Consider the following 115,343-nt stretch of genomic DNA (forward strand, 5'->3'; position numbering starts at 1 on the left):
AGGTCGACAAAAATACCCATATGCAAACTGAAATCCAATCCGTTTTGCCAGCAGGTAGTGGTAATTTCCTTTCTGATGCTTTTGTATTTTTCATTCTGAAGAACATCGATGAAAACGGGGATGGTTTCCTTGTCTTTAACGGTTCCCAGTAACTTTAATATGGCAACTTGCACTTCGGCTTCCGGCGCAGAAATCAGTATATCAAAAAGCATGGGAAGATACTCTTTGTTTCCTTTTTCGCGAAGTGACTCAACGGTAGCCAAAACAATTTCGGTATTGGCCGAAAACAGTTTATCCCGCGTTGCTGTATCTATCTTTTGCGTTTTCATTCTTGTGCTTTTTATCTGTTGTACGGCTGTAAAAATACGTTATTAAATAAGCCAAAACAAAGCCCATTCTTAAATGTTTTCCATTATTCATACCTTTGGTCGATTCATGAATAATATTGAAGAATTAAGAGAGGCTAGTGTTGGCCGGTTAATGCTGAAATATTTCATTCCGGCTTTTGTGGGTGTATTTGTGAATGCACTGCACAATATTGTCGACCGTATTTTTATCGGACAGGGAGTGGGAGCTGAGGCGCTTTCAGGTGTTTCGGTCATTTTTCCGATTATGCTTGTGATGATGGGATTCGGAATGTTGATCGGAATCGGAACAGGCGTTTATGTTTCCATTAATATGGGACGAAAGCAAATGGATCGTGCCGAACAGACACTAGGGACCGGTTTTGTACTGATGATAATTGTATCGGTTTTATTCACTGTCGTAACGTATATTTTTAAAGTTCCTATTCTCCTGTCATTTGGTTCTACGCAGGAAACTTTTCAGTATGCCAACGATTACCTCGACATTGTGGTGGCCGGAACTATTTTTATGATCGTTGGTTTTTCACTCAACAACGTGATCAGGTCAGAAGGAAATGCGCGGATTGCAATGATCTCGATGTTGCTGAGCTCTGTTACCAATCTGATTCTGGATCCGATCTTTATTTTCGGCCTCGGTATGGGAGTGAAAGGAGCTGCTTATGCAACAGTTATTTCCATGTTTGTTTTAATGGCGTGGGTTCTTTTTCATTTTCTGTGGAGTAAGCGGGCGATCATCAAACTTCGCCTGAAAAACCTGGGGATTGACTGGCGGATCGTCTGGGAGATCATTGCCATCGGAATGGCGCCATTTTCGATGCAAATTGCCAGTAGTTTTGTGCAGGGATTGCTGAATAAACAGCTGATTGGTTTTGGTGGCGACTTGGCAGTGGGAGCCATGGGAATTATCAACTCGGTTGTTTCGTTGGTGGTAATGGCCATTGTGGCTTTAAATATGGCATCGCAGCCGATCATCGGATTTAATTACGGCGCCAAATCTGTGGAGCGAATCAAAGATGCTTTGCGCATTTCGCTCATCGCTGCAACACTTATTTCTACCGGAGCATTTGTTTTTATTGAGCTTTTCCCGGGATTGATCATCCGGGTGTTTAACAACGACAGCCAAACCTTGTATGAAATAGCCTCCCGCGGATTGCGTATTTTTGTAATGGCCTTTCCTTTTGTCGGTTACCAGGTAGTGGCTTCCAACTTTTTTCAGGCCATCGGCAAAGCCGGTCTGTCGATGTTTGCAACATTGTTCCGGCAATTATTTGCCTTGCTTCCGCTGCTGTTTATAATGCCCGGATTCTTTAAAATCGACGGCATTTGGATGAGTTTTCCGATCTCCGACATCCTGGCAGCTATTGTTGTCGCATTTCTGCTCTACCGCGAATGGAAGCGTTTGCCCGAGATTGAAAAGAATACAGCAGAATAGTCACGGAACAGAATAACTGTTACAGTTTTTCCTTTAGCGCCATTCCGGTGTACGAATCTTCAACTTTTACCAAATCTTCAGGTACGCCTTCAAACACCAGTTTTCCACCCTGATCGCCACCTTCCGGTCCCAGGTCGATGATCCAGTCGGCACATTTAATAACTTCCATGTTGTGTTCAATCACGATGATGGAATGTCCGCGCGAAATCAAGGCATTAAACGAATCGAGTAACTTCCTGATGTCGTGGAAGTGCAAACCGGTGGTGGGTTCGTCAAAAACAAAAAGAGTAGGAACGTCTTTCTCGCGTGCCAAAAACGAAGCCAGTTTTACACGCTGGCTTTCACCTCCTGAAAGTGTGCTCGACGATTGTCCCAGTTTGATGTAGCCCAGGCCGACATCTTTTAACGGTTGAAGTCGTTTTACAATTTTCTTTTCAGTGGAACTTTTCCCCTTCGCAAACAGTTCGATGGCCTGGTTAACGGTGAGGTTCAGAATATCGTCGATGTTGTGCTCGTGGTAGCGGACTTCCAGCACGTCTTCTTTGAAACGTTTACCGCCACAGCTTTCACAAAGCAGGAAAACATCGGCCAAAAACTGCATTTCCACTTTTATTGTTCCTTCTCCCTGGCATTCGTCGCAACGGCCACCGTCTACGTTAAACGAAAAGTGAGAAGCTTTCAGTCCCTGTATTTTTGCCGCCTGTTGCTCAGAAAACAGTTTTCTGATTTCGTCGTAGGCTTTCAAATAGGTAACGGGGTTGGAACGGGATGATTTTCCGATGGGATTCTGATCGATAAACTCAACCGCATCCAGCATTTTGTAATCTCCCAAAACCGCATCGTGATAACCGGTTCGCTCTCCGTAACCGCCCAGAATTTTTGTGAGGGCAGGAGCGAGGATTTTGGTCACCAGCGACGATTTCCCGGATCCACTTACCCCGGTAACCACCGTCATGGTATTCAGCGGAAATTTAACACGGATATTTTTCAGGTTGTTTTCGCGTGCTCCCACCAGTTCGATAAAGTTGGTCCATTTACGTCTTTTTTCCGGTACCGGAATTTTCTCTACTCCTGTGAGGTATTTGGTGGTCAGACTTTCCGGTTTTTTTGCCAGTTCTTCGTGGTTTCCCTGGAAAACCACTTCGCCGCCGTGTTGCCCGGCCAGGGGGCCAATGTCGATAACTTCGTCGGCTGCGCGGATAATCTCTTCGTCGTGTTCTACCACAAACACGGTATTTCCAATCATCTGCAAACGGCGCAACACTTTGATCAGTTTTTCGGTGTCGCGCGAATGAAGACCGATACTGGGTTCATCCAGAATATAAAGCGAACCCACCAGGCTGCTTCCCAGCGATGTCGCCAGGTTGATACGTTGAGATTCACCTCCCGAAAGCGTTGATGATAAACGGTTAAGCGTAAGATAGCCCAGGCCAACATCGCAGAGAAATTCCAGACGATTGTTGATTTCGATGAGAATTCTTTTTGCGATTTCAACATCGTGCGGAGTCAGTTCCAGGTGTCGGAACAATTCCCGTAAATCACTGACCGGCATAAGCACCAGTTCCTGTATCGATTTCCCCGAAATTTTCACATAACCGGCTTCCCTTTTTAAGCGACTTCCCTTACACTCGGGACACACGGTTTTTCCGCGGTAACGCGACAACATCACACGGTACTGTATTTTGTAGCTGCTTTCTTCCAGAAATTTAAAAAAGGCATTTAATCCGTTAAAATATTGGTTACCTGTCCAGATCAGGAATTTTTGTTCTTCAGTGAGTTCGTAAAAAGGTTTATGAATCGGAAATCCAAATTTATCGGCAGCATAGATCAGCTCATTTTTCCATTCACCCATTTTTTCGCCTTTCCAGCAGGCAATGGCATCCTGATATATCGAAAGCGATTTATTCGGAATAACCAGGTCTTCATCAATCCCGATTACTTTTCCGTAGCCTTCACAAGTGGGGCAGGCGCCAACCGGGTTGTTAAAGCTGAACATATGAACACTGGGTTCTTCAAACTCAATGCCATCGGCTTCGAAACGATTGGAGAATTGAGCGCTTTGAACGCCATCGGGTAAATAAGCTTTTATGGTGCATTCTCCGTTCCCTTCAAAAAAAGCTGTTTGCACCGAGTCGGCCATCCGGCTTTGGGTATCTTCATCCCGTTGAACTGACAAACGGTCGATCACCAGGTTGCAGGCTCCATTACAGAAATCATCGCTTTTGGCCAGAATCAATTCGTCGATTTTTTTTATTTCATCGTTGGTTTCGAGGCGCGAGAATCCCTGCTGCATCAGTAGTTCTGCTTCTTCCAGAATACTTCTTCCGTTTTTGGGGATCAGAGGCGAAGCGATAATTATGCGGGTACCCTCGTCAAACGAGTTGATAAAATCCACAACATCGGTAACGCTGTGCCGGCTAACGATCTCTCCAGATACGGGAGAATAGGTTTTCCCAATTCGCGCAAACAACAGTTTCAGGTAATCGTATATCTCGGTGGATGTACCCACCGTAGAACGTGGATTGCGGGTATTTACTTTTTGCTCAATAGCAATCGCTGGCGGTATGCCGTTAATAAAGTCAACTTCCGGTTTGTTAATTCGTCCCAGAAACTGCCGGGCATACGACGAAAGGCTTTCCACATAACGACGTTGTCCTTCAGCAAAAAGGGTGTCAAAAGCCAGTGACGATTTACCGGATCCCGATACTCCGGTAACGACGATAAACTTATTCCGGGGTATTTTTAAACTGATGTTTTTCAGGTTGTGGACCCTGGCATTTTGTATTTCAATGTATTTTTGGTTCTTATTATTCGACATAATTTTGATCGTAAATGCAATAATCCGTTAAAAATACTTGTATTTTTCGATGAAATGTTCCATTTTTGGAACACGCAAAATTACAATAATAGTTTTACTACACTTAAAAATTGACGCCTATAGAAAAATTTTACTTTTTGTTTAAACATAAATAGAAGGTAATGCTCAAACTTAACTCACTGGACGACAATGAGCTCGTTCAAAGATTTATAAATGGCGATCAAGAATCACTGGAGACATTAATTTTAAAACATAAGAACAGGGTGTTCTCGTACATTCTGTTAATTGTTAAGAACCAGGAACTGGCTGAAGATATTTTTCAGGAAACGTTCATAAAGGTGATCCGTTCGCTTAAAAAAGGGAAGTACATCGAGAATGGGAAATTTATTTCCTGGGTGCTTCGTATCTCGCATAATCTGATCATCGATCATTTCAGAAAAGTAAAATTGAAAGGAACCGTTTCAAACGACAGTTCTGACGTGGATATTTTTAATTCACAAAAGTTTGCTGAGCAAACCATTGAAGATGAAATGATCAACATGCAGATTCTAAGCGAGGTAAAAGATTTGATCCAGGAATTGCCCGAAGATCAGCAACAGGTGATACATATGCGTCATTATCTGGGGCTAAGTTTCAAGGAGATAGCCGACCAAACCGGCGTTAGTATCAACACCGCGTTGGGGCGCATGCGATATGCATTGATTAATCTTCGGAAACTGATCGAGAAAAAGAATCTCTCGTTAACGATGGTTTAACTTTCGTTAACACAATAATAAGCTGTAGGGGGCGTTTTTTAGGTAAATGAAAAAAAGATGCCTATGCAAAAGTTCTCTACCTTAATTTATTGTGTCAGCCTTGTTCGTTGTAATGTCGATGCTTTCGATGATTCAGAGCTTGAGAATAAGGTTGATTTTTTTAAAACAAAAGAAATGGGACCATCAGAAGAGTCCGTAAGAAACATCCTGAATTTTGCACGCAGCTACGACGTTTTGAATACAAAATCAGCAGGTTTCGTAGAAATGATATTAAACTAAAAAAGGCACCTCTCCGGTGCCTTTTTTAGTTCGTTATATCTTTAAATTATACCTTTTCTTTGACGGTTAATCGTATGGTAATGTAACCCAGTATTCCGGCTATGGTTGAACCGATAAGAATTCCCATTTTGGCAGAATCGATCAAAACAGCATCGGTATAGGCAAGGTTGTTGATGAACAGCGACATGGTAAATCCCAGGCCTCCCAGGAACGATACTCCCGCCAATTGTTTGAAACCAACGTTTTGAGGTAGTTCGGCGATATTTGTTTTAATGGCCAGCCATGAGAATACAAAGATGCCGATAAAGTTTCCGACGATCATACTAATGGCCAGGTTGATGGATAAGCTTACATTCGAATCGCCCGAAAAGCTGAAGATAACTCCCGCATTGGCGAGTGCAAAAATCGGCATGATTAAGTAGGAAACCCATCCGTGCAACTGATGTTCAAGATTTTGAAGTGGCGATGATGTGGTCTCTGTCAGTTCCTGTAAATCGTCTAATAGGTGAATTTGCTTCTTGCTCAAAACAGCTGTTTCTTCCTTTGTATTGCATTCCTGCAAAAACTCATCGAGATATCCTTTACTTTTTTGATAAAACGAACGGGTATTGGTTTTACGTTGCAAGGGGATGGTCAGCGCCAGCAGAACTCCAGCAATGGTCGCATGGATTCCCGATTTAAGGAATAATATCCAAACGATGACTCCGGCGATAAAAAACAAGTATTTCGAATAATAATTGAATTTTGAAAAAAGGCCGAGTACAACAACAATTCCCAGTCCGATAAAGATGTTGGACCAGATTAAGTTGGTGCTGTAAAAGAAGGCAATGACGAGGACTGCGCCCAGGTCGTCGATAATGGCAAAAGCCATTAAAAATACCTTTATGCCAATTGGGACACGTTTACCCAGCAAGGTCAGAATACCCAAAGAAAAGGCAATGTCCGCAGCCATTGGGATGCCCCATCCTTCGCCACCAGCATTTCCTTTATTCAGGATCGTGAAAAGTATAGCCGGAACAATCATTCCGCCTATGGCAGCAAATAGCGGAAGTGATGCCTTCTTTATATGACTTAACTCTCCGGTAAGAATTTCGCGTTTTATCTCCAGGCCAATCACGAAGAAGAAAATGGCCATTAATCCGTCGTTGATCCATTTGTAAATGGGTTTCGATAATTCGAAGCCCGGTAAGCTAAAAGTGATGTACTCTTTCCAAAATCCGAGGAATTCTTTGCTTAAAGGGCTGTTGGCCAGTATTAAAGCAAGAATTGTGGTGCCGAACAGAATGATACTGCTGGAAGTTTCGAGCCTGATAAACTGATTGATAGGCTCTTTAATAAACTTGATCGGTGATTTACTCATGTGCAGTTCTTAACTATTTAATTGTTGTGATAATGACTCAAAGTTTCAAAAATAAAAATAATAAATAATTGACCAAATATTGCCATTGTAAGTAAAAGGTACTAATTTTATGATATTAAAATAATATCAAAATACTAAAAATTTAAAGTTATGGAAAAGCAATATTCTGGAATGTCGGGTTATGTGTTTTTGCTGCTGGAACTGTTTCTTTTGGTCGTTATTGTTTTGGGCTTTTGGGCTGGAATGGTCGTGCCCTCAGTAATTCTGTTACCTTTCTTTGTGTTGGGAGCGATCGGATTTACGGTGGTCGATCCCAATCAAAGTTGCGTGTTGGTATTGTTCGGGGCTTACAAAGGCACCATCAAAACCAATGGATTTTACTGGGTCAATCCGTTTTTTGTGCGGAAAAAGATTTCACTTCGCGCGCGGAATTTTGACAGCGAAACCATCAAGGTAAACGATAAACTGGGAAATCCAATTATGATTGGTTTGGTGCTTGTTTGGAGAGTGGAAGACACGTACAAAGCTGCATTTGGTGTCGATGAATTCGAGCATTTTGTAGTCGTGCAAAGTGAGGCAGCCCTTCGGAAACTGGCGGGATTATATCCGTACGATAACATTGAAGATGAAAATGCAAAAGTTACGCTTCGCGACGGAACCGAAGAGGTAAATAACGAGTTGGAGCGTGAAATTATCGAGCGTCTCGACATCGCCGGTATTTATGTGATTGAAGCTCGTATTAATCATATCGCCTACGCCCAGGAAATAGCTCAGGCCATGCTTAAACGCCAGCAGGCAACAGCAATTGTAGCTGCCCGCTATAAAATTGTTGAAGGTGCGGTAAGTATGGTTGAAATGGCACTCGACCAGTTAAGCAAAAAGCAAATAGTCGATTTGGATGAAGAGAAAAAAGCAACGATGGTAAGCAACCTGATGGTTGTTTTATGCGGAGATAAAGATGCCACGCCGATTGTAAATACCGGAACTTTATATTAACGCGATGGAGAAAGTTCTTTTTGCTGAAGAACAAAGGGTTAGCCAGGGAAGGATGCTGAAATCGATTGTGATAGCAATCATGCTCGGAATGGTTGTATTGGGATACTGGTTTATCCGTCTCGGTTACAGCAGGCGAAATGGAGTAGATGAGATTTTTTCCGATTCGTCATTTATAGTAACTGCGATGGTATTTTTTATTGTTTTGATAGTAGTTGTGATCATTAATTCTGTTTCGCGTCTACGTACTAAAATCCAAATCGACGGCATCTACGTCAGTTATTTTCCTTTTAAAAGGAAGTGGTTAAAAATCAGTGCTTCCGATATTTTTTCATACCGCTTAAGACGTTTTCGAGCTTATCGGGAATACGGTGGATATGGGATCAGGGACCGCAGGCGTAAAGGAAAGGCCTATATTATTTCGGGGCAAACGGGACTTCAGTTACAGCTCAAAGATGGAAAAAGGATACTTATAGGTACACATAGAACGCAGGCCATAAAATATGCTATGGATAAAGTGATGAAAGCATAAAAACAGCTTGAAATGGCAAAGAAAAAGACATTTGTGTTGAGGGTGGCCCCGGAGATGATGGAAGCCGTGGAAAAGTGGGCTGCCGATGATTTTCGGAGCATTAACGGGCAGCTGGAGTGGATTATTCATAATGCGCTAAAGGATGCCAAACGCTTAAAAAAGAACACAGAGAATGAAGAATCATAATAACAGATCAAATAAAAACGGTAGAAAATGTCGTTTTTGAAAAGGTGCTAAAAATATGATACTGGTGGATTCCGGTAAGCGCTTTGGTGGTCTTGTTGGTTGTCGAATTCGTAATTTCTTATAAAAAATGATACAGATAAAACATATCAATAAAAATCAAAAGTCATGAAAAAAGCTTTTAGTTGCCCGAAATGCAGTGGCTGGGAGTACGAGGTTGACGAGATTCGTACCACGGGCGCAGGATTTACCAAATATTTTAATATTCAAAACCGCCGTTTTACAGCAGTTTCATGCCGGCGGTGCGGATATACCGAGTTTTACAAAGGAAACCGTTCGAGCGGAGCCAGCAACATACTCGATTTCCTGACCAACTAGTGGGGGCCGTGTCTGTCTCAGAGAGAACGGGCTTGAAGACAACACAAAAAATGAATCCGATCTCATTGAAGGGATCGGATTCATTTTCAGACATTCATCAGAGAAATTCAGTTACTCGTTCATATTTGAAAGTACTGCGTTCAGCAGTTTATGTTCGTGATCGGCACTGTATTCCCAAAACATAACACCTGCCAATCCGCGTTTTTTCAGGTATTCAATTTTTAATGCAATCGACTGTTCGTCTTCGTACGAAATAAAAGTCTTTTCTTCCGCATTCCAGAGATAGGGAGCTTTGGCTGTATCGTCCCAGTAGCGGGTGTAGCCGTTTGCATTGATATTTTGGTAAAAATCGATGTAGTCGATTCCCATTCCCACGGTTTCTGCCTTGTTAAAAAGAATTTGGTCGCCGCTGGCTTCAACACCTTTCCATATGCGGCCATAAAAAGGAATGCCCAGGTTGATCTTTTCAACCGGAAATCCTGCTTTGGTGTGCATATCGACCGCATTAACCGCGCTGTTCATGTCCAACTTGGGTTGTGCCGAGGGATACAGATTGCTGTGATGCCCGTTTACCGTATGTAATCCATTGTAAAAATCGTAGGTCATAATGTTCAGAAAATCGAGGTATTCAGCCAGTTTCCCTAATTCGGTGTTATCGACATAGGCCTGGTCAGCACCCGTGGCAATACTGAGCAGATAATGATTATTCTTGCCTTCCTCCCGGGCCATAAGGTCCAGTTCTTCCCGCACCGCCTTGAGCATTAAGGTGAAATTTTGAACATCTTCGGGGCGGTAGATATTTCCTGCTCCGGTTTGGTTGGGGTATTCCCAGTCGAGATCGATGCCGTCGAGTTGATAGTCTTTTACAAATTTCGCACAGCTTTGGGCAAACTTTGCACGCGATGTTTCGCTCAGCGCGGCATCAGAAAAACCACCTGACCATGACCAGCCTCCGATGGAAACTAAAACTTTCAATTTTGGATTTTTTGATTTCAGTGAATTTAGCTTTACAATGTCATCAGGACTCAGGCGTTTACCGTCGATCTTAGTGGTATCAAAAATGGCTTCACCGTCGCGAATATTTCCAAAAGCATAGTTAATGTGCGTAATTCCGGTTACATCAATGGTCGAGAAATCAAAATCGCGATAGCCCGCCACATAGGCGACTACCATATAATCTTTGGAGGAGTTGATTGTTGCGACTTCTGTTTTGGATTTTGGCGCCGGATTGCAACCTGAAAAGATCAGCCCAACAGCAAAGGTTAAAATCGATAGAGAAAGTTGTTTCATGATGTACAGCTTAAATTAGTGTGGGTAAATTTATTGCTTTTCCCCATTCAAACTAGAAACTTTTTAAAAAAAATTAAAAACATTGTCGATATAGCAAAAAAGAAACAAATTATAATGTAATTTCGAATTCTTATTTTTTAGTGGAATCAATCAACCGGATGAATTAAAATCTATTACATGCTGAAAGAAAGAAAGAAACTGGCAAGACCGGCATATTTTTGGGTACCAACTGCTTATTTTGCAATGGGCCTTCCGTTTATTGCCATTAATCTGGTCTCCGTATTTATGTTTAAGGATCTTGGAGTATCGGATACACAAATTGCATTTTGGACCTCTCTTATTATGATGCCCTGGACACTAAAGTTTTTGTGGAGTCCTTTCCTAGAAATGTACCGGACCAAAAAGTTCTTTGTAGTAATAACGCAATTAACAAGTGGCGTTTTATTTGGAATCGTGGCTTTTTCCCTGTTTTTCGACTACTTTTTTGCGATTAGCATTTCTACGATGGCGGTGATTGCTATCAGCGGAGCTACCCACGATATTGCCTGCGACGGCGTTTACATGGACGAACTCGATAAAGAAACACAAGCGAAATACATCGGAGTGCAGGGGGCTTTTTACAATGTCGCAAAACTTGTTGCTAACGGAGGCCTTGTATACATAGCTGGTGCAACGGCTAAGCATTTTGGAGCCATCGAGGGAGCTTCATTAAGTGTGAATAAGGAGGCTTATTCGTCAGCCTGGACGATTATTTTCGGCATTATTGCTGCCATAATGATTCTGATAGGGATGTATCACATACGAATTTTGCCTTCCACGCAGGTTCCGTCAACCGCCAAAAAGACATCGCGCGAAGTGTGGCGGGAGCTTGTTGCCGTAATTGCCGATTTCTTTACCAAAAAACACATTCTCTACTATATCAGTTTTATTATTCTGTACCGTTTGGGAGAAGGCTTTATTATGAAGATTGCGCCTTTGTTTTTGCGGGCGTCAAGAGACGTGGGCGGACTTGGACTGTCGCTGGAAGAGATTGGGACACTGAATGGTATTTTTGGTTCGGCTGCCTTCGTAGTTGGTTCTTTGCTGGCAGGTATTTATGTTTCCCGGTTCGGATTGAAAAGAACCCTTTTTACCCTGTGTTGTGTGTTTAACCTTCCTTTTATGGCTTACACATTTCTGGCGGTTACACAGCCCACTAACCTGTATTTAATAGGAAGTTGCATCACCCTGGAATATTTTGGCTATGGATTTGGTTTTGTGGGTTTAATATTGTTTATGATGCAACAGATTGCTCCCGGAAAACACCAGATGTCGCATTACGCATTTGCATCAGGAATTATGAACCTGGGTGTGATGCTCCCGGGAATGGCGAGTGGTTATTTTAGCGATTTACTGGGGTATCGCGACTTTTTTATTTATGTGCTGATTGCCACCATCCCGGCTTTTCTGATCACTTATTTTATCCCGTTTACGTATGACGATTCAAAAAAGAAACAACATAAAAATCAATGATTATGAGTAAGATTCAAATTCCTTTTGAAGAGCGCCCACAGGGGTGTCCCGATGTAATGTGGCGCTACTCTCAAAATCCGGTAATCGGTCGTTACCTCATTCCTACTTCGAACAGTATTTTTAACAGTGCTGTGGTACCGTTTAAAGATGGTTTTGCCGGTGTTTTCCGTTGCGATAACAAAGCGGTTCAGATGAATATTTTTGCCGGGTTCAGCAAAGACGGCATCAATTGGGAGATCAATCATGAACCCATTGAAATGGTCGCCGGAAATACCGATATGATTGAATCGGCTTATAAATACGATCCGCGTGTTACCTGGATCGAAGACCGCTACTGGGTTACCTGGTGCAACGGCTATCATGGCCCAACCATCGGGATTGCCTATACTTTCGATTTTAAGACCTTTCATCAGTGCGAAAATGCCTTTCTTCCTTTTAACCGGAACGGAGTGCTTTTCCCTGAAAAGATCAATGGAAAATATGCCATGCTAAGCCGGCCGAGCGACAACGGGCACACGCCATTTGGTGACATCTGGATCAGTTACAGCCCGGATATGAGATACTGGGGCGAACATCGTTGTGTTATGAAAGTTACTCCTTTTGAACTCAGCGCCTGGCAGTGTACCAAAATCGGAGCCGGTTCGGTGCCGATCAAAACAAAAGACGGCTGGCTGGAATTTTATCACGGCGTAATCAATACGTGTAATGGCTTCCGCTACTCGATGGGTGCTGCTCTGCTCGATTTGGAAGATCCTTCGAAAGTGCTGTACCGCACACAGCCTTATTTGCTGGCTCCGGCCGAGTCTTACGAGCTGGCAGGAGATGTGCCAAACGTAGTATTCCCATGTGCTGCACTTAGCGACGGAGAAAAAGTGGCCGTTTATTACGGAGCCGCAGATACCGTGGTGGGAATGGCCTTTGGTTACCAGCAGGAAATCATCGAGTTTATTAAATCCAATTCAATCTGATTTTAGTGTTTGTACATGATACAATATTCACCGGTTGATTGCAGTTCAGCCGGTGAATTTTTGTTTATACTGAACACTACGCTTCGTGAACTGTGCGGAGTTTGAAATGTGGCCAACAGAGCGTAACCGAAGAGGCAAAGATCATGGCTTTCAGCTCCTAACATTTTTCATTTTCCCTGAATTTTACTCCCCTTTTAACTTTACTTTAAATCATTTACTTTAAACTTGTTAACAGGAGACATCCTGCCAAATTCCCCTTATTTTTGGTACGCTTTTCGAAAAATCAATTAATACATATTAAAATGAATATTAGCGCATTACAAAAAGAAAGGGCCAAATACCAGCCAAAACTCCCAAAATCTTTAAAAGGAGCAGTTAAATTGGTGGAAGGTGCCAAAACCGAATCGGTTGCCGATCAGAAAGAGATTGCAGCCTTATTCCCGAACACCTACGGCATGCCATTGATTTCTTTTGAAGAAGGAGGAAAAGCCACTGAAAAAGAGCCGGTTAACGTGGGTGTGATTTTATCAGGTGGTCAGGCTCCGGGTGGACACAATGTGATTTCCGGAATTTTTGACGGTATCAAAAACATTCATCCCGACAGCAAACTTTTTGGATTTTTAGGTGGTCCCGGCGGATTGGTCGATCATAAATATGTTGAACTGACAGCTGATATCATTGATGAATACCGCAACACCGGTGGTTTCGATATCATTGGCTCGGGTCGTACCAAACTGGAAGAAGAAGCTCAGTTTGACAAAGGTTTGGAAATTGCAAAAGACCTTAATCTGAATGCGCTGGTAATTATTGGTGGCGACGATTCAAATACAAACGCTTGTGTTTTAGCTGAATATTATGCAAAAATCGACGCAGGTGTTCAGGTAATTGGCTGTCCGAAAACCATCGACGGTGACCTGAAAAACGAAATGATCGAAACATCGTTTGGTTTTGATACGGCTACAAAAGTTTATTCGGAACTGATTGGTAACATTCAGCGTGATGCCAATTCAGCAAAAAAATACTGGCACTTTATTAAACTGATGGGGCGTTCAGCTTCTCACATCGGTTTGGAATGTGCATTAAAAACTCAGCCCAATATCACACTTATCTCAGAGGAAATTGCCGATAAAAAACTGACTCTGGGTGAAGTGGTTGATTATATGGCAAAAGTGGTTGCCAAACGTGCCGACAACGGCGATAATTTTGGTGTTGCGCTGATTCCTGAAGGTTTGATTGAATTCATTCCTGAAATGAAAGTGTTGATTTCAGAATTGAACGATTTGCTGGCTGAAGGAACTGAAACTGAAAAGGAATTCAAAATGTTGCGCAAAAGCCACAGAAACGAGTGGGTTGCTTCACATTTGACTGAAATTTCTTCCAGCGTTTTCCGCTCATTGCCCGATGGAATTGCCACTCAGTTAACACTTGATCGTGATCCACACGGAAACGTTCAGGTTTCGTTGATCGAAACTGAAAAACTACTGGGTGAAATGGTAAGCACCCGTTTGGAAGAAATGAAAGCTGAAGGTAATTACGTTGGCAAATTCGGAACGCAGTACCACTTCTTCGGGTACGAAGGACGTTGTGCCGCTCCTTCGAACTTCGATGCCGACTATTGCTATTCTTTGGGTTACACGGCTTCTGTTTTGGTTGCTGAAGGAAAAACCGGTTATATGGCATCGGTTAGAAATACTACTGCTCCGGCTGATCAGTGGATCGCGGGAGGTGTTCCGGTAACTATGATGATGAACATGGAAAAACGTCACGGACACATGAAACCTGTAATCCAGAAAGCTTTGGTGGAACTGGAAGGCGCTCCATTCAAATACTTTGTATCCAAAAGAGGAGAGTGGGCATACAATACCAACTTTGTGTATCCTGGTCCAATCCAGTATTTCGGTCCTGCAGAAGTTTGTGACCTTACCACAGAAACATTGAAATTTGAGCAAAACAAGTAAGACTCAATTCGATAATATAACAGAAAGGCTGTTTGTCCGTCATATGACGGACGGATGGCCTTTCTTGTTTTTGCACTGTTTCAGAAAAATTCAAAAACAATAACGGAGATGTATTATTTCGGGAGTTTTCTGCGTTATAGAGATGTATTAAAAAGCAAAGAATATGAATAGATCGTTGATTGCAGTTGCATTGTTATTGATAGCAGTCTCTTGTCAGAACTATAAAAAAGATGCCGTAAAGCTGACGCAGGAGAGAGACAGTATTGCGAAGGAGGCCGAACTAAAAGACTCGGCGATGGTGGGTTATCTCGAAGATTTCAATGAAATCATGAATACGCTCGATTCCATCAAAACAATGGAAAAACTGGTGACCGTTAAAGCTGCGGAGCAACGCGAGATGAGTTACAGCCGGAAACAGGCGATACTGGAGGATGTGGCTTTGCTGAATGAGATGCTGCAGCAGAATAAAGAAAAGGTTGAAGCGCTACAGAAGAAGCTGAATAATGCCAATTATAAAGTGGGGAAGCTAAACTCGACTGTACGCGAGCTCGAACGCCTGGTGAGTAGTTTAAAAAAGCAGATTGATGAGAAGGATGAAGAAATTGCCCGTTTGAATATGGATGTTCAGAACCTGAGCCGCGATGTGATCCAGTTGAATGAAAAGATTGCAGAGATGGAAACCGAGAGCCAGGAAAAATCGAATACCATCGACATGCAGGTGAACGAACTGAATAAAGCTTTTTTTGTAATTGGCAGCTTCAAAGAACTGGAAGAAAGCGGTGTAATTGATCGCAGTGGCGGCTTCCTGGGAATCGGCAGGACATCGGAAGTAAAAGAGGATTTCAACAAAGAAGTTTTTACGCCCGTCGATATTCGCGATTTCAGCTACATCCCGTTAAATACCAAAAAGGCGGAGGTAGTAACGGTGCACCCGGCGGGTTCGTTTCATATTTCGGGGGCAAAAACAGCCGACACTTTGTTTATCGACGACCCAGGTACTTTCTGGAATGCATCGAAATTCCTGATTGTGGAAACCAAATAAAGCCTGCTGTTTTAGTTCGATTCAGAAGCCCGGGTTCTCTGAATGTGGGTAGCGAAGCACAGCATTTGGCTGTTGATTATTACCTTCATTTCGCAAGTATTTTTATTTCACGCCGATTGCGCTGATTCCCGCAAAAGTGATTTCACTCAATGGTTGAAATCACTTTCAGCGTAAATCTGCGTTATCTGTGTGCCGTTCAATTCCGCTTACGGAATTAAGGTATAAGTCAAATCAATGTGAGAAAGAATAGTAGTTGTGTTTCTACTCGTAAATCACGTCGTAGGGGTGTGGTTGTTTAGTTGATTGAGGAGCCAGACCATGTTGTCGGCCAGTGTACGGATGGTTTGCATGCCTTCAGCATCGTTTAGTACATCGCCGGGTTCGCGGCCTATGGCAAAGTTCCAGTAACTCGATCCGGGGACTATCATCTGATTGATCAAAAAGAAATTGTTGATGGTTTCAAAAGCATGAAGCGCGCCGCCACGGCGAACAGCGATAACACCAGCCCCAACTTTTCTTTTCAGCAGATGTCCGCCGGCTCGGGTGGCATAACCGGCTACATCGATCAGCGCTTTTATTTCGGTGGTAACATCGGCAAAATACACGGGCGAACCAATAATGATTCCGTCGGCTTCTATCATTTTTTCGATACACAGGTTCAGGTGATCGTTTTTTATGTGACACTTTCCGTCTTGCTTTTCCTTGCATTTTGCGCAAGCTGTGCAGCCGTGAACGGGTTTATTGCCCAATTGTATCATTTCGGTTTCAAAACCTTCAGCTTCAAAGATCCGGAACATCTCGTTGATTAAAAGTGCTGTGTTGCCGCTTTTGCGCGGACTCCCGTTTATGGCTAGTATCTTCATGATTAATGCTTAAATGCTTGAATGCGTTAATGCTTTAATAGTTCTGTCTCTCAATATGTAAGCTAATTGGTCATAAAATATCTGCAGGCTTTAGCTTATTCAATTTGTGCTGAATCACGGTAGTTTTGGTATTATTTCCGTTTTATCGTCTTACTGTAAGTGTATTGTTTTCAGTTGTTTTCAGTATTTTGGTATTTATGCATTTCAGCATTCATGCATTTTTTCTATTACTGATTAAAAGCAAACGAAATAATATTTGCTCCCATTTGCAGTGCTTTCTCCCGGAGTTCGGGAGGATCGTTGTGCACGGCTTCGTCTTCCCAGCCATCGCCCAAATCGCATTCGTAGGTATACAGACAAACCAGGCGGTCTTCAATGAAAATTCCAAAGGCCTGTGGCGGTTTGTTATCGTGTTCATGAATTTTGGGTATCCCGTTTGGAAAGTCGTATTTCTGATGAAAGATGGGGTGAGAAGGCGGCAATTCCACCAACTCTTTTTCGGGAAAGACCTTTTTCATTTCGCGACGGAAATATTCATCCATACCATAATTATCATCGGCATGTAAAAAACCGCCTCCTTCGAGGTAATGGCGAAGGTTCATCGCATCGCTTTCCGAGAAAATAATGTTGCCGTGTCCGGTCATTTCAACATACGGGAAGTTGAAAATTTCGGGACTACCCACTTCAATGGTCGATGGTTCTGCCTGGATGTTGGTGTTTAAGTTACGGTTACAATATTCAATGAGGTTGGGAAGCGCAGTGGGATCGGAATACCAGTCGCCACCCCCGTTGTATTTTAACAAGGCGATTTTTACCCCGCTGTTTTGAGCGTTGGCAGCCACCGCCAGAAAAATCAAACCGATTAATAATCTAAACCGCATGTTCTAATTTTTTCGAAAAATACAACACGAATCTGAAACCCGAAACTATTCCTTCAATTTTTAAGAGACATAGCAGAGGTGTTTCTGTTCCTCTGCCAATCAGTTGCAAAGTTCCTGAACGATGAATAAATCGTAGTGTTTTTGGGAAAAAGGATAATCCCAACAACCCATTCGGTGAAACAAATCGCCCCCGAACCCTTTTTTGTAAATATGAATCCCGTGCAACGGATGACTTTGGTTGATGTTGGGAGCCGATCCAAACATATCGTATTCGGAGCAGCCCCAGTTCTTCGCCATTTTTATGGATTCCCACTGCAGGGCATAGCTGGCCAAAATGTTTTGTTTATTGGTGGCTGAGGCTCCGTAAAGATAAGTGCCGCGCTTGTGCGACAGCGCCAAAAACATTGAGGCCATGTATTCTCCTTCCCAGTCGGCCATTAGCATTTTTACCTTCACCCCTTTTTTGTTGTTATCCTGTTTTTTAAGGATGTTCAGAAAATACTGTTCGTTTTGCAAGGGCAGCTTGTGCCGAAGCGCTGTATCGTAATACAAACGGTACCATTCGCTGATGTGTTCGACACCGTATTCCTGAATTCTGATGCCCTGATTCAGCGCCCGTTTTACATTGTAGCGGGTGTTGTAACGCATGTTCGACAAAAGCGTATCTTCCTGCTGGGTGAGATACAGAAAAAACGTATTCTTGGGGAGAATGTCGCTCGGGCTTTTTTTCAGTCTCCAGTTGATGGTTTTATAATTTACCCTGAATTCCTGAACCTGCTCATCGGGTGGCCCGGTCCAGTTTCCCTGGGCATCAAAATAATCGTCATCGGCCGACCACTGGTTTTGCCACGCCAGGTCGTAGCGGATGAAAATACAGTTGTGCGGAAGATAGGGTTTGATGGTTTCCGACAGTTGTTCCAGGAAAACACCCTGGTTTTCGAACTCCGGTTCCAGTTCCGGACCGTATGGAACATAGGCAAAACAATGGGTGGCATCGATGTATTTGATGAGTACCAAAAGATCATCGCTCTCACTTCCCAACACATCGCCATGGCTGAAAAGTGTATCCTTTGACACTGAAATTTCAAATCCTTTGGGTTGAAAGCCTTGCTTATCCTTTAATCTTCCCCAGAAAGGTGTTTGAGAGAGAATGTTGCTTGGCTTAATCTCCTCAATATTTTTTTGAACAATCGTACAATCCATCTCCAAGATTTTGGGCAAAGCTATCCAATATAAAGAGGAATAAAAATTTAACCGCCAAAACCCCGGGGATTTCCGCATTGGTTACATACTGCTAACATTGTCCCCAAGAAGAGGGCAGAATTTGGAAGGAAAGAGGATTTATTGATCTATTGTTTCATGAATTTCATTAACGGAGTGATGAATTGATCAAAGCTTTCGATGTGGGGTAAATGGCCAATATTTGGAATTTCCACCAGCGTTGCGTTGGGAATGGCTGCCTGTGTTTGCTTTCCCAGATTTTCGTACAATCCCATTGTCTTTCGCACATCTTCCGAAACCAGTCCTTTTCCCAGGGCCGTCCGGTCGCGGGTGCCGATGATCAGCAGGGTAGGAGCCTGTACATTTGGAAATTCGTACAACACCGGTTGTGTGAAAATCATATCGTAGGTAAGCGCAGCATTCCAGGCGATACGCGAATAATCAGAATTTAATGTCCACCCCGCCAGCAGGTTTACCCATTCGTCGTATTCGGGCTTCCATTTTCCGTCGTAATAACTGGCCAGCTGGTAATCTTTTATTTGCTGATAGCCTTTTTTAAGTTCGTTTTCGTACCACCATTCCACCGGTTTGTAAGGTGCAACCAGTTTCCAGTCTTCCAGTCCGATCGGATTTTCAAGAACCAGTTTTTCAGCCGTTTCCGGGAACATCAACGCAAACCGGGTGGCGAGCATTCCACCCATCGAGTGCCCCAAAACTGCTGTTTTTGTCACATGCAGATAATCGAGCAGCATTTTCGTGTTGTTTGCCAGTTGCTGAAAGGTATAATGAAAATTTTCGGGTTTCGACGATTTCCCAAAACCAATCTGATCGGGAACAATCACCCGGAAACCCTCTTTGGTTAAGGCATCGATGGTGGTTTTCCAATAGGCGCCGTTAAAATTCTTGCCGTGAAAAAGTACGATGTTTTTCCCGTTGTAATTTTCGGGTTTAACATCCATATATGCCATTTTCAGGTTTTGCAGTTGTATGTTTAACTGCAGGTATTCAACCGGATAAGGATATTCGTAATTGGTAAGTTCCAAGTCGAGCCATTTCAACTGGTTCGACTGGGCCGTGGCAGATACCTGAATAAAAAGAAGAAAAATAATTGTGTTTAACGTCTTCATGGTGTTTTCGTATTAATTAGATTGAAACGAAAATCTACCATCAATGTTCAGGCTTTTTGTTTTAGTCGTTGGCCAGGTTTACAATGTGGCAGGCCACCACGCCGGCAGTTTCGGTCCGCAGGCGGGCATTCCCCAGCGAAATTTCGGTGAAACCGGCAGCTTTGGCACGTTCCACTTCTTCGGGGCTGAAATCGCCTTCCGGGCCAATCAGTATCAACACGTCTTTTCTCCGAGACACCAATTTTTGCAGATGTTGCTTTTCTCCGTCGTTACAGTGGGCAATGAATTTATCGCCCTGAAAATCTGTTTTGAGCAGGTCGTCAAACCGTGTCAGTTCACTGAGTTGCGGCAGATAGGCTTTTACCGATTGCTTCATCGCCGAAACCAGGATCTTTTCCATACGCTCGGGTTTTATCACCTTTCTTTCTGAATGCTCCGAAAGTAAGGGGGTGATCGTATCAATTCCTATCTCGGTACATTTTTCAAGGCACCATTCAAAACGATCGATGTTTTTGGTTGGAGCAATGGCCAGGTGTAAACTGAAATCCCGTTTTTCAAATTCTTTATGGGTTTCCAGGATAGAGATGGTGCAGCTTTTTGGGTGGTCGTCCACAATTTCAGCCAGGTAAAAGCCCCCTTTCCCATCTACAATCTGAACTTTATCGCCGTTGGTCAGACGCATGACTTTTACCGCATGTTTTGATTCATCGGTGTCGAGCGTGACTGTAGTTCCTGTTATTTCCGGAATATAAAAAAGCTGCATTTTTTCTCTCGATTTGTGATGGACACAAAAATAATCAAATCATGGTTTTATCTCTATCGTTTGGCAATGATCATCTTTTTGAATTAAAAGTTGTCCCGGGTATCGTCGCCAAATTTGAAAACCTTGTATAAATAGCCCACCGAAGGGAGAATGATAAGTACACCCACTACAAGAGCAATCAGCAAATACAGCTGGACTTTGTAGGGCGCACCTGCATTTTGCAGTGTAATATCGGGTCCATCTTTGATATTTACCAATACGGGAAACTGAATGGCAAACCAGCCGGTAACGATCATGGTGGTCTGGAAACCGCCAATTAGCCGAAGCATAACAACGTTGGGATGATTGAGGTATTTCCACAAAAAGGGCAGTGCGATGGTGGCCAGAACGATGGCAGCAATACTTACCGGCGACTGGATGAATTCAACCAGTAATCCGTGGCCTTCGAGTTTGGCCGTGAGAAAAACGAGCGCACCGGTAATCACCAATCCCAAAAGCAGGCGTTTGGTCACTTTGGCAAAGTAGCGGACGTATTTTTCATCTTTTATCTCGCTAACCGTAAAAATACCGGCGAGGAAGGCAAACAATAACACCAGGAACAAACCCATACTCATCGAAAACAGATTCATCCACGGGTGAATGTAAACCTGGTAAAAACCTTCGCGGTAGTCCATCGTAATTTCTCCCAGAATGATCCCTCCCAGTGTTACGCCTAAAAAGAAGGTGGTAAAAAGGCTGGAGTATTGAAAAATAACGGAATAAATCTTCATCGGGCGTTTCTCTTCTATGTCGTAATGCCGGAATGTAAAAGCCGATCCGCGCATGATAATGCCGATAAGTACCAGTAAAACCGGAATATGCAAAGCCGTTAAAACGGTGGAATAAACCGACGGGAAACCGACAAAAAGAATCACCACCACCAGGATCAGCCAAACATGGTTGGCTTCCCACACCGGGGCAATGGCTTTGGTAACAATGCTGGCTGCTTTTCCGCGGGTTAATAATTCAAGGATTCCGCCTCCGAAATCAGCTCCACCGAGCAAAACATACAAAAAGAGGCAGATGACCAGTATCAGAAAATTAAATTCAACCATTGGACAGATATTTAGCATGTAAAACTTTGATTTGGCGGCTCAACAGCCAGATAACCACAAAACTGAGGATGAGGTAAACCACCGATATGGTGTAAAATGTGTATTGAATGCCCGGCATCGGAGTCAGCGAATCTTTTGTTTTTATGATGCCGTAAATGATCCACGGTTGCCGTCCGACCTCGGTGACAATCCAACCGGCTTGCACCGCTATAAAGCCGAGCGGGGTAGCAGCAAACAACATTTTAAGCCACCATTTCTTTTCGAGCCAGTGTTTGTATTTGAATGTTCCGGCCAGGAAAATAGCCGCGATGAGCATCAAAAAGGTACCAATACCCACCATAATCTGGAATGAATAGTGCGTGATTGGCACGGGGGGCCATTCTTCTTTTGGAAACTGGTCTAAGCCGATGACTTCGGCGTTAAAATCGCCGTGTGCCAGGAAGCTTAAAAATCCCGGAAGTTTGATGGCGTATTTTACTGTTTCATTTTCCACATCGGGTATTCCGCCAATAATAAGCGGCGCTTTCGTCTGCGTTTCGAAATGAGATTCAAAAGCAGCCAGTTTGGCGGGTTGCAGCTTGGCTACATTTTTTGCAGCCAGGTCGCCACTGACAGGCTGAAGGATAGCTGCCACCGATGCAAATGCCAGGGCAATGGTGATGGCCTTTGCATGAATCTCAAGTTTATTCTTTAAATACAGAATGGCATGTACGCCGGCTACGGCAAACCCGGTGGCAGAGAAAGCTGCAATGGTCATGTGGTGTGCCTGAGAAAACCAGGCTTTGTTGAACATTGCCTTAACCGGATCGATGTTAAATGCCTGGCCGTCGATCCAGTCAAACCCGGCGGGTGCGTTCATCCAGGCGTTTGCTGATACAACAAATATTCCGGAAAGTACACCGGAAATTCCAACCACCAGCCCGGTGTACAGGTGTACCTTTTTATTCAATCGTTTCCATCCGTACAGGAATAAACCCAAGGCAATGGCTTCCACAAAAAAAGCCGTTCCTTCCCACGAAAAAGGCATCCCGAAAATGGGGCCGGCGTGTTCCATAAAACCGGGCCAGAGCATGCCAAGTTCAAACGACAGTACCGTGCCTGAAACGGCACCAACGGCAAAGAAAATTGCCACTCCCTTCGACCAGGCTTTGGCCAGATCGAGATAAACCGGGTTGTTGGTTCGCAACCATTTCCATTCGGCCACAAACATAAACCACGGCATAACCATGCCTATACAGGCAAAAATGATATGAAATCCGAGCGAAACCCCCATCTGCATGCGGGCAGCCATAAATGTATCCATGTTTTTATATTAATTGTTTGTAATTGTTTTCACTTTCATCAACAGTCCTAATTCATTTCGGTTTGCTGTAAAATCAAAAGTTAACATCCGGGCCCAATGTTGCCTGTGGCAATGTTTTGATAACTTGGATATTAAGGAACGAGAGGCGCAGTTCGAACAGAGTCAGATTTAACATTGGCCGGAAACATTAGCCGGCGCTTGCAGATTACTTCAACATTCGCGGCGCTAGATGAAAAGCGAGGGACCCGGTTCGGGCTTTTACCTCTTTCCAGTCGTCGATATCGAATTCGATTCCCACGGTTGAGGTGGTGGGCATATCGCCGTGAAACGAACGCAACAGATTGGCGGCGAAGTAGTAAAACCCCGGATTATGGCCAAAAAAGAAAACCGTTTGGGCTTCTCCTGGCAATTCCTGGATAAAATCGATAAAATCGCCCGTTGTCATCCCATCGTAAATGGCTTCCACTTCCCGGATATTATTCAGATCGAACCCCAGGTTTTCGGCAAAAATACGAGCCGTTTTTAAGGCCCTTTTGGCGGGGCTCGAAATGATTTGGTCGGGTGTTACTTTTCTGCGGTTTAATTCGGAACTCACCAGCGCAGCATCACTTTTCCCGCGATCCTGAAGATCACGGTTAAAGTCATCGTCGTAGCCGTAAGGAACGGCTTTCCCGTGGCGAACTATTACTACTCGTTTCATTTGTAGTTTGTTTAAGATGAAAGTTTTACGAGAAAAGCAGGCCCGCAGTTTACTTACGATTCGTTAAATCGTTTGGTAAACATCAATTTCGGCCGCGGCCAGTTCTACAATTTGGGGTACAATACCGGTAAAGTGCGGAGTATTGTTATGAAAATCAACAGCTTCCTGGTCTTTCCATTTCTCAATTAAACAATACACTGTTTCGTTATTCAATGCTTTATGGAGGACGTATTCAATGCATCCTGCCTCGGCCCTCGATGCCTTTCCCAATTCGTCGATCAATTTCAGGAACTCTGTTTCTTTTCCGGACTTTACCGTAAATTTGGCTACTATTGAAATCATATTTACAATTTTTGGTTATTTGATTTTTGGTTCAAACAAATTTAACTTAATTTATCGCAATAGAAAATACAGAGATGAGGCGCATCGGATTGTTATCAGACACACATGGTTTTATTCACGAACGGATTTTTACATTTTTTGAAAAGGTAGACGAGATTTGGCATGCCGGCGATATTGGCAACATTGAAACTGCTGACCGGCTGGCCGCTTTTAAAACGCTGAAAGCTGTTTACGGAAATATCGACGGACAGGATGTACGCATTGTTCATCCCATGCATCAACGTTTTAAATGCGAAGAGGTGGATGTGTGGATGACACATATTGGTGGTTACCCCGGGCGATACGAACGCTATGTAAAACCTGATATTTATACCAATTCACCCGATCTTTTTATCAGCGGGCATTCGCATATTTTAAAAGTGATTTACGATCAAAAACTCAATTTTCTGCACATCAACCCCGGAGCAGCAGGCTACAAAGGTTTCCACAAAGTGTGTACGGCCGTGCGTTTTGTCATCGACAGGAAAGAAATTCGCGACCTGGAAATCTGGCAAATTCCGAGAAGCGAGGCTGTACCTACTTTGTAAATGAGTAGGCTACCCAGTTGTTTTTTACTTTGAAGCCGGCGTCTTTCAGCCCCAGACTTTCAGCCTTTGTTTTAATGGCCGACATGTCTTCCTTGTAAAATCCACTCATGATCAGGGTACCTCCGGCATTCAACACGCTGTTGTAGGCTGGCAGGTCGTTGAGCAATACGTTTCGCTGGATATTCGCAAAAATTACATCGTAAGTATCGGTCGACAATAATTTGGCATCGCCCAGTTTTACGTCGAGGTTATGAATGTTGTTGATCCGCGCATTTTCGAGACTGCCTTCGTACGACCACTTATCTATGTCGATGGCGGTAATCTTTTCTGCTCCTTTCATCGAAGCCAGAATGCCAAGTATTCCGGTTCCGCAGCCCATGTCGAGCACCGATTTTCCTGACATATCGTTCTGAAGGATCGATTCGAGCACGAGCGAGGTGGTTTCGTGGTTTCCTGTACCAAAAGCCATGTTGGGCTCAATCACAATCTCGTATTTCAGTTTTGGATATTCGGTGTGAAAAGGTGCGCGAACCACGCACTGGTCGGCAACCACCAAGGGTTTAAAATAGTTTTTTTCCCATTCTTCGTTCCAGTTCTGATCTTCAATTGTTTCCGATTTCACATCAAAACAAAAGTCTTCAGAAAACTCGTTCAGCACTTCGTTGAGCTGTCCTTTGTGGTAATTCGACTCCGGAATATAGGCTTCGAAACCTGCCGGGCTATCTACAAAACTATCAAAACCAATTTCGGCAAGCTGCGCTGTTAATACTTCGCGTAGCCATTCTTGAAAGGGGGTGATTTCGATGCTTACCTTTTTGTAGTCCATGGGAAAAATTTTTTGTGAAGGTATAAAAAAAACAGCCATCCGATTATCGAACGACTGCTACTATTTTTGCTTTTTCTTTCTATTTGAAAAATTTGTTTGGAAAGAAATTTACCGCTAAAAAACCATAAATTCCTGTGATGCAAACAATCACCAAATCAAGTATCTGATTGGAAGGTTTTTCGTTCCGTTTACGGATAATCATAAACTGAACCAGCGCAAGAAACAGGCTCACCGCAATCCAGTAATACGAACCACTTGCTTTGCAATAAAAGTTGATGTATTCTGAATTTTCATCTGTCATGCTTAGTTGAGCCGGGAACAACGCTGCGGCGATTTGTCCTTCTTTACGTTCGCTTTGAACCGGCCAGCTTTCAGCATATTCATTCACCGGATTGAGATCGCGGTCGAAAATATGTGAACGCGTAAAACCTTCACCTAAAACCTGCACATCATAATTGAGCAAATTGCCCCAGATTCGTATTTCGTACAAATCAGGATTGACGTCATCAACCGGGAAGCGTTCCAGCAAATAATCCCACTGCGTTAATCCGTACAGGTGATTGTCTTCAGAAAAAAGATAGGCATAATAGAGCTTGTCGGCATCGTCGACACATTGAATCGTTTTGAATTTCAATCCTTCAGGCAGATCTACCTTCCGTACAAAAGGTTTTCCTTTTATCATTTTTACATGAAAAAGCTGATCGGCAGAATCGACAATCAGGTAACCTTCGTCGCACGATTTCAGGTTGGTGGGTATCCCGTTAATTGAAGTTGCCGGAAATTTAAAACCACGGTTGTATAAAACGGCTGAAAACATGCGGCTTTTTTCTTCGTTGATTTGATTGGTTGCGGCATCGATAAATTCCATTCGCCAGTTAATCCGGAAAAAGTCTTCGGGCATTTCGAGGGTTGCACGTCCTGATTGCGACTCAAACAGCGGGTAAAGCGAGGGGCGGGGAGTGTTAACATCCTCTGGTTTCAAATTAAAATTCGACTTGTATTTGCTGATCTGGTGCGGATCCATTTCAACACCGTTCAGCGAGTCGGGCAGGTTTTGATTCATCAGCAACTGGCGGGTGTACATAAACGGAAGTTTGGCTTCGTATTCTTCGCGTGTAAATGTTTCACCTTTGGTGTTGGTAAAGCCTTTGTCTTCACCGGTTCGCATGATCATAAAATCGTGATCGACCGCACTGTACTGGATAAAGGGTTTTTTGATGGGTTGGGCAAAAGCTATCCAATAAAGTTTTGGAAGGACAATTGCAAACCCGATAATTGCAACGAAGACCAATACGTATCTACTAATTTTTACCATTTTACATTTCTCCTTTTCTAAAGCGGTAACCCGAGAACAACAATGCGATACTTAATAAGATTGTAAGAACAGCCAGACTCAGGTTGACCGGCTGGTAGGCTGCGGCCGGGCCGTTTTCGAAATACAAAGGAATTATTGTAGCTGCTGTGAGCACATACAAAAAACGGTATTTCCAAACCGGTTCCAAAACAATAAGCGCAAGCAGGTAGTAACCCGCAAAACCCGCCAAAAACCATGGTGCAAGTGAAACAAGAGCCGGAGCAATAATGTCTGTCGGAAAATAAAAAGCTGCAATTCCGGTAAACAGTAGTGTGAAAACAAGGTAAGCAGCCAGTAAAATAGCGGTGCCGAAACTCATCATGGTAAGAAGTATCTTGTTTTCGTTCACCGGAAGATGAAAGGTGAGTTTGATGCGTTTGTTCACCGTTTCGGGGAAATACTGGGCAATCGCCACGAGCAGACCACCGGCAAGGGGAATGAACTGAAGCGATCGGTAAAAATTCAGTTTTTTAAACAGAATCAGGTACCAGTAATTATTGGTCTGGTTAAAGGTGGTGTCGTGTTGCACTTTCAAAAAAAGATAGCCAACCACCAGTATTCCCAGCAGGGCATAAACGATGGCAAACCATCTGACTTTTAGCCATTCTTTATATATAACTGATTTCCACATCGTGCTAATATTTTCCGGTTAAACCAATAAAGGCATCTTCCAATCCCATTTCCACATTTTGAAATGCCTGGTACTTAATCCCGTTTTTTTCCAGGAAACTCTTTACAAATTCTTCCGATTCGTAAGTGTAAATCTCAAGCTTGTTGTGTACTTTTTCGATGTTCACCACAAAATCCTCGTCTTTCAGGCTGATGGACGGATCTTCCAGTTCGAGGTAAAATTGTTTGAAGGAGCGCATAAAGTCGTTCACGTTTTGCTGGGCCAGCACCCGGTTGTAATCCATAATCAATACATCGTCGATCAGTCGCTCCATATCCTGGATAATGTGCGAGGTGGTGAAAATGGTTTTCTTTTTGGCCTTAGCATATTCACGCAAATAATCGATAAATAATCGGCGGTAACCCGGATCGAGCCCCATCGAAAAATCATCCAGAATCAACAGGTCAGGGTCTTGTGCCAGAATCAAACCCAGCGCCACCTGCGATCGTTGTCCGCACGACATGGTCGAAATTTTTTGTTTGGGTGTAACTTTCAGTTTCGACATCAGTTCCCAGTACGGTTCGGGATTCCAGCTTTCGTAAAAGCCCGAATAGAACTTTTCGATCTGGTGAATATTCATAAACGCATACTGAATATGGCCCTCGATAAGAAAGCCAATGCGCGCCTTGTTTTGAGGAGTGAGGTGCTGAGTGTTTTCCCCGTAAATGAGGCACTCGCCGCTGCGTGGCTGCAGAAAACCATTTAAAATATTGATGGTCGTGGTTTTCCCGGCACCATTTTTTCCCAATAATCCCAGTATGCTTCCTTCTTCTACATGGAAATTCAGGTCTTCATACACCATTTTTTTCCCGTAGTAATGGGTGAGGTTTTTGCATTCTATCGCGTATGAACTCATGTTTTGTTAATCGTTGATTGCTAGTTGTATGTTTGTTCTGTTTTGTTCCCGGTCAGCTGTCATTTTAGATAAGCGTTTCGTATAGTCGATACCCAAATACAGTTGCATGGGTTGTTGGTACATTTGGATTATCGTTTAATCATTTCAGGTTGATTTGTCTGCTTTGGTTTTTATTTACAATATATGATATAAGGTCTAAAATATAAATCCAATTTTAGTGGTTAATATATCTTGTTGGGTTCCGAGGTTGGTCGTCTCCCAATGATCAAATCCTATTTTGATAAAGAGCTCGTCGGCAATATCGGTTTTGGGTAAATTCAATTCACAATTGACCATTAATGAAACCATTACCCAATCAGAAGTATAAAAACTGAAGTCGTTTAAATACACATTTTTATTTTGTTTTATGGTTGCATCGCTGGCAAGGTTTATTTCGCGCGAAAGATTGTACTTGTATTTTATCTCCATTTCCGGAGCAATACTAAAAGATGGCGCATTGAAATTCCTGATGAAACTAAAGCCACTTTCAATATTCGAATATTCGGCATTAAACACTTCAGGGATGTAATAGTATTTTTCCCTGTTAATTTTAATGGCAGAGTAGACCGACCCTAACCAATTCATTTTTTTTGTTGCCTGAAACCTCAAAAAATCGAAATTAAGCTTTGCTTGATATATCTGCCGGTTAAATTTCAGGTTTTTAGAAAGCGTAATATATTCGACGAAGTTATCGTCATTTACTGCCTGCTGCTGATTATACTCAATGCCATCTCCATTAAAATAGGAGCCATTAAATGAAAGTTTCTGAATCGACCGTTGATTTTCTTTTGTAAGTTGCTGATTAAACTCAATTTTGTAGCTTTTCCAATCTCCTCCGGCTGATTTTTTATTATTGTTTTTTCCATCACTAAGCTTCTCGAGGCTGTAATTCGCGTTAATCTCGGTGAGCGACTTTAAATTCCTGATGGAAGTTTCAACCTGCATACCACCAGAATAGCTGTTTTGCGACTGAAACCGATAATAAGCTTGGGCAGTCTCGGAGGAGTAAAATCCTAATCCTTTAAACATAAAGTAGGTCGGATCTGTGTCGTTGGTAACAATTTGTTTGTATTCAATATCTTCCTTTCTGTTCCGAAATCCCAGGTTTATGCCAAGCTTTGTATTTTGAAGAAAAAAAATTACCGACGGACTTACCGAAAATTCAGTGACAATATTTTCCGGACGTGGATCTTTCTGTTTGGCAGCTACTCCAACTTTATATTCGGCCAACAATCCCGATGAAATATTTTCAGTTATTTTTTTTGCGATGCCTCCTGATAGATGAAAGCTTTCTTTGTGGTAATTGGCGCCCGACACTGAGTCTCCGATAATATAGGGAGTTTCTCGGTTAGGATCGAAAACGCCCACCCATAAATTCCCATTTTCGTCGCTGTTGCGGTATTCAAATTTTCCGTAGAAATAATTGTCTTTTAAATGCAGGTAGCTCTCCGAAAAGAGAGAATAGTTTTTTTGGTGTGACGGATTTCTGGTTAGATGGAAATCTCCATCGCTTACCTGATAACCGCCATAAACACGGCCAAGTTTTGATTTTGGATTAAATATTATGCCTGAAATGTTATTGCTGTTCAGCCAGGGGTTCTGCAATTCATACAATCTGAATGAATAGATAGAGTGAGTACTATCCTGCGACGTATTTGCCCATACATTTCCAGCGAAACATAGGGCCGAGAAAAGCAGGAATATGGTTTTGAACTTTGTCATTCAGGAAAAACAATTGAAAATCTGCCTCTGCAATACAGAGGCAGATTTATCTATCATATAAATTATTGTTCAGCAACGGTTGGATTAACGCCGGGCGTGGGAACTAAATCGTGAAGAAAATCTACGGACGAGTTATTGGTGTCTTGATATATAACCCTTCCATTAACAATCATTTTTGCTTTTCTTCTAACGGATTTCGAAGAGAACGGTCCCGCTTCAACATAAGTGTATCCGGCATCCAATTCAGCAGGAAGGCGTTTATAAATCTCTGGCGCATCAAATTTAGCTAATTCAACCGCATCAATTACATAATCCCGGTCAATTAGCATATATTCAGTTGATTGACTGCTGCCGGGTTTTATCATAAAATTATTCGCATCCGCCACATAGCTTTCCCAGCTGTTTGGAAATCTGAAAAGCACAATTGCTGGTCCCAAAGTAGAGATAACCCAGTCTGCCATTATCGTTGAAGTAGTATAGACCACAGTAAGATTTGGAACCGAAGAAGCATCGAGATCTTTGCCCGAAGACTCAACATAGGTTTCCCAGTCAGCCGAACTTAGATCAACAGGAGAATTTGGATTTCCATTTTCATCGGTAATGTGGTTAATCCCGTCTTGGGCGATTACAATATTCTGCCCGGGATAAACTGGGTGATCGGTTCCGTTTCCCGGCACTATCCAGGTATGGAAAGCTAAGGGCAGACGCTCCATAAGAGAACCATCTTCATTAACCCAAACGGTGAGTTTGGATGTAGTGGTATGATCCAGTACGGCGAGGCAAAGCCCGTCAGCATAAAGGGTGTCTCCAGAGTTGTTGTAAATTTCAAAAAACTGGTCAGAACTGTAAGACTTTCCTTCCGGAGTCTTCGAAGATACATAATAAATTTCCTTGAAAATAAACCCACCTGTATTATCGGCAAGAATCAGGTTCATATCCACCATCGATTCCATCAGTAAGCTGTAATTGGAAATGGCTCCGTTGAAGGTATATTCCTGATTGTCATCTCCGGTAACTGAAAACACAGTGTTAAAGTTGTATGTTCCCTCAACTAATTCAAAAGTAACTGTGCCATTGGGAGTTGCCACAACTGATGTGACTCTCGATGTATTGGTGTTTGTGGCGGTAACTGTCACGTCTCCCGGGAAATCGGCAGCAGTGAAACCGTCCGGATATACTATTTTTAGGGTCACAAGGTGGCTTGGGGCGATATCATCCTTTCCACAGTTTACTAGGAGTAAACTCAGCAGAAAGGTAAAAATTAGGCTTCCTTGTTTTTTCATATCGGTGAAAATTTATTGTTAAAGATATTTATAATTTTAAAATTAATTCAGCTCCAAAATAGGCTGGCTGGTTCATTCTTTGGTAAATTCCTGTTTTCGACAACTTTACCAACGGTCTTTGATTTAGTAAGTTATTGGCAAAGAACGAAAGGTTGGCATAATGGCCAAGTTCTTTGGTTAACTTTAGATTAATCTGCCAGCTAACAGGATAGGATTCCTGATCGAAATAATCACTATCGTATTTGGTTACCATGGTTGAATAAGGGGCAACAAACGAATAATCATTTTGCCAGTCATGGTACTGCATGTTCATGTCAAAAAAACCTATTGGATCTATATTCAGCTTTTTCCCATCATTCTTTTGGCCGTATAAGCGTTCTCCATTTTCTCCTATCGAATATGCCAGCGGATTTCCCTTGTTATCTTCCCAAAATGACTGAGACTTATCCATCCAAATGGTTTGGAGTGTGAAGGTGAAAATCATTTTCAAATCAGGAATGTGGGTAGTGGTTTTAAAATTGGAGTTAAAGCGTTGCGAAATCAGACCTTTGTTACCGGGAAGTATACTTGAAAAGGGATAATCACCTCCTTGGTAAGTTGAATATATGTAATCTGAAAATGGAATAACAGAAGAAGTTCTTTTTATAAAAAAATAGGCGCCGTCGATACTGAAATTTGTTTTAATTTGCTCTAATTGGCCAAAATTAGCCACGTACTCAATCCCTTTTTTATCGACGCTGTAATTATTTTCAGGGATATCAAAATATTCAAACCTTGTTTTTGATTCGAATCCAAGTATCTGAGGCGCTCCGTTATCGTTATAGATAATTTCTCCGTTTTCAAACACCGGAAAATAGCCTGGGCCCAAAGTGTGCCATTGTTTGTAATCCATGGTGTAATACTTACGACTCCAATTGAATCCGTTTCTGATTTTTTCTTTGAATCCGGTAACCATTAATTTTACTCCAAGAATGGAAATGTCGGCGCCCAGCTCCAGCTTATCATTGGTCATTGGTTTTAAATCAGGATTGGAAATTCCATCAAAAACTTTTGAAGTAATAACAATTAATTCGGGATAGTAGTTAAAGCTTATTCTATCAAAATACGCTTTGTCGGGATACAGAAATAACATGGCTGGAGTTTTGGAGGTTTTCCCGTAGCCAAAGTGAAAAGTAAGGTGCTGAACTGTTTTTTCCCGATTAAGTTTGATGATGTTGTAAGCCGTATTTATTCTGGGTTCAATGAAGGTATAACCATTTGTCGAAAATATTCCTTTGGGAAGCATATTGTTGTAGCGGAGGCCAAACTGTGTTGTTAACCGGGTTTCTCCGATTGGAATTACAAGTTCTTCTTCAACAAAAAGCGCTAATTTTTTATTGGCTGGAATATCATTAAATGCCCGGGGGCGGGTACTGATGCTACCCAACGGAGGACGTGTCAGATCGTATTGTCGGCCTTTTCCCTTATTCCCCGAAATACGCCAGTCGAAACCGTAAATCATTTTACTGCTCAGCCTGCCGATTTTCCAGCGTGAGTCCATATTAACGGTGGCAAAATAGTTATACGGTTTTCCGTCGATGGTTAATTCGGAGTAATAGCTCGAGGGTAATATGTCAGCTACAAATTCCCCGGAGGAATAAGAGGAGGGGACAGGAGTTGAGCTGCCTGAATTTAGCCGGTAATTGTAATAGTTTTGTTTCTTAAAACTACCTGAAAAGTTGTAGCTTATGTTTCCCAGCCACCATTTTTGAATCGCCCATTTCCCATATATTTTAAGGTCTAGGCCTGATTCTCTTTCCCTTTCTTTTTCCAATTGAAGTTGATCGGGATCATTTTTTTCATCATCAATCGTATGGAAGTATCCAAATTTAGTATTGATGCTCAATGGTTTATTTTGTTTGAAGAGGGTATTTGAATAACTAAGTTGTCCGGTAATTCTTTTGTAACTTTCTGCTGGTTTCCTTAGATCGTCATAAGAATGCGTGAAGTCGAAGTCGATGTTTGCAGCTCCCAGATTGTTGCCCGCTAAAAGGAAGCCTTTTGAAATGGCAGCTTGCTTAATATTGGGATCGGCTTTTACCTTTGCTTTCAAAGGTGTTTCTCCTGCCTTTGTTTTTACCAAAACTGCACCGGTGGTTAAATCTCCATACTTAACTGAAGGAATACCTCTGATGACTTCGATGGATTCAATATTGTCGGTTGAAATCTGTCTTAAGTCAACTCCTTGCCCGGCAGTGGAATAGGTTTGTGATGTCCCACCACGTGTGGTATTTAAGGTTTGCATATTTGCATCATTATCAACAGGTGTTCCATCAATAATAATAGCTGTACCTAATGCATCGTTGTCTGCCGGATCCTTTTGAGTATTTATGTCTCTTATTGAGATTTGATTCGTCTGCGACATATCAGGATTAAGCGTTATTTGCCCCGGAATAAGCTGCATTACATCGGCAAGGTTGGTTGCCTGAACGTGTTCTAATGCAACACCTTCTATTTTCGAAGATGTAGTTAAACCGGTGTTTTCCTTTGCAACAATAATAACTTCGTCCAGGCCCAAAGAAGTTACCTCTAAATTAATTCTGAAATCATAAATATTAGTTTGCAGGGTAAGCTGAATTTCATATTTCTCATATCCCAGACATGATGCCTGGAGGGTATATTTTCCTTCGGGGACATTCTCAAAAGTAAATTTACCGTTCATGTCTGAAGTCGTCCACCGGTTCAGTTCCAGAATTTGAAGGGCAACCAGTACTATTTTTTCCTTTGATTCCTTATTTTCAACTACTCCGGAAAGCTCATAATTCTTCTGGGCCATTGAAATGACAGGTAAATAAAGGAGGATTAGCAGTACAGTTTTACCAAGAGAAATTCTCATCATCTGAAATCAGAATTTTAATCTTTTGTAATTTCGTCACTAAAGTCAAACATATTAGGCACTTTCCCTGTGTTGCCTGACGAATAGGTAAGGCTCAAAGAGTCACTCAATAAAGCATTTTCCACGTTTATCGTATTGGTCATCGAATCTACAAATGTAATTACGACTTGTTCCCGGTAACTACTGTCGAGTTCAGTTTTGAATTCTACAATTCCGTCATCGTTCGACAAATGGCTGACAAGATAAGATATTCTGTTGTACACTGTTGTGTTTTTCCCCAGCGGAATTTTGTACGTGTTCAAAACATCGTCGGAGTAGGTGGAGCGATAATTAAAACTCCGTTTATAAGGTATGAAGAGGGAGTTGAGGTATTCACCCTTCGAAAACTCAAATAATTCGGGCTTACCAGCTACTTCGTATCCCAGCTTGTATGTGACTTTGTCACCGGTTTGGCTTTCCACGGTTAATGATTTTGATTCGATGATCGTTACTAAGGAATCGATATTTTCAATTTTGTTCGGAAACAGTATTTTGACCATCACCGGACAATCGAATTCCGAAATCATGCCAACAGCGTTGGTTTTGTAGTACAACAACAGGTTGAGGTATGAAAAATCCATGTCGTCGAAAAAATTATCGAGTCTGAAGGTGATGCCGTAAACCGTATCGATATCGGAAGAAACAGGACGAATGGTTTTCTTTTGCGGGGTAAACATTGCTTCCTGGATTTTTTCTTCGGTCAGGCGGCTGTCGTCGTATAAAAGTTTCACCTTATTGTGTTCCACAAAAGTTGCCACTCCGTAAATGCCGTCCAATTCTCTCATTTTGTTGGCAAAAGCCATGGAGCTGCCGTAGCATTTAATGTTTTTAAGGCCGGTTTGGGTAAATTCTGCCGCGCTACCCAGTTGTTCCGCATTTGCCCAGCGAAGATCGATGGTGGGAACTTCCCATACATTTCCAAGTGTGATGCCCAGCGCCACCAGCGCCACCAAAGCGATAACCGGCAAGCGTTTTAATTTCGGTCGTTGATTAATGGTGAGCGTTTTCTCTACCGGGCAAACCTCCAGACAATCGCCGCAAAGGTTGCAGTCAACATTGTTGACCACTTTTAAGCTGGCCACATCGATTGCCTGGTGACATTGATTGCTGCATAGCTTGCAGTTAATACAACTTCCGGTGCTGCGGGTAATTTTGGCTGCAGGTGTGAACCTGCTTTTTAAACCGCCTATTTCGATAATATAGCCTCCAATACAGGCTATTGCCAGGGGCCAGACATAGCTGATATTTATTCCTGCCTGCAGCAGTATTATGTATACGAAAAGGAGCGCAATAAAGAAAAGTGAGAATTTAAATAAATTGGAAATTGCTCCGAGCGGACAAAGGTATTTGCACCAAAACAGGCGTATAAAGATCGATCCGAATATCACCAAAGCAATGGCGCCAAGGGCATACATCAGCTCAACATCGCTGTTAAAACCTGAAGCCAGCGCAAAATATGGATCGAATTTTTTACAGAACAGTTCGTTGGATTGAAGGGTATAGTACAAGGTAACAAACAGAAGAATGTATTTTAACGAACGAAGTATTTTATCGGCGATTCCTTTAATGGTAAACCGAATTTTGAGTTTGTCGCCAAGCTTCCCCAGTGTCTCGCTAACGGTCCCGATGGGACACACATACGAACAGAAAAGCTTGCTGAATAGTAAAATCCCTGCAAAGAGGATAACTCCCATAACAATCTGGGCGCTGGTCATGGTACACGACAGAGCCTGGCTCAACAAATAACTGCCCAAGGCTTGTAAGCCTCCAAACGGACAGTAAGCTTCAAAATCGGGTGCTGTTATTTTGGTGAATCCGGGCAAAAAAGCGAGGATAAGAATGAAGGCTAAAATACCCCATTGAACGATCAGGCGAGGCCAGTTTGTATTTTTGGTTGTTGGTTTCATTTTAAGATATGGTGTTGAAGGATTTATCGGTGTTCCAAGTTCGTTTTTCGTTCGTTTCTTGTGGTTTAGCGAGTAGGAGCAGTGGCGACTTTCTTTAAAATATTAGGATTATGTCAATGATATTTCCGAATTTTTTAAATCAGTCTACTACTGCGATTCTATTACATCAATATTTAATGCTGGTAAAGTTTATCTCCGATTCTGGCAGGGGCTCATCTTTTGATGAGTTAACGGTTAATCTACCGTTGCCCTGTCTGATATCTTGTATATTTTCATTTTTTTCAGTGCGTCAACTGCTTCTTCGAAACTGAGATACAGATCGCCTTCGTTTTCGTCCCAGGTTTCACCTTTACTGATGCCCATTTTGGTACAGCCTTCCACTTCCACCAAACTAACGGTTTCAAGAGCCTTCATTTTGATGGCATCTCTACCCATTTGAACAACCTTTGCTTTCACCGGCTTTCCCTTTACCGGATTATCGTTCCCGTCAACCTGTACGACCAATCCGTAACAAATGGTTCCTTCTTTTACCCATTGCGGAATGTTAGCTCTGAGCTTACTGTTCATTTCCACTTTTTCTTCTTTATAGGTATAAGAAGCTATTTCTTCCGATTTTTTAGAAGCATTATGACAACTTGTGATTGAGAGGGTTATTATTAGACTAAGGAGTACGACCGGATACTTCATTCTGTAATTTTATTAACGAATAACAAGCTATGCCGCCTTATGCTTAAAAGACCAGAATCTGTTAAACATTTTGATCCTGTTGGCATTGTGTTGCTAAATTACAAATTAAGTCGTATAAACCTGCGTTATTGACAAATTTGTGTTACAGCTTTTTGTTAAGCAGGATGAATATTATGGGAATAAAAAAACCATGATCCAGTGAGTTACCGAATCATGGTTTTTGAGAATATTATTAAAGAATAATACCTTATTCTTAGAATCCTTTGATGATGCCGATAAAGTCTTCAGCTTTTAAAGCAGCGCCACCAATCAATCCACCGTCAACGTCTTTGTTGGCAAATAATTCCTGAGCGTTGCTGGGTTTGCAGCTTCCACCGTAAAGAATAGAAGTACCTTCAGCAATCTCTTCGCCGAATTTAGCAACAATGGCCGCACGAATGTTGGCGTGCATATCCTGTGCCTGTTCAGAGCTGGCAGTTTTTCCTGTTCCGATGGCCCAGATGGGTTCGTAAGCAATTACGATTTTCTTGAAATCTTCGGGTGACAGTTGGAAAACTGTTTCTTCCAGCTGGTTAACCACATATTCGTTGTGTGTTCCGGCTTCGCGAATTTCAAGTGCTTCACCACAGCAATAGATCGGAGTTAAACCGTTAGCCAGTGCTAGAGCTACTTTTTTATTCAGGATTTCACTGGTTTCGCCATAGTATTCGCGACGTTCAGAGTGACCAAGGATCACATATTCTGCGCCGGTTGATTTGATCATTTCTGCTGAAACCTCGCCGGTGAAAGCGCCTTTGGCTTCGGCAGCACAGTTTTGTGCCGAAACACCAATTCTCTTAGTGTTTACCGATTCAACCACTTTTGTAATGTGAGTGAAAGGAGTTCCGATAACTACCACTACATCGTCGGCAGCTTCTTTTGCTACTATCGCATCTACTGCTTTTGCCAGTTCGATACCTTCCTGCAAAGTAGTGTTGCATTTCCAGTTACCGGCTACTATTTTTTGTCTCATATTCTGATAAATTATTTAATAGATTAGAATTTTCTAAAACGCACACAAAATTAGCAGGTTAAACGATACAATCCTGCATCCCTGCATTGCAGCGCCTACAATTAACCATTTATTTACTCATATATTCCTGGCTGAATTCCTCCGGCGAGGGGATATCGTTGTAATGATATTTGGCTACCACTGTACCGTCTTTGATCACCATTAACCCCGGATTGGAGCGGATGATGGTTTTCAGCGTTACTTCATCAGCATTGAAATATTCATAGGGTGTACCGTAAGTTTCGGCAAAAGCCATCGCATCGTCTTGTGCCGACGCCGTGAGACAGATAAACGAATACCCCTGTGCCTGTGCCCAATCCGCCAGCGTATTGATCTGATCCTGAGAACTGACCTTGGCATTGTTTAAGTCGTAGGCGATGAGTATAAACACGTAATTCTTGTCGTAAATAAAGAAATCGGTGATGTCTTCTCCTTCAGGCGATTCAATCATAAAGTTATGAATCGGAGGTTCGTATCCTTTCTGAATCAGGTTCGATTCCATGTCGTGGTATTCCCAGTTCACGGTGTCTTTCCAGGGGTAGTTTTCTTCGGTGAATTCCTCGATTTCTCCCGTATTTTTATTCTTGTAATAAAAAATGTTTTCGTATACATCCTGGGGAGCACCTTCGGGAACACGCATGGCCTCGGGAATGTTGGTGCCAACTTTGTAAGGCCGGAAATCGATAAGCGGTAAGTGATTATAGGAATAGTAAACAATTCCAAAATAAACCACAAAAGTGACGGAACTCAGCACCAGTGGCATTGGGGTTTTTACCTGCTCTGCATACCATTTTCGGTTGATAACGGCAATAATGGCCAATGCTGAAAACACCAGGTTTTTATAGAAAGTTTCCCAGTTCGATATAACGAGGGCATCGCCAAAACAGCCGCAATCGGTCACCGGATTTTTAACGGCAATCCAAAGTGTTAGCGGAGTGAAAAAAGTCATGAAAAGCAACCCCAGCCACGAAAACACCTTCATCCTCGAGTTAAAAACAAAAGCCACACCGATGGCGAATTCAGCAAATGCGAGCAATATGCCCAGCGGGAAAGCAGCCCACACCAGGCTGTCGAGATCCATTGCGTGAAAGTAATCGGTAAACTTATAGGTCGAGCCCAGCGGGTCGATCCCTTTTACAAAGCCGGAAAATATAAAAACAAGTCCGAACAGGATTCGGGCGAGGTGTTTCAGAATTTTTATCATATTGACTTATGTTTCGTTTTCGAACTCAATTTTGATCATGGCAAAAACGGCATAGTTGATCATGTCCATGTAGTTGGCATCAATTCCTTCCGATACGAGGGTTTTTCCCTGGTTGTCTTCAATTTGCTTGGTGCGCTTAATTTTCATCAGGATCAAATCGGTGTACGAGCTGATTCTCATGTTACGCCAGGCCTCGCCGTAATCGTGGTTCTTGTCCATCATCAGGTTTTTGGCCCCGATGAAATATTTATCGTAAAGTTCCAGCGTTTTTTCTCCCTGCAGTTCCTCGTCCGACGGGCCTAGTTCAAGTTGTATCAAACCCATAATGCAGTAATTGATAATTCCGATAAACTCGGGCCTTATGCCTTCGCCAACCTTCGAAATGCCTTTTTCTTCGATGCTGCGGATACGTTGGGCTTTTATGTAAATCTGATCGGTCAGGGATTGGGGCCGTAAAATACGCCAGGCAGTGCCGTAATCGCTCATTTTTTGCGTAAATAGATTTCGGCATATTTCAATCACCCGATCGTATTGCTGGTTTGTCTTCTCCATGTGCGATGTATAACTCTTTTTTTGATTTCAATTCAGGGCGGAAAGATAGGCCAATTAATCGTTTCCTCATTGCTAAATTGAGAGATAAAAGTATGAAAAAATGGCTATATTGACTTGTTTTATTCTACTTTTGTAGTTAACGGCTTGTTACGAGTCCTTAATGATTTGTTAAATAGAAATGACACTAATGTTATGTTGATTACACAGTCTGCAGGCAAGTTTCTAAAACGTAATAGTACGATTCAACTGGGAAATAATCAGGTTGATCTTTCCATTCCGGTTGTGATGGGAATTGTGAACATCACTCCCGATTCGTTTTACGATGGCGGAAAAATGGAAGACGAAGTTACGATGCTGAAAGCAGTTGAAGAAATGGTTGAGAACGGAGTTTCGATTATCGACGTGGGGGCGGTGTCAACGCGCCCCGGTGCCGAGGCTGTTTCAACCAAAGTGGAGTTGGGGCGTTTGCTGCCTGCCGTTCAGGCTATTCATAAAAATTTCCCGGAAATTCCGATTTCGATCGATACTTTTCGTTCGTGGGTGGCAGTGCGTGTAGTCGATGAAATCGGCCCGGTTATCGTAAACGATGTTTCGGGAGGAATACTCGACTCGAAAATGTTTGAAACCATGGCGCAACTGCAGGTGCCATATGTTTTGTCGCACATACAGGGAACATTGAAGAACATGCAGGACAGTCCGGAATATACCGATATCATCAAGGAAATTTCTACCTACTTTGCCGAAAAAGTGAAGAAGCTCAATAAACTTGGAGTGAAAGACGTGATCATCGATCCGGGGTTTGGGTTTGGGAAAAACCTCGATCACAATTACGAGTTGTTAAACCGGCTCGATGCGTTCAAGGTATTTCAGTTGCCAGTAATGGTCGGATTAAGCCGCAAGTCGATGATCTGGAAGGCGCTCGACGTCACTCCGGAAACAGCGCTCAACGGAACCAGTGTGGCCAACACCCTGGCTTTACTCGGAGGGGCCGATATTCTTCGTGTGCACGACGTAAAAGAAGCCGTTGAAGCCGTGAAGATTTTTTGTGAAATCAAAGCATCTATACATTGATCACCGCATTTGTTACCATACGATTTCTCGACATCCTCGATATCATCCTGGTTGCGATTTTGATTTATCAGTTGTATCGCCTGATAAAAGGAACGGTTGCTTTTAATATTGCAGTCGGGTTGTTTTCGATTTACCTTTTGTGGTTAGTCGTGAAGGCGCTTAACATGGAATTGTTGGGGTCCATTATGGGGCAATTGTTTGGAGTAGGGGTAATTGCTCTGATCATTGTATTTCACCCCGAGATTAGAAAATTTCTTGTGCTGGTTGGGAGCAGATACAATGTGAACCGGCTTTTGTCGTTCGATAAACTTTTTGGTGCGGGAAAGATAAAGGTGATCAATCACCAGCAGATTGCCAGTTTGGTGGATGCCTGCGAGTCGATGTCGAAAACCAAAACCGGAGCTTTGATCATTATTGCCGGAAATTCGGAACTCAACGAACAGATCAATACCGGCGAACAAATTAATGCTGCCGTTTCTTCGGCGCTGGTTCGTACCATTTTTTTTAAAAACTCACCGCTTCACGATGGGGCGATCATCATCAAGGGAAACCAGATTGTGGCAGCCGGATGTATTCTGCCGCTAACTTCTAAATCGATGGATAAAGCCCTGGGGTTACGGCACCGTGCAGCGGTGGGAATGTCGGAGAATTCCGATGCCTTGTCAATCGTTGTTTCCGAAGAACGCGGTTCCATTTCGGTGGCCGAGAAAGGCGAAATCAAACGCCGGATTTCCAAAGAAGCGCTGATCCAGATTCTGGAAGAGCGTTTTCAGGAAGAAGTTCCCGTTTAATTTCTGAACATGTTTCGACGCTGGTTTTGTAAAATCCAACCACCCGGCGAAGCGTTGGCGCTTGTGTTAAAACCGATAATATAGGATGCCGCCAGGCAAAAAGCCTATTGTAAGCACAATTTATTTTATGAAAATGCATAATTTCCTAAAGATAAAGTGACGATATTTTAGCAGATTACGCAGTTTCCTAAAGAAATGACCGCTATTTTTTATCAAACTACGCAGTTTCCTAAAGGTACGGCTGCGATACTTTATCAAATTATGTAGTTTCCTAAAAATATGATTGAGATATTTTATCGAATTACGCATTTTCCTAAAGATATGATTGAGATACTTTATCAAATTAGGTTGTTTGCTAAAGATTACACTTGTTTTCTGTTGAAGTAAATAAACCGCCTATGGAGCTGGAGCAGGGATATACGGTTTTTAACCGCGTTAAGAACATCCGGCGCGTGGCCGTTTGAAACCAAAATAGTCAGTAGCCAGTAACCAATAGCCAATTTCTTCAAATGTTTCTGAAAATTGAAGAATCCGCTTTTCGGATGCAGCGAAGTCCCGAATGTGCCGGATAATTCTTTCCTTCGCATAAATTTTACGTCATGAACAGAATCTGTGAATTATTCAAAATAAAATATCCTGTTATTTCCGGAGGCATGGTTTGGTGCTCGGGCTGGAAACTGGCTTCTGCCGTTAGTAACAGCGGCGGACTAGGCCTTTTGGGAGCCGGTTCGATGCACCCGGAAACGCTGGAAGAGCACATTCTAAAAACCAAAGCGGCTACCGACAAACCTTTTGGGGTGAACATTCCTTTGTTTTATCCCGAGCAGGAACGGATTCTGGATATTATCGTAAAACATAAGGTTCCGGTGGTCTTTACTTCAGCCGGTAGTCCTAAAAAATGGACATCGTGGTTGAAAGAGCGTGGAATAACGGTGGCGCATGTTGTTTCGAGTTCTGTATTTGCCAAGAAATGCGAGGAGGCCGGAGTGGATGCCATTGTGGCGGAAGGTTTTGAAGCCGGAGGTCATAACGGTCGTGAAGAAACCACCACAATGACTTTGATTCCTGCCGTACGTAAAGCAACCACTTTACCCTTGCTGGCTGCCGGAGGTATTGGTTCGGGAGAATCGATGCTGGCAGCCATGGCTTTGGGGGCCGAAGGAGTGCAGATCGGTTCGGCCTTTGCCGTGGCAGAAGAATCTTCGGCACATCCCGATTTCAAGAAGCTGGTAACATCGCTTGGCGAAGGCGGGACCCAACTGATGTTGAAACAACTGGCGCCGGTTCGTTTGATTCGGAATGGGTTTTTCGATCAGGTGGAAGCGGCCGAAAAAGCAGGGAAAACAGTGGAGGAATTACGTGAATTGCTGGGCCGTGGCCGCGCCAAAAAAGGAATGTTTGAAGGCGACTTGGTGGAAGGAGAACTTGAGATCGGACAGGTTTCGGCGCAATTAAACGAGATATTGCCGGTAAGTGTGATCATGGAAAAACTGATCCATGAATACCGTGCGGCCAAAGAGGCTGTTCAGAGTGGAAAGTTTGATTGGTAGCCATTAGTGTCTGGCAAATTTTCAAGGTTGCTTCGCGATGCTCGCAATGACGTACAATAAAAGGTTTTATTACACGGGAGAGGTTGGTTGGCGGAATGCCGCCAACCAACCTCTCCCGCAAAGCTAACAGTCTGAATGCATCGTCATTGCGAACGAAGTGAAGCAATCTCTTCATTGATGATTATTTTAACCGGACAATAGTAATTGGTAGCCACAACTTTTAGGATAGCTTTTTAATTTCAACAAACAGCGAGTAATAATACGGGTCGGCGTGGGTCATGCTCCGTATGTACAATTCCGATTCTTGAAGGTCTTTCAGGAAAAGGTCCCACTGAACGGCTGACGAAAAAGTATCCACGCAGTCGTTCCAAAGCGTGTTGGCATAAAGTATCTTATCGCTGTAATGCATCACGATCTTTTTGAAAAACGTCCATTCCTTTTGCTTTTCAGCCAGCTGTTCTTTTAGAGACTCAATACCTGAAAAATACTGACAGAGGATAATGGAACCACCTTCGTTAAGCAGTGAAGCTGCCTTTTCAGGCACTCTCTTTTGGTCTTCGCGGCTGAAATAAAACAGCACATAATTCATTAGTACAAAATCGTATTTGGCGCCAGATTGAAGTTCAAAAAAGTCAGTATTGACGATTTCAACATTTGGGTCGTCTGCAAATTTATCCCGGGTAATTTTGTAAACTTCCGGATTAATCTCAACCCCGGTAACTTTTGAATGAGGCAAAGTTTCACGAACCAGTTCCACGTAATTGCCATAACCACAGCCGAGATCGAATACTTTGACCGGTTGAATTGAATCGGCAAGTTTTTGGATATATTTCTGAAAAAGTGGTTGGGTGAAGTTCCGAAAAGCGCTGCGTCCCGATTCGGTGTAGTAAGCTTCATCAAACGGACTGCGGATTTTACTTTCTGATTGAAACTTCCAAAGATGAAACAAGGTTTCGCTTAGTCGTATTTCGTAATCGAGTTTATTTGTTTTAAGGAGTTTTTCCCAGGTTTTGCCGTGTTTTTTGATGTGCTTAAAATCGGTGTCGGGTTGCCGGTATTTTTTGATCAGATCACGTACAAACAGGAAATCGTCGACTAAACGCTGCTCGCCGGGAGTGAGGTTGACATTGACCGGATTTTTGTTCTCTTCCATTAACGCAATAAGCTGGTTCTCGCCAAAGTGGATATATTTTGGATTTTTAATCCATCTCCCGTTCTGTTGCTTAATTATTCCAAAATGAAGAAGAAATTCTTGAAACGAATGACTGAAAGTTGGAGCTTTTGCATTTAGTTTATCCAAACTGTCCTGATTATTGACAAGGGCAGTCAACCCAATTACCCGGAGATAGTTCAGAAAACGTTCGTAAAATTCGAGTTTATATGCCGTTTCTCCCGGCTTCAAAAAACGAATGGTTCGAATCAGAAAACGGATGGACGGAGCTAATTCGCGCGGCGAAGCGGATGTATTGAATTGTTGGAAGTTTATTTCGTTATGTTCGATCATCTTTTACAGTTTATGAGATAAGGATGTCTATGGGTCGATTTGCATTATAAATGGGTAAAGTGTCCGGCTTGTTTTATTGTGCTCATCTTTTGTCGGTGAAATTTCAAAGCTTATAACAGGTGAATTCGATTTAGGTTGATCAAAGGGCATCAACACCGGATCAATAAATGACATTGGTGCAGATTAGTTAACAAACGGTGCTGAAATGGAAATATTGATGGGCTTTGAAATAACGACACTGGATTGTGCCTACCTTTGCGGCCTGAATTTAGAACTGGTCGTTCATGGCACATTTATTTCAACCCAAATTATTCAGTGTATTAAAAAAGGGATACACAAAACAACAGTTTACAAAGGATCTTTTTGCGGGGATCATAGTCGGAATTGTGGCGCTGCCACTGGCCATTGCTTTTGCCGTGGCTTCAGGAGTTTCGCCCGAGAAAGGACTGATAACGGCAGTCGTGGCCGGTTTAATTATATCGGCGCTTGGAGGGAGCCGGGTGCAAATTGGAGGCCCTACCGGCGCTTTTATCGTGATTGTGCTTGGTATTTTGCAAACTTATGGTTTTGATGGTTTGCTTATTTCAACCATGATGGCGGGTGTTATTCTGATTTTGTTTGGTGTTTTTAAGCTGGGCTCGTTGTTGAAATTTATCCCGCATCCGTTGGTGGTTGGATTTACCAGCGGTATTGCCCTGGTGATTTTTTCTACGCAAATAAAAGATGCACTGGGCTTGCAGATCGAACAGCTTCCTTCTGCCTTTATTCCCAAGTGGGGCGCTTATTTTTCAGGATTGGGAAGCATGAACTACTGGGCAGTTGGTATTACCATTGTCACCATTCTGATCACCGTATTTTTTAAGAAAGTAACGACAAAGATCCCCGGTTCGTTTGTGGCTATTTTAGTGATAACCGCGCTGGTACAGTTGCTGGATGTGCCGGTAACCACCATCGAAACGGTATTCGGATCGATACCCAATAAAATACAACTGGCGTTCCCGTCCATTGAGTTGAGTGAGCTGGGAGCTTATTTGGCCCCCGCATTAACAATTGCTTTGCTGGGAGGTATCGAATCGTTGCTTTCGGCAGTTGTTGCCGATGGGATGATCGGTGGAAATCATCGTTCCAATACCGAATTAATTGCACAGGGTGTTGCCAATATCGTAACTCCGATATTTGGGGGGATTCCGGCAACCGGCGCTATTGCCCGTACCGCAACCAATGTTAAAAACGGAGGACGTACACCCGTTGCCGGGATAGTGCATGCCGTTACTTTGCTGCTGATCATGTTGTTTGTGGGCAAATGGGCAAAACTGATTCCGATGTCGTGTCTGGCGGGGATTCTGATTGTGGTAGCTTATAATATGAGCGAATGGCGGTCGTTTGTTTCCATTCTGAAAGGATCGGGTTTTGACATTCTCGTATTGCTGGTTACTTTCCTTCTAACGGTTTTGGTCGATCTTACCTACGCCATTCAGATTGGGGTGGTACTGTCGTCGTTACTGTTTATGAAACGCATGGCCGATTCGGGCAAAAATGCTACGATGGAGGTCGACAGCGATGTGCTGGAAAATTATGCCAGCTTGCCGGAAGGGGTAGGGATCTACGAAATTAGCGGACCCTTCTTTTTTGCTTCGGCCAAACAATATTGTTCCATTCTGAAATCCATTGGTTCACGGTCGCGGGTACTTATTATCCGGATGAGGCATGTACCTTTTATCGATGCAACGGGAATTCATAACCTAAAAGCGGTGATCAGGGAATTAAAATACGGACATACAACGGTTATCCTTTCGGGAGTACGTCCGGAAGTTTTAAAGGAACTGGAAAAACATCAACTAACCGATTTGCTGGATGAAGGAATGATTCTTCCAAGTTTTGACCTTGCCATTTCAAAGGCACGGGAATTTTAGAGGATTAACCATCGAAGAGTAATTTTTGACGAGTAGTTTAGTTTTTTCGAAGGTTGTAAGCTCTTGTTAGTGCTGCTTCCCGAGTAAGCCAATCAACACTGTTACATAGTAATTTCGCGGATCTCCGGGATAATAATACCGGGGCGGCACACCGTTGAACGAAGGCGCGTTTACAGCGAGCATCGCAGCGTAGTGTTCATCAAAAATATTCTGAATTCCACCTTTGATTCCCAGTTTTAACCGGCCGGCATTTCCCTGGTATTTCAGTTCGAGACCGGCAACTCCAAAGGCTTTTGAAAAATCGGAATTGGCATCGTTTACCGCCATTTTGCCGGTGTATTGATGCCAGATATGAAGTGAAATGTTTTTCACCGGATTCAATTGCGCCGAAACCGACAGTAATTGTTTGGCTGTACCGGGCAGGAGTTTCCCGGAGTAGTTATTATTAAGGTCAACAAAATCGGTAAAATGATAATCGGCCAACGTGGCGCTTCCCCTTAAAATCAGCAAATTCTCTCCGTGCAGCGTAATGGCATTCCATGTAAATTCGGCTTCCACTCCCGGATGTACCGATTGCCCGGCATTTACACCAACATAGGCATCTTCTCCGGTACGCCGGGCCACCAGCAGGTTGTCGATGTAGATCCGGTAGTAACTGGCCGAAAGCAACAACCTGTTTTTAAACTGCGAACGAAATCCGATCTCAAAATTCCAACCCGTTTCAGGCTTGATTTCCGGGTTAACTTCGCCCTCGGGTAACAGCGTTTCCTGGAACGAAGGTGTCGAAAAACCATGACTGAAGTTTCCAAAAACTGAAAGCTCTTCGCGCAGCAGTACGTTAATGCCTAAGCGTGGCGATATAACCGGTTTGTAATTGCGTTTTCCCGATTGGTCGCCATTGTCTAAGAATTGATCCGTATAGTTAAAACGGGTGAGGTTACCGTTGATACCTGTGGAAATAAATACGCGGTTGTTGATACTCGATTCCAGCTGAACAAACAGGTTTTCGTACTGGCGTTTCTCATTGTTATCTGAAAGCAAGCCGTGGTTGTCGTTATTGTAGGTACTCCAGTTGAAATTCTCGCGAAACATTTCAAATCCGGTAGTAAGTACAAACTTTGCATTTTCAACGGCCACAACTTTTTGCATTTCGGCCCGCCAACCCAGGTAATCCGACGATTCTTCCAACTTATTGAATGGCCTTAACTCGTCGAGGCTGCGAAAGCTGCCAAAAACACCTACCGAAATTTTTCCCTCGCGCTGGGTAAAACGGTTAAGCGAAACGCCAAACTGTGTTTTGGTGTATTCCTCGAAACCGGCTATGGCCGCCCAGTTGGCTGCGGCACTTTGAGGACTGTTGTTAAAGGTTTCCAAATCGAGCGAACTCGGAATATGGCCTTTCATTTTGGTGACCCGAATCAGTGATTGTAAATGGGTTTTATCCGAGAATTTATACAACGAATTCAGAAAAATATTTCCTCGGTCGGTTTCGTTGTTGTCGCGGTAGCCGTTGCTGTTGAGCACAGATCCGAGCGCAAAAATATTTAGTTTGCCATCGTTTAGTCCTGCCGCCAAGGTATTTTTTGACGTACCAAAAGAAGCGGTGGTGTTGTTGTACTGGACAAAGTCTTTACTTACGCTTTTGGGATGAAACAAAATGACTCCGGCCAAACCTGCACCATACAAACTCGACGAGGGGCCTTTAATGATTTCGATGCGTTGAATCGACAGGTTTTCAAGGTCTTCAAGGGTTGTTTCTCCATCGCCGGCAGTGAGCGGAATATCTCCAAAGTAGGCTTTTATTTTGTTGGTGCCGTAAGGTGTGCGCGACCCGATTCCTCGAATGGTCAGACGGTTGGTGTTTAACGTGCCATGATGCATCAGTATTCCGGGAATACGATTTAAGGCATCAACCGGGGTGAGCGCGTTGCCCGCTTCGAGTTGTGTGCCAAGGATCAGGTTTACCGGCGCCGGTGTATTAAAAACATTGTAGGGTGAACGAAAAGCAGTGATGGTTATCTCTTCAATTTCATCGTTCAGAATGGTAGAGTCCTGTTCTGAAGTTAAATTCTGAGCTTGTGTAATACCCGGAGAAAAACTTAAATGAACAAAGCATAAAATACAGATGATATACAGAATAGATTTCATGGGTTGTAGGTTATTCGTTCCCTAATCAAATTTACAAAAAATGCTTTAAACGACCTTTTCTTTGGCGTTGATGAGTTTCTTTTTCACCTCATTGTTTTGCCTTGTTTTCCTCTGCTCTAAAGGCAACTATTCTTTTTATTAAATCGACAGGAAGCGGCTGATCGACCGGGAACTGAACAGAACCTTTTCCCTGTTTATAGACCGAGAGTTCCTTCGCAAATTCGGCGTGTCCGCTCGGTGTCGCATAAAAACCAATGTGTTTTGGATACCCTGCAAAATAAACCAATGGCTTTTTGTTGAGTTGGTAGGCTGGCATTCCGTATGCAATGTTTTCAACGGCGTCAGGTGCTGTTTCTGTGATTACGGTTCGCATTTGTTTTAGTAACAACCGAATGTTTTCAGGAAATCCGTTAATGTAATGGTCTACTTCGTTCATAGATGTAAATTAAGAAAAACATCCGGAATAAAATCGGAAATCGTCAGTATGCACTTATGGGGTGAAAAAAAGCCTGTCGCGAACAACAGGCTTTGTCTTTCTTTAATCCAAACTATCTAAAAAGGCATCTCTTTCTTTCAGAAACTCAGAGAGGCGTTCGATGGGGTCGCGGGTAATGGCCACCCTTCCGGAACGAATAAACTGCATGACATGAAATTTATTGAGTTCCTCGAACAGCGCCTGTGTTTCCTCTTTGTGTCCTGTTCTTTCAATTACCACATAATCTTTGGTGATTTCCAGGATACGGGCACCGGCTTTACGAACAATCTTTTCGATGGCATCGCTCTCGTAGATCGGTTCGATCGGAACTTTATACAGGGCAATTTCCTGGTAGATCATTTCTTCGTTGGTATGGTAGAAGGCTTTTAGTACATCGATCAGTTTCTCAAGCTGATTGACAACTTTTTGTGTTTGCGCTTCTGTTTCCTTGATAACGATAGTGAATTTGTAAATCCCTTTTATCGCCGATTCCGAAACAGTAAGGCTCTCGATGTTGATTTTTCTCCGGGTAAACACGATGGTAATACGGGTCAGCAAACCAATGTGGTTTTCGGAGTATACGGTTATGATGAATTCTTTTTTCATACTATTAAATTATTTATTTTCAAAGGTATAGTATGGAACTCGCATTGTTTTTATTATCCTGTTGGTTATGAATATTCTTGATGCTCGTTTCATTTGTCTGTGTTTCTTGATTTTATACCACTTTGCACTTCATTAGGGTTCTAGGATTACATCCGAAACCGAAGCTCCGGTGGGTACCATTGGAAATACGTTGTCTTCTTTTTCAATCACTACTTCCAAAAGATACGGTCCGTCGTGATCCATCATTTTCTGGACACTGGATTCAAGATCCTCACGTTTGTCAACTTTATGACCGTCGATTCCGAAACCTTTACCAATCATTATGAAATCGGGATTCTGAAGTTCGGTAAATGAATATCTTTTTTCGAAGAACAGTTGTTGCCACTGGCGCACCATTCCCAGGAAATTGTTGTTCAGCAAAATGATCTTAACGGGCAGTTTGTTTTGAGCAATGGTACCCAGTTCCTGGATGGTCATCTGGAAACCGCCATCGCCGATAACTGCAATCACTTTACGGTCGGGAGCACCAATTTGTGCACCCATACTGGCAGGCAAACAGAAACCCATCGTTCCCAAACCGCCAGAAGTTACGTTACTTCTTGAGTGTTTGAATTTAAAGTAACGCTGTGCAATCATTTGGTGCTGGCCTACATCGGTTACCAAAATCGCGTCGTGGTTCGATTTTTCTGAAGCAAGACGGATTACTTCTCCCATAGTAAGACCGGGTTTTACCGGATGAAGGTCGCGGTTGATTACTTTTTCCTGTTCAATTTCAGCGCATTTTTTGAATTCGTTCAGCCAATCTTCGTGCTTGTTTTCCTTCGCGTTGTAAGTAAGCATCTTCAAGGCTTTTTTCGAGTCTCCCAGGACCTTTACATTTACTTTGATGATTTTGTTGATTTCTGCAGGATCGATCTCGATGTGGATGATCTTGGCTTTCTTGGCATATTCACTCACTTTGCCGGTAACACGGTCGTCGAAACGCATTCCAACGGCAATAATCAGGTCGGCTTCGTTGGTGAGTACATTGGGGCCGTAATTTCCGTGCATTCCCAACATTCCCACATTCAGCGGATGATCGGTGGGAAGTGCAGACAGCCCCATAATGGTCCAGGCAGCAGGAATTCCCGTTTTCTCGATGAATTCTTTTAATTCCTGTTCTGCACGACCGATTATGATACCGTGTCCGAAAAGAATCAACGGTTTTTTTGCCGCATCGATCAAATCAACGGCTTCTTTTACTGCATGCGGATCAACCGGTGTTTCGGGTACATACGACCGTATTTTTGTACATTTTTTGTATTCAAAATCAAGCTCGCCAAACTGGGCATCTTTGGTTAGATCGATAAGTACCGGTCCGGGACGGCCAGTGTTAGCGATATAAAATGCCTGGGCGATGGCTTGCGGAATCTCATCCGGTGAAGTTACCTGGTAATTCCATTTGGTCACCGGAATTGACATGCCCAATATATCTGATTCCTGGAAAGCGTCGGTGCCTAGCAAAGGAGAAGCCACCTGTCCTGTAATACACACCAAAGGGGTTGAATCGATCATTGCATCAGCAATACCTGTCATGAGGTTGGTAGCGCCCGGACCTGAAGTAGCGAAACAGACGCCGGCTTTCCCGGTGACTCGTGCATATCCCTGTGCTCCATGGATTGCTCCCTGTTCGTGACGTGTTAAAATGTGATTCACCCGTTTGTCGTAATCATACAAGGCATCGTAAACGGGCATGATTGCACCACCGGGATACCCAAATATGGTATCTACCCCTTCTTCCAGTAACGAAAGAATCAGTGCTTCAGAACCGGTAACTCTTTTTGTTGTCATACTTTTTACTTTTAGCGATGGCTGCTCTTTAGGCAACCTATTTCGATATATATAGTTTAATTATTTGGTAGATAAAGTTTAGTTACTTTCTCTTTTGTTTGTTTTTTAGTCGATTAGGCGAATGGCGCCCAGGTCGGCAGAAGAAACAAAACTTGCATAAGCTTTCAGCGCTTTTGAAACGTTGCGTTCTCTTTCTCCCGGTTTCCAGGCATCTTTCCCTTTTGCATCTTCTTCTTTTCGGCGTTCTGCCAGTTCTTCCTCTGAAATCAGAAGATTGATGGAACGTTTGGTAATGTCAATTTCAATGTCATCGTTGTCGCGAATAAGTCCGATAGCTCCACCACCTGCTGCTTCAGGTGACACGTGACCGATCGACAATCCCGAAGTCCCTCCTGAGAAACGTCCGTCGGTGATTAGTGCACAATATTTATCGAGCTGCATCGATTTCAGGTACGAAGTGGGGTAGAGCATTTCCTGCATTCCCGGGCCACCTTTGGGGCCTTCATAACGAATTACAATAACATCTCCTTTCTGAACGGCAGCTCCCAGAATTCCGTTAACCGCATCTTCCTGCGAGTTGAAAACCCGCGCCTTTCCTTTAAACTGAAAGATCGAAGAATCTACGCCTGCTGTTTTTACGATACATCCTTTTTCAGCAATGTTGCCAAATAGAACAGCCAATCCGCCATCTTTGTTGTAGGCGTGCTCAATATCGCGGATACAACCTTTTTCGCGATCGTCATCCAGCGCTTTAAATGTACTTTCCTGCGATCCCATTACCAGGTTTCTTCCTCCACCCGGTGCCGATTTAAATCTTCTGGAAGCGTCTTCGGTTACGGTTTCACGTTTAATATCGTATTCCGAAATGGCTTCGGCCAAAGTTTTTCCGTCAACGCGGTTAACATTGGTTTCCAACAAACCGCCACGCTCGAGTTCACCCATGATGGAAAGAATACCTCCGGCACGGTTTACATCCTGAATATGATAGTGCGAGTTGGGCGCTACCTTGCACAAGTTGGGTGTTTGCCGCGAAAGCCGGTCGATGTCCGACATAGTGAAATCAACACCGGCTTCGTGCGCAATAGCCAAAAGGTGAAGAACGGTATTCGTAGAACCTCCCATGGCTATGTCCAGTTTCATGGCATTCAAAAATGCTGCACGGGTTGCAATGTTTTTGGGAAGAACTTTGTCGTTTCCTTCGTAATAATAAGTTTTGGTGGCTGCAATTATTTTTTCAACGGCTTCTTCAAACAGACGTTTACGATTGGCATGCGTGGCAACAATGGTTCCGTTACCGGGTAGCGCCAACCCAATTGCTTCGGCCAAACAGTTCATCGAGTTTGCCGTGAACATTCCGGAGCAGGATCCGCAGGTAGGGCAAGCATTCTCTTCCACTTTCGCCAGGTACTCATCGGTGATTTTGGAGTCAGCGGCCATAACCATGGCATCAACCAGGTCGAGGTGGCGGTCATCCACTTCGCCGGCTTCCATTGGCCCGCCGGAAACAAAAACTGCGGGAATGTTCAACCGCATGGCCGCCATCAGCATTCCGGGAGTGATTTTGTCACAGTTCGAAATGCAAACCATGGCATCCACCTTGTGCGCATTGCACATGTATTCCACGCTGTCGGCAATTACATCGCGCGAGGGGAGGGAATACAACATGCCGTCGTGGCCCATGGCAATTCCGTCGTCGATGGCAATGGTATTAAATTCGGCAGCAAAATAGCCTTGCTCTTCAATTAAACCTTTAATGTGTTGGCCTATATTGTGCAGGTGTGCGTGACCGGGCACAAACTGAGTAAATGAGTTAACCACGGCAATCAGCGGTTTTCCGAAATGCTCTTCTTTCATTCCATTGGCTCGCCAAAGGCTTCTTGCTCCTGCCATTCTTCGTCCCTGAGTAGTGGTATTACTTCTTAACGGAATTTGCATACTTATTTGTCTTTATTCTGTCTGTTAAACAATAAAAAAGCCTTTCCCGGTTCTGAGAAAGGCTTGTAAATATCTTTTAAACTATCACACAATCTAGCCCCTCTCAGAAATTCCAAGAATGAGTACGAGGACGACTAGAATGTTAATAGTTAAACGCATATCGCTATTTTTATGATGTAGCAAATGTAAAAATTAAAATTAATATCCAAAATGATTTGAAATTAAAATCTCCAAAATTAAACGAATTTTAAAGATATGAGGAGATTTACTTTTGGATTGTAATTAATTTGACTCTAAATCTGATGAATATTCTCTTTGGTTTAAATCCGGTATTTGATTGATTTTATTAATTTCAACCTTTGCATTAAACGCCACAAGAACTAATCATGAACCAGAGATACTATTGGATATATTTTTTCCCGCTATTGTTATTTATCTCCTGTACGTCAAAACCCGATGGTGAAGTATTGAAAAGTGAGCAGCCGCTTAAAATCTATCCCGACTATTCCGAAATTGAACTGCCAAGCAACATCGCACCAATGAATTTTGTAGTGGAAGATAACGCAGAGGCGTATTACTTGATCTTATCAGGAGAGAAGGGAGGCCTCCTGGAGGTTTCATCGCGAAATGGTGAATTTTGCTTTTCGAAAAAGAAATGGGCGAAATTACTGGCACAAAATTCTGGAGCAAAAATCAACTATCAAATCTATATTCAAAAGCAAGGTGAGTGGTATCAGTATCCGGTGTTTAGCAATAATGTTTCAACCCAAAAAGTTGATCCGTTTTTGTATTATCGTTTGTTATATCCGGGTTATGAGAGTTGGACCGAGTTAAGCATCGTACAGCGAAGCTTGGAAAGTTTTCAGGAAAAGACGGTTATTGAAAATAACGTGGTGGGGCAAAACTGTGTGAACTGTCATGCTTTTAATGCTCAGAATCCCGATAACTTTATGTTCCACATGCGCGGAAATTTAGGCGGAACCTATTTTGTTGAAAATGGTAACCTGAAGAAGGTAAACCTGAAAACCAAAGAAATGGAAAACGGAACTGTTTATCCGCGTTGGCATCCGTCAGGGAAGTATGTGGCGTATGCGTCGAATAAAGTAGTTCAGCAGTTTCATGCGATGGATAAAAAAAAAATAGAGGTTTCTGATTTGAATTCTTCGTTGCTGCTTTACGATATCGAAAAAAATGAGTTGCTGCAGGTTCCGGTTGATCCCAAAAAACAATTTATGGATACGTATCCGGAATGGTCACCCGATGGACAATTTCTTTATTTCTGCCGTGCTGCGCAAATTGGCAAAGCTTACTTTTACGAGGACATTAAATACGATTTGTGGCGTGTAAGTTTTGATCCGGAGAGCAGACAGTTTGGATCGGCGGAAAGGATTTTCGATGCCAATGCCATCGACAAGAGTGTGTCGTTTCCCCGTATTTCTCCCGACGGAAAATTGCTGGTGTTTACACTTCATAATTACGGTTGTTTCCCTATTTGGCACAAAGAGGCCGATTTGTTTGCACTGAATTTGGATGATCATTCCTGTAACCAATTAGAATTGAACAGCGAGTTTACCGAAAGTTACCACAGCTGGTCGTCGAATGGGAAATGGCTGGTTTTTAGCAGCAAACGTGGCGATGGATTAACAGCAAGACCTTATATCTCTTATGTCAATGACAATGGGAAGGCAAGCAAGCCCTTTGTTTTGCCTCAGGAAAATCCCCTGTTTTACAAGGATTTTATAAAGACGTATAACATTCCAGAGTTTGCGCAAAGCGATGTAAGTTTTTCTCCGGGAACGATAAGAAGGGCAGCAGATAAAAAAGCGATACAGGCTGCATGGAGCTCAAAATAATTTAACGATATGGCACCAACTAAGCTGAATAAAAATCAGATCATTCTTTTTATGCCCTATATCCTGTTTTTGGGTTTGGGAACATTTTACTACAACAGATTTGCAGAATATATATTCTTTTATCACGAAAAGTCGTCTTTATTTTTGGTAACCTTTCAGTATTTGCTGGAGCACTTACGACAACCCGGTGACTTTCTCGAATATTTAGCAGAATTACAAGTCAGCCTGTATTTTTACCCAATTTTAGGAGCGTTGATGGTTACTGTCGGGATATGTCTCATGGTATTTTTGTTGCAACGGATTGGAACGTATTTAAGCGGCAGATTACCCGCTGTTCTTCCTTTTTTTATCGGGGCGGTTTTATTCGTTATGCAAATTGATTATTTGTATAGCCCTGTAAATAACCTGGGAATCATAATTCAGGTATTTTTATTCTGGTTAACGCTGCGTTTTTTGGGGCGAAAAGGTCGTTGGATTCCGGTAGCTGCCTTCTTTTTATTGTATTTTTTATTTGGAGCCTATGCGCTGATTTTTGGACTGATGTACTCCGTTCTTCTTTGGCAGAAAAAACAATGGTTGAAATTGACAGTCATGTGGGGCCTAACCTTCACCTTTTTTTTGATTGGGGCCGAGTTTCTTTTTTATCAGAAAGTAGAAACTTTATTGATACACCCTTTTTCTTACGAAAAAATGGGAAGACAGCTTATCCCGTTTGTCTTCACTCTGGCTCTGATCGTTTCTTACCCTGTTGTAGTGCAGCTTACTATTGCCCGTAAAATGTCATGCTTTGCCATTCGACGAGTCAAATTGAGCCAGTTTGCACCATGGGTAATCCTGCTTGCAATGGTTATTCCCTGCTGGCAGGGAATCGATAAAAAGAACAGTCATTATTTTTATACTGAAAAGCTTTTCTATGAGCAAAAGTATGAAGATTTGATCAGCTATAACATGCAGTTCCCTTCAAACAACAGGCTTACAGTGTTTCTTACGAATATTGCATTGGCTGAAACGGGGCGGCTATCCGATATGCTGTTTCATTTTAACCAAAGTTCTGATGGGAAAACCCTGTTTCCGGAATGGCAAACCATAACTGAAGTTTTAAAACGCGGGGCGCACTATTATTACTGTATTGGTATGATAAATGAAGCACAGCGATGGGCTTATGAGTATATGGTTATGAAGGGAAATACTCCCGAATTGTTAAAACTACTGATCAGAACCGAACTTATAAATGGAAATTATGAGACAGCAGCAAAGTATATTTCCGTTTTGGAAAATACCCTTTTTTACCGCGATGAAGCCAGTTATTTTCGAGGATTATTATACAATGATTCTGCTGTTAACTCCGACGCAGAGCTGGGGAATAAGAGAAAACGGGATGTTAAAAAAGACTTTTTTGTGATAACGGAGAACCCTCTTATTGCTGTTGACAAAATAACTGAAGGTGATGTAATGAATAAGCAGGCCCTTGAATATAAACTTTCGTGGTTAATGTTGAATAAGGATATGAAAGGGGTTGTTCAATTGTTGCCTGCAATGGAAAAAGCAGGTTATACACGACTTCCGCATAATGTAGAAGAGGTAGTGGTTACCTATAAATTGTTGAAAATGGGCGATATGCCTGAGTTGACAAAATTAAAGATCGATCCAAAGACAGAACAAGGCTTTCAGCAATTTTACATGACCTTTCAGCAGAATAAGCATAATATGAAACAGGCCCAAAGGGCTCTGTTTCATGATTTTGCGTATACCTACTGGTACTATGTCTTTTTAGGTAGCCTGAATGCCAAAGCCACTCAAGACGTCTGAGTCTTCTTCTTCCTTTTTTACTGGTTTTCAGTATTGTTTTTAAAGAAGATGGTGAATAATACAAGTAAAAGAATTGACATTAGCGTTATAATCCCCCAGATTGCATCCCAGTTGTATCCTTCAGGACTTCTAAAAAGGTCGATAATATGGGCACAAATAAAATTACCCACCAATAACCCGACACCAAACGTAACCAGGAATATAAATCCCTGCGCCTGCGATTTTAATTCAGCAGGTGCTTTTTTGTCAATGTAGATTTGGCCACCTACGTAAAAGAAACCAAAAATTAACCCGTGAATTAGAATACCAATGTAAAACATCCAACTTTGGTGGATTACTCCTCCTGCCCAAAACGACAGGTATCTGATAAACAAAGCCATCAAACCCAGTATCATTACCTTTCTTAATCCAAACTTCTTTATGGCTGGTGTTACCAGGAGTAAAAATCCCATTTCTGCGAGTACTCCCCAATTCATGGTAACCGAGATATACTTGGTTTTAATGTTTAAAAGAAATTCAGAGAAAAATGAATAATACATGGCAAATGGAATCATGGATAAGAACGAGAAAAGGATGAACATGGCAAAATTTCGGTCCTTCATCAGTTCTATTGTTCTCAGACCAAAGGTGTCGATCAATGATCCTTTTTGTCCTTTGGCTGGAGGAGGAGTGTCAGGAAGAGCAAGGTTGGTCAGAATGGCAATTAAACTTACACCGGCACCACAATAAAAGGGAAGGTTGGTACCATCGAAATCGATATTCAGTACTTTGATAAAAAGTACACTGAAAATACCTGAGGCTACCCACCCGATAGAGCCAAAAATACGAACCTTTGGAAATTGTTCCGAATCAAGGTGAGCCATAGCAATGGAACTGGTGAGGCTCCAGCTTGGCATATACCCCAACATCGCAATTACCAGACAGATAAACAGTATGTCATGATTGTTGGTACTGCCGGCAAGAAATAACATGGCTGCATTGATGGTATTTAAAACGGCTAAAACCTTTTGACCTGCGAAAAAACGGTCGGCCAGCATTCCAACCACAGGTGAGAAAATACAGCCGATGGCCATAGAACTTAAAATCAGTGATTTCTCAAGACTGCTTACCTCCAGATTGGTAAGATAGGCAGCCAACGGAACCCACCATACAGCATACATCATATACTGCAGAAACAGCATTAATGAAAGTTTGATTCTTATCGTTCCTGTGTTAATTGTAGTGCTTGCCATAGTATTTTGCGTTATTGTATAAGTTTTGATTTGATTGTTTTGATATCGATTGCAGTGATAACTTGTAAAAAAGACCGGCTTTTCAAAGCCGGTCTTTTTATTTTCTAGCGAAATTAAACCATTAGTTATACCCCGGGTTTTGTTGTAATTGCGGAGCCTTGTTTTTCTCGGTACGCGATATTGGTAACCAGTAGTTGACGTCATTCCATGACCTTTGGTCCACAGGTGTTGCTTCATTGTAATTCCAAATTGTTGTACCATCCTGGAAATGGTAAATATTCATTGGACTTACATTTTGAATGACTTCGTCAGCAATCATCCATTTACGGATCATATACCAACGGTCGCCTTCGCCAAAGAATTCAACCTGGCGCTCGTGGCGATACCATTCTCTAGCCTGTTCCTGGCTCGATGTCACGCGGTCGGGTAATCCGGCACGGTTACGGATCATATTAAGTGCATCGATCCCTGCTTGCAGGTTTTCTCCACCTAATTCGATACATGCTTCGGCATAATCCAGAACTACTTCGGCGTAACGCATTTCGATCCATGCATTTTCGTTATTGAAATATTGACCGACAGTTGCAGGATCCTGGTATTTTTTGATGTAGTACCCGTTTTTCGTTCCGTTCCACGCTTCAATAGGTCCCTGGCGCGTATCAAGTCCGGCTACCTGATTACCAGTTGCTGCATTTACAAAAGCATCAACTTTTGTAGAGAATGCTGCTTGTCCAAGTCCGATATAGTCAGTACCACTTGTATTCAATTTGTAGCTGGTTTGAACACGACCTTCTGGGTCTAATGCTGCGCCGTCAGTTGGGCGGTCAATCCATTTCGCTCCGTCAAACAAGATTGATGCATAGAAACGTGGTTCACGACCAACGTATGGATTTCTTTCCGGATCTGCAGCCTTTTGAGCTGCTGTGGCAACCCTGTAGATGTTATCTCCCGGATTGTATTTATCCCACACAAAAGCAGAACCGTCGGCCATTTCAAATTCACGAACAACAGGTTCGTTTGGCCCATTATTACCCCAGTTGTGGTATCCGTTCGGACCCCACCATCTGTTTTGAGTAGTTCTGTTACCTACGGCCTGTAAATGTTGAACTCCCCAGATTGCTTCGTCGTTCCATGCGCCTTTTTGTGTGAAAATGCTGAAGAAGTTTTCGGCATATGCATCTACATCGGCTTCAGTCATAGGAGAAGGTGGATCGGATAAACCATTTACCGAGGTTAATGCATAGTCACCATAATCTCCATCCATGATATCTTTCGCAATCGTTTTGGCTTCTTCAAGTAAAGAAGATCTGCTATGAGACTTGAAAGAAACCAGTTCATCATTGGAATAAGCACCATGCATAAGTTCTCCGGTACTCCAACTCAACAGACGAGACTTGAGTGCCGCAGCAGCGCCCTTGGTTGCACGTCCTTGTTCCATAGCGTCTTTGGTAGGAAGGCCTTTAATGGCTTCATCCAGGTCAGCAAGAATAAAATCGAGTGTTGCATCCAAAGATGATCTGGTAATTGAAAGGAAGTCGTCGTCCAGAGCAAAAGGCTCGTCAATTAAAACAACACCGCCATAGGAGCGCATCAGGTTGGTATAGTCGAAAGCACGGATGAAATAAGCTTCAGCGATCATCACATCCAGTTCATCCTGTTGCCCTTGATTCTCAACAGGTACCTTATCAACGTTAGCCAGAAATACGTTAACGTTTTTAATGTTGGAGTACAAACCCCAGGTGATCCAGTTAAAACGCCAGTTCCCAAAGTGCCCCAATTCATCGGGGGTCATGTTTCCTTTAACAAAAGGATAACCTCCGGGGCGGTGAATACACAGTAATTCATCGGTTGCCCCTGAAAGCAGGTCTTCGCGCAGGCCCAAAAGCATATTATCGTCAACGCCAATGAAGTCGTAGCATCTTCCCAGATATGCTTTGGTGAGGTTCAGATCGCTGAATACAGATTCCTCGTTAAAAGCATCCACCGCTTTCTGATCGAGAATATCGTCGCAGGATGTCGTTACCCATATAAGTGAGAACAACAGTATTGAATATCCTAATATTTTTTTCATATTCGTCATTTTTCAAAATTCATTGATTCACTAAAATGTAACTTTTACACCAAGTGCCAGTGTTTTAACAGCAGGATAGTTCATTGGCGCTCCAATTTCAGGATCGAAATTTTTCTGAGCTGCATAGATCAGGAAAAGGTTGTTTCCTGCGAAATATACCTGAGCTCTTGAGATACCGAATTTTCCGAATACGTCATCCGGAATAGTATAGGTAAGAACAAGGTTTTTCAATCTGCAATAGGCCATGTTATCCAAATGGTAAGTGCTCATGTTTCGGTCGAACGACCAGTAAAGGTCATCACGGTTGTAGGCTCTCGCTACATCGGTGTGTGTATTCTCCGGTGTCCAGCGATTATCAAAACTCCATTGGAAGTAGTTACCTGCTTCACCACGGCGACCATCTGCAATGTTCATCCGGTAGTAAGTTCCCTGTCCTTGTGCTAACGCTGTTAAATTCCAGTTTTTGTAACTGATATCCAACGACAATCCGTAGGTGATTTCGGGAGCATTGGCTTTGTCTACCAGAATTTTATCGTCGCTTGTAATGGAACCGTCGCCATCAACATCGCGGAAAATAACGTCACCAGGTCTTGCGCCATCCCAGTGAGGATATGCATTAACTGCAGCTTCGTCGGCAAATATACCGATGGCATCGTACATTAACCATGCACCGTAAGGGTGTCCGGTGCGCTGTTGCCATGCTTCAGCTCTTTCCGGTTCATCCATAAATACCACCTCGTTGTGGGTGTAGCCAATATTACCGATAACATCAACCCGAAGGTCGTTGTTGATACTTTTGTGGTATCCGGCTTCAATTTCAAAACCACGGTTATCTACTTCTGCGATGTTTTCGCTTGGTAATGATAGTCCCGTAAATGTGGGGACCGAAGCATCTTTTTTTGCCAGGATATCGCTACGTTTTTGGTAGAAGAAATCAGCATTTAATGAAAACAGGTTATCCATGATCTGTGATTCGAAACCAAGGTTGTAAGTCGATTGCTTTTCCCAGGTAATATTTGGATTAGCAACAGTTGCCTGTTGAACAACTGTTTCAACAACTTTACCTGATCCCATGGTTAAACCTGTTCCTAATTTGTACTTGTTCATGTATTGGAACGGATCACCCGGGTCCATACCCATTTTACCATACGATGCCCTTAATTTGAAGTAGTTAATAACTGACAAGTTTTCTTTCCAGAAATTTTCTTCAGACGCACGCCACCCTGCCATAAAACCGGGAAAGTTACCCCAGCGGCTATCCGGCGGGAATTTCAGCGAACCGTCACGACGGAACAAAGCTTCGAATAAATATTTCCCCTGGTAACTGTAATTAACACGTCCGATAAGTGATTTACGAGCATAAATCCACATGGAACCCCAGTTGTCTTTATCCAGGTTGGCTCCTGCGTCGATTGTCTGAACAACATCAGAAATATAATATTTACGGAATGCTCCGAAATTATTGCTGGACTGATCAATTTGTTCGTAAGCTCCGAAGATGTTCACTGAGTGGTCGCCAAATTCACGGGCATAGTTGAAGTTGAAGTTAGCTAACTTGCGAATATTACGGGTATAATCTTCAGCCAGTTCAGGAGCAGAATAACCACGAAGTGCTGGCGTAAGATCCATGTCAATTACGTAGCCTTCCGAGTCGTAGGTTGCTGCTTCCCAGTTTTCGGTATACAGTGTCCACGGTTTGCGGAAACGTTTCCTGTACCAGTTGGAAACATCGTATGTATAGTAACCACTCAAAGTCAATCCCTTTACCATAGGAGGAGTTATGGTACCTTTAAATGTAAATTGATTGATGTAGTCTTTTTGATCATCGTAACCTCCTTCAAAAGTAGAAGTCACAACAGGGTTGTCTCCATATTCAATATCGGGGCCAGGTAAGCCGTTGGGCCAGAAAGACCAGCGGGTGGGAAGCAAACGGGTCGATTGCCCGTAGATATCACCGGCACCTTTAGTCGGATACTTTTTGTTGTTTAAGAATCCGGCATAGTCAATAGAAGTACTTAACCAATCGGTAATTGGCATTTCCAGTTTTGCGCGAATATTATATTGCTTGTAATTGGTTGATTGCTGCTCATAGATGGCTTCTTCGTTTTTGTACCCTAAGGACACATAATAACGCATACCATTTGAACCACCATCGATACTGAAGTTATGTTTGCTGGTTGTAGTCCAATCGGCTACAAGATCGCCAACCCAGTTGCTGTTGGGGTGTACCCATGGATCACGGCCACTGTAGAACAAGGCAATATCCTGATCAGAATAAGTTCTTGGTTTACCTTCATAATCCTGATATTCACTCAACATGGTAGCATAATCGCCGGCGTTGGTTACTTTGGGCAGGATGGTGGGTGTCATAAATCCCTGGTAGAACTGGTAGTTCATTCTGGGCTTTCCAGCTTGTCCTTGTTTGGTTGTTACCAGAATAACACCGTTCGCAGCAGAGGCTCCGTAAATGGCTGCAGAAGCATCCTTCAGTACCGACACACTTTCGATGTCCACAGGGTCAATGTCACTTAACGAACGACCCGGAATTCCATCAACTACCACCAAAGGAGCGGTTAGGGCTTCATCTTTGGCAGCATCGCTGTCTCCTAATGTTGTGCGACCACGAATTAAAAGTCTGGCATCACTCTGTCCTGGTTCTCCTGTTGTTTGAATACCGGTTACACCAGGCATACGGCCTGACAAGGTGTTGGTAACATCGGCTGCCGGAATTGATTCAATTTGATCGCCACTAACAGTAGCAACAGAACCAACAACATTGGCTTTCTTTTGCATGGCATAACCTACCGCAATTACTTCGTCCAGACCGATGGCTTCAGTTTCCAATGTTACATTAATCGTAGTGTTGTTTCCAATTCTAACTTCCTGTGGCTTCATTCCAACAAACGAGAAAACAACAGTTTCTGCATTGGCAGGAACTTCCAATGAATAGTTACCGTCAACATCGGTAATAATTCCCACTGTTGTACCTTTAACTACAACAGAAACTCCGGGTAGGGGAGCACCTGTATCGTCAATAACCTTACCTCTGATTGTTTTATCCTGTAATCCGTCTGTGGAGGTCTTCGAAGTTGTGGGATTGTCAATCGCATAGGAATTTGGTGCGATTGTTAGCATACTTGCCAGTAGAATTATGGCAATACAGCTTAGCTTTTTCCACTTTCCCAAGTGTTGGAAAAGCAAAACAATTACGTTTTTTTCCATAAGAATTAATGGTTTAGCTTGTTAAACAAATTAAATTATTGTTCTTTTCGAAACGCCTTATAACTGACCAGGCTCGTTAACGTTCCAGTTACTTAGTTTTAATGTAGATATTCCGGTCGTTTTATTGTGTAAAGATTTAGTTCGTTAATAAGTATAATTAAAACTCGCTTATTTATTAATCAACTTAGTTTTTCCCTTTTACTTTTTGGTGATATGGCCAGAGCCTGATAATTCAAGGACGTAAAAAAATGTTTTCGTCAAGTTTAAGTTATTGTTTTACGTTGTTTTCAGCATCCTAAAAATTTTAGTCTGCGGTTCTAAATTATACAGGTTGGACGTAATTCCCTACCATTACCGACCTGTTGTAAAACATGTAAGGAGTTACTAATTGTGAAATGGAATGGTTTAATGCTGTGGTAGCCAGGAGTATGTGTATTTGTGCCTAGAAGTGTAAAAAACTCACTTATTTAACGTTGTAGAACTAAAATATAGCATTACACAAAATGTAGTAATGTAAGTAAATGGGTAGGTAACAGAAGATGAAAATTCGCTGGTATCGTTATTCCGAAAACATCAAATCAATTTTTAAAGATTACCAACATTGCATTTCGTTTGATTGATTATTGTCGTGCTAAACATCATTCATTTGAAATAAGCTTGAAAGATTCTTTTAAATTTGTTGGAGTAATAAATAAAAGCTTAATAATAACAATAAACATGACTGGAATAAATTGCTACCTGCCGGTTGAAAGTATTGAAACTGTAACGGATGTTATTCGTGAATTGCAGCAAAACCCTCTTGCTCAAACTATTTATGTTTCTGATGAAACCGCCAGACAAGCGGGAGGTAAGGCCAAAGCTTTTTCCTATAAAGGATTCGGAAGTACAAACTGGTTGAAAGCGTTTGCTGAAACGATTTCCGATGTAGATTATGTGTTGTTGTTATCAAAAGATACAAGGCTTTCTATGGGACAGTTTGCTTTGGAGCGGATGTTGGGAGTTGCCGAAGCTACAGGTGCCGTAAAAGTGTATTCTGATTACTATGAAGTAAAAGAAGGACAGCTTTCTGCACATCCGGTAATCGATTATCAGGAAGGCAGTTTGCGCGACGATTTTAACTTTGGACCTCTGGTTTTATACCGCGCCGATGCTTTGAAACAAGCGATTGATAGCATGATCCAGGAGTTTGAAAATGCCGGAATGTATTACCTGCGTTTGAAATTATCGCAATTGGGAGAATTTATCCGGATTCCTGAGTTTTTATATACCATCGACGAAACGGATCTGCGAAAAAGCGGACAGAAATTGTTTGATTACGTGGATCCCAAAAACCGGAGTGTGCAAATTGAAATGGAGCAGGCTGTTACCGAACATTTGAAGGATGTGAAAGCCTGGCTGGCGCCCGAAACAAATGTGTTGGAATTTGATCAGGCTGCTTTTAAACAAAAAGCTTCAGTAGTGATTCCGGTCCGCAACCGGGAAAAAACAATTGCCGATGCGATTGAATCTGTTTTGTCGCAAGAAACAAGCTTTGATTTTAACCTGATCATTGTTGATAATCATTCAACAGATAGAACAACGGAAATTATTCGCTCGTTTGCGGACAAGGACAAAAGGGTAGTGCACATTATTCCCGAACAAAACGATCTGGGAATTGGTGGATGCTGGAACCTGGCTGTACACGATTCGCGATGCGGAATGTTTGCCGTTCAACTCGATAGCGACGATATTTATAAAGATGAAAATACACTGCAAAAAGTAGTCGATGTATTCGAACAGGAAGGATGTGCGATGGTAGTCGGAACCTACCAGTTGGTAAACTTCAAGCTCGAAGAAGTTCCTCCGGGAATTATCGACCACCGCGAATGGACGCCTGACAACGGTAAAAATAATGCTTTGCGCATAAACGGACTGGGAGCGCCGCGTGCCTTTTATACGCCGGTATTGCGTGAGGTGAAAATTCCTAACGTGAGTTATGGTGAAGATTATGCGGTTGGCTTGGCAATTTCGAGAGACTATTCAATTGGCAGGATCTACGAAAATCTATACCTGTGCCGCCGTTGGGACGATAATTCCGATGCTGCGCTCGATATTGTAAAAGTAAATGCTCACAATACCTACAAAGACCGTATTCGCACCATCGAATTAAAAGCGCGTCAACGTAAAAATGCCTGATATGCAGCAGTACACTGAACAGGTATTACAATTGCTGACGGAGCAAAAAGAAGGATGGCCGCTGGCTACCAAAAATTTTGCCGGGTTGGAGAAAGTACGCACACGGGCTTTCAACTTTGATGAAGTTGAGATAAACGTTCAGTTTAATCCGGAACGAATTGTTTCTTCCGCTGCAAAAGTGGATGCCAAATCCATTGAGGCACGCCCGTGTTTTTTGTGCAGTGCCAATCGCCCAAAAGAACAGCGTGGAATTGTTATAGGTTCTTATTCGGTGCTCGTGAATCCTTTCCCCATTTTTCCTCAACATTTTACGATTGTAGAAGCCGAACACGTTCCTCAGCAAATAAAAGGACGTTTGGGCGACATGCTGGAACTGGCCTTCTCGTTGCAGGGATTTACCCTCTTTTACAATGGCCCAAAATGCGGCGCTTCTGCTCCCGATCATTTCCATTTTCAGGCCGGAAACAGGGGATTTATGCCGATCGAGGACGAGCTTGAAAAGCTGAAAAATGGTGCGTCGCAAAAGCTTAATTATTTAAAATCAGATGTGTGGGCAGTAAAAGATGGTCTGCGTAATTTTCTTTTGCTGGAATCGGCCGAAAAGGATGTTCTTGAAAAGGATTTTCAGAAAATATATGAAAATTTAGAGGCAGCTGAAGAGGAACCGATGATGAATATTCTAGCGTTTTACGAAGGCGGCAAATGGAAGGTGATTGTCTTTCCGAGAGCGATTCATCGTCCTGCGCAATATTTTGCAGAAGGGGAGGGGAACATTCTGATCAGTCCGGCATCGGTGGATATGGGCGGTGTATTGATCACTCCGCTGGAAAAGGATTTTGATAAAATCACCCAGGAAGACATTAGTGATATTTTTAAGCAGGTACTTTATTCTAAGTCTGCGTTTAACCAATTGATACAAAAGCTAGAAAATGCATAAAATCCCAACCATCGACGTGGGCATCATGAGTGCCGACGAAATTCTGTTTTCTTTAAATGGTTCATTTCTGTTGAATGGCAATTCTGCTGTGCTTTCCGGAGAGCAATCGGTAAGATATGAAAATGGAATGCTTAAAATGCATAACTCCGATTTTTGTGAAAAAGAATTATTGTTTACTCCGATCGATTTTGATCAAACTGAATTTCAACTGAAAGACGTTGTGATCGGTGTGAACTTTCACTGGGAGCAAAAAGAAAATCAGAAATTTAAAGGCGCACTAAAACTGATTGTTGAAGACGGAAAAGTTACTGCTATTAATGTTTTGCCGCTGGAAAACTATTTGATTTCGGTGATTTCTTCCGAAATGAGTGCCAACAGTTCGCTGGAACTTTTAAAAGCACATGCCATCATTTCCCGCAGCTGGCTGATTGCGCAAATCGAAAAACAGGAGCAGATCACCGGGGCGACCGAAAAATATGAAAGCACCTTTGTTTCCGAGCATGAATACATAAAATGGTACGACCGTGAAGATCACAGTAATTTTCATGTGTGTGCCGACGATCATTGCCAGCGCTACCAGGGAGTAACGCGTGCTGACAATCCCAATGTAGTAAAGGCAGTGAATGAAACTTCGGGTGTAATTCTTTCTTACGATGGCAAAGTGTGCGATGCCCGTTTTTCGAAAGCCTGCGGAGGGATAGCCGAACGGTTTGAGAATTGCTGGGAGCCGGTCAGTCATCCTTATCTGACAGCTGTGGTGGATAATCCCCAATTTCCGGCGGGTTTTGAGCAGGATTTGACGATTGAGAAAAATGCAGCGAAATGGATCACCGATGAGCCTGAAGCTTTTTGCAATACGCACGATGAGGTAGTGTTGAAGCAGGTGTTGAACGATTACGACTGGTCGGCGAAAGACTTTTATCGCTGGACGGTGGAATATTCGCAGGCAGAAATTAGCGATCTGATCCGGCGACGTTCCGGAATCGATTTTGGCGATATTTTGGATTTGGTCCCTGTTGAAAGAGGGACGTCAGGTCGTCTGATTCGCATGAAAATTGTAGGTTCAAAACGAACGATTACTGTTGGAAAAGAGTTGGAAATACGTCGCTGGTTAAGCGAGTCACATTTATACAGCTCAGCATTTCTGGTTGAGAAGCTGGAGGTTGAAAACGGTCTGCCCGGAAAATTTGTATTGAAAGGCGCAGGCTGGGGACACGGTGTGGGGCTTTGCCAGATTGGTGCTGCCGTGATGGGACACAAAGGATATAAATACGACGAAATTCTGAAACACTATTTTAAAAACGCCACACTGGAAAAACGATATTAAAAACCTATCTTCAACATCAAACCGAAAAAAATGACTAAAAAACGTTCTCCCTGGTTTTGGGTTCCCACTCTTTATTTTGCCGAAGGTCTGCCCTACGTAATGGTAATGACCCTTTCTGTGATCATGTACAAACGGCTGGGCATTTCGAATGCGCAATTTGCACTTTACACCAGCTGGTTGTATTTACCCTGGGTGATCAAACCTTTGTGGAGTCCTTTGGTCGATCTTTTCAAAACCAAGCGCTACTGGATCATAATCATGCAATTGCTGATCGGGGCCGGTTTGGCGGGCGTTGCTTTTACTATTCCTGCCGATAATTTTTTCCGGTATACCATGGCTTTCTTTTGGTTGCTGGCTTTTAGTTCGGCCACACACGATATTGCTGCCGATGGTTACTACATGCTGGAGTTATCGTCGGGAGACCAGGCTTTCTTTGTGGGGATCAGAAGCACTTTTTACCGGTTTGCGATGTTGACCGGACAAGGTTTGCTGGTAATTCTGGCCGGCACGCTTGAAACTGCAACCGGTTTGCCTCCTTTGAAAGTAGAGGTAGAAGCTCAGCGAAATGCCATTCTTCAGAATGATTTTAATCCGGAAAGCTTTTCCGCTTTAAATGAAACGGGTGAAACTTATTTTGTCGCTCCCGAAACGTTGACAATTCCAATTGGTAAAGTGTCAGCAATTAAAGCTGATTCGGTGTTTAAAAGGATTGATCAGTGGAACATCGATCACGGATTTTATTTGAAAGAGGAAAAAGTAACGAAAGATAAAAGGCCCGGCATTTGGAAAAAGTATGTTGTTATTCCATTGGAAAAATCGTTAAAAAAACTCTTCAATTCAGAAGAGAAAAAGAAGAGTGCGCAAGTAGGAAACTACGCGATCTTACCCATTCAGCTTTCTAAGAAACCAAATGCTGGGGATCAACTGGTTTTGAATTTTGGATTTGATAACGGTGACAACAGTATTCGTCTGATTCATGAATACCGTTACGAGTTTAATGAAAGCAACTGGGACAAACCTGCCTTTGCGGTAGTTCAGCTCGATTCGAAATTAAATAAACCCACGCAGGCCAGTTTTATTGGCCGGTCGGGGAACATTCGTTTTGCATGGTTGGTGTTGTTTGTAGTGGTGGCTGTACTTTTTGTGCTGTTTCACCTTTACCATCGGTTTATGTTGCCAAGGCCGGCAAGCGATGTTGCTGCGAAATCGAATAGTAAAGGAATCTGGAGTGAGTTTCTGGAAACTTTTGCCAGTTTTTTCAGGATGAAACAAATTGGTGCGGCTTTGCTGTTTATGCTTTTGTACCGTTTAGCCGAATCGCAACTGGTAAAAATGGCGTCACCGTTTTTATTGGATGCAAAAGAAGCCGGAGGTTTAGGCCTTACCACAGGTGACCTCGGACTTGTTTACGGAACGGCAGGAATGATCGCACTTACGGTTGGTGGAATTCTGGGAGGCATTGTTGCTTCCAGAAACGGTTTGAAATACTGGATTTGGTGGATGGCGCTGGCCATTAACCTGCCCAACCTTGGATATCTTTTATTATCTGTATTTACACCCGATTCGTTGTGGTATGTAATGGCGGCAGTGGTGGTGGAGCAGTTTGGTTACGGCTTCGGATTCACTGCCTACATGTTGTACCTCATCTACATTGCACAGGGAAAGTACCAAACCGCGCATTATGCGATTGCCACTGGTTTTATGGCGCTCGGGATGATGATTCCGGGAATGGTGAGCGGTTGGTTACAGGAAATTCTGGGTTATCAGCATTTCTTTATTTGGGTGATGATTTGTACACTGCCCATTTTTGCGGTTTTACCTTTTTTGAAAATCGATCGTAGTTTTGGAATTCGGAATAACAAGCAGAATTCATAAAGGATCTCTGATTTGACTGTCAGTTTTTGCCTAAAATATTTTACATTTAACGCTTTGTAAAATCAGTAAAACATGGAAGAATTAACCGTTGGAACGAGGGTCGAACACCCAAGATATGGCGAAGGGATTATCAGTAAGGATAACATCACTGCCTACGAGATATTTTTTGAACGCGGAGGTAAAATCGAAATTACCAAGCGAAATACCGATTTGAAGGTTTTGCAGTTAAATCAAACGGGAGCCAAGTCCGGATTATCGATAAAAGATTTTGAAAAAGTGATGACTTACGTGCTCGATCAGTACGGTGCATTAAGCGAAATTGTTCCATTGGGCGAAAAGTGGCAGGGAGGAACATTGTTGATGCAGCCGGCAAATCCTGCGCTTCAACCCAAAGAAATACCAATTGAAACCTTCTTTCATAAAATTGTAATGTTGCGCGACCGTTTAAGGGTTCTGGAGCAGAACATTAACAGCAGCACTTCACTTTCTGACGAGGAAAAAGTAAACATTCAACAGTACATTACACGTGTTTATGGATCGTTGACAACGTTCAATGTTCTCTTTTCAGAAAAAGACCATTATTTTGTAGGAGTAAAATCAAAATAAAAAAGGGCGGGAGGTGAAGAACCAACCGCTTTTTTCTTAAATCATAAACCAATGAAACTAATTCGATTAATTGTAATTATCATGTTTATAAGCGTGGGCGTTGATGCTCAAAATGAAGTGTTAAAAGTATGGCCGAATGGCGCACCCAACGATAACGGGATGAAATTACCCGAAGAAAAGTACGATGGTGTTCGGGTACGAAATGTATCGGAGGCCGAAATGTATGTTTTCCTTCCCGGGAAGGAAATTAACACCGGCACCGCTGTTTTGATTTGCCCCGGAGGAGGTTATGCCATCGAAGCAATGGATCACGAAGGGTACGATGTGGCGCGTTTTTTACAGGAAAAAGGTATTGCCGGAATTGTGCTGAAATACCGGCTTCCCTACGGACATGATGAAATTCCGTCGTGGGATGCCCGGCGCGCCATGCGCACCATTCGCGCAAATGCGGAGAAGTGGGGAATCAATCCTGAAAAGATAGGAATTGCCGGTTCTTCTGCCGGAGGTCATTTGGCTTCCACTGCTGGAACCGTTTTCGATGCAGGAAATGCGCAAAGCGAAGACCCGGTTGAAAAATTCAGCTGCCGCCCCGATTTTATGTTGCTGTTGTATCCTGTTATTACCATGAACGAAGAGTTCACTCACATGGGTTCGCGTGAAAACCTCATCGGCAAAGGACACGACCAAAAACTGGTGCGCAAATATTCAAACGAATTAAATGTAACGGCAGAAACACCACCAACATTTTTAATACTGGCCGACGACGACGCGGGAGTTCCGCCAAGAAATTCGATCGAATTTTATTCGGCCTTGAAACGCAATAAAGTGCCGGCAGAACTGCACATTTTCCAAAAAGGTGGCCACGGATTTGGAATCAGACAGGAAGGTCTGCCTGCCAATAACTGGCCCAATATGTTTGTTGACTGGCTGAAAGCCAGAAAGATTGTTGAATAAAGAATGCTGATTAACGAATAATGATTGCAGAAGTTTTTTCCCTGGAAAATCCTTCTTAAATCTTCAATCCTTAATCGACATTCACAAATCTGATTTCCATGAGTACTCATCCACTGAGAATTTTAAAATACTGTCCGAAATGCGGTTCCGAAAAGTTTGTTCCCTCTGGCGAACGATCCTTAAAATGCGGAACCTGCGGATTCCATTATTTTGTAAACTCGGCCGCTGCGGTGGCGGCTTTAATTACCGACGAAGACGGAAAATTGATGCTGGTTACCCGCGGCGTTGAACCCGATTACGGAAAACTGGATTTGCCGGGTGGCTTTGTCGATCCGATGGAGACGGCAGAAGAAGCCGTAATCCGTGAATTGTCAGAGGAACTTGGGTTGACAGTTACAAGTCTGGAGTATTTGTTTTCGGCACCCAATGAGTATATTTTTTCTGAATTCAAGGTTTTCACCCTCGATCTTGCTTTCTGGGTAAGTGTTGATTCAGTGGAGAATTTAAAGGCCATGGATGATATTCTGGCTTATCGTTTTTATGCTGAAAATGAGTTTGATTACGCCGAAATTCCGGCGCCATCCATTAACAGTTTTGTTAAAAGGTATTTTGAAAGAGAAAGACAGAAAAATAGCTAGATAGAAGTAACGGGAGATTAGAAGATGAAAGATATTATTCAACAAAGAATAGCAGCCCTCCGTGCTGAAATGAGTAGAATAGGAATTGACGCCTGGTACATTTCGGGTACCGATCCTCATTCAAGCGAATACCTTCCCCAGCGATGGGAAACACGCGAGTTTATCTCCGGATTTACCGGTTCTTACGGATTGGTAGTGGTTACGAAAGAGAAGGCGGCGCTGTGGACCGATTCCCGGTATTTTTTACAGGCTGCCGATGAGTTGAAAGGAAGCGGAATTGAAATGATGAAACTGCGTGTTCCGGATGCGGTTTCGCCGCAAGTGTGGCTCACTCAAAACCTTAAAGCAGGGAGTAACGTTGGGATTGATGCAAAAACGGTTACCGTTGCAGAATTTCGTAACCTTCAAAGAACACTGGTCAAGCAAAATATAGAACTGGTTGAAACGCCCGATTTATTTGATGCGATTTGGGAAGATCGCCCTGCAATTCCAACAGATAAGGCGTTTGAGCTGGATGTACAGTATGCCGGACTGTCCAGGAAAGAAAAACAACAGGCAGTTGCTGTTGAATTAGCTAAAACCGGTGCCGATCTTCAGGTTGTTTCCATGCTGGATGAACTGGCCTGGTTGTATAATCTGCGTGGCTCTGATGTGCCTTACAATCCGGTATTCACCGGGTTTGGTATTATCGGAGCAACGGAAAGCACTCTTTTTGTTGATGCCGGAAAGATTGATCCGGCTTTAAAATCGAAACTGGAAACCGAAGGAGTTCAGCTAAAAGCTTATACTGAATTCTACACCTATCTTTCTGAGATAAGCGGTAAGAAAATATTTATCGACTCCGGATCGCTGAACTATTCCGCCTGCAGTGCGCTAATTGAACAAAATGAGATAGTGGAGGGAACTTCGAAAGTTGCCATTTTAAAGGGGCAGAAAAATTCCATTGAGATTGAAGGGTTCAGAAAAGCCATGGTAAAAGATGGCGTTGCGTTGGTCGAATTTCTGTATTGGCTGAAAGAAACGATAGGGAAGAAGCCGGTAAGCGATTATGAAATTGGCGCGAAATTGGCTGAATTCCGATCAAAACAGGCAGGTTTCAAAGGCGAAAGTTTCCCGCCGATTGTCGGGTACAAGAGCCGCGGAGCCATTGTTCATTTGCATATCGGAGCAAACGATGGTTTGCCTGTTGAAGCAGATGGCGCTTTGTTGTTTGATTCGGGCGGACAATACATTGACGGAACTACCGACATAACTCGGACTGTGGCGCTAGGCGCTGTATCCGATCAGTTTAAAACCGATTTTACGTTGGTGTTAAAGGGAATGATTGGTTTAACCATGGCTAAGTTTCCGTATGGTACAAAAGGCTGTCACCTGGATATTCTGGCTCGGCAGGCACTTTGGGAAAACGGCATGAATTACGGACATGGAACCGGCCACGGAGTGGGGCACTTTCTGAATGTGCACGAAGGTCCGATGGCAATTCGCCAAGAGTACAACGAAAATCCGATTCTTCCGGGCAATGTGATGTCGAACGAACCTGCATTTTACCGCGAAGGGCTTTATGGTATTCGTTCCGAAAATATGATGGTGTGTGTGGAAGGGGAAGTAACTGACTACGGTCGCTTTCTGAAGTTTGAGACGTTGACACTTTGCCCCATCGATACTTCGCTGATTAACCTGGCTTTATTGAACGAGCGGGAGAAAAACTGGCTGAATAAATACCACAAACAGGTGAATACAGCGTTGAAACCTTTACTGGATATACAGTACCACGATTTTCTGGATAAGCTGACAGAAGAAATTTAGTCGTTTCGTTTCCGGAACAGGAGAAAGGCATTGGCCAGGTAAGCAAGGGCAATTAAGAGGTTACCAACCAGGTTGTGGGTGAACTCGTTTACCAGCTTTCCACACAGGGCAATCAAACCGCCCGTGATCATGGCCAGTGCAACATTCTTTTTGTTCACTTTCAGCTGAAACAATCCGGCCAGCGTGGGGACTACAAATGCTCCTGAAAAAAAGGTAAGCGCCAGCAGCAGTGCCTGGATAATCGAGGTGATGTACAAGGCGATCAGCAGGCTCAATCCGCCAATTACAACGATCAGGTAGCGGGTGAGTTTTAAGGACCTTTCCTTGTTTAGGTTTCCGGTAACCAATTCGCTCAGAATAATCGAAGAAGTGAGCAAAGTAGTATCGGCCGACGACATAACTGCCGATAACAGGGCCGCCAGAAAAAGCCCGTAAGCCCAGGCCGGGAGTAAATGTTGCGCAAACGAAACGATCGCTTCGCCCGAACCTTTCGAATAAATGCCCAGCCAGGTAAGCGCAAATGAAACCGGGATTAAAATAAAAGCCACTATTAAAACGCTGCGGGCGGCAGTTTTTTCGTTGCGCGCACAAAATACACGCGAATAAATATCGGGTCCTACCACAAAAGTAACCGAGTAGGTAAGGAGCAGAATCACGAGGTCGATCAGGTCAAAAGATTCATTAAACAAGGCCGATGGAGTCAGGGCTTCAAGTTGCATGCTTTCAGGGGCTGGCAAGGTGAATACCAGCAGCGCCATTATTCCGGCAAGGATAAGTACCGATTGCAGGGTATCCGTTTTTAAAATACTCATTTGACCGCCCAGCAAAGTGTAAACAATAAACACAATCCCCGATAAAACAGCGGCTTGCGGGTAATCAATCGAATTCAGCCCGGTAAGAATTTTGGCTGCGGCAATAATCTGCGCAGCTACAATTCCCAGCCACGCGATCGGAATAATCAGCGACGCGATGGTTTCAGCTTTTTTCCCGTAAAAAGTACCGAGTAACTCGGGCAAGGTAAAATTCCCGAAGCGTTTTACGTATTTCGAAAGCGGTACGAGCACAAACAGGCCAATGGCCGCACTAAACAAAAACCACAGTGCCGCCCACCCGGTTTTCTGGCTTAATTCGATGGTGCCTAGCACGGCCGAACCACCCAGAATGGTTGCCAGCAAACTGCCCGAAACCGGCAGCAAACCTGCCTTTTTACCGGCCACATAGTAGTCTTCGGGCTTTTTTATCTTGAAGGCCGAGTAAACGCCGATTCCAACGATAAAAACAAAATACGCGATGATGATTCCTTCTACTAACATAATGTGATGACTGCAAATATCGAAAATCTGAAACAAAATTGTACATTCGATACTAATATATCAATCCGGTTCAAGATTGTTGAAGAGAAACGGATGGGTGAACGTTACACTGTAATTCAGGTATCTTAAATTTATTTCATATGAACAAATCGATTATTGTCCCCCTATTGCTAATGCTGTTTCTGGCCGCCTGTTCATCAAAAGAAAAGGTAGTGCCACCGGTTGTTAAAAAGATTCCAAAAGAACTGACAACCCACGGCGATACACGTATTGATAATTATTACTGGCTGAATGAAAGAGAGAATCCGGAGGTAATTGCCTACCTGGAAGCAGAAAATGCATATACCGATGCGGTGATGAAACCTACGGAAGCGCATCAGGAAAAGCTTTATGAAGAGATCAAATCGAAGATTAAACCGGAAGATGAATCGGTTCCGTACAAAGAGAACGGATATTATTACTACGATCGTACGGAGGCTGATCAGGAATATTACCTGGAATGCCGGAGGAAAGGCAGTTTGGATGCCGAAGAAGAAGTATTGCTGGATGTAAATGAAATGTCGGAAGGCTACGAATATTATGCTGTTGGAGGATTATCGGTAAGTACTGACAACAAACTGCTGGCTTTTGGCGTGGATACGCTTAGCCGACGGAAATACACCATCTATTTTAAAAACCTGGAAACCGGAGAACTTTTACCGGATGCAATTCCGCTCACCACCGGAAGCGCTGTTTGGGCCAACGATAATAAAACCGTTTACTACACGCTCAAAGACGATGTTACCTTACGTTCAGAGAAGATTATGAAACATGTTTTGGGAACTCCATTCGAAAATGACCAGGAAGTTTTTAATGAGGCCGATGAAACGTTTTCGTGTTTTATTTACAAAACCAAATCGCAGGATTACCTGATTATTGGAAGTGAAAGTACCCTGACATCAGAATATCGTTACCTCGATGCCAATCATCCGGAAGGTGAATTTAAAATCATTCAACCACGCGAAAGAGGGCTGGATTACTCAGTGGATCAGGCAGCAGATTATTTTTATATACGCACCAATCTTGATGCACAAAACTTTCGATTAATGCGCACTTCCGTCAAAGCCACCTCAAAAGAGAACTGGGAGGAAGTGATTGCTCATCGTAACGATGTCTATTTTTCTGACTTTGATGTTTTCAAGGATTACCTTGTGGTTTCAGAACGTAAGGAAGGAATTAACCGGCTTCGTGTAATGCCCTGGCAGGGAGAGGAATATTATATTGATTTTGATGAGGAAGTTTATACTGTTCGTCCAAATGTGAATCTTGATTTTGATACTGATTTGTACCGGTTTAGCTATACTTCGCTGACAACACCCAGCTCTGTTTATGATTTCAACATGAAAACAAAAGAGCGTGTTTTGTTGAAAGAGCAGGAAGTGCTGGGGGGATTTAACAAGGACAATTACGAAACCAAACGAATTTATGCCACGGCAGGCGACGGAACCCTGATTCCGATGTCGATCGTTTATAAAAAAGGCATTAAAAAGGATAGTAACAACCCGACGTTGCTGTATGGCTATGGTTCGTACGGAGCAACCATGGATCCCTCTTTTTCTGTATCGCGTCTGCCGTTGCTCGATCGTGGTTTTGTGTATGCAATTGCCCATATCCGCGGAAGCCAGATCAACGGCCGGCAGTGGTATGAAGATGGCAAGCTGCTGAAGAAAATGAACACTTTCACCGACTTTAACGATTGTGCTCAGTTTTTAATCGACGATGGTTATACCAACCCGGAAAAATTGTTTGCGCTAGGAGGTAGTGCCGGAGGATTGTTAATGGGCGCCTGCATCAATTTGCGTCCTGAACTGTACAAAGGAGTCATTGCCGCAGTTCCGTTTGTGGATGTGGTGACTACCATGCTGGATGAAAGTATTCCGCTTACGACCAGTGAATTCGACGAGTGGGGAAATCCGAAGGAAGAGAAATATTATTATTACATGCTTTCGTACTCTCCCTACGATAATGTGGAAGCAAAAGACTATCCGGCATTGATGGTAACCACCGGGTTGCACGATTCTCAGGTGCAGTACTGGGAACCTGCCAAATGGGTAGCCAAACTACGCGATATGAAAACAGATGATAATCCGCTGATTTTTCATATCAACATGGATTTTGGACACGGTGGCGCTTCGGGGCGTTTTGAATGGATCAGGGACGTTGCCTTACAGTATGCCTTTATTTTTGACCAGATCGGAATCACTGAATAGCGCAACTTACGGTTTTATGCCGCATTAAAAAGAAAAGGAATCGAACAGGCAGGGAGGTGTTCGGTTCCTTTTTGTTTTTTCGGGACTAGAAAAAGAAACCGCACTCTGTAAGGAGAACGGTTTCTGATGCCAGCGGTTGGAAGCCGCTTCTATTTTATGCTTTTAGCTTCTTGTATTTGAAGCGTTTCGGAGCTTCGGCACCCAATCGTTTTTTGCGGTTTTCTTCGTATTCCGAGAACGAACCTTCAAAAAAGTGAACGTGTCCTTCGCCCTCAAAAGCCAGAATATGTGTTGCGATACGGTCGAGGAACCAGCGGTCGTGCGAAATAACAACGGCACAGCCTGCAAAATTTTCGAGGCCTTCTTCCAGCGCACGAAGCGTATTTACGTCAATGTCGTTGGTCGGTTCATCGAGCAGCAACAGGTTGCCTTCCGATTTTAGTGCCAGTGCCAGGTGCAGGCGGTTGCGTTCTCCACCCGAAAGCACCCCGCATTTTTTCTCCTGATCTGATCCCGAGAAATTAAAGCGCGAAACATAGGCACGCGCATTGGCCTGCTTGTTTCCAAGCATAATGGTTTCGGTTCCCCCGGAAATTACTTCGTACACCGATTTGTTCGGATCGATGGCTTTGTGCGTCTGGTCGACGTAACTTACTTTCACGGTTTCGCCAATTGCAATGCTTCCTGTATCGGCATCCAGCTGTTTCATGATGAGTTTGAAGAGTGTGGTTTTACCCGCACCGTTCGGGCCGATAACACCGATAATCCCTGCAGGAGGGAGTTTGAAACTCAGGTCTTCGAACAGAATGCGATCGCCAAAACCTTTTTTAACGCCTTCCATTTCCACCACTTTATCACCGAGGCGTGGACCGTTCGGAATATAAATCTCCAGTCGTTCCTCTTTCTGACGTGTGTCTTCGTTCAGCATTTTATCGTAGGCGCTCAAACGGGCTTTGCTTTTGGCTTGACGCGCTTTGGGCGCCATACGAACCCACTCAAGCTCACGTTCCAGTGTTTTCTTGCGTTTCTGACTGCCTTTTTCTTCCTGTTCTAAACGGGCTGCTTTTTGTTCCAACCACGAGCTGTAGTTTCCTTTCCACGGAATTCCCATACCACGGTCCAGTTCCAGGATCCAACCGGCCACGTTGTCGAGGAAGTAGCGGTCGTGGGTGATACAGATTACAGTTCCCTTGTATTGGTCGAGGTGGGCTTCCAGCCACTGAATACTTTCTGCATCGAGGTGGTTGGTAGGCTCGTCAAGCAACAACACATCGGGTTCCTGTAACAAAAGACGGCACAAGGCAACGCGGCGGCGTTCACCCCCCGAAAGTTCGCTGATGGGCTGATCATCCGGCGGACATTGCAGCGCATCCATCGCACGTTCCAGTTTGCTGTCGAGGTTCCAGGCATCCAGAACATCCATTTTTTCCTGCAGCTGTGCCTGTTCGCTCATCAACTCATCCATTTTGTCCGGATTTTCATACACCTCGGGCAGCCCAAACAGTTGGTTGATTTCTTCGTAGCGATTCAGTACATCCACTGTTTCCTGCATGCCTTCTTTCACCACTTCAATCACGGTTTTGTTTTCATCGAGCTTTGGCTCCTGATCGAGTAAGCCGACCGAATAACCCGGTGCAAAAACCAGCTCGCCGTTAAACGATTTGTCCTGGCCGGCAATGATCTTCAGCAAAGTTGATTTTCCTGATCCGTTTAACCCGATAATGCCTATTTTGGCGCCCAGGAAAAACGAAAGCGAAATGTCTTTAATCACTGTTTTGTTGGGTGGGTAAACCTTACTCACCTTATACATCGAAAAAATTATCTTCTTGTCGTCGCTCATTTTGCAAAATTTAATTCCGCAGCTAAAATACAACAGAAAGCGGTATTAAAGAATGGAAACGCCGGAAATAGTTAAAGGGGAAATGGACGGTGGGTTCAGAGTTCAAAGTTCAGTGTTCAGAGTTCAGTGCAGTGATCAGTTGCAGTTCTAAGGGGCTGAAGGATTGATGATATTGAAGGACTGGAAAGGCCGAATTTCCAATGGCTCGAGGCTCGCTGCTTATTCTCGCATTAAAGCATTGACACATTAAAGCATTTCAATCTTTCAGTCCTTGAAAATAAAACTGAAACATGCACCTTTTCCGAAATTACTACAGAACGATTTACCCGCGTAAGTCAGCAATTCTTTTGTCCATCAAAATAATTATTGCGGATCGATTCGGGTTCGCATTCTCCTCTTTCAATTTTCAGGATGGTTTCCCATTGGGCATTGCTTAGTAATTGCTTCAGAGGTTGTGATACATGTGGAGTTCTTACAAAGGCTTTTTTTAGTGTATTATCCCATTGTTTGTGGTATTTCAGCAGGTCGTCGGGATAAACGGTTTTCCGTCGTGTACCTTCGTCGCTCGGGCGAAATGGTTCGATGATGTTCAGAAAACCGTAATCATTGGTGAGTTGCTCTCCCGGTTTAATATCCGAAACAGCTATTTCAAAGCCATAGGCAGTAGCCATGCTGTTGGGGCGGAAACTGTGGTTGGTATAGCGCGCAATGTCCCAGCAAAGCACATAATTTCCCTTGTTGTTGCGGTAGGTATAGGTTTCGACCAAGGGGCGGCAAATGGGGGCCAGGTTTTCAATATCGGTTTTACTTAATTCCCTGTCGAGCGGGTCTTTCACCCAGGTAATAGTCCCGGCTGGTATTAATTGAGAGGCAAAAACCCCGTAGCCGATTTCGGCACTGATGAATTTTAATTCGGTATGTGGATGTATCATTTTGACTGATTTGTTAGGAAACTGTTTGCTTTTCGTTCCGGTATTTAAAAACAAAAACGATCATTAATAAAGTAGCCAGCAGCGCCATTGCCGAACCAAAGTAGAAGGGCGCGTTGGCATTTATTTTATCGTACATAATGCCGGCAATTAAACTCGCAGGGAGTAAAGTAATCCCCAGTACTGCATGATATAATCCATAACCTGTTCCTTTCAAATCGTTACTCACAATGTCCGATACCAGCGCTTTCTGGGCAGTGTCGGTTAGGGCACTGTAAAGGCCGTACAAAATGAATAAAAAAATGAATACGTTGATGCTGTTGAAGCGCCCAAACAGAAAATAAACTATGGCGTATATCAGAAAGCCCGGAATGATTAATCGTTCGCGTCCGATTTTGTCGGAAATTTTGCCGACCGGAACTGCCAGAAACACGGAAACCGTATTGAAAATCATGTAAACAAACGGCACATAAGACGGATCAATACCCGTTTCGGCAGTTTTCACCAAAAGCAACGCGTCTGCGGAGTTTCCCAAAGTAAAAACAAAAATGATGAGCAGGAAAAAGTAGAATTTTTTAGGAAGCAATTTCAGGTGAAACTTCTTTCTGACTGCTGTCGGGCGTGCCCTGGCATCTTTGATAAAAAGAATAATTGCCAGAACTCCCAAAACCGCCGGGATGGTGGCCAGCAGGAAAATGTTTTTGTAATTAAGCGGAAAAACCGACAAAAGAATAAACGCACCGAGCGGCCCGATAATGGCTCCGCTGTTGTCCATGGCTTTGTGGAAGCCAAAGTTTTTCCCTGCCTGGTTTTTGGGCGCCGAACCACTGATCAGGCTGTCGCGCGGTGCTGTACGAAGCCCTTTCCCGATGCGCTCGAAAAAGCGAAGCAACAACACTTGCAGCGGTGTTGTTACTGCTGCATAAACCGGCGTAACAAGAGCCGTTATTCCGTAGCCAAAAATCATAAAGGGTTTGTTTTTCCCGATTCTGTCGCTCCAGTAACCCGAGAATGCTTTGAACAGCGATGCGGTACTTTCGGCAATTCCTTCGATAAGCGAAATGGATGTTTTGGAGGCCCCGATCGATAGCAGGAACAGTGGCATTACACTGTAAACCATCTTCGAGGAAGTATCGGTAAGGAAGCTCGTTAGCCCGATGTAGAAAACATTTTTATCCAGCCCGAATATTTTCTTTTTGCTCATTCAGTTAAAAGTTTAGAGACCGGTTTACAACGGCGAACCGTTTGTGTAAGATAAACAGCTTATCGGCGTTTTTGATCAGCGAACCCCAGATCTTTATTGTCTGAATGCTTTTGGCGGAAATATCGTCTTTAGTTGGCGTGTTGATAGCGGCATTATTTTCTTTATCCGGTAGCTTCAAAAATACCCCTTTTACACCTCCATGTAATAAATTGATTTGTAGTCGAGTTTGTTGGCACCCACTTTTTCATAAAAAGCAATGGCGCTTGTATTTCGGTTATTTACGTACCAGTCGACCATTTTTGCCCCCTCTTTTGCCGCAAATTCTTTGATGTAGGTCAACAGTTTTTGTCCGATTCCCAGTTTCCGGTATTCGGGAAATACAAACAAATCTTCGATGTGATAGTTCGTGACGGCTTTAAAGGTAGAGAAGGTTTTGAATATCAATGTAAACCCACATATTTTATCCTGATCGGTTTCGGCCACAAATACTTTAACATGGCTGTCGGGTTTAAACATCGAATTACGAATGTCCTCTTCCGTAGCTGTTACCATTCCGAGTTGGTTAACGTGAACAGCCAGTCCGCGAATGCATTCCATAATTATCGCACTATCATCTGTTTTGGCCTCTCTTATGGTAATCTTCATTTTTCTGTGATAAGCTGGTTTTGACACTTTGGGAGCGGTTTATGATTTCCTGTATTGCGAGTCGTTAAGCGGAATAAAAAACTCCACCTTCCCGCATTTTGGGCAGGCGTATAAATCGAAGCGTTCAGCGTTAACAAATAGCTCGAATAAATTTCCCCAGGCTCCCAGTCTGGCTCCTTCATGAAAATCGTACCTCCCCGAAAAAATAAGGGGAATATCGCATCTAAGGCAATTTACTTCTCGGTTTCCTTCCTGGAGGGTATAATCTTTTATTTCAATTACTTTTTGTTCGGAAAAACTGTAATTGCAGTTCCAGCACAATTCGAAAACTTCTTCCACATCGGCTGAGCAGTGGGGACATTTTTTCATAGTAATAATTTATTTCTGGTTGTTTTGAATTTGGGTTTCAAGTTCTTTCACTCTTTTCGTTAAAAGAGTAATAGCGATTGCAGAACCGATAAGGTTTGTAAAAATGCCCGTCCAAAACAAAAGGTCTCCGTAGGGATAATGTTGTAGTTTAAAAAGTGCACCTGCTAAAATTAGGATACTTGGAATAGCAGTCAATAAGGTTATTCGTTTTTTCATAGTTGAGCATTATTGGTATGCGACTGAATAGTTGCTTAAAAATAGTACTATTTTGTTAAGTGGCGTATGGTAATCGGTTGGTGTGCTGTTTAACTTATCTGTAACGAATGCCTGATTTCGTTTGCAATTTCATCGGGATTGAAAGGTTTGCTAAAGTATTTCCGGATAAGGCCCTCGTCGAGCGCTTTCTGTATTTCTGCATTGATGTCGAATCCGGTAACGATGTAGTAATGGTTTTCCGGCGCCAGAGCGGTTGCCTGCCTGATGAATTCAATTCCACTCATGTGTGGCATCTTCATGTCGCTAAATACCACTTTGATGTCGCGGTTGTTTTTTAATACTTCGAGACCGGCGATGCCATCGGGGGCTGTTAATACTTCGTATTGTTTCGATAAATTGGCTTTTAGCAACAACAGGTTCAGCGGTTCGTCGTCAACGTACAAAATTCTGGGCTTTTTCATAATGTGTGATTTTTATGGGGAGTTCAACAGTTACGGTGGTTCCTTTTCCGGGAAGGGAGCTAAAATGCATTTCTCCCTTGTGTTCTTTAATAATATTGTAGGTGATGGACAAACCAAGACCGGTTCCTTTTCCCGGATCTTTAGTGGTAAAAAAAGGTTCGGTAATTTTTGACAGATCGACTTCATCAATACCGCTGCCCGTATCGGTTATTTCGGTAACGGCTGCTGTGCCGGTGTTAAAAGTACGAATCCTTATTTGTCCTTCTTTCGGAATCGCCTGGCTGGCGTTCATCAGAATATTGATAAAAACCTGGTGTAGTTTACCTACGTTTCCCTGAATTATTATTGGCGGTTCGGCATATTGTTCTTCCACATGTATGCGGTATTTCAGTTCGTTGCTCAGAATCATCAGACAATTACCAATGATTTCATTCAGGTCGCAATTTTCTTCCAACGTGGTGTTGTTGCGGCTCATTTTATTCAGCCCCGAAACAATTGCATTCACCCGTTCGATTCCGGTGCGGATGCTTTTTAGAAAAAAGTCGGTGTTTTCGAGTTGAATATTTTCTTCTTTAAAATAGTTTTCGAGCCCGGTGAGACCGCCAAGAATGTAGTTGAGCGGATTGTTGATTTCGTGGGCTATGCCGGCGGTGAGCACACCTATTGACGCCATCTTCTCTGCCTGAATCAATTGTGACTGCATGCTGTTCAGATTTTCGAGGACATGTTTCAGGTCTTCGTTTTGTTGCTTAATGGTTGAGTTCTTTAACGAGAGCTCCTCAACAATTTTATCCAGTTTCCGGGTTTTCTCAACAACCATTTCATGCAGATTATCGCGGTGTTGCTGAAGCTCTGTTTCTGTTTCCCTAAGTTTATGCAGGTGTTTACGCAGCAGAATAAAAAAGAACAGTCCGGTGACAGCCACATAAAACCAACCTTTATAGGTTTGCATGCGCGTGATCGTTTCAGGGTTGGAGATTACAACATTAAGCAAGTAATCTGAAAAGATGATCCAAAGCCCTCCCACCAGTAAATAAGCGGCAGTAAGGATATATTCAAACCGTATTTTTTTTATCATCCTGTACCTTGTTCCGGTTTACCCAATTCAAAACTAATACTAAATGTCCGAAAATTTTTTTCAAAATTCAACACCCAAGTGTCTGCTGCTTTATAAACAAATGTACTGCGGGTTATTGTTTATGCTGAACGATAAGTAATTTGTAAAACAGAGTGAATAGAAATTAATGTGTCCAAATGTTCAGTTGTACCCGCTTGTAGTTTAATTCATCGTTGTAGACGCAGGATCCTTTTTCTTTGCCTTGCGCATCGGATTATCAGACGAGTACCCGCGACCACCACCATAGCGCGATTTGTACAATTCGAAGCGGGTGGGCTCTTTGCGTTCGGGCCAGTAGTTGTTGTCCATGTCGCAGTCGGCAGTTTCCTGGTAAGGATCAAGTATAATCTGTTTCACCTCTTTGTTGAACATGAATACTTTTGAAACTTCTTCGTTATTTCGGCGCCATATTTCAGCCGGAATGCGCTGAATTTCTTCGGTCCCGTCCATAAATTCGAATTTCAGGATGAGTGGCATGACCAAACCTCCGATATTTTTGAAGTCGATCTGGTAGAAATTATAATTTCCGCCCAACAATTCTTTTTCGTCATCCGAAAGGCTCTCCAGGAAACGGTCGTATTCTTTTTTGTCTTCTTCGGTAACTTCGTATTTGTCGTAAGAAGTATAGAAATCGGCTGCTTCCGGGTTATTGGCCAGATAGGTTTCTGAAGTATGTTCGCGGTTGCGAATCTGGATGAGTGAAATATCGGCTTCCTCTTGTTTCCTTGCCAGCGGCTTTTCAATTTCCGGATTTTTAGTATTGGGCTGATACCATTCTACTTTTTCCATCGAAATATCACAATTGTCGGTCGTATAGAACCATCCACGCCAAAACCAGTCGAGATCAACTCCCGAGGCATCTTCCATCGTACGAAAGAAATCGGCAGGGGTGGGGTGTTTAAACATCCAGCGTTGAGCATATTCTTTGAATGCATAATCAAAAAGTTCGCGCCCCATCACTGTTTCCCGCAAAATGTTGAGCGCCACGGTAGGTTTGGCGTAAGCATTACTTCCCAGGTTCCATACCGATTCGGAATTGGTCATAATGGGGGAGATGTATTTTTTATCGCCTTTCATGTAGGGGACAATGCTTGCCGGCATTCCGCTTCGTGATGGATAGTTGGGTTCCCAGGCTTGCTCGGTCATGAACTCTAAAAAAGTGTTTAATCCTTCGTCCATCCAGGTCCACTGGCGTTCGTCGGAGTTGACAATCATCGGGAAAAAGTTATGGCCCACTTCGTGCACAATCACTCCGATCATTCCGTACTTGGTGCGTTCGCTGTATGTTCCGTCATTTTCGGGGCGGCCGCCGTTAAAACAAATCATCGGATATTCCATCCCGATTCTGTCGGTATGAACCGAAATGGCTACCGGGTAAGGATAATCAAAGGTATGTTTTGAATAGGTTTTGATGGTATGTGCCACCACCCGGGTTGAATATTGCTCCCAGAGCGGGTTTCCTTCCCTGGGGTAATACGACATAGCCAGCACGCTGCGGTCGCCGAACGGAACACGCATGGCATCCCAGATAAATTTCCGGGAAGAGGCAAAGGCAAAATCGCGCACATTGTTTGCCTTGTAGATCCATGTTTTTACTGTTTTTACCCGTCCTTTTTCGGCTTTTTCAGCTTCTGTCTGAGTTACAATCATCACGGGTTTGTCTGATTGTTTGGCCGTTTCAAAACGTTCAATTTGCTCTTTTGTCAGCACGGCGTCAGGGTTTTGCAATTCGCCCGTTGCAGCAACAATATGATCCGACGGAACGGTTAGTTTTACTTCAAAGTCGCCAAAGGGAAGGGTAAATTCACCGGCTCCCAGAAATTGTTTGTGCTGCCAGCCTTCCACTTCGTTGTAAACCGCCATGCGGGGGTAAAACTGAGCAATCGCGTAGATATAGTTGTCCTCGTCTTCAAAATATTCATACCCTGAACGACCACCGTCTTTCATACGGTTGTTGATGTTGTACCACCATTTTACCGAAAACGAAAACGACTTTCCTGGCTTTAACGGCTCCGGCAAATCAATCCGCATCATGGTTTTATTAACGGTTGAAGGAAGATCTTTTCCCGAGGCATCTTTTACATACTCCAGTTTGAAACCACCGTCAAAGTCTTTTATGAGTCGCTGAAGTTGAGAAAAACTCACCCTTTCGCCCATATCCATGCTCGCCGTTTTATAGGTATCCGATTCTTTGGCGCGCATGTTTTGATCCAGTTGCAGCCATAGATAATTTAATACGTCAGGCGATTGGTTATGGTAGGTGATGGTTTCTTCTCCATAAATCTTCTGATTATCATCGTCGAGTGTGATGCTGATTTTGTAATCTGCTTTTTGTTGCCAGTATTCATGACCGGGCGCTCCCGAAGCTGTTCGGTAAACATTGGGTGTAGCAAGTTCTTGCTTTAACTGGCGGAATTTATTTTGATTGATGTTTTCCTGACTAAAAACAGACCAATTGGCAGCTATCAAAAGGATTAAAAGCGCGCAATTTTTTTTCATTTTGATGTTCCGGTATGACGTTGGTAAGAAAATATTGTTTTCCTTCCAAATGTAACAATCTTTGTGTCTGATTGTTGGTACTACCAGAATTTATTTTCGATTAGTAATATTAAGGCAATACCAAAGCCTGCACCCGAAATATACAACCTCCAGAAGTCGTGGCGCACTTTCATGAGGTTTACGGTGAGGAGATAGAGCAGAAAGTAAAGGCACAATATTACGATTTGCCCTGTTTCGATCCCAACATTGAATGCAAATAGCGGAGTAAGAATGTTGCTCTCTTTTCCGAGTAATCCTTTGAGGTAATTGGAAAAACCAAGTCCGTGTATCAGTCCAAAAAACAAGGTGGTGACGAATACAATCCTGAGGTTGCCTCTTCGTGAAGGCAATACGTTTGAAAGTGCTGTAATTAAAATGGTGGCCGGAATCATAAATTCGACGTAGCGTGAGGGAATACTCAAAATATTGAGGGTTGACAAGGCCAGAGTAAGCGAATGCCCAATGGTAAAAGCAGTAACCAGAATCAAAACCCGGGTTATTTCTTTGGCGCTGTAGGCCGCACAAAGCACGAGCACAAAAATAATGTGGTCGTAACCGTGAATATTAATGATGTGCTGAAATCCCAGCCTTAGATACATCTCGAAGGTGCTCATATTTTCGTATTTTAGCGTCTCAAAATCCGGAGCGTGAAAATAATTAAAAAATATCTTTTATTGCTACTGCTGGTTGCGGGTACTGCATTAAGCGGAGCGGCGCATCCGTATTACATTAGCTTGTGCCAGGTAAAGTTAAACAGCGAAACCGCTTCGCTGGAAATTCAAGTGAAAACATTTGCCGACGATCTCCTGCTCGGGCTTCAAAAGGCAGGTCACGATCATTTGTATTTGGGTGAGGAACGCGAAAACCCTGAAACCAACCAATACATCTTCGATTATTTGAAAAAGGTATTAAATTTCAGGATAAACGATAAAGAGCTTAACTATGAGTTTGTGGGAAAAGAGATGGAAAATGGCACAGTGTGGACGTATCTTGAAATAAGTGGAGTAAAAGATTTTACCACGATTGAAGTGAAATGCAGCCTGCTTACCGAAGTTCTGGAAACACAAGCCAACATGATACAGGTTCAAAAAGGGGAAACGATCAAAAATCTGCTGCTGAATAAAAGAACCACCAACGGAGCCCTCGCTTTTAACGATTAGCTATTTTATATTAAACTGCGGAAGCTTATCTTTGTTTAGAGGGAAAAAATTTCACATGGATCCTATAATTCTGCTTATTTCTTTTATTATGACGCTCGCATTTCTGGCCTTTGGCATCGGAAGTGTTTCGCTGGAGCGTTTTAAAATCATCGGTACCATCGTACTGGTTTTTTTTACCACGGGATTTTTATTTAATGCAGCGGCTGTTTTATTAATGGTACTTCTAATACCGTCGTCGCTGCTTTCAACCAACGGACTGATCATGTTTAGTTCCTTCACCATTATGCTGGTTGATACGGTTTGGGTGTGGGCAAGATACCTGAAAAACGGCATTGACTCTGATGTCAGTAAAGGAATAGTGCTTTACACCAAAATCGCCTTTTTGGTGTGGGTATTGAATTATCTTTGGGGCATCGTACTTTTAATTTGGATTTAAATTATGGCAAACGACTGGAAAGAAAGACTCGGGGTAGTATTCTCTACCAATCCCGATTTTCAATATGAAAAAGGAGAGGAAGAGGAAACGTCAACGTTGCCTCCTCAGCAACAGAACCTTAAGGTAATGCTCGACCGGAAGCAACGTAAAGGAAAATCGGTGACATTGATAACAGGTTTTGTTGGAACAGAGGAAGATTTAAAGGAATTGGGAAAATTGCTGAAATCGAAATGCGGAGTGGGGGGCACCGTAAAAGACGGTGAAATTCTGATTCAGGGCGATTTCTGTTCGCGGGTGATGGATCTCCTGAAAAACGAAGGCTACAAAGTGAAACGTGCCGGAGGGTGATCCCTGGAATTCAGAAATCTATCTCATAAAATATGTCGAGAAACTTGAAGTCTGTCAACCTAACTGTAATCGGGAAAATATTAACGGCACATGATGAAATCGCCAATATGCCTATTCAACCGAATGGTGCGGAAGATCAGGTGGGTATTGCTGAAGTTTATCCTGAATTTGAAGAAGGACTGATGGATCTTGACGGATTTTCACACATCATTTTACTGTATCATTTTCATGGGCAACAAGGGTATCAATTGGTAGTGAAACCCTTTATGGACGATACCGAACACGGGGTTTTTGCTACACGATCGCCCAAAAGACCCGGAGCTATTGGAATGTCGGTTGTACGCCTGTTAAAAACAGAGGGCAACAAGATTTATTTTGAAGGTGCCGATATGCTGAATGAAACACCCTTGATAGATATCAAACCATTTTTCCGAATGTTTGACAATCGCCCGGATGCCGTGAGTGGTTGGCTCGAAGGTAAAGATGAGGAGCACATTAAAAAAGTGCGCTCCGACAATCGGTTTAAATGAGCTGTTTAGCCCTGAAGATTTAACTCATCCTGCTCTCCGGATAAAAGAAATTATTACCTCCGTTTATCCTTCTTTTTGAAAATACTTTTAATTTTTCGCCAGATTTCGCCTTTGTCCTCCTCTTCGGCTCTTGTTTCGCGCTGGCGGGTTTTTTCCAATTCTTCCGATTTATTTCGTTTGAAAATATCAGCCAGGTTGAATTCGTGTCTCTCGATATCGAGAACATCCTTGTACCCCGGTTCGCTCAGCATGGCCAGCATTTCTTCTCCCGGCAAACCAAAGGAACTGTTTTTCAGGTTTGAATATTTGCTGTCGCGGTAGGTTTTATTGAAGAATTTTCCGACAATTGGCAACGCCATGTAGGCACCTTGTCCGTAAGTGGTGGTTCTGAAATGCACGCGCGGGTCGTCAGCGCCCACCCAGCAGCCAGTAACCAATCTGGGAGTGATTCCAATAAACCAGCCGTCCGAATTATTTTGGGTGGTACCCGTTTTTCCTGCAAACTCACCGGGAATTTTATAATCTGTCCTGATGGCGCTTCCGGTTCCTTCATCCACCACAGCTTCCATCATTTTGATTACCGTCCGGCAATTCTCGGCCGATACCACAGGGTTTCTTTCAATCTGAGGTTCAAAGGTCTGAAGTACCTTGCCGTTTTTATCCGAGATTTGAACCAGGTAATTGGCTTTTACCGGAACACCGTCGTTCACAATGCCCGCATAAGCTTCCACTATTTCTTTCAGCGAAATAGAAGCCACACCGAGCGCCAGGGAAGGGTATTCGGGAAGGTCGGCCGAAATTCCGAGATCGTGCGCAATATCAATGGTTTCATCGATTCCGGCTTCGAGCAAAACATCTACTGAAACCGTATTGATCGACTTTGCCAGGGCACCTTTCATGTTGTAGTAACCAACATAGTCGTCGTGCGAGTTTCGTGGTGTCCAGTCGTCGTATTCTGTGTAAACTTTTAACTGGTTGGGATAATAGGTATCGGGTGGAATATTTTCTTCGAGTGCAGCCAGGTAGACAAACGGTTTGAATGTCGATCCGGTTTGCCGCGGCGCTTTTACGTGGTCGTATTTAAAAAAGCGGTAATCGATGCCGCCCACCCATGCTTTTAATGCAGCTTTCTGCGGATCGATGGCAATAAAACCGGCATTCAGCATCTTCAGGTAATGCTTTAGTGAGTCGAGCCGAGTGAGTTCCTGCGATTTCAAACCATCCCAGGTAAAAAGCGTAGCATGCGTTTTATTTTTATAGGTTTCCAGTTCTTCCTGGTAGCTTTTTCCACTGGTATTCAAATTCTGGACAGCACTTTTCAAAATAGCCGGATTGGCTTTAAACATGTCTCGATCTTTCCAGTGGTTGTCAAACACCTTTTGAAGGTCTTTCATGTATTCCTTTACCGATTGTTGCGCGTAAATCTGGAGGTTGTAATCCAGGGTAGTGGTAATCTTCAAACCGTCGGTATAAAGGTTATAGTTTTCCCCTTTTTCATTCTGATGACTTTCGCACCACTCAAGTAATTCGGGTTTGAGCATTTCAACAAAATACGGAGCAGGACCCTGGTCATAAGAAATCATCCGGTAGCGCACTCCCAGTGGTTTTTCTTTGTAAAATGCTGCTTCTTCGGCGCTGAGGTAGTTGTTTTTTAGCATCTGATCAATGACCACGTTCCGACGTCCAAGCGCCCGGTCGGGGTGAAGCCGCGGATTGTAATAGTTGTTGGCTTTTAACATTCCCACCAAAACAGCTGCTTCGTGCACGTCGAGTTTCGACGGCGCTTTGGAAAAGAAACGTTCGGCGGCCACTTCTATCCCAAAGGTATTTTCGGCAAAAGGAACGGTGTTCAGGTAAAGCGCCAGAATTTCGTTTTTTGAATAGATACGTTCGAGCCGATAAGCAATAATAGCTTCGCGCAGCTTGTTTACGGGCATCGAAAGCGGACCGTAATTCACCCTTGGAAACAGGTTTTTGGCAATTTGCTGGCTAATGGTACTACCTCCGCCTGAATGATCGCTACGCATCAAAACCGACTTTACGAGTACGCGTGCCAGTGCAATTTCATCTATGCCACGATGTTCGTAAAAACGTGAATCTTCGGTGGCTACCAGCGCATTGATGACGTTGGGCGAAATCTCTTCGAAAGATGCATAACTGCGGTTTTCCACATAATACCTTCCCAGTACTTTCCCATCCGACGAATAGACTTCCGAAGCCAGCGGATTATTGATGATGTGCAGCTGATCCCTCGACGGAACCGGCCCGAGAACACCTAAAAATACCAGGATAAAAAATAAACACCCGAGCAGGAAAAGCACGAGCGCTGCTTTGCCGATCCAGTTGAGGATGGGATATTTTTTACCCGACTTCTTTGATTTTCTTCCGGATGAAGTTTTTGGTTTGCGTGCCGGCTTACTTTCGGCTGAACTGCTATTTGTATTCTTTTTTGCCACGCGACAAAAATAATTTTAATTGGGTGATTCCTGATATAAAACTCAAATTCAAAGCTATTTATTATAAACTTTAAAATGTTTATGAGCTGAAAATTGGTGTGACGGATATTTTACGGCACTTTGCATGCGATTGAATTCTTAATTATTTGTTACTGCAAAAGCCTCTGGAATTTATTTTTCGCATAATAACGGGTTAAGTCGCAATGCGGAGTTTATAAGTTTGTATTTTTGAGCGATTTTAGCTGGAAAAATGGAAAGTAGTTTGAGATTATGGTTTGCTGTTTTACTGGTTGCAGTTTATAGTTTCGGGATCGGTTATGGTTCCGGACCTAATGCTGCCGGTACATATCTGCCAGCCGATAATCTTGAGAGTGAAGTGTACTCTTCGGATGCTTCAAACCAACTTTCGTATCATTTTACGGAATCGGAAAAGTTGGTTTCCGATAGTAGAACCAGTTCTCCGGTTACTTTCAAAACTTCGTTTGCCCAGTTTCTTGCTTTTGTTCAAAATTCCGGACTAATACTGGCAAACGGGTTCACCCAATATCGAAGAATTTCTGAAAACCTTCTGATACGCTACCGAAAAGCGGATATCATTTTCCCCTTTCATTATTTCTGGTAATCCATAAAAATCATCCGGATTTTTTGTGTGTTTTATGTGCATTGCAACAACTGGTTGCAGTGTTTTTTTAAATCTTAATGAATATTATTATGGATTCAGGAACTGTTATCGTAGGACTGGTTTTGGTCGCGATATGTGTTTTGCCTATCGTCATATTAAACGGGAGAAGGGCTAAAAAAGGACGTGGAATGTTACAGTTAATCACAAAGGTGGCCAATGAGCACAACTGTAATATTTCGGAACATGAATTTTGCAGTGAATACTGCATAGGAATGGACAAAACAAATGGATTTGTATTTTTTGCAAAAGAAAAAGACGGTACAAGCGAAGTGAGACATATAGATCTTGCCCCGGTGAAAACGTGTAAAATCAACAATACGGGAAGGATTGTAACTTACAAGAATCAAAACAACAAGATAATTGAACGCTTGAGCCTGGATTTCTATCCGAAAGAAAAGGATAAGGGCGTTGTAACCTGGGAGTTTTATAATGTGGAAGAAAATTTACAACTCAACGGGGAATTGCAGTCGGTTGAAAAGTGGCAACAAACCATTAACAACTATCTGAAAGGATAAAAAAGAAAAAGGCACTGTGGAATTCCATGGTGCCTTTCTGTTTTTTTTGATGTTCGTTTTTCCGTTTGTCAGGAATATATTATATGAAAAAGACTTTGATAAAATGCCAGGTCATTAGTCCGGAAGCAATCAGTTTCAGAAGGGTTCCGAGCAAAAAGCCCATAAAAGATCCAAAGCCTGATTTTAAGGCTGAACCATGATCTTTCCCGGCGGTAAGTTCGCCGATAACGGCACCCAGAAAAGGGCCGATGATAATGCCGAAAGGCGGGAAAAAGAACAGTCCGATTACAAGCCCGATAAGGCTTCCCCAGACACCTCTTTTACTGCCGCCAAAGCGTTTGGTTCCCCACACCGGGATAAAATAATCGACCACGTAAACCACTACGGTAACAATTCCCCAGATAATCAGAAAAGTGGTGGAGAACTGGTAACGGGAAGTAAAGTGCAATAGCAATAAACCGATGTAACTTAACGGAGGCCCCGGAATAACAGGTAAAACGCAACCTGCAATGCCGGCTATCATAAATAAAGCTCCCAAAAATACGAGTAGAAAATCCATGATATCAGATTAATTGTTTGTGCTTAAAAATAGGGTTTTTGATTTAGCGGCGATGAAAATGATCGGTAAACTCACGATAATTTTCGGTTTTTGCGTAACCAGGGAATGCTGGTGAGGATCATCAGTAACACAGATAGTCCAATGACCAACCCACTTTGGTAAAGCAGTTGTTCCCTTTCCTGAAGGTAGATCGGATATTCCCTGATTTGCTGCCAGTAGGTGACCGAAAGCAACACCATGGTATTGTTGATGGAATGGCCGATAATGGCAACCAGGATGTTGTTGGTACGCAACATCAGCCAGCCCAGTAAAAGGCCCAGAACAAAAGTCGCGGGCATTTGCCAGGGATTCAGGTGAAACAGCGAAAACAACAAGGCCGACATAAAAACAGCTACAAAACCATTGTAATTTCTTCGGAATCCGTTCAAAAGCAATCCTCTGAAAATCAATTCTTCAACAATGGGCGCAATGACCGAAACTTTCATAAAAGCTCCCATAAACCCATAGTCGCCTTCGAAAATGCGGTTAAACATTTCCCAAAACCAGGGTGGAGCAGGAAGCAGTTGTTCTACTTTGGCATTCACCACATCAAGAAAATTATGAGCACCCCACAGAAAAGCGATGGTTGGCAGAAAAATAAGCGGATTAAAAAGCTTGAAGGGGAAGATCTGCAAAACCGGGGATTTCGATTTCCGGATACCGTAAAACAAAATAAATACCACCGATCCCACTCCGAGTGCAATTTTCTTGATTGGATTATATAAGTATTCAGTGCCTTTGTAATAGTCGATCAAAGCCAGCGGAAAATCAACCACTGTTTGAATAAAGATATACAGAATCACTAGGTGAATGCCCTGTAAAATGGTGGGATAATATTTTTGACGTGTCTCTTCCATCGGTCAACTAAGATAAGTATTTCGGGAAAAGAACATTCTTCGGCCACAAAAAAATTATGAGTTGCTTCTTGTTGCGAGTTGCATGCCGGCGGTACGGAAACTAAAATAGCGTTGCGCCACATAACTGTATACTACAACCAGCAAGGTGGTTATGAATTTTGATACCGGTGCGTAGAGCTTGCAATACTCCACAAAAAATTTCAGAAATACATAATTCAGAAAAATGGAGCCGGCCACTGTTACAAGGTAGCGGAAGAGCTGGATACGGCCTTTTAACTCGGAAGTCGTGAATGTCACATACTTTGCGAGCAGAAATCCGGTGGCAAAAGTAATGGGAAAAACCATCAAAAAGGCGGCAATGTGCGCACTGATGGCAACAAAGCCGAATTCCACTACCTGCATGTCGAGTACATACTGGTAAAAAATAAAATAAAGAAGAAGGTCGAACAGGGTGTTGGCGCCGCCCGTTGCTGCATAGCGAAAAATTTCGCGGGGAATAAACTGAAGAAAAGGGAAATAAAACCAGTCGACAATCCTGGTAATAAACTCCCCGATAGATTCAAATAATTTCCTCATGCAATAACGTTGAATAGCCTAATTCGAACTACAAAGTAAAGAAAAGTATTGAAATAATGGATTTTGACGAAACTGAAACTAAATTTTAAGCTCTTAATTACTCTTTTGATGCAATTAATAGGGCACATGCACTTGCAGATGTTAGCTTGTTATATTTTCAATTTTCTCGTTTTTCAAGCAGCACAACTCTATCCGGATCGTTTGTTTTGAAGGCGCTGAGATCGTAACCGACATAAGAAACAACCGGATGACAAAGGCCAATCACCATTTTAGCGGGATAATAATAAGATCCCTCAAATGTAATATCCTGTTTGAACGCAAACCATTTGTCGTCGGTAAAATGTTCGGTATTGTAATTGGCCACAAAGAGATTATGTCCCGGATTAAATACGACCGGGTAACAACAGCATTCAATCTCAAGCGTTTGGATGGAACTGCTGTGGTGGCTTGCTTCAGATAACATACCCACGTTACAGCAAACAATCTGTATATCCTGCCCAACCATGTGCTCGCTGAATTTAAATCCGCAGGCATATCCTCCAATTCTGATCATTCCGATTCGAACCAAGGCATGATTGTTAATTTCTGGAGTGATAAGCCCGGTGCTTTTGCCCGGTGCCGGATCGAGCGACTCACTCAACGGACCGTTCGTGTCGATCAATACATTGTCGAAATAGCATTTGCTGGCATATCTCAAATTAATGCCGTTCATGCTGTTAATAACGGGAGTCGAGTCTTTTGTAGTAGAAGTTCTTACCCCCAAATCTTTGAAACTCGGGGTGGTGTAGTTCCATTGCGACCAGCTGCCGTCGGGTCCTTTCTGCATTGCAATTACGGCATGTCGCGGATCATCGGAAATTATCGACGATAGCAGAATTGCGCCATTGGTAGAGGGGGGAGCGTTTACTATTCCCTGCAATTCAAATTCGGGAGCGGTTTCTCCCTGGAAAACGATGTTCTTGGAATTTGTTTTGTCGGAATGCGGTATGTACAACTGCGACAGGCATTCCAGTCCATCGAGTGAGTCGATAACCGGCCCTGCAATATTGTATACGCCATTCGGGAAATAAACCACGCCTCCTTTTTCTGCCGCTGCGTTGATGGCCGCCTGAATGGCCTGGGTATCATCCGATCGGGCATCTCCTTTTGCCCCGTAATTTTTTACATTATAATAGTAGGCATTACTTTCTTTTTGTGCTGAAGGATGGTTGCCCAATGCTGAGAGATCATGCACGTTGATCAGCATGAGAAACAGACAAAAGATACCTATTGGTTTAATAGATTTCATAATTGGTTTATTGTTTTTGAATGATTTAATCGCGGATCTAAAGTTATCAGAATTTGGGTGGTTGTCGTCTTGCTTTCTTTTCTGCCATTTGTTTTTTAATATCCAGTCGTTTCAGTCTGGACGAAAGGGTAGGAGATGTCCGGATTCTTTTCTTTTTGGGCGTGAGTGCTTTTTCAATGAGCTCAAAAAACAGCACAGTAACCTTTACTCTGTTACGCAGCTGGCTACGTTCGGCTTCGGAAGCCAGAATAAGTTCACCTTCCGAATTGATGCGGTTTTTAAGTTTGTTGAAAAGGATACTTTTTTCTTTGTCCGATAACAGTTGTGAATTTTCAACAGAGAAACGAAGTTCAACGCGCGTGTTTACTTTGTTTACGTTTTGCCCGCCGGGACCGCTGCTGCGGCTGGCCGAAAAGGTACACTCGGCTTCGAGTAGCTTTTTTATTTCTTCAGAGAGCTGCATTCTATCCGTTTCTGCTTATCACTTCCAGCTTTACTGCGTCGGTAATTTCAATGTTTTTGCCATCGAGGCGGATGATTTCTTCTTTCTCAAACTCCTTCAGAAATTTAATGGCGCTTTCTGGCGAAATCGAGGCAAAATCAGCCAGGTCTTGACGTGTAAGAAAGGAAAAAATATCCTCTTTCAGGAAATCTTCGTGCGAGAGGTAAAGCAGCGCCGATGCCAGTTTTCCACGCATTTGTTTATACGACACATTTTTAATGATCTCCAGCAAATGGCGTTCGGTGCGGTAGTTTTTCGAGGTTACTTCCAGCGCAAACGAAGGGTTGTCGAGCAAAATCTGTTTCAGGCTTTCTTTTTCGATCATACAAATTTCGGCGTTGGTAATCGCTTGTGTGGAATAGGTGTGAACCGGTTCGCCAAAAATAGAGGCAAAAGCCAGAAAGTCGCCCGGTTTGGCCACTCCGATATTGATTTGCTTGTCGAAGCCGGTTTGAAGATAGATTTTTACCAGTCCCTGCACGACATAAATAACGTAGGGAGCAAAAGCGCCCTGTTTAAAAATGTTTTCGCCTTTCAGGTACTGCACCCGCGTTTTGTGTTCTTGCAGGCCGCTGATCTCCTCAAAGCGTTGTTCCGGTTTCTGGTCTGACTTGCTTGTGCTCATATTTGGTATGCTTAACGCTACAAACAAAAATATCAAATCTGCCCGTAATATCAGGCCTTTGCCATTATTTCTATCGTATGACAGGAAAAAAACTGAAAAAGTTCAGTTTTCGTCCTGTTGCCCCACAGCCCGTTTTTCCGGCACGGAATTCAGGTTCAAAATATCTTTGTAACGTAATTAAAATTGAAATGAGACGGGTAGCAATTCCAATAGCAAATAATGTTTTGAGCGAGTACTTCGGCGGCTGTAATCATTACGAAATCTTTGAAATCGAAAATGACGATATCCGTAAAACAAGCTTCGAAATTCCGGAGGTGGAAGCCGTTAACGAATTGCCCGACTGGTTGGAAAAAAGAGGGATTACCGATGTGATTGCTTACAAAGTGAAAAAAGAGATCATTCGTCTTTTTGCCTCCAAAAAAATCAATCTGTTTGTGGGGGTGCCGCAGCAAGATCCGGCCCGGATTATTGAAGCATATTTAAACGGAAAGCTGGAGTCGGACAAACGAATCATTGAGGAATTAACGAATTAATACATAAAAATTAATCATTTAAAATATAACGATATGAAACTATTAAGCACAGGTTTACACGAGATTGAAACAGCAGCTGAATTGGATAAATTCATCAACGAAAACGAAAACGTAATGGTATGCTGTGGCCGGATGGGCCCGATGTGTTTACCGGTTTACGATATAATGGAAGAGCTGGAAGAAGAGCGTGACAACGTAAAATTTGCCGTAATGGCCTTTGATAACCCGGAGGCAGGAGTGATCAGGAATGCTCCTGAATGCCGCGGGTTTATGGGACTTCCGTTTACGATGTACTATAAAAACGGAGCCGTTGCGCACGCCACCAGCAGCATTCAAAACATGAAACAGGTGACAGGCATTTTGGACAGCAAATTTGGGGTTTAGTTAGATTGGGAGAAGTTGATTAGTCGTTCCCGATACTTCGGGAGCGGCTTTTTTCAAAACAACAAAATCAGAGATCATGGATGAAGTTTTCGATACCATTATTGTCGGGGCAGGGGCTGCCGGGTTAACCGCCGGAATTTATGCTTCGAGGGCCAAATTGTCGACGTTAATACTGAATGAAGGCGCCGTGGGTGGACAGATGGTGTTAACCGAAGAGATTGCCAATTACCCGGGTGTTCCAACAACCAAAGGTTACATGCTGGCCAACAACATGAAAATGCAGGCCAAAAGTTTTGGGTGTAAAATCAAATCGAATATAAAAATTGCCAAATACGAACTGGAAGGCGAGATAAAAGCCATTGAATTGGAAGACGGCCGTACTTTTCAGGGGAAAACAGTGATACTGACTCCCGGAGGAAGACCCCGTTCGTTAAATATTGAAGGCGAAGATCAGTTTAAGGGAAAGGGAATTTCTTACTGTGCCACCTGCGACGGCGATTTCTTTACCGGAAAAGAAGTAGTGGTAGTTGGCGGAGGAAACTCGGCCTTGGAGGAGGCGGTTGCACTTACCAATTTTGCCACCAAGGTGACCATCGTTCATCAGTTCGATCATTTCCAGGCTTTTCAGCATGCCATTGATGAAGCGAAGAATAATCCAAAAATCGAATTTGTGATGGAGTCTGAACTTCGTGGGTTTTACGGAAACGGTCAGTTGCAAAAAGTGAGTATCGAACATTTGCCTTCCGGTAATCTTTCAGTTTTGAAAACCGACGGAACCTTCATCTTTATTGGTTATCAGCCCAACACCGAAGATTTGAAAGGAATTGTTCCGCTAAACGACCGGAACGAAATTGTGGTAGATTCAACTATGAAAACACAGGTGTCGGGTGTGTTTGCTGCCGGCGATTGCATTAATAAACGTTATCGGCAGGTTACCACTGCGGTTGCCGACGGAACCATTGCAGCACTAAGCGTTTCAGAATACCTGAGAGGTTGATCCCATGTGCAAAACATTATTTTTACAACTTTATTAAAAATTCTACACATAAACGAGATATGTCGAAACAACAGGTTAAAATAAACTGGTTAGAGAAAATGGCATTCGAAGCCGAAGTGAACGGGCACAAATTGATCCTGGATGCCGCAGAAGAAGTGGGGGGAGAAAATCGTGGTCCCCGGCCAAAGCCGCTATTGTTAACAGCTCTTGCCGGTTGTACGGGAATGGATGTAGTGTCGATTCTGAAAAAAATGAGGGTGGAACTGGACAACTTCGATGTAATTGTTGAAGGCGATTTAACCGAGGAACATCCCAGGCAGTTTTTTAAAATGAACGTTATATATGAGTTCACCGGGAAAGACCTTCCATTGGATAAACTAAAAAAAGCTGTTAGTTTGTCGGAAGAAAGATATTGTGGTGTGAGTGCCATGTTCAAAAAGGCGATCGAAGTTACCACAGAGATAAGAATTATTGAATCATAAATTATGTCAGTAACACTCATTGTAATATTAGTAGTTCTTGCAGCATTGATAGGGATGATCACGTTCACCTATTTCAAAATGAAAAATGCGAAACCTGTAAATAACAGCAAGAACATTCTGGTTTTGAATAATAAAAACTTTAAAGTTGCGACCAAAAGAGGTGTTTTCCTTGTCGATTTTTGGGCAGCGTGGTGCGGTCCCTGTAAAATTATTGCACCTACATTAAATGAAATTGCTGATACTCAAAGCGATTTCAGGGTGGGAAAAGTAAATGTGGACCATAACCAGCAACTGGCGCAGAAATACAATGTGCGAAATATTCCCACCATGCTGATTTTTATTGATGGCAAGGAAGTCGGACGTATTGTTGGCGTGAAGACAAAACGTGCCATTTTGAAGGAAGTGGAAGCGGTGATGGCCGGTTAGCTTGAAATAAAAACCAAAATTTAGATATTCTATTATCAATTAAAGGAGGCATTCGTCTCCTTTTTTTTTGTGCCTAAAATATTGGTTTTAAGGAATATTAAAATAAAATACTTGTCTGTCTGAAATATAGTATATAAATTGAATAGACTCTCCAAACTTAGAAAAGTTGTAGTTGAAAAACACCATTAAATAAATCCAGGGTCCTTTTTGAAAATTCAAAATGTAGAAGTGATACGTTGAGAGCGCTCTTCTACGGATATTGATCGGAAGTTAACGTCAACTAAAAAACAAAAAGATGGAAAATTTGAAAGTGTGCCTGAGTTCAGGTGAACAAAGTGAACTTGATCTGACTAAACTGGAGGAATTCAAAAACGGACTAAAAGGTGAGATTATAACGCCTGCGGATAGTAGTTATAACGAAGTGCGTAAGGTATACAACGGTATGATCGATAAAAAGCCAGGATTTATCGTAAAATGTGCCGATGTTGCCGACGTAATTTACTCGGTAAACTTCGGAAGGGAAAATAACCTTTTAACAGCCGTTCGTGGAGGTGGTCACAACGCCGGGGGACTTGGATCCTGTGATGGCGGTATGGTGATTGATCTTTCGGGGATCAAATTCGTTAAGGTAAATACAGCCGATAACACGGTTTATGTAGGTGGAGGAAATACGCTGAACGAGCTGGATCATGCGACCCACCCGTTTGGATTAGCCGTTCCCGGCGGAATCCTGTCGACTACAGGGATTGGTGGCTTAACACTGGGAGGCGGAGTAGGGTACCTTTCGCGTAAATACGGGTTAACCATCGACAATTTACTGGAAGCCGATATGGTTTTGGCAGATGGTAGTTTTGTTACCGTAAATGAAAAACAAAATACTGATCTGTATTGGGCGATTAGGGGAGGAGGTGGAAACTTCGGAGTTGTAACATCCTTTAAATTTCAGGCACATCCTGTAAAAACCATTTACGGAGGACCAACATTCTGGGCCATTGAGCAAACAGAAGAAATTATGGAATGGTATCATGAATTTATTCACAGTGCTACTGAGGATTTAAGCGGATTTGTTGCTACCCTCGAAATACCCGGTCCGCCGTTTCCGCCAAACCTGCACAACAAAAAACTTTGCGCGGTTGTATGGTGCTATACTGGTGATTTAAAAAATGCAGAGGAAGTTTTCAGGCCCATCAGGGACAAGAATCCAATATTCGAACTGGTGGGAGAAATGCCATTTCCCGCTATTCAAAGTTTATTCGACGGACTAATGCCTCCGGGTTTACAATGGTACTGGAAAGCGGACTTTTTTAACGATATTCCAAAGGAAGCTTCGGCTCTTCATAAAAAGTTTGGCTCCGAAATTCCGACTCCTCTCTCGCAAATGCATCTTTATCCCATCAGTGGCGCAGCCGGCCGTGTTGGGAAAAATGATACTCCCTGGGTTTATCGCCACGCAAAATACGCCGGTGTATTTGTTGGCATTGATCCTGATCCCGCCAATGCCGGTAAAATCACCCAATGGGCAAGAGATTATTGGGAGGCGCTTCATCCCTATTCTTCAGGAGGAGCATATCTTAATTTTATTATGGATGAAGGCCAGGAACGTATTAAAGCGAGTTACGGTGAAAATTATGAGCGATTGGTTCAGATCAAAAGAAAATATGATCCGGATAACTTCTTTAAAGTCAATCAGAATATAAAACCATAATAGGATTCGGAATCTAATATTTCATTCTCTTCCTGGAGAATAAAATGGGTATACTTTCCTGCAAAAAATAAGGCCGGCTCAATTACCCGGCCTTATTTCCCTGAAAGTTTATCAACGAAAGACAGCTAGTTTTCGTCTGGAAGTACTGTGAATCTATGATCAATTAACTTTTCCGGACGATTTCCCTTCGGTCATTTCATCTTGGTGTTAAACACCGAGTTAGTCACATTCGGCGCTTTCAGTGCCATAAAAAGGGAAGGACTGAATCATCACCGTCCGGTTAACCCGTCATAACTTTGTAATTCTGTTTAATATCCCGAAGGGATAAAATAGGATTAACCTCGGGTGAAACCCGGGGGTGATGTGTAAGTGAATCAAAGGCGCAATCAATAAGCTATTTAAGGCGCAATCGTTTTCTGCGCCTTGTAATCTAACTATTTTTATGAAATGCTGCGACAAGCCTTACTTTCATTCCTGTTGGTGATTCCTCGGGATCATGACTATTTTATTTGAACTGTAATTTTACTTTCCAATACAGTAAATGTTTTTAACTCCTTTAAAAATGTAACTATCCTTTGTAACTGCAATGGAAGCCCAAAACTTGTCGTCAATCGAATTGCTGCCAAGAACCTCAAACTCGCGACCGGGCTTTATAATGTTTGTAACGCCTTTTTCATCATAAAAATAAAGCTGGTTGTTGCAAATCCATGGCGATGCCCAGCATGCGGCCACTTTACCTGCTTTTTCCTTATAAACATGTTCCCCTGTTTCCGGATCAATACAGGTAACTTCTCCATTTCGATCTGCGATCAGGTAAAGGAGCCCGTTGTACAGCACCGGCGAAGGGTTGCACAAACCGGCGAGCGTGTCCGACCAGGCTACAAATTCGTTGCTGCTTTTGTAGGCGGGAGTTAGCTTTCCGCTTGCACCTGCTTTTACCGCATGCAAAGGGCCAACATCACGCGGGCCGCCCGACAAACCAACATATATTTTTTCTTTGTCAAAAACGGGAGATGCCACAGCTCTTCCCTTGTTGAATTCCAGTTCCCAGAGTAACTCCCCGGTTTCAGGATTGTAGGAACGTGCTTTTGTGCCAAGCGTTACCAGTTCTGTTCGCAAACTGTTTTCCCAAATAACAGGAGTGCTGTAAGTAGTGGTTTCGTCACGATCGATCTTCCATTTTTCATTTCCGGTTTGCGCATCGTAGGCGATTAAAAATGAATTTTCTTCGTTATCAACCAGTACATAAAGCGTGTTGTTGTACAAAACCGGCGACGATCCGGTTCCCCAATCATTCAGCGTGGGATAAGCACCGGGATCTTGTTGCCATACCAGGCTCCCATTTAAATCGTAACAATAAACGCCATGCATACCGTAGTAAACCCACACATGTTTTCCGTCAGTTACCGGTGTTTCGCAGGCATAAGTGCTACCTGCGTGCTTTTTTATTCGCGGGCTTCCTTCGCGGGAGACCACATTCCAAAGCTTCTTCCCACTGTTGGCATCAAGACAGGTAAGTTGCCAGCGGTAAACATCTTCGGGCAGGCTGTTTTTGTCGGCTTCCTGTTGAGCAGGATCTTCCGATTTCGGTTTTTCAGGCGCTTTTTTTACCAGTACTGCCGACGAGTAAAACACCTTGTCATCATAAACGATGGGAGACGACCAGCTTTCTCCGTCCATTGCTTGTGTCCATCTGATGTTTAAACTATCGCTCCAGTCGGTAGGCAGATTTTGACCGGGAACGATCATATCCGATTTTGCTCCTCTGAACTGAGGCCATTCATTGGTGGAACACGACGAAAGAATAAATATTAAAATGATAAGTGATACTGATCCTCTGAGCAGGATGAGATGTTGCTTTTTCATGTTAATATCAGTTGTTAATTTTTGGTTGAATTATGGTAAATTTATGAAAATTCGGGAAAGGGGAAAATCTTTCCGCTTAAGATTAAAGGACTATATGATAGTGATTTAAATCAATTTTCTTGTAACTTTTAAAGAAAATAAACATATGACAGTTATTTGCAGGAATATTTTTTTCGCAGGATTGCTATTGATGGGGCTTTCAGCATGCAAGACAGGAATTGACAAAGACACTTATGGAAAGTTTCAAAACAGCGGTAGTGAAATTACAAATCAGGCGCAGGCGGTACTTTTATCAAATGTTGGAAGTGCCATCCAAAAAGGAGGGACTGAATTTGCAGTTGAATTTTGCCATCTAAAAGCGTCTCCTTTGATTGATAGTCTGAGTCAGGTTTTTTCGTGCAACATCTCGCGTGTTTCCGAAAAGAACCGGAATCCGAATAATGCGTTAAATAAAACAGAACGTGAACTGTGGAAAGTTTTTCAGACAAGGACTTTACCCGATACGCTTTTGAGATTAAACAGCAAAATCATTTACTATAAACGAATTCATACTGCCATGCCGGCGTGTTTAAAATGCCATGGTAATGTTGATGGAGAGATTGACAGCGCCACTCTGGAAAAAATTCAAAAGTTGTATCCCAACGATCTGGCAACGGGATATCAACTAAATGATTTCAGGGGTTTATGGAAGGTTGTGTTTGAGGAATGAGTCACCATACATGGTGTAGAAAGTAATGTAAGAGAAGATTCATTTTAGTAGGAATTTGCCGGAGCAACAGCGTAATCTTGATTCTGGGACCTACAAAAGAGTTGCTATTATCGCAGAATAGGCAAGGTCCAATACCGTTTTATTCCAAAAACAAAAAAATCAGTGAAGAAGAAATGATGCTTCATCACTTAAAAACATTAAAATTGTAATACCAATGCAGCTAAAAAAGAATCGATGAAATGACAAGTCTTTGGTTTCGGCACAACTGGTAATTTTTGATTGACGTTGAGAAAAGTAGGTTAACAGATGCCACAGGATGCAGAATTTTTCGAATTGCAATTTCTTCGTAGAGCAGTATAGCCGTAGTTGGGAAAGGGACATTACATTATTTAAATTCTCAATTCTAATGTCATTTTCAGGAAGGGAATAAAAAGCTATCCTTTTGCGGAAGATGATGGAAACGGTACCGGGTAAATAGTTGAAACAAAAAGACAATAGTTAGGCTTTGCATCTTTCTACAAACATATGGTTAAAGGACGAGGGGGGATTCAAAAGGTTTTTTGAAAAACAATACCCGTCGCTTTGCATATTCGCAGATCATTATCTGCAGGATAAGGACGCGAGTGCGGATATTGTACAGGAGGCGTTTGTTTATGTGTGGAGTAAACGGGAATACATTAGCGATGCCGCAGCTGCCAGATCATACTTGTACAAATACATAAAAAATCATTGTTTGAATTTAATACGTGATACCAAACGCCGTCACGAAATATTATTTGAAAGACTTGAGTCTCCCGAATTTTTTCGCGATAATTTGATTGAGCGCGAGGCTTACGAAATAATTTATTCGGCGATTAAGGATTTAAGCTCTCAAAATCAGCAGGTAATAGAACTTTCGCTCGATGGTTTATCCAACAAGGAAATTGCTGAACAGCTTGATATCACTATAAATACTGTAAAAACAATCAAACAAAGATCTTTTAAAACTTTACGAAGAGTTTTGAGTCCCAGCTTATTTACATTCTTGTGCATGTTTAGCGAAAACTAAACCCAAAAGCCAAAACAATAATTTTAAAAATTTATATGAAAAAAACGTTTTGGGTGTCACCCCAAATCGATACTTACGTGCTTCATTAATGTTGGTATACAAAAACAGACAATGCCCGACTTAGAATACGAAAAAATAGCGTTACTGATAGCTCGCGAAATAAGCGACGAAATTGATGAGGAAGAATTAAGGGAGCTTCGTGCTTGGCGCAATATGAATGCAGCCAATAACGCTTTATATATCAAACTCAAAAATTCCCAAAACTTTAAAAGCTGGCTGGCTGATCGGGAAGATGTAAATGTTGATGAAGGTTGGTCGGCAGTTTACTCGGAAATAAAGAAAAGATCGAGAACAATAATTCTAAGAACCATTACACGCATTGCGGCCATTCTAGTTTTACCGCTTTTTGTAGGGGGTGTTGCCTATTTTTATTTCGACAATCAAATCGCAAAAAAGAAAATCAATCAACAACAGTTCGCCCAAATAAAACCCGGATCATCAAAAGCTACATTAACCTTGTGTGATGGTCGCGATGTTTTTCTGGATTCGATCAATATGTTATCACTCACTGAAATCGATGGTACAGAGATTGAAAAAATTCAGGGGGAGATCAGTTACCGAAAATCAGACGAACAGTTGATGAAACAACCGGTTTACAACATTATCAATGTTCCGCTGGGAGGCGAATACCGTTTGACATTGTCGGATGGCACGAAGGTTTACCTTAATTCGATGACTTCATTGAAGTATCCGGTACAATTTGGCTCTGATAAACGAGAGGTAGAGTTGGTGGGTGAAGCTTATTTCGAAGTCACAAAAAATGCGGGAAAGCCTTTTGTGGTGAATACCAAAGAAATGAAGGTGGAGGTTTTGGGGACATCGTTTAATGTAAATGCTTACGAAGACTCAAAGAATACAGTCACTACTCTGGTTGAAGGTAAAGTGAAACTATCGAATACCCAGGACGATGAGAATGTCCAGATTTTGAATCCAAACGAACAGGCCGTAATGGATAATCTGTCGGGTAAAATTGCGCTTCGTAATGTCGATGTAAGCAATTATATCAGCTGGAAAGATGGTCAAATGGTTTTCTACGATATGCCGCTGGAAGAAATTATGGTTTTGTTAACCCGCTGGTATTCAGCTAAGGTTTTTTACATGAATCCGGAAGTTAAAGACCTGAGATTTAGTGGCAGTTTGGATAAATACGACGAAATTGAAAAGTTCATAGACATAATAAAAGCAACAAATCAAGTTAACGTAAGAGTTAACGACAACACCATTTTATTCGCGAAAAAGTAAGCGAATAAACGGAACTAATAAAACTGAAAAAAAGAAAGACAGGAAATGTTGGCAGCATTTCCCGTCCTGAGAACAAATATCCGCCGCGAAGCGGAGTATTAATAATTAAACATTCAAACTTATGAAAAAAAATGGTGTAATGAGCACTTTCCTTAAGTGGGAGGTGTTTCAATTTTTAATTATGATGAAAGTTGTTTGGGTGATTATTTTGGCTTCAGCATTTCAGGCTGCTGCAACGGAGTCTTACTCACAGGCTACAAAGATTAGTCTAAGTATGAAACAGGCATCGCTTGAAGAGGTCATCTGGACAATGAAGAAAATGACCCAGTTCAATTTTTTCTATCAAAACGATGAGATAGAAGAAGTTCAGGGGTTAAATGTAGAGTTTAGCGATCAAACTGTCGACGCTATTCTCGATGAGTGTTTGAAAAACACGGGCTTAACGTATGAGATCGTTCATAAGGCAGTTATAATCCATAAGGATACCAAGAAAATCGAACCACCGGGTCTGCTTCAGGAAAGCGAAGCAGATGCGCCGCAAAAGAAAACAGTTTCCGGTAAAGTAACTGACGCTAAAGGTTTGCCATTACCTGGTGTTACGGTTATCGTAAAAGGGACCACTGTTGGAACCGTTACCGATCCCGATGGAAATTTCAGCTTCGAAGTGCCAGTTGCAGCTGAAATTCTGCAGTTTTCGTTTGTTGGGATGAAAATGCAGGAAATTGTTTTAGCCGGACAATCAACATTCAATATCGTACTGGAAGAAGAAACAGCCGACCTCGAAGAGGTGGTTGTGGTAGGTTATGGTAGCCAGAAGAAAGAATCGGTAACTGGTGCTATTTCTTCGGTTCGCACAGAAGAGTTGAAACAAAGCTCAGCTGCGAACCTTTCTGTGGCATTGGCCGGACAGCTTCCTGGTTTAACAGTTATGCAATCGTCAGGACAGCCCGGTAGCGATAATGTAAACCTTTACCTTAGGGGGATGGGAACATTAAATGATGCTTCCCCACTTATTTTGATCGATGGTATTCCACGGGAAAGTATTGATAAATTGGATCCTAATGAAGTTGAATCTATTTCAATTCTGAAAGATGCTTCGGCAACGGCAGTGTTTGGTGTCCGAGGTGCAAATGGTGTTATTATTATTACTACACGAAGAGGACAGGAAGGCAAATCGGAACTGAATATAACAGTAAATCAAAGTTATCAGAAGTTTCTTGTTCAGAACGATAGAATTCACTCGTGGGAATTTGCTGAATTACGTAATCAGGCATATCTCAATGGTAACCCCGGAGCAGCAGATGCAGATCTGCCTTTCACTCAATATATGATTGATAAATATAAAAGTGGTGAAGATCTTGTATTCTATCCCGATCGTGATGTGTTTCATGATTATTTTCGGGATTGGGCTCCTCAAACCCGCGTTAACGCTAATTTTAACGGAGGTGGTAAGTTTTTTTCGTACTTCCTGAATGCCGGATATATCGGACAGGGAGGTAACTTCAAAACCGAACCAGAGAGCTTCCTGGGATACGATCCCAGCTACGCTATGGACCGTTATAATTTCAGGGGAAATATAGACTTTAACCTGGCCAGTAATCTAAAAGCATCATTGAATCTTGCAACCTACTTGCAGAAAATGAACACGCCACAAACTGTGTCTTTATTCAGTGGTAGCGTGGAGGGTATGGTTCAGAACATGATTGCTTATACTTGGGGAACTCCTCCTACGGACCCGGGGCCAATTACAGTTGCCGGATATGGAGTACCCGAAAATGAAATTGTAGCTCAGTCGGGGCAAGACAGGAATACCTATGGTGAAATAAACCGCAGGGGATACAGATCGGAAGGTTCAACCGTATTGAATTCTTCTTTGGCAATCGATTGGGGACTGGATTTTATTACAAAAGGATTGAGTGCAAAAGGAATGGTGGCCTTTGATAGTCACGCAAGCACCGTACGTCAGGGATACCGTGGGGTAAATGTTTACGGTTTCAATGTTGCACGGAATGCTGACGAATCGAGCTACTATTCTCCGATTAGGGAAAATCAGGACAAAGCGATGACTTTAACCAAAGGTATGAGTACCTATTATTATTCGAATTATCAGGCATCTCTGAATTACGCCAGAACATTTGGTTTGCATACCGTCACTGGTTTGGCGCTTTATCAGAGAGACAAGTGGGATAAGGCCAGTGCTGATTTACCATATAATGTAATTGGATATGTTGGTCGTGTAACTTACGATTATGACAATCGATATTTAGCCGAATTTAACTTTGGTTATAACGGATCCGAGCAATTTGCACCGAAAAATCGCTTTGGTTCATTTCCTGCTTACTCGTTGGGATGGGTAGCCAGCAACGAAAGTTTCCTGAAAGACAACCCGGTCGTTACGCACCTAAAATTTAGAGGTTCGTACGGTATAACCGGTAATGATAAACTTGGCGACAGCCGATTCTTATATCAGAGTTCAATAACTATGTCAGGAGGGGTTATTCCTGGGTTAGGTTATGGACAAAGTGTTGTACAGGGCAGAATGGGTAATGAAGCTCTTCAATGGGAAAAAGCCGAAAAGAAAAATTTCGGAGTCGATTTAAAATTGTTCAACGATCTTTCGCTTACCGTTGACGTCTTCGACGAGCATCGTGATAAAATCCTTATTAGCAGATCAACGATTCCGGTACTGCAGGGTGTACCGTTAGGTAATATTCCAAAAGTAAATATTGGTGTTGTGGATAATAAAGGATATGAGATTGAACTTGCTTACCAAAAAACGGTGAACAAAGATCTTTCTTTTACCGTGAGAGGTAATTTCAACTACAACGAGAATACTGTAAAATATGCTGATGAAGTTCAATACGGAGAAGATTATGCTTACCGTTACAGGAGTACTGGTTTTAGTATCGGTCAACGTTTTGGATACCAGATTGATTACAGTAATGGTAATGGTTACATAAATACGTTGGAAGAGCTCGACAATCTTCCTACCTATGAAGTTGGTGGAACGCCAAGACTAGGTGATTTTATGTATGTTGATGTCAATAACGATGGAAAAATTAACGATCGGGATTTAGTTCCAATCGGTAATCCTACGGTGCCGCGTATATCATACGGTTTGTCCAGTGCGATTAATTACAAAAACTTCGACATGTCGTTTGTATTTTCCGGTATCGCTCAAAGTAGTATCACACATACGGGGTGGGGGGTAACTGAATTTGGATTGGTAGGTTTCTTTAGTGATTGGCATAAACAAGCATGGACAGCTGAACGATATGAAAATGGAGAAGAAATTTTATATCCTGCGCTTGGAATGTCGGCCGGTGTTAGCCAGAAATCGAATAACTTCTTTATCATGGACCGCTCCTACTTGCGTTTGAAAAACATAGAGATTGGTTATAGTCTGCCCGAGAGTATTTTAAAACCTGTTGGCATATCCAGAGTCAGAGTTTTCGCTAATGGCAACAACCTGTTAACATGGGATAAATTACCGGTTAACACAATCGATCCTGAACAAAATGATGCACTGGTTTACCCATTAACCAAAATGGTAACATTTGGTGTTAATATGACTTTCTAACCGCTTAATCTGAATAAAAATGAAGAATTACATCTATATAATTTTGGTATTAATTGTTGCGTTTTTCAGCAGTTGTACCGACGCTTTAGACATGGCTCCTGACGGAAATATGCAGATGGATGAGGTACTGTCTGATCCGGATAAAGTGGAAGCCTTGTTGAACCGCGTTTATAATAACATTCCCCAAAAAGGGTATGCCTACTTCTTTTTCGATCCGGCAGTGGTAGCCTGTACTGATGACGGTTGGACGTCGGAAGATTCACAGGGGCAGTTGGTGGATCAGTACTACAAAGACAATTGTTCGGCCAGCTGGCATCCTATGCGTGATTTCCCCGATGGACACGGTGCCAATAACAATAGTTATTGGAGCCGTTACTGGCAACAGATACGTTTATGTTCGCAGTTTATTGAAGTGATTGATGAAGCTGCTGTTAACGATGAAGCTGACCGAGGAAGATTTAAAGCAGAAGCTAAAGTGATGAGAAGCTTCTTTTACATGGAGCTGATTAAATGGTTCGGAAAAGTTCCTGTATTGAACGAAACAGTTCCGTTTGATGCTGATTTTTCAACTTTGACACGGCAATCGGTTTATGAAGTTGCTTCGCTTATTGTTGCTGATTGTAATGATGCTTTAGCAGAGTCAGAACTCCCCTGGAGGATAGACGGGAGTGGTGATGGAGGTCGTGCCACAAAGGCTTTGGCCTGCGCTCTGAAATCTGAGGCGATGATGTTTGCCGCCAGCCCGCTGCACAACGAAGGAGAAAACCATTGGGAAGAGGCCTATCAGGTTACAAAGGATGCGGTATCAAAATTAAAAGCAAATGGCTATGAGCTATTTACAGTATGCACCCAACCCAATGTGTTTGGCACCGGCCCTGCAGCTGCCTATCGGCAGTTGGTAGATCAGGATGCAGATTTTGTACCAACACCTCGCGATAAAGAAACCATATACCGGGCCAGATCAGGTGGACTGTTTGTTTGGCATATCGGTTATATTGGAAGTAATATGCCAAATACTTACAAGTGCGGTACCTGTCCGACACAGGAATTAGTCGATGCCTTTGAAACGATCGACGGACAACCTGTATTGGATCTGGAGCGACCTTATTTGGATGAAAAACATCTGCAACCTAACTACAATGAGGCTAATACGTTATACGATCCTAATAATCCGTATGCTAATCGTGACCCACGACTGGCTCAAACGGTGTTGTATAATGGAAGTGAAATCTTGTTTGATAACAAAAAGGTGACGATTGAAACCTACACAGGAGGGAAGCATGCTCCCAGTTGGGATGTTACCAACAGGGTTTCATCGCGAACCGGTTACTATCATTGTAAAATGGTTACACCCGGTGCCAGTGGAACCAACCAAATCAACAACGCAAATTGGAAGTTTTATCGTTTAGGTCAGACCTTGCTTAATTTGGCAGAAACGGCTGCTGAAGCGGGTCACTTGGATGAAGCCAGAGCTGCTGTAAACGAAGTTAGAGCCCGTTCAGGAATGCCCGAGCTCTCTGCCGGTTTGTCAAAAGAAGAACTGATATTGCGAATTCGCAATGAACGTCGTGTTGAATTGGCCTGGGAAGAAAATCGTTTCTTCGACCTTAGAAGGTGGCAAGATCCAAGTGGTGATTTAAGTGAAACCAGTAAATGGTTTACAGCCATGGTTATAACTAAAAATTCAGATGGTAGCTTTACTTATTCACGCCGTAATATCTCGGAGAGTCCTCGCGGAGGATGGCAAAACAGAGATTTACTGCTTCCGCTTCCATTGTCTGAAGCAGCACTGCTTGAGTCGGTAACCGGTCAGCCATGGCAAAATCCGGGATGGTAAACTAATACTTGAATTTAAAATTCATAATTATGACAATAGATAAATTTATCAAATATATAGCGCTCAACATTGGATATTTGTTGATGTGCGTCAATCTATATGCTCAAGGAGAATCTCTCCCCCAAAACCTTGTGGTAAATGAGTACGGAGAGCCGGTTGCCGGTGCTGTAGTTGTTTCAGAATTTGGCAAGAACCAATATGTAACATCTAACGATGGTAGTTGTCAGATTACAGTTGACGATGGAAGCTCATATGTAGTTGTAAGAGCAATTGGTTTTCTGGATTATAAGATTCCTGTGGATGAAATATTAAGCACCCAGAAAATAACGCTGAACTTTGATAATCATAACATGGGCGGTGTTGTGAATATGGGATATAACTCTTATTCCCGAGAATCGGTAACCGGTGCAGTATCTTCGGTAACGGGTGCAGAGTTAGACAAAACCCCCAGTAATATATTATCCGAAACGTTATCAGGTAGGTTACCCGGTTTAACCAACGTGCAAAACCTTTCTGAATTAACTTTTTTCGGATACGGAAACTATACTAAAACAATTCGGGGTATTTCTTCTCGAAATGGATCTTCGCCTCTAATTATTATAGATGGTGTAGTTTGCCCCACTCAGTATTACGAATTCATTTCACCAAAAGAAATCGAAAGTGTGAGCGTTCTTAAAGATGCTTCTGCAACAGCAATTTATGGAATGCAGGGAGCCAACGGAGTGATTGTTATTACCACCAAACGTGGGTTTAATGGCGAAAAAAAGGTAGAAGCTTATGTTGATCAGTCTTTCCAGCAAATGATTAAGCGGCCGATGTTTATAAATTCGGCTCGCTACGCGCAACTTCGGAATGAGGCAGGCGAACGGGATGGACTTGGCACGTATTCTCAGTTTAGTCAGGACGAAATCGACCAGTTTGGTGCAGGTGATAATATTGCATATCCGAATAACGACTGGTACGATATGTTTATCAAAGACTATGTGTTGAGACAGCGCGCAGGAGTAAATGTTTCCGGAGGTTCTAAAAAGTTTAAATATTTCTCTGAATTGAATTTTGTGAACCAGGGCGAGCCTCTGATTGTAGAAGATGTTGCTGACCGTAAATATGATCCAACTCCCCATGTTAATATTTTCAATTTTCGCTCCAATATGGATGTGAATTTTAATCAGTATGTATCGGGTTTTATGCGCCTTGCAGGTAGTGTGAAACGCGAAAAGCAAACAGGAGCCGGGATGAACTGGGATATCTACAGTAACTTACTCAGTTTGCCTCCGACAATGTATGGGCCATTGTCTCCCGAGATTGAGGATGACCCGGACCAGAGCAACCAGGTTGTTACGATTGTAGGAGTTGATAATCCAGCTTATGGCGAAATTAATCGGTCGGGTTATAAAGAGATTATCGAAACCAATGTAATTGCACAAGCCGGATTAAGTGCTGATTTAAGTTTCATTACCAAAGGCTTGTCCGTTAGTGGAGCTATGGCTTATCAGGCCTATCTTCGGAACAATACCTCTACAACTCAGGAGTATTATAAAGTGATTAGAGAAAATGATTATTCGGTGTTGGATAATTTTAGGAAATATGGTGATGACGAGAATACTCCGTTGGCTTATTCCAAAGGTTCAGTTTACTTCTATTATCTCGATTTGTTTGGTACGGTTGAGTACAAACGTCAGTTTGGTGATCATTCAATCGACGCTGCTGCTCACACCTATTATTTATACCAGGAAAAAGAAGCAACAGGAAGCGGAAGTGATGTATTACCTTACAAACGACAGAATGCTGGGGTGAGTGTGCTCTACGGGTTTAAAGACCGTTACTTTGTAAAAGGAGACCTTGGTTATTCTGGTTCAGAACAATTTCATCCGGATAACCGGTTTATAGCTACACCGTCCATTTCAGCAGCCTGGATTGCCTCTAAAGAAAATTTCTTTGATGTTGATTTCATCAGTCTATTAAAACTAAGGGCTTCATATGGTTTAACAGCAAACGATCAAATAGGTGGTTCTCGTTTCCTTTACCTGGATAACATTCGTTCTTCCGGCGAAGAGAAAGAGAGGGGGAATCCTGATTTGTCTCCCGAAAAAATTAAAAAGCTGAACCTTGGTCTTGATCTTGGTCTATTAAATATGTTTACCATCGGTGTTGATTATTTTAAAGATAAAGTCGACAACATGTTGGTGAATAGTTCTTCAACAATTCCCGTTTACCAGGGTATTCCTCTTGGGTACTATCCTAAACTGAACAATGGTAAAATGGAAAATAAGGGCTACGAAATTTCGGTTGGTTTCAATAAGCAATTCAGTAAAGAGCTGAGAGCTTATGCTACTTTTAATTTCATGCAGGCGAAAAACAAAGTGATTAGCATCAACGAATCTCCTTATTCTGATGATTATGCTTATCCGTACCGTACCGAAGGATATCGCTATGGGCAACAATGGGGGTATAAAATTGACTACAGTAACGGAAACGGAATGTTTAATTCAGAACAGGAATTAGCAAGCTCAAACCTCGTTTATTCTATGGGTATACCGCGTGTGGGTGATTTTATCTATCAGGATTTGAATAATGATAATACAATCGATGAAAAAGATTTAGCGCCCATGGGATATGCCAAGATACCTGAGCAAGAATATACTTTCAACGGTGGCGTAAACTGGAAGAATTGGGAAATGTCGTTTCTTTTCCATGGTGTAAGAAATGCTTCTCAGTTTATAAGCGGTACAGGGGTTTATGAAAACGAGAGCCTGGGAATATTCAATGATATTCATTTAAATGCATGGACACCTGAACGTTATGCTGCCGGAGAGGAAATTTCATATCCTGCTCTGTCATTGTTACCTTCAACCAACCACGTTAACAACGATTTCTTTTT

Annotated in this window: 97 protein-coding genes (2 of these 97 cut by a window edge); 44 read left to right on the top strand and 53 right to left on the bottom strand. The window is 42.7% G+C overall.

Annotation, left to right across the window (positions count from 1 at the left end; translation table 11 throughout):
* Positions 1–329, bottom strand: partial view of a HEAT repeat domain-containing protein gene (locus tag MR764_RS04535; protein WP_247978209.1) — the 5' portion only. The gene continues 178 nt to the left of window position 1, outside the view; 329 of the gene's 507 nt are visible here — the first part of the coding sequence; its start codon is at positions 327–329; the stop codon falls past the left edge of the window.
* Between the two features lie 106 nt (positions 330–435).
* Here MR764_RS04535 and MR764_RS04540 point away from each other — a divergent pair, with 106 nt between their 5' ends.
* Complete coding sequence (locus MR764_RS04540; RefSeq protein WP_247978210.1) at positions 436–1,797, top strand: MATE family efflux transporter; 1,362 nt, start codon at positions 436–438, stop codon at positions 1,795–1,797.
* A gap of 19 nt (positions 1,798–1,816) precedes the next feature.
* Here MR764_RS04540 and uvrA read toward each other — a convergent pair whose 3' ends face one another.
* Positions 1,817–4,615 carry an excinuclease ABC subunit UvrA gene (uvrA, locus tag MR764_RS04545; RefSeq protein ID WP_247978211.1) on the bottom strand — a complete coding sequence of 933 codons (2,799 nt, stop codon included), beginning with the start codon at positions 4,613–4,615 and terminating at the stop codon, positions 1,817–1,819.
* Positions 4,616–4,776: 161 nt separating this feature from the next.
* On the opposite strand from uvrA, the gene MR764_RS04550 reads away from it, so the two are divergent.
* Positions 4,777–5,370 carry a sigma-70 family RNA polymerase sigma factor gene (locus tag MR764_RS04550; protein WP_247978212.1) on the top strand — a complete coding sequence of 198 codons (594 nt, stop codon included), beginning with the start codon at positions 4,777–4,779 and terminating at the stop codon, positions 5,368–5,370.
* A 325-nt stretch (positions 5,371–5,695) separates the two neighbouring features.
* On the opposite strand, the gene nhaA is transcribed toward MR764_RS04550, so the two are convergent.
* On the bottom strand, positions 5,696–7,009 hold the full coding sequence (nhaA, locus tag MR764_RS04555; RefSeq protein WP_247978213.1) for a Na+/H+ antiporter NhaA: 1,314 nt from the start codon (positions 7,007–7,009) through the stop codon (positions 5,696–5,698).
* Positions 7,010–7,159: 150 nt separating this feature from the next.
* Here nhaA and MR764_RS04560 point away from each other — a divergent pair, with 150 nt between their 5' ends.
* The 4 genes from MR764_RS04560 (at position 7,160) to MR764_RS04575 (ending at position 9,095) form a co-directional block, all read left to right on the top strand.
* Entirely contained in the window at positions 7,160–8,005 is an 846-nt protein-coding gene (locus MR764_RS04560; protein WP_247978214.1) for an SPFH domain-containing protein, read from the top strand.
* Between the two features lie 4 nt (positions 8,006–8,009).
* The gene (locus MR764_RS04565; protein WP_247978215.1) at positions 8,010–8,534 is read left to right on the top strand and encodes a hypothetical protein; all 525 of its coding nucleotides are present in this window, start codon (positions 8,010–8,012) and stop codon (positions 8,532–8,534) included.
* Between the two features lie 12 nt (positions 8,535–8,546).
* Positions 8,547–8,720, top strand: a complete 174-nt coding sequence (locus MR764_RS04570) for an Arc family DNA-binding protein (protein WP_247978216.1) — start codon at positions 8,547–8,549, stop codon at positions 8,718–8,720.
* Between the two features lie 165 nt (positions 8,721–8,885).
* Positions 8,886–9,095 carry a zinc ribbon domain-containing protein gene (locus MR764_RS04575; RefSeq protein WP_247978217.1) on the top strand — a complete coding sequence of 70 codons (210 nt, stop codon included), beginning with the start codon at positions 8,886–8,888 and terminating at the stop codon, positions 9,093–9,095.
* A gap of 111 nt (positions 9,096–9,206) precedes the next feature.
* Here MR764_RS04575 and MR764_RS04580 read toward each other — a convergent pair whose 3' ends face one another.
* Positions 9,207–10,385 (bottom strand): glycoside hydrolase family 18 protein, encoded by a 1,179-nt coding sequence (locus MR764_RS04580; RefSeq protein WP_247978218.1) that lies wholly within the window; start codon positions 10,383–10,385, stop codon positions 9,207–9,209.
* Between the two features lie 177 nt (positions 10,386–10,562).
* Here MR764_RS04580 and MR764_RS04585 point away from each other — a divergent pair, with 177 nt between their 5' ends.
* The 4 genes from MR764_RS04585 to MR764_RS04600 all read left to right on the top strand — a co-directional run bounded on the left by MR764_RS04585 (position 10,563) and on the right by MR764_RS04600 (position 15,865).
* Positions 10,563–11,897 carry an MFS transporter gene (locus MR764_RS04585; protein ID WP_247978219.1) on the top strand — a complete coding sequence of 445 codons (1,335 nt, stop codon included), beginning with the start codon at positions 10,563–10,565 and terminating at the stop codon, positions 11,895–11,897.
* Positions 11,898–11,899: 2 nt separating this feature from the next.
* On the top strand, positions 11,900–12,865 hold the full coding sequence (locus MR764_RS04590; RefSeq protein ID WP_247978220.1) for a glycoside hydrolase family 130 protein: 966 nt from the start codon (positions 11,900–11,902) through the stop codon (positions 12,863–12,865).
* A 302-nt stretch (positions 12,866–13,167) separates the two neighbouring features.
* On the top strand, positions 13,168–14,823 hold the full coding sequence (locus MR764_RS04595; RefSeq protein WP_247978221.1) for a diphosphate--fructose-6-phosphate 1-phosphotransferase: 1,656 nt from the start codon (positions 13,168–13,170) through the stop codon (positions 14,821–14,823).
* Between the two features lie 163 nt (positions 14,824–14,986).
* Entirely contained in the window at positions 14,987–15,865 is an 879-nt protein-coding gene (locus tag MR764_RS04600) for a hypothetical protein (protein ID WP_247978222.1), read from the top strand.
* A 272-nt stretch (positions 15,866–16,137) separates the two neighbouring features.
* On the opposite strand, the gene MR764_RS04605 is transcribed toward MR764_RS04600, so the two are convergent.
* The 9 genes from MR764_RS04605 to MR764_RS04645 form a co-directional block, all read right to left on the bottom strand.
* Entirely contained in the window at positions 16,138–16,728 is a 591-nt protein-coding gene (locus MR764_RS04605) for a flavodoxin family protein (protein ID WP_247978223.1), read from the bottom strand.
* Between the two features lie 227 nt (positions 16,729–16,955).
* A complete protein-coding gene (locus tag MR764_RS04610; protein WP_247978224.1) occupies positions 16,956–17,609 on the bottom strand; it encodes a DUF4159 domain-containing protein in 654 nt (217 codons plus the stop codon).
* Between the two features lie 99 nt (positions 17,610–17,708).
* The gene (locus MR764_RS04615; RefSeq protein ID WP_247978225.1) at positions 17,709–18,812 is read right to left on the bottom strand and encodes a peptidoglycan bridge formation glycyltransferase FemA/FemB family protein; all 1,104 of its coding nucleotides are present in this window, start codon (positions 18,810–18,812) and stop codon (positions 17,709–17,711) included.
* A 146-nt stretch (positions 18,813–18,958) separates the two neighbouring features.
* Complete coding sequence (locus MR764_RS04620; RefSeq protein WP_247978226.1) at positions 18,959–19,957, bottom strand: alpha/beta hydrolase; 999 nt, start codon at positions 19,955–19,957, stop codon at positions 18,959–18,961.
* Positions 19,958–20,018: 61 nt separating this feature from the next.
* Positions 20,019–20,720: a 16S rRNA (uracil(1498)-N(3))-methyltransferase gene (locus MR764_RS04625; RefSeq protein ID WP_247978227.1), complete on the bottom strand. Its 702-nt coding sequence runs from the start codon at positions 20,718–20,720 to the stop codon at positions 20,019–20,021.
* 83 nt (positions 20,721–20,803) lie between these two features.
* Positions 20,804–21,814: a cytochrome d ubiquinol oxidase subunit II gene (locus tag MR764_RS04630; RefSeq protein ID WP_247978228.1), complete on the bottom strand. Its 1,011-nt coding sequence runs from the start codon at positions 21,812–21,814 to the stop codon at positions 20,804–20,806.
* A complete protein-coding gene (locus tag MR764_RS04635; protein ID WP_247978229.1) occupies positions 21,807–23,117 on the bottom strand; it encodes a cytochrome ubiquinol oxidase subunit I in 1,311 nt (436 codons plus the stop codon). The genes MR764_RS04630 and MR764_RS04635 overlap by 8 nt, the downstream gene beginning before the upstream one ends.
* Positions 23,118–23,322: 205 nt before the next feature.
* A complete protein-coding gene (locus MR764_RS04640) occupies positions 23,323–23,817 on the bottom strand; it encodes a histidine phosphatase family protein (protein ID WP_247978230.1) in 495 nt (164 codons plus the stop codon).
* A 63-nt stretch (positions 23,818–23,880) separates the two neighbouring features.
* Positions 23,881–24,159 carry a putative quinol monooxygenase gene (locus MR764_RS04645; protein ID WP_247978231.1) on the bottom strand — a complete coding sequence of 93 codons (279 nt, stop codon included), beginning with the start codon at positions 24,157–24,159 and terminating at the stop codon, positions 23,881–23,883.
* A 74-nt stretch (positions 24,160–24,233) separates the two neighbouring features.
* Here MR764_RS04645 and MR764_RS04650 point away from each other — a divergent pair, with 74 nt between their 5' ends.
* Positions 24,234–24,746 carry a metallophosphoesterase family protein gene (locus tag MR764_RS04650; RefSeq protein ID WP_247978232.1) on the top strand — a complete coding sequence of 171 codons (513 nt, stop codon included), beginning with the start codon at positions 24,234–24,236 and terminating at the stop codon, positions 24,744–24,746.
* Here MR764_RS04650 and prmA read toward each other — a convergent pair.
* The 12 genes from prmA to MR764_RS04710 form a co-directional block, all read right to left on the bottom strand.
* On the bottom strand, positions 24,736–25,572 hold the full coding sequence (gene prmA, locus MR764_RS04655; protein ID WP_247978233.1) for a 50S ribosomal protein L11 methyltransferase: 837 nt from the start codon (positions 25,570–25,572) through the stop codon (positions 24,736–24,738). The genes MR764_RS04650 and prmA overlap by 11 nt on opposite strands.
* Positions 25,573–25,651: 79 nt before the next feature.
* Positions 25,652–26,887 (bottom strand): DUF4857 domain-containing protein, encoded by a 1,236-nt coding sequence (locus MR764_RS04660; RefSeq protein WP_247978234.1) that lies wholly within the window; start codon positions 26,885–26,887, stop codon positions 25,652–25,654.
* Position 26,888: 1 nt separating this feature from the next.
* Positions 26,889–27,557 (bottom strand): hypothetical protein, encoded by a 669-nt coding sequence (locus MR764_RS04665; RefSeq protein ID WP_247978235.1) that lies wholly within the window; start codon positions 27,555–27,557, stop codon positions 26,889–26,891.
* Between the two features lie 4 nt (positions 27,558–27,561).
* On the bottom strand, positions 27,562–28,452 hold the full coding sequence (locus MR764_RS04670) for an ABC transporter ATP-binding protein (protein ID WP_247978236.1): 891 nt from the start codon (positions 28,450–28,452) through the stop codon (positions 27,562–27,564).
* 195 nt (positions 28,453–28,647) lie between these two features.
* Positions 28,648–30,213, bottom strand: a complete 1,566-nt coding sequence (locus MR764_RS04675) for a DUF6850 family outer membrane beta-barrel protein (protein WP_247978237.1) — start codon at positions 30,211–30,213, stop codon at positions 28,648–28,650.
* A gap of 62 nt (positions 30,214–30,275) precedes the next feature.
* The gene (locus tag MR764_RS04680) at positions 30,276–31,496 is read right to left on the bottom strand and encodes a DUF4876 domain-containing protein (RefSeq protein ID WP_247978238.1); all 1,221 of its coding nucleotides are present in this window, start codon (positions 31,494–31,496) and stop codon (positions 30,276–30,278) included.
* 28 nt (positions 31,497–31,524) lie between these two features.
* The gene (locus MR764_RS04685) at positions 31,525–34,374 is read right to left on the bottom strand and encodes a carboxypeptidase-like regulatory domain-containing protein (protein ID WP_247978239.1); all 2,850 of its coding nucleotides are present in this window, start codon (positions 34,372–34,374) and stop codon (positions 31,525–31,527) included.
* A gap of 14 nt (positions 34,375–34,388) precedes the next feature.
* Entirely contained in the window at positions 34,389–36,317 is a 1,929-nt protein-coding gene (locus MR764_RS04690; protein ID WP_247978240.1) for a 4Fe-4S binding protein, read from the bottom strand.
* 234 nt (positions 36,318–36,551) lie between these two features.
* Positions 36,552–37,004, bottom strand: coding sequence for a hypothetical protein (locus MR764_RS04695; protein ID WP_247978241.1), 453 nt, complete (start codon positions 37,002–37,004; stop codon positions 36,552–36,554).
* A 253-nt stretch (positions 37,005–37,257) separates the two neighbouring features.
* Positions 37,258–38,016: a triose-phosphate isomerase gene (gene tpiA / locus MR764_RS04700; RefSeq protein WP_247978242.1), complete on the bottom strand. Its 759-nt coding sequence runs from the start codon at positions 38,014–38,016 to the stop codon at positions 37,258–37,260.
* 109 nt (positions 38,017–38,125) lie between these two features.
* A complete protein-coding gene (locus tag MR764_RS04705) occupies positions 38,126–39,259 on the bottom strand; it encodes a BT_3928 family protein (protein ID WP_247978243.1) in 1,134 nt (377 codons plus the stop codon).
* 6 nt (positions 39,260–39,265) lie between these two features.
* Positions 39,266–39,811: a DUF1599 domain-containing protein gene (locus tag MR764_RS04710; protein ID WP_247978244.1), complete on the bottom strand. Its 546-nt coding sequence runs from the start codon at positions 39,809–39,811 to the stop codon at positions 39,266–39,268.
* A 192-nt stretch (positions 39,812–40,003) separates the two neighbouring features.
* Between MR764_RS04710 and folP the strand changes: the two genes are divergently transcribed.
* From folP to MR764_RS04725, 3 genes are all read left to right on the top strand, one after another.
* Complete coding sequence (folP, locus tag MR764_RS04715; RefSeq protein ID WP_247978245.1) at positions 40,004–40,882, top strand: dihydropteroate synthase; 879 nt, start codon at positions 40,004–40,006, stop codon at positions 40,880–40,882.
* Positions 40,879–41,673 (top strand): diadenylate cyclase CdaA, encoded by a 795-nt coding sequence (gene cdaA / locus MR764_RS04720; RefSeq protein ID WP_247978246.1) that lies wholly within the window; start codon positions 40,879–40,881, stop codon positions 41,671–41,673. The genes folP and cdaA overlap by 4 nt, the downstream gene beginning before the upstream one ends.
* A 599-nt stretch (positions 41,674–42,272) precedes the next feature.
* Positions 42,273–43,223, top strand: coding sequence for a nitronate monooxygenase (locus tag MR764_RS04725; RefSeq protein ID WP_247978247.1), 951 nt, complete (start codon positions 42,273–42,275; stop codon positions 43,221–43,223).
* A gap of 220 nt (positions 43,224–43,443) precedes the next feature.
* Here MR764_RS04725 and MR764_RS04730 read toward each other — a convergent pair whose 3' ends face one another.
* Complete coding sequence (locus tag MR764_RS04730; RefSeq protein WP_247978248.1) at positions 43,444–44,727, bottom strand: class I SAM-dependent methyltransferase; 1,284 nt, start codon at positions 44,725–44,727, stop codon at positions 43,444–43,446.
* Positions 44,728–45,011: 284 nt separating this feature from the next.
* Here MR764_RS04730 and MR764_RS04735 point away from each other — a divergent pair, with 284 nt between their 5' ends.
* On the top strand, positions 45,012–46,640 hold the full coding sequence (locus MR764_RS04735) for a SulP family inorganic anion transporter (RefSeq protein WP_247978249.1): 1,629 nt from the start codon (positions 45,012–45,014) through the stop codon (positions 46,638–46,640).
* Positions 46,641–46,706: 66 nt separating this feature from the next.
* Here MR764_RS04735 and MR764_RS04740 read toward each other — a convergent pair whose 3' ends face one another.
* The 5 genes from MR764_RS04740 to ilvD form a co-directional block, all read right to left on the bottom strand.
* Positions 46,707–48,788 carry a TonB-dependent receptor gene (locus tag MR764_RS04740; protein ID WP_247978250.1) on the bottom strand — a complete coding sequence of 694 codons (2,082 nt, stop codon included), beginning with the start codon at positions 48,786–48,788 and terminating at the stop codon, positions 46,707–46,709.
* An 88-nt stretch (positions 48,789–48,876) separates the two neighbouring features.
* The gene (locus MR764_RS04745) at positions 48,877–49,224 is read right to left on the bottom strand and encodes a DUF1801 domain-containing protein (protein WP_247978251.1); all 348 of its coding nucleotides are present in this window, start codon (positions 49,222–49,224) and stop codon (positions 48,877–48,879) included.
* A gap of 102 nt (positions 49,225–49,326) precedes the next feature.
* Positions 49,327–49,869, bottom strand: coding sequence for an acetolactate synthase small subunit (gene ilvN / locus MR764_RS04750; protein WP_247978252.1), 543 nt, complete (start codon positions 49,867–49,869; stop codon positions 49,327–49,329).
* A gap of 132 nt (positions 49,870–50,001) precedes the next feature.
* Complete coding sequence (gene ilvB, locus MR764_RS04755) at positions 50,002–51,699, bottom strand: biosynthetic-type acetolactate synthase large subunit (protein ID WP_247978253.1); 1,698 nt, start codon at positions 51,697–51,699, stop codon at positions 50,002–50,004.
* A 105-nt stretch (positions 51,700–51,804) separates the two neighbouring features.
* The gene (gene ilvD, locus MR764_RS04760) at positions 51,805–53,634 is read right to left on the bottom strand and encodes a dihydroxy-acid dehydratase (protein ID WP_282189127.1); all 1,830 of its coding nucleotides are present in this window, start codon (positions 53,632–53,634) and stop codon (positions 51,805–51,807) included.
* Between the two features lie 386 nt (positions 53,635–54,020).
* On the opposite strand from ilvD, the gene MR764_RS04765 reads away from it, so the two are divergent.
* Positions 54,021–55,487, top strand: a complete 1,467-nt coding sequence (locus MR764_RS04765) for a hypothetical protein (protein ID WP_247978254.1) — start codon at positions 54,021–54,023, stop codon at positions 55,485–55,487.
* 9 nt (positions 55,488–55,496) lie between these two features.
* Positions 55,497–57,296 carry a DUF6057 family protein gene (locus MR764_RS04770; protein WP_247978255.1) on the top strand — a complete coding sequence of 600 codons (1,800 nt, stop codon included), beginning with the start codon at positions 55,497–55,499 and terminating at the stop codon, positions 57,294–57,296.
* Between the two features lie 17 nt (positions 57,297–57,313).
* Here MR764_RS04770 and MR764_RS04775 read toward each other — a convergent pair whose 3' ends face one another.
* From MR764_RS04775 to MR764_RS04785, 3 genes are all read right to left on the bottom strand, one after another.
* A complete protein-coding gene (locus MR764_RS04775) occupies positions 57,314–58,528 on the bottom strand; it encodes an MFS transporter (RefSeq protein WP_247978256.1) in 1,215 nt (404 codons plus the stop codon).
* Positions 58,529–58,649: 121 nt separating this feature from the next.
* A complete protein-coding gene (locus MR764_RS04780) occupies positions 58,650–60,599 on the bottom strand; it encodes a RagB/SusD family nutrient uptake outer membrane protein (RefSeq protein ID WP_247978257.1) in 1,950 nt (649 codons plus the stop codon).
* A 30-nt stretch (positions 60,600–60,629) separates the two neighbouring features.
* Positions 60,630–63,821 (bottom strand): TonB-dependent receptor, encoded by a 3,192-nt coding sequence (locus MR764_RS04785; RefSeq protein ID WP_247978258.1) that lies wholly within the window; start codon positions 63,819–63,821, stop codon positions 60,630–60,632.
* 717 nt (positions 63,822–64,538) lie between these two features.
* On the opposite strand from MR764_RS04785, the gene MR764_RS04790 reads away from it, so the two are divergent.
* The 8 genes from MR764_RS04790 (at position 64,539) to MR764_RS04825 (ending at position 74,139) form a co-directional block, all read left to right on the top strand.
* Positions 64,539–65,996, top strand: a complete 1,458-nt coding sequence (locus MR764_RS04790) for a glycosyltransferase family A protein (RefSeq protein ID WP_247978259.1) — start codon at positions 64,539–64,541, stop codon at positions 65,994–65,996.
* A 1-nt stretch (position 65,997) separates the two neighbouring features.
* Positions 65,998–66,933: a DUF4922 domain-containing protein gene (locus MR764_RS04795; RefSeq protein WP_247978260.1), complete on the top strand. Its 936-nt coding sequence runs from the start codon at positions 65,998–66,000 to the stop codon at positions 66,931–66,933.
* Positions 66,926–68,260, top strand: a complete 1,335-nt coding sequence (locus MR764_RS04800) for a SpoIID/LytB domain-containing protein (protein ID WP_247978261.1) — start codon at positions 66,926–66,928, stop codon at positions 68,258–68,260. The genes MR764_RS04795 and MR764_RS04800 overlap by 8 nt, the downstream gene beginning before the upstream one ends.
* A 30-nt stretch (positions 68,261–68,290) precedes the next feature.
* Complete coding sequence (locus MR764_RS04805) at positions 68,291–70,135, top strand: MFS transporter (protein WP_247978262.1); 1,845 nt, start codon at positions 68,291–68,293, stop codon at positions 70,133–70,135.
* Positions 70,136–70,207: 72 nt separating this feature from the next.
* Positions 70,208–70,741, top strand: coding sequence for a hypothetical protein (locus MR764_RS04810; protein ID WP_247978263.1), 534 nt, complete (start codon positions 70,208–70,210; stop codon positions 70,739–70,741).
* 51 nt (positions 70,742–70,792) lie between these two features.
* Positions 70,793–71,695 carry an alpha/beta hydrolase gene (locus MR764_RS04815; protein WP_247978264.1) on the top strand — a complete coding sequence of 301 codons (903 nt, stop codon included), beginning with the start codon at positions 70,793–70,795 and terminating at the stop codon, positions 71,693–71,695.
* 98 nt (positions 71,696–71,793) lie between these two features.
* Entirely contained in the window at positions 71,794–72,333 is a 540-nt protein-coding gene (locus MR764_RS04820) for an NUDIX domain-containing protein (RefSeq protein ID WP_247978265.1), read from the top strand.
* Between the two features lie 24 nt (positions 72,334–72,357).
* Positions 72,358–74,139, top strand: a complete 1,782-nt coding sequence (locus tag MR764_RS04825; protein ID WP_247978266.1) for an aminopeptidase P family protein — start codon at positions 72,358–72,360, stop codon at positions 74,137–74,139.
* Here the strand turns inward: MR764_RS04825 and MR764_RS04830 are convergent.
* On the bottom strand, positions 74,136–75,452 hold the full coding sequence (locus tag MR764_RS04830) for a sodium:solute symporter family protein (RefSeq protein ID WP_247978267.1): 1,317 nt from the start codon (positions 75,450–75,452) through the stop codon (positions 74,136–74,138). The genes MR764_RS04825 and MR764_RS04830 overlap by 4 nt on opposite strands.
* A gap of 140 nt (positions 75,453–75,592) precedes the next feature.
* Here MR764_RS04830 and MR764_RS04835 point away from each other — a divergent pair, with 140 nt between their 5' ends.
* Positions 75,593–77,701 carry a S9 family peptidase gene (locus tag MR764_RS04835; protein ID WP_247978268.1) on the top strand — a complete coding sequence of 703 codons (2,109 nt, stop codon included), beginning with the start codon at positions 75,593–75,595 and terminating at the stop codon, positions 77,699–77,701.
* Between the two features lie 154 nt (positions 77,702–77,855).
* On the opposite strand, the gene ettA is transcribed toward MR764_RS04835, so the two are convergent.
* The 10 genes from ettA to MR764_RS04885 form a co-directional block, all read right to left on the bottom strand.
* Positions 77,856–79,541 (bottom strand): energy-dependent translational throttle protein EttA, encoded by a 1,686-nt coding sequence (gene ettA, locus MR764_RS04840; RefSeq protein WP_247978269.1) that lies wholly within the window; start codon positions 79,539–79,541, stop codon positions 77,856–77,858.
* A 335-nt stretch (positions 79,542–79,876) separates the two neighbouring features.
* The gene (locus tag MR764_RS04845) at positions 79,877–80,473 is read right to left on the bottom strand and encodes an SET domain-containing protein (RefSeq protein WP_247978270.1); all 597 of its coding nucleotides are present in this window, start codon (positions 80,471–80,473) and stop codon (positions 79,877–79,879) included.
* Between the two features lie 13 nt (positions 80,474–80,486).
* A complete protein-coding gene (locus MR764_RS04850) occupies positions 80,487–81,674 on the bottom strand; it encodes an MFS transporter (RefSeq protein WP_247978271.1) in 1,188 nt (395 codons plus the stop codon).
* 189 nt (positions 81,675–81,863) lie between these two features.
* Complete coding sequence (locus MR764_RS04855; RefSeq protein WP_247978272.1) at positions 81,864–82,319, bottom strand: GNAT family N-acetyltransferase; 456 nt, start codon at positions 82,317–82,319, stop codon at positions 81,864–81,866.
* A 39-nt stretch (positions 82,320–82,358) separates the two neighbouring features.
* Positions 82,359–82,688: a hypothetical protein gene (locus tag MR764_RS04860; protein ID WP_247978273.1), complete on the bottom strand. Its 330-nt coding sequence runs from the start codon at positions 82,686–82,688 to the stop codon at positions 82,359–82,361.
* 9 nt (positions 82,689–82,697) lie between these two features.
* Positions 82,698–82,904, bottom strand: a complete 207-nt coding sequence (locus MR764_RS04865; protein WP_247978274.1) for a hypothetical protein — start codon at positions 82,902–82,904, stop codon at positions 82,698–82,700.
* 89 nt (positions 82,905–82,993) lie between these two features.
* Positions 82,994–83,365, bottom strand: a complete 372-nt coding sequence (locus MR764_RS04870) for a response regulator (RefSeq protein ID WP_247978275.1) — start codon at positions 83,363–83,365, stop codon at positions 82,994–82,996.
* Positions 83,337–84,443: an ATP-binding protein gene (locus MR764_RS04875; RefSeq protein ID WP_247978276.1), complete on the bottom strand. Its 1,107-nt coding sequence runs from the start codon at positions 84,441–84,443 to the stop codon at positions 83,337–83,339. The genes MR764_RS04870 and MR764_RS04875 overlap by 29 nt, the downstream gene beginning before the upstream one ends.
* Before the next feature lie 201 nt (positions 84,444–84,644).
* A complete protein-coding gene (locus MR764_RS04880) occupies positions 84,645–86,981 on the bottom strand; it encodes a M1 family metallopeptidase (RefSeq protein ID WP_247978277.1) in 2,337 nt (778 codons plus the stop codon).
* 80 nt (positions 86,982–87,061) lie between these two features.
* A complete protein-coding gene (locus MR764_RS04885) occupies positions 87,062–87,634 on the bottom strand; it encodes a HupE/UreJ family protein (protein ID WP_247978278.1) in 573 nt (190 codons plus the stop codon).
* Positions 87,635–87,667: 33 nt separating this feature from the next.
* Here MR764_RS04885 and MR764_RS04890 point away from each other — a divergent pair, with 33 nt between their 5' ends.
* Genes MR764_RS04890 through tsaA form a run of 4 tightly spaced genes read left to right on the top strand, consistent with a single transcriptional unit; the run spans position 87,668 to position 89,494 of the window.
* Positions 87,668–88,180 carry a DUF6702 family protein gene (locus MR764_RS04890; protein WP_247978279.1) on the top strand — a complete coding sequence of 171 codons (513 nt, stop codon included), beginning with the start codon at positions 87,668–87,670 and terminating at the stop codon, positions 88,178–88,180.
* 55 nt (positions 88,181–88,235) lie between these two features.
* Complete coding sequence (locus tag MR764_RS04895; protein WP_247978280.1) at positions 88,236–88,616, top strand: hypothetical protein; 381 nt, start codon at positions 88,236–88,238, stop codon at positions 88,614–88,616.
* Positions 88,617–88,619: 3 nt separating this feature from the next.
* A complete protein-coding gene (locus MR764_RS04900; protein ID WP_247978281.1) occupies positions 88,620–88,964 on the top strand; it encodes a translation initiation factor in 345 nt (114 codons plus the stop codon).
* A 32-nt stretch (positions 88,965–88,996) separates the two neighbouring features.
* Positions 88,997–89,494: a tRNA (N6-threonylcarbamoyladenosine(37)-N6)-methyltransferase TrmO gene (gene tsaA / locus MR764_RS04905; RefSeq protein WP_247978282.1), complete on the top strand. Its 498-nt coding sequence runs from the start codon at positions 88,997–88,999 to the stop codon at positions 89,492–89,494.
* A gap of 53 nt (positions 89,495–89,547) precedes the next feature.
* Here the strand turns inward: tsaA and MR764_RS04910 are convergent, their stop codons facing one another.
* Positions 89,548–91,950 carry a transglycosylase domain-containing protein gene (locus tag MR764_RS04910; RefSeq protein ID WP_247978283.1) on the bottom strand — a complete coding sequence of 801 codons (2,403 nt, stop codon included), beginning with the start codon at positions 91,948–91,950 and terminating at the stop codon, positions 89,548–89,550.
* Positions 91,951–92,200: 250 nt separating this feature from the next.
* Between MR764_RS04910 and MR764_RS04915 the strand changes: the two genes are divergently transcribed.
* Together MR764_RS04915 and MR764_RS04920 are read left to right on the top strand one after the other, a co-directional pair.
* The gene (locus MR764_RS04915; protein WP_247978284.1) at positions 92,201–92,572 is read left to right on the top strand and encodes a hypothetical protein; all 372 of its coding nucleotides are present in this window, start codon (positions 92,201–92,203) and stop codon (positions 92,570–92,572) included.
* Between the two features lie 89 nt (positions 92,573–92,661).
* On the top strand, positions 92,662–93,147 hold the full coding sequence (locus MR764_RS04920; protein WP_247978285.1) for a hypothetical protein: 486 nt from the start codon (positions 92,662–92,664) through the stop codon (positions 93,145–93,147).
* Between the two features lie 79 nt (positions 93,148–93,226).
* Here MR764_RS04920 and MR764_RS04925 read toward each other — a convergent pair whose 3' ends face one another.
* The 6 genes from MR764_RS04925 to MR764_RS04950 all read right to left on the bottom strand — a co-directional run bounded on the left by MR764_RS04925 (position 93,227) and on the right by MR764_RS04950 (position 97,593).
* The gene (locus tag MR764_RS04925) at positions 93,227–93,706 is read right to left on the bottom strand and encodes a DUF456 domain-containing protein (protein WP_247978286.1); all 480 of its coding nucleotides are present in this window, start codon (positions 93,704–93,706) and stop codon (positions 93,227–93,229) included.
* Positions 93,707–93,777: 71 nt separating this feature from the next.
* The gene (locus tag MR764_RS04930; protein ID WP_247978287.1) at positions 93,778–94,602 is read right to left on the bottom strand and encodes a type II CAAX endopeptidase family protein; all 825 of its coding nucleotides are present in this window, start codon (positions 94,600–94,602) and stop codon (positions 93,778–93,780) included.
* 54 nt (positions 94,603–94,656) lie between these two features.
* Entirely contained in the window at positions 94,657–95,178 is a 522-nt protein-coding gene (locus tag MR764_RS04935) for a GtrA family protein (protein WP_247978288.1), read from the bottom strand.
* A gap of 157 nt (positions 95,179–95,335) precedes the next feature.
* Positions 95,336–96,466, bottom strand: a complete 1,131-nt coding sequence (locus MR764_RS04940) for a glycosyl hydrolase family 28-related protein (RefSeq protein WP_282189128.1) — start codon at positions 96,464–96,466, stop codon at positions 95,336–95,338.
* A gap of 46 nt (positions 96,467–96,512) precedes the next feature.
* Entirely contained in the window at positions 96,513–96,929 is a 417-nt protein-coding gene (arfB, locus tag MR764_RS04945; protein ID WP_247978289.1) for an alternative ribosome rescue aminoacyl-tRNA hydrolase ArfB, read from the bottom strand.
* 1 nt (position 96,930) lies between these two features.
* Entirely contained in the window at positions 96,931–97,593 is a 663-nt protein-coding gene (locus MR764_RS04950; protein ID WP_247978290.1) for a Crp/Fnr family transcriptional regulator, read from the bottom strand.
* 188 nt (positions 97,594–97,781) lie between these two features.
* Here MR764_RS04950 and MR764_RS04955 point away from each other — a divergent pair, with 188 nt between their 5' ends.
* From MR764_RS04955 to MR764_RS04980, 6 genes are all read left to right on the top strand, one after another.
* Entirely contained in the window at positions 97,782–98,126 is a 345-nt protein-coding gene (locus MR764_RS04955) for a hypothetical protein (RefSeq protein ID WP_247978291.1), read from the top strand.
* Between the two features lie 33 nt (positions 98,127–98,159).
* Positions 98,160–98,510, top strand: coding sequence for a thioredoxin (locus MR764_RS04960; protein WP_247978292.1), 351 nt, complete (start codon positions 98,160–98,162; stop codon positions 98,508–98,510).
* Between the two features lie 76 nt (positions 98,511–98,586).
* Positions 98,587–99,507, top strand: a complete 921-nt coding sequence (locus MR764_RS04965; protein WP_247978293.1) for an FAD-dependent oxidoreductase — start codon at positions 98,587–98,589, stop codon at positions 99,505–99,507.
* Between the two features lie 98 nt (positions 99,508–99,605).
* Positions 99,606–99,989, top strand: coding sequence for an OsmC family protein (locus MR764_RS04970; protein ID WP_247978294.1), 384 nt, complete (start codon positions 99,606–99,608; stop codon positions 99,987–99,989).
* Positions 99,990–99,992: 3 nt separating this feature from the next.
* Entirely contained in the window at positions 99,993–100,415 is a 423-nt protein-coding gene (gene trxA / locus MR764_RS04975; RefSeq protein ID WP_247978295.1) for a thioredoxin, read from the top strand.
* A 295-nt stretch (positions 100,416–100,710) separates the two neighbouring features.
* Positions 100,711–102,120 carry an FAD-binding oxidoreductase gene (locus tag MR764_RS04980; RefSeq protein ID WP_247978296.1) on the top strand — a complete coding sequence of 470 codons (1,410 nt, stop codon included), beginning with the start codon at positions 100,711–100,713 and terminating at the stop codon, positions 102,118–102,120.
* A 522-nt stretch (positions 102,121–102,642) separates the two neighbouring features.
* Here MR764_RS04980 and MR764_RS04985 read toward each other — a convergent pair.
* Positions 102,643–103,986, bottom strand: a complete 1,344-nt coding sequence (locus tag MR764_RS04985; protein ID WP_247978297.1) for a PQQ-binding-like beta-propeller repeat protein — start codon at positions 103,984–103,986, stop codon at positions 102,643–102,645.
* Positions 103,987–104,131: 145 nt separating this feature from the next.
* Between MR764_RS04985 and MR764_RS04990 the strand changes: the two genes are divergently transcribed.
* The 6 genes from MR764_RS04990 to MR764_RS05015 all read left to right on the top strand — a co-directional run.
* A complete protein-coding gene (locus MR764_RS04990; protein WP_247978298.1) occupies positions 104,132–104,695 on the top strand; it encodes a DUF3365 domain-containing protein in 564 nt (187 codons plus the stop codon).
* Positions 104,696–105,200: 505 nt separating this feature from the next.
* Positions 105,201–105,743, top strand: a complete 543-nt coding sequence (locus MR764_RS04995) for a sigma-70 family RNA polymerase sigma factor (protein WP_247978299.1) — start codon at positions 105,201–105,203, stop codon at positions 105,741–105,743.
* A 111-nt stretch (positions 105,744–105,854) separates the two neighbouring features.
* Positions 105,855–107,045: a FecR domain-containing protein gene (locus tag MR764_RS05000; protein ID WP_247978300.1), complete on the top strand. Its 1,191-nt coding sequence runs from the start codon at positions 105,855–105,857 to the stop codon at positions 107,043–107,045.
* A gap of 121 nt (positions 107,046–107,166) precedes the next feature.
* Positions 107,167–110,625 carry a TonB-dependent receptor gene (locus MR764_RS05005; protein WP_247978301.1) on the top strand — a complete coding sequence of 1,153 codons (3,459 nt, stop codon included), beginning with the start codon at positions 107,167–107,169 and terminating at the stop codon, positions 110,623–110,625.
* Between the two features lie 19 nt (positions 110,626–110,644).
* Complete coding sequence (locus tag MR764_RS05010; protein WP_247978302.1) at positions 110,645–112,462, top strand: RagB/SusD family nutrient uptake outer membrane protein; 1,818 nt, start codon at positions 110,645–110,647, stop codon at positions 112,460–112,462.
* Between the two features lie 29 nt (positions 112,463–112,491).
* Positions 112,492–115,343, top strand: the 5' portion of a protein-coding gene (locus MR764_RS05015) for a SusC/RagA family TonB-linked outer membrane protein (protein WP_247978303.1). Its footprint extends 226 nt past the window's final position; only the first 2,852 of its 3,078 coding nucleotides appear in the window; its start codon is at positions 112,492–112,494; the stop codon falls past the right edge of the window.

The sequence above is a fragment of the Maribellus sp. YY47 genome (assembly GCF_023111095.1).
Lineage (GTDB): Bacteria > Bacteroidota > Bacteroidia > Bacteroidales > Prolixibacteraceae > Draconibacterium.

Excerpts from the sequence above, each read along its gene's own strand:
- MR764_RS04540 (WP_247978210.1), top strand. The coding sequence starts at position 436 with ATGAATAATATTGAAGAATTAAGAGAGGCTAGTGTTGGCCGGTTAATG.
- uvrA (WP_247978211.1), bottom strand. The coding sequence starts at position 4,615 with ATGTCGAATAATAAGAACCAAAAATACATTGAAATACAAAATGCCAGG.
- MR764_RS04550 (WP_247978212.1), top strand. The coding sequence starts at position 4,777 with ATGCTCAAACTTAACTCACTGGACGACAATGAGCTCGTTCAAAGATTT.
- nhaA (WP_247978213.1), bottom strand. The coding sequence starts at position 7,009 with ATGAGTAAATCACCGATCAAGTTTATTAAAGAGCCTATCAATCAGTTT.
- MR764_RS04560 (WP_247978214.1), top strand. The coding sequence starts at position 7,160 with ATGGAAAAGCAATATTCTGGAATGTCGGGTTATGTGTTTTTGCTGCTG.
- MR764_RS04565 (WP_247978215.1), top strand. The coding sequence starts at position 8,010 with ATGGAGAAAGTTCTTTTTGCTGAAGAACAAAGGGTTAGCCAGGGAAGG.
- MR764_RS04570 (WP_247978216.1), top strand. The coding sequence starts at position 8,547 with ATGGCAAAGAAAAAGACATTTGTGTTGAGGGTGGCCCCGGAGATGATG.
- MR764_RS04575 (WP_247978217.1), top strand. The coding sequence starts at position 8,886 with ATGAAAAAAGCTTTTAGTTGCCCGAAATGCAGTGGCTGGGAGTACGAG.
- MR764_RS04580 (WP_247978218.1), bottom strand. The coding sequence starts at position 10,385 with ATGAAACAACTTTCTCTATCGATTTTAACCTTTGCTGTTGGGCTGATC.
- MR764_RS04585 (WP_247978219.1), top strand. The coding sequence starts at position 10,563 with ATGCTGAAAGAAAGAAAGAAACTGGCAAGACCGGCATATTTTTGGGTA.
- MR764_RS04590 (WP_247978220.1), top strand. The coding sequence starts at position 11,900 with ATGAGTAAGATTCAAATTCCTTTTGAAGAGCGCCCACAGGGGTGTCCC.
- MR764_RS04595 (WP_247978221.1), top strand. The coding sequence starts at position 13,168 with ATGAATATTAGCGCATTACAAAAAGAAAGGGCCAAATACCAGCCAAAA.
- MR764_RS04600 (WP_247978222.1), top strand. The coding sequence starts at position 14,987 with ATGAATAGATCGTTGATTGCAGTTGCATTGTTATTGATAGCAGTCTCT.
- MR764_RS04605 (WP_247978223.1), bottom strand. The coding sequence starts at position 16,728 with ATGAAGATACTAGCCATAAACGGGAGTCCGCGCAAAAGCGGCAACACA.
- MR764_RS04610 (WP_247978224.1), bottom strand. The coding sequence starts at position 17,609 with ATGCGGTTTAGATTATTAATCGGTTTGATTTTTCTGGCGGTGGCTGCC.
- MR764_RS04615 (WP_247978225.1), bottom strand. The coding sequence starts at position 18,812 with ATGGATTGTACGATTGTTCAAAAAAATATTGAGGAGATTAAGCCAAGC.
- MR764_RS04620 (WP_247978226.1), bottom strand. The coding sequence starts at position 19,957 with ATGAAGACGTTAAACACAATTATTTTTCTTCTTTTTATTCAGGTATCT.
- MR764_RS04625 (WP_247978227.1), bottom strand. The coding sequence starts at position 20,720 with ATGCAGCTTTTTTATATTCCGGAAATAACAGGAACTACAGTCACGCTC.
- MR764_RS04630 (WP_247978228.1), bottom strand. The coding sequence starts at position 21,814 with ATGGTTGAATTTAATTTTCTGATACTGGTCATCTGCCTCTTTTTGTAT.
- MR764_RS04635 (WP_247978229.1), bottom strand. The coding sequence starts at position 23,117 with ATGGATACATTTATGGCTGCCCGCATGCAGATGGGGGTTTCGCTCGGA.
- MR764_RS04640 (WP_247978230.1), bottom strand. The coding sequence starts at position 23,817 with ATGAAACGAGTAGTAATAGTTCGCCACGGGAAAGCCGTTCCTTACGGC.
- MR764_RS04645 (WP_247978231.1), bottom strand. The coding sequence starts at position 24,159 with ATGATTTCAATAGTAGCCAAATTTACGGTAAAGTCCGGAAAAGAAACA.
- MR764_RS04650 (WP_247978232.1), top strand. The coding sequence starts at position 24,234 with ATGAGGCGCATCGGATTGTTATCAGACACACATGGTTTTATTCACGAA.
- prmA (WP_247978233.1), bottom strand. The coding sequence starts at position 25,572 with ATGGACTACAAAAAGGTAAGCATCGAAATCACCCCCTTTCAAGAATGG.
- MR764_RS04660 (WP_247978234.1), bottom strand. The coding sequence starts at position 26,887 with ATGGTAAAAATTAGTAGATACGTATTGGTCTTCGTTGCAATTATCGGG.
- MR764_RS04665 (WP_247978235.1), bottom strand. The coding sequence starts at position 27,557 with ATGTGGAAATCAGTTATATATAAAGAATGGCTAAAAGTCAGATGGTTT.
- MR764_RS04670 (WP_247978236.1), bottom strand. The coding sequence starts at position 28,452 with ATGAGTTCATACGCGATAGAATGCAAAAACCTCACCCATTACTACGGG.
- MR764_RS04675 (WP_247978237.1), bottom strand. The coding sequence starts at position 30,213 with ATGACAAAGTTCAAAACCATATTCCTGCTTTTCTCGGCCCTATGTTTC.
- MR764_RS04680 (WP_247978238.1), bottom strand. The coding sequence starts at position 31,496 with ATGAAAAAACAAGGAAGCCTAATTTTTACCTTTCTGCTGAGTTTACTC.
- MR764_RS04685 (WP_247978239.1), bottom strand. The coding sequence starts at position 34,374 with ATGATGAGAATTTCTCTTGGTAAAACTGTACTGCTAATCCTCCTTTAT.
- MR764_RS04690 (WP_247978240.1), bottom strand. The coding sequence starts at position 36,317 with ATGAAACCAACAACCAAAAATACAAACTGGCCTCGCCTGATCGTTCAA.
- MR764_RS04695 (WP_247978241.1), bottom strand. The coding sequence starts at position 37,004 with ATGAAGTATCCGGTCGTACTCCTTAGTCTAATAATAACCCTCTCAATC.
- tpiA (WP_247978242.1), bottom strand. The coding sequence starts at position 38,016 with ATGAGACAAAAAATAGTAGCCGGTAACTGGAAATGCAACACTACTTTG.
- MR764_RS04705 (WP_247978243.1), bottom strand. The coding sequence starts at position 39,259 with ATGATAAAAATTCTGAAACACCTCGCCCGAATCCTGTTCGGACTTGTT.
- MR764_RS04710 (WP_247978244.1), bottom strand. The coding sequence starts at position 39,811 with ATGGAGAAGACAAACCAGCAATACGATCGGGTGATTGAAATATGCCGA.
- folP (WP_247978245.1), top strand. The coding sequence starts at position 40,004 with ATGTTGATTACACAGTCTGCAGGCAAGTTTCTAAAACGTAATAGTACG.
- MR764_RS04725 (WP_247978247.1), top strand. The coding sequence starts at position 42,273 with ATGAACAGAATCTGTGAATTATTCAAAATAAAATATCCTGTTATTTCC.
- MR764_RS04730 (WP_247978248.1), bottom strand. The coding sequence starts at position 44,727 with ATGATCGAACATAACGAAATAAACTTCCAACAATTCAATACATCCGCT.
- MR764_RS04735 (WP_247978249.1), top strand. The coding sequence starts at position 45,012 with ATGGCACATTTATTTCAACCCAAATTATTCAGTGTATTAAAAAAGGGA.
- MR764_RS04740 (WP_247978250.1), bottom strand. The coding sequence starts at position 48,788 with ATGAAATCTATTCTGTATATCATCTGTATTTTATGCTTTGTTCATTTA.
- MR764_RS04745 (WP_247978251.1), bottom strand. The coding sequence starts at position 49,224 with ATGAACGAAGTAGACCATTACATTAACGGATTTCCTGAAAACATTCGG.
- ilvN (WP_247978252.1), bottom strand. The coding sequence starts at position 49,869 with ATGAAAAAAGAATTCATCATAACCGTATACTCCGAAAACCACATTGGT.
- ilvB (WP_247978253.1), bottom strand. The coding sequence starts at position 51,699 with ATGACAACAAAAAGAGTTACCGGTTCTGAAGCACTGATTCTTTCGTTA.
- ilvD (WP_282189127.1), bottom strand. The coding sequence starts at position 53,634 with ATGCAAATTCCGTTAAGAAGTAATACCACTACTCAGGGACGAAGAATG.
- MR764_RS04765 (WP_247978254.1), top strand. The coding sequence starts at position 54,021 with ATGAACCAGAGATACTATTGGATATATTTTTTCCCGCTATTGTTATTT.
- MR764_RS04770 (WP_247978255.1), top strand. The coding sequence starts at position 55,497 with ATGGCACCAACTAAGCTGAATAAAAATCAGATCATTCTTTTTATGCCC.
- MR764_RS04775 (WP_247978256.1), bottom strand. The coding sequence starts at position 58,528 with ATGGCAAGCACTACAATTAACACAGGAACGATAAGAATCAAACTTTCA.
- MR764_RS04780 (WP_247978257.1), bottom strand. The coding sequence starts at position 60,599 with ATGAAAAAAATATTAGGATATTCAATACTGTTGTTCTCACTTATATGG.
- MR764_RS04785 (WP_247978258.1), bottom strand. The coding sequence starts at position 63,821 with ATGGAAAAAAACGTAATTGTTTTGCTTTTCCAACACTTGGGAAAGTGG.
- MR764_RS04790 (WP_247978259.1), top strand. The coding sequence starts at position 64,539 with ATGACTGGAATAAATTGCTACCTGCCGGTTGAAAGTATTGAAACTGTA.
- MR764_RS04795 (WP_247978260.1), top strand. The coding sequence starts at position 65,998 with ATGCAGCAGTACACTGAACAGGTATTACAATTGCTGACGGAGCAAAAA.
- MR764_RS04800 (WP_247978261.1), top strand. The coding sequence starts at position 66,926 with ATGCATAAAATCCCAACCATCGACGTGGGCATCATGAGTGCCGACGAA.
- MR764_RS04805 (WP_247978262.1), top strand. The coding sequence starts at position 68,291 with ATGACTAAAAAACGTTCTCCCTGGTTTTGGGTTCCCACTCTTTATTTT.
- MR764_RS04810 (WP_247978263.1), top strand. The coding sequence starts at position 70,208 with ATGGAAGAATTAACCGTTGGAACGAGGGTCGAACACCCAAGATATGGC.
- MR764_RS04815 (WP_247978264.1), top strand. The coding sequence starts at position 70,793 with ATGAAACTAATTCGATTAATTGTAATTATCATGTTTATAAGCGTGGGC.
- MR764_RS04820 (WP_247978265.1), top strand. The coding sequence starts at position 71,794 with ATGAGTACTCATCCACTGAGAATTTTAAAATACTGTCCGAAATGCGGT.
- MR764_RS04825 (WP_247978266.1), top strand. The coding sequence starts at position 72,358 with ATGAAAGATATTATTCAACAAAGAATAGCAGCCCTCCGTGCTGAAATG.
- MR764_RS04830 (WP_247978267.1), bottom strand. The coding sequence starts at position 75,452 with ATGTTAGTAGAAGGAATCATCATCGCGTATTTTGTTTTTATCGTTGGA.
- MR764_RS04835 (WP_247978268.1), top strand. The coding sequence starts at position 75,593 with ATGAACAAATCGATTATTGTCCCCCTATTGCTAATGCTGTTTCTGGCC.
- ettA (WP_247978269.1), bottom strand. The coding sequence starts at position 79,541 with ATGAGCGACGACAAGAAGATAATTTTTTCGATGTATAAGGTGAGTAAG.
- MR764_RS04845 (WP_247978270.1), bottom strand. The coding sequence starts at position 80,473 with ATGATACATCCACATACCGAATTAAAATTCATCAGTGCCGAAATCGGC.
- MR764_RS04850 (WP_247978271.1), bottom strand. The coding sequence starts at position 81,674 with ATGAGCAAAAAGAAAATATTCGGGCTGGATAAAAATGTTTTCTACATC.
- MR764_RS04855 (WP_247978272.1), bottom strand. The coding sequence starts at position 82,319 with ATGAAGATTACCATAAGAGAGGCCAAAACAGATGATAGTGCGATAATT.
- MR764_RS04860 (WP_247978273.1), bottom strand. The coding sequence starts at position 82,688 with ATGAAAAAATGTCCCCACTGCTCAGCCGATGTGGAAGAAGTTTTCGAA.
- MR764_RS04865 (WP_247978274.1), bottom strand. The coding sequence starts at position 82,904 with ATGAAAAAACGAATAACCTTATTGACTGCTATTCCAAGTATCCTAATT.
- MR764_RS04870 (WP_247978275.1), bottom strand. The coding sequence starts at position 83,365 with ATGAAAAAGCCCAGAATTTTGTACGTTGACGACGAACCGCTGAACCTG.
- MR764_RS04875 (WP_247978276.1), bottom strand. The coding sequence starts at position 84,443 with ATGATAAAAAAAATACGGTTTGAATATATCCTTACTGCCGCTTATTTA.
- MR764_RS04880 (WP_247978277.1), bottom strand. The coding sequence starts at position 86,981 with ATGAAAAAAAATTGCGCGCTTTTAATCCTTTTGATAGCTGCCAATTGG.
- MR764_RS04885 (WP_247978278.1), bottom strand. The coding sequence starts at position 87,634 with ATGAGCACCTTCGAGATGTATCTAAGGCTGGGATTTCAGCACATCATT.
- MR764_RS04895 (WP_247978280.1), top strand. The coding sequence starts at position 88,236 with ATGGATCCTATAATTCTGCTTATTTCTTTTATTATGACGCTCGCATTT.
- MR764_RS04900 (WP_247978281.1), top strand. The coding sequence starts at position 88,620 with ATGGCAAACGACTGGAAAGAAAGACTCGGGGTAGTATTCTCTACCAAT.
- tsaA (WP_247978282.1), top strand. The coding sequence starts at position 88,997 with ATGTCGAGAAACTTGAAGTCTGTCAACCTAACTGTAATCGGGAAAATA.
- MR764_RS04915 (WP_247978284.1), top strand. The coding sequence starts at position 92,201 with ATGGAAAGTAGTTTGAGATTATGGTTTGCTGTTTTACTGGTTGCAGTT.
- MR764_RS04920 (WP_247978285.1), top strand. The coding sequence starts at position 92,662 with ATGGATTCAGGAACTGTTATCGTAGGACTGGTTTTGGTCGCGATATGT.
- MR764_RS04925 (WP_247978286.1), bottom strand. The coding sequence starts at position 93,706 with ATGGATTTTCTACTCGTATTTTTGGGAGCTTTATTTATGATAGCCGGC.
- MR764_RS04930 (WP_247978287.1), bottom strand. The coding sequence starts at position 94,602 with ATGGAAGAGACACGTCAAAAATATTATCCCACCATTTTACAGGGCATT.
- MR764_RS04935 (WP_247978288.1), bottom strand. The coding sequence starts at position 95,178 with ATGAGGAAATTATTTGAATCTATCGGGGAGTTTATTACCAGGATTGTC.
- MR764_RS04940 (WP_282189128.1), bottom strand. The coding sequence starts at position 96,466 with ATGAAATCTATTAAACCAATAGGTATCTTTTGTCTGTTTCTCATGCTG.
- arfB (WP_247978289.1), bottom strand. The coding sequence starts at position 96,929 with ATGCAGCTCTCTGAAGAAATAAAAAAGCTACTCGAAGCCGAGTGTACC.
- MR764_RS04950 (WP_247978290.1), bottom strand. The coding sequence starts at position 97,593 with ATGAGCACAAGCAAGTCAGACCAGAAACCGGAACAACGCTTTGAGGAG.
- MR764_RS04955 (WP_247978291.1), top strand. The coding sequence starts at position 97,782 with ATGAGACGGGTAGCAATTCCAATAGCAAATAATGTTTTGAGCGAGTAC.
- MR764_RS04960 (WP_247978292.1), top strand. The coding sequence starts at position 98,160 with ATGAAACTATTAAGCACAGGTTTACACGAGATTGAAACAGCAGCTGAA.
- MR764_RS04965 (WP_247978293.1), top strand. The coding sequence starts at position 98,587 with ATGGATGAAGTTTTCGATACCATTATTGTCGGGGCAGGGGCTGCCGGG.
- MR764_RS04970 (WP_247978294.1), top strand. The coding sequence starts at position 99,606 with ATGGCATTCGAAGCCGAAGTGAACGGGCACAAATTGATCCTGGATGCC.
- trxA (WP_247978295.1), top strand. The coding sequence starts at position 99,993 with ATGTCAGTAACACTCATTGTAATATTAGTAGTTCTTGCAGCATTGATA.
- MR764_RS04980 (WP_247978296.1), top strand. The coding sequence starts at position 100,711 with ATGGAAAATTTGAAAGTGTGCCTGAGTTCAGGTGAACAAAGTGAACTT.
- MR764_RS04985 (WP_247978297.1), bottom strand. The coding sequence starts at position 103,986 with ATGAAAAAGCAACATCTCATCCTGCTCAGAGGATCAGTATCACTTATC.
- MR764_RS04990 (WP_247978298.1), top strand. The coding sequence starts at position 104,132 with ATGACAGTTATTTGCAGGAATATTTTTTTCGCAGGATTGCTATTGATG.
- MR764_RS05000 (WP_247978300.1), top strand. The coding sequence starts at position 105,855 with ATGCCCGACTTAGAATACGAAAAAATAGCGTTACTGATAGCTCGCGAA.
- MR764_RS05005 (WP_247978301.1), top strand. The coding sequence starts at position 107,167 with ATGAAAAAAAATGGTGTAATGAGCACTTTCCTTAAGTGGGAGGTGTTT.
- MR764_RS05010 (WP_247978302.1), top strand. The coding sequence starts at position 110,645 with ATGAAGAATTACATCTATATAATTTTGGTATTAATTGTTGCGTTTTTC.